Raw genomic sequence first — 115,343 nt, forward strand, 5'->3', positions numbered from 1 at the left:
GTTGAACCAGATGAAGAGATTGTTAAATTAGCAAGTGAAAAATTAAAACTTGAACCAACAAAAGAAAACCCACTAGATATAGCTGATAGAGATGAAAAGAAGACTTTTAAATACTGGGAAGGAAGATTAAAAGAAGAGAATATCGACCCAAGTGAAGAGAATATTTTTATCGCAGCAGCTTGTGATGAAAAAGGTATTGCTTTCTTAAAAGGTGAAAGCCCATTAAATGTAAGAAAAGTTGCTGATGCAACTTGTGAAAATGATAAAGAATGTACTTTAGGAGAAGGAAATAGTATGAGTAACGCAACTGGAAACTATACAGTAGTAGTAGATGGACAAAAATTTAATGTATCTATTGCAGAAGGTAATGCAGATATCCAAGTAACACCAGCAACACAAAGTGAAACACCAGCAGCAACACCAACAAACGGTGGAGCAGAAGTAGGAGCAACTGTTGCAGGTAATGTATGGAAAATGAATGTAAAAGTTGGTGATACAGTAAAACAAGGTGAAATTATTGCAATCTTAGAAGCTATGAAAATGGAAATAGATGTAGAAGCTCCTTGTGATGGAACAGTAAGTGCAGTTTTAGCTAACCCTGGTGACGCTGTTGAAGAAGGTCAAGCAATAGCAACTATTAGCTAAAAGAACTGGAGAACTATTTAAATGAATAAAAAAATAATGGCTTCAATGCTACTACTTTTCTTTGCTCTTTTTAGTACAAATGTATTTGCAAACTCAAATGCAACACCAAAAGAAGAAGTAAAACATGAGTATCATGAAAAATCATTAGGTCAACTTCTTGAATCATTCTATAAAACTACTGGGATTTATTCTTTTACAACTCCTAGAGATGATGTAATGACTTCAGAAGCTCATGCAGAAGATGCAAGACCTATGACAACATTTGAACAAACTTGGGGTAGATTAATAATGATAGGTATTTGCTTGTTGTTATTCTACCTTGCAATTGCAAGAGGATTTGAACCCCTATTATTAATGCCAATTGCATTTGGTGGTATCTTAGCTAATATTCCATTAGCTGGTATTGCTGGAGAGACTGGTATGCTAGGTATTATCTATAATATGGGTATTGCTAATGGATTCTTTCCTTTACTTATCTTTATGGGTGTTGGAGCAATGACAGACTTTACTCCACTGCTAGCAAATCCTAAATCAGCAATATTAGGTGGTGCTGCACAGTTTGGTATCTTTGGATCATTAGTTGGAGCAGTTGCAATTGGATTTGATTTACAATCAGCTTCTGCTATTTCAATTATTGGTGGAGCTGATGGACCAACATCAATCTTTATTGCAAATAGACTTGCTCCAGAATTATTAGGAGCAATAGCAGTTGCAGCATACTCTTATATGGCATTAGTACCAGTAATTCAACCTCCAATTATGAAGGCATTAACTTCAGAGGCTGAAAGAAAAATAAAAATGCCAAAATTAAGAAAAGTAAATAAATTAGAGAATTTAACATTGCCAATTGTTATCTTATTGTTAGCAATTTTGTTCTTGCCAGAGTCAACACCTCTTATTGGAGCCTTTTGTTTAGGAAATTTCTTTAAACAATCAGGTGCAGTTGAGAGACTTTCTGATACAATGCAAAATTCATTAATCAATATAGTAACAATATTCTTAGGATTAGGAGTTGGATCAAAACTAGCTGCTGATAAATTCTTGGTGTTAGAGACTTTAGGGATTATGGTTATTGGATTAATAGCATTTGCAGCAGGAACAGCAGCAGGTGTAATCATGGCAAAAGTTATGAATAAATTTGCGTCTGATGAGAATAAGATTAACCCACTAATTGGAGCTGCAGGAGTATCTGCTGTGCCAATGGCTGCTAGGGTTGTATCAAAAGTTGGACAAGAATATGACAAATCTAATGTATTATTAATGCATGCGATGGGTCCAAATGTTGCTGGTGTTATTGGCTCTGCCGTAGCTGCTGGTGTACTTTTATCGATTTTTTAAAATTTTAATTAGTAGGGAATGTAGGAAATGTCTGAAATTAAAGACTCACTTGGTTTAGAAAACGTAGGTAAAGTTTATAGAAACTTAGATGTAGATAGTTTAATGCAACATGCAGTAGAAAATGAGGGAGCTAAAATCTCTTCTACTGGTGCTCTTATGGTAGATACGGGAATTTTTACAGGAAGAAGTCCTAAGGACAAATTCTTTGTTAACCAAGACCCATCAAATAGATATATTGCTTGGGGTGATATTAATAGAAAAGTTTCAAAAGAAGTATATGAAGATTTAGAAGTTGTTGCTAAAAAACAATTAGGTGGTAAAGATTTATATGTAACTGACGTTTATTGTGGTTCTTCTTTAGATAGTAGAAAATCAGTTAGATTTATTACTGAAGTAGCTTGGCAAGCACATTTTATTCAAAATATGTTTATTGTTCCTCCAAAAGAGGATTTAGAAAATTTTGAACCAGAATTTACTGTTTATAATGCTTGTAAAACTGTAGATATGGCTTATGTAAGTCATGAGTTACATTCAGAAGTATTTGTTGTATTTAATGTAGAAGATAACACAGCTCTTATTGGTGGTACTTGGTATGCTGGTGAAATGAAAAAAGGTGTTTTCTCTATGATGAATTATTGGTTACCTCTAGAAGGTAAATTACCAATGCATTGTTCAGCAAATATCGGAGAAAATGGTGATACTGCCCTATTCTTTGGTTTATCAGGAACTGGAAAGACTACACTTTCAACTGATCCAAAAAGAAGATTAATTGGTGATGATGAACATGGTTGGGATGATAATGGAGTATTCAACTTTGAAGGTGGTTGTTATGCTAAAGTTATTAACTTAGATGGAAAATCTGAACCAGATATCTTCAATGCTATTAAAAAAGGTGCTATTTTAGAAAACGTAGTAGCTGATGAAAATGGTATTGTTGATTATACTGATGGTAGTAAAACAGAAAATACTAGAGTATCATATCCAATTGATCATATTGAAAATCATACTCCAGATATGAGAGGTGGACATCCAGAGAATATTATCTTCTTATGTGCTGATGCATTTGGAGTTCTTCCTCCCGTATCTAAACTTGATAAAAGACAAGCAATGTATTACTTTTTAAGTGGATATACTGCAAAAGTAGCAGGTACAGAAAGAGGTATTACTGAGCCAGTTGCAACATTCTCTTCTTGTTTTGGAGAGGCATTCTTACCATTAAACCCAACTGTTTATGCAGAATTACTTGGTAAAAAGATTGATGAGCATGGTGTAAATGTTTATTTAGTTAATACTGGATGGACTGGTGGTCCTTATGGTATTGGTTCAAGAATGAGTATTAAAAATACTAGAGCTTGTATTGATGCAATTTTAGATGGTTCAATCAATAATTCAGAGTTTGAAACTCTTCCAATTTTTAATTTAGAAATTCCTAAAACACTTAATGGTGTTGATACTGAAGTTCTAAACCCTAGAAATACATGGGAAGACAAAGAATCTTATGATGAAACAGCTATTAAACTTGCTGGAATGTATATTGATAACTTTAAAAAGTATTTAACTTTAGAGAGTGATTATGACTTTACGTCAGCAGGACCAAAATTAGTTTAATAAATAAACTAAACAAATAGAGTGTTTATTAACACTCTATTTGAATCTCTTCAATAATTTCTAAACCAAAACCATTTAATCCTACAAATGAGTGTTTCCCTCCACTTGTCATTAACTTAATTTTCTTTACATTTAATGAATTTAAAATTTGAGCTCCAATTCCATAGTCTTTTTGAGACTCTTTATGTACTTTATCTTGCCCTAAGAAGATTAGTAAACCACCTTTAGCTTGTAAGAAGTTGATTGTTTTTAGCATTGAGTTTAATTTTTCATCATTTAAAAATAGCTCAATATCTGGAATTACTGTATGAAATTTAACATGAGTTATTTCTTCAGGCTCACCAAACTGAATAACAGTATGAATATCTCCTAAATGGTCTTTAAACTCTTTTTTAACAGCTTTTGAACCTAGAAATTCAATATCATCTTTTTTTACTTCATCTACTAATTTTTCATGACTTAATCTATATTCTACTAAATCAGAAATATAAATTTGTTTCATATTATGTTTTTGTGCAAAAATATCTAAGTCATCTCTTCTTGCCATTGTTCCATCATCTTTCATGATTTCACAAATTACAGCTTCTCCATTTAATCCTGCTAGCTTACATAAGTCAACGCTACCTTCTGTATGCCCTGTTCTAACTAATACTCCACCATCTTTTGCAATTAGTGGAAAGATATGCCCAGGCTTAACTAACTCTGTCTCTTTTGAAATAGGATTAGCTAAAATCTTAATAGTATCATCTCTCTCCCCTGCACTAATTCCTGTTGCTGCATCTGCTGCATCAACTGAAACTGTAAAGGCAGTCTCATATGAAGAAGTATTCGAATTAACCATAGGATTTAAAGCTAGTCTTTGAGCAGTCTCTTTTGTAACAGATACACAAATTAAACCTTTAGCGTGACTAGCCATGAAGTTAACTTTATCAGGAGTACTCAATGCTGCTGCATAAACTAAATCTCCTTCATTTTCTCTGTCTTCATCATCTAACATGATTACCATGTTACCTTTTTGAATTTCTTCTATTGCTTCTTTTACTCTTTGTATTGCATTCATATTAATCTCTTTCATAAATTGTATTATTTCTTGAATTTCTTCTATTATATCAGAAATTTCAAAAAATTTTATAAAAACCCTTGACAAACAAAGCATTTTTTACTATAATTTCGGCACTTAAAAAGTTGGGGTATCGCCAAGCGGTAAGGCACTGGTTTTTGGTACCAGCATTCGTAGGTTCGAATCCTGCTACCCCAGCCACTTTTTTAAGTCATATCGCGGAATAGAGCAGTCCGGTAGCTCGTCGGGCTCATAACCCGAAGGTCGTTGGTTCAAATCCAGCTTCCGCAACCAATTTAATAAATGATGTCTTATGTCAAGGTAGCTCAGCTGGCTAGAGCGCTGGTCTCATAAGCCGGAGGTCGAGAGTTCAAGTCTCTCTCTTGACACCATTTTTAAACTTGAAATCGTCAAGTTGGTAGACATCACTTTATTTATCCCCTTATCTTAACATTGTTTAACTATAAACTTTGATAAGGATAGCTATTTATTTTGCTGATGTAGCTCAGTTGGCTAGAGCAGCTGATTTGTAATCAGCAGGTCGTAGGTTCGACTCCTATCATCAGCTCCATTTTGCGAATAAAAATGAAATAGAATTACTTTTATACATAAAATCCTATAGAATTTCCCTCCTAAAAATTAAATACATTATTCTTTCTATTTCATTTTTATATTCTTTAATGTAAAATCCTCCTATGAAACAATTACTTTTAATACCAGGACTAATGTGTACTCAAAAGCTTTGGTCTAAACTAAATCTAACAAATTATCAAGGAATCAAAATTCCACAAAAAGACTCTATTGATAAAATGATTGAAGAACTCCATAAAGAGTTTTCAATATACAAAGAACCTATAAACCTAGTTGGTTTTTCTTTAGGAGGATACATAAGCTTAAAATACTTAATTAAGTATCCTAATAGAGTAAATAAAGCCTTGATTATATCTTCTGGAATTGATTCTTTAAATGAAAAAGAGATAAGTAAAAGAAAAAAAATGCTTGAAACTTTAAAAAGAAATAATATTAATTCCTTAAGTTTTATGGCTATTTCTCAACTCTTGGAAGATAAAACAAACGAAAATAACCTTGAGATTATAAATGAGATGTTTGCCGAACTAGGAATGGATATTTATCAACAACAACTGTTTGCAACAATGAAACGTAAATCTTTATTTGAAGAATTAAAAGAAGTAAATACCCCTATTTTGTTTTTAAGTGCTATAAATGATGCTTTAGTGAATTTGCAACCTATAAAACAATTATGTTTAGAAAAAGAAAACTTTCAGTTAAAAACATTAAATACAGACTCCCATATGCTACCTTTAGAATATGATGACTTTTTATACAATGAAATTCAAAACTTTTTTTAATAAATAATGTTATAATTATTTATGTATAATTTATTTAATCTAAAAAAGCTAACGATAGTTTATTTTATAGTCTTTTTATCTTTAGTTTTTTGGGCTTTCTTTGCTTATTCTACAATGAATGAAATGATTTCTAGCCAAAAAATATATGCAAAAATAATTAATATTGCTGGTAAACAAAGAATGCTTTCTCAAAGAACTGCATTAATGGCAAAATTAAGCTTTGAAAATGGAACAAGCAATTATATTGATAGTACAAATAGTTTATTAAAACAAATGAAAAAAGATCATGGGTTTATTATTTCTAATATAACTTCTAGTGAAATAAATGAGATATATTTTAAAGAACCTTATAATCTTGATTTTCATGTAAATAGATATTTTAAAAGTCTTGAGGCTTTTCTTTTAGATAAAAATAAAGAAAAATTAGAAAAAATCGAAGATTTATCAAACACTATTCTTCCTAAGCTAGATTATGCAGTAAGTAACTTTGAAGCTGAAAGTGATAAAAAAATAGAAAAATTAACGAAGCAAGAGCTTTTTATTCTACTTGGAACACTTATAACTATATTGCTTGAAGCTGTTTTAATTGTAATACCTTCAATTCGTTATAACAAACAGAAAGAACAAGAATTAAAAGATTTAAATAACAGTCTCAAAAAACAAATTGATGATGCAATAAGTAAAAGTAAAAAACAAGATTTAGTAATAGCAGAACAATCAAAAAACCTTACAATGAAAGAGATATTAAATAATATAGCTCATCAGTGGAGACAACCTTTATCTATCATTACTACTTGTACAAGTGGACTTAGACTAAAAAAAGATTTTAATAATCTAAGTGATGAAAATCTACAAGAAAGTATTGATATTATACTTAAAAACTCAAACTATTTATCAAATACTATAGAAAACTTTAGACAGTTCTTTGATGAATCAAATAATACATATTATACTTTTTATGATGTTATTGAAAAAGCAAAAGCATTATTGTCACATAGACTTGAAAATAAAAATATTACTATTATTAAAGAAGTAGATAATAATCTATCTTACTTTGGTAATGAGACCAGATTAGTTCAAGTATTTATTCATATTTTAAATAACTGTATAGATGTATTAATAGAAAAAGAGTTACCAAGATATGTATTTATTGAAATAAAAAAGAAAAGTGATTTAATTTTTATTAATATAACTGACAATGGATTGGGAATTAGTGAAAAAATTATAGATAAAATATTTGAACCTTATTTTACAACAAAACATCAATCTATAGGAAAAGGAATTGATCTTTATAATTGTAAACAAATAATTGAGTCTTTATTTAAAGGTAAAATAATAGCAAGTAATAAAGAAAAATATTTTGATAATAAATGTTATAAAGGGGCCTGTTTTACAATAACAATCCCCTTAAAAGAACAAAACTAAACTTTTTAGTCTTCTGTAGCTTCGTTAATTGCTTCTTTTGTAGCTTTGTAAGCTTTTTTTGTTCCTTTTTTTGTAGCATCCCATGCATCTGAAGAGTCTTTTTTAACTCCTTTCCATGTTGCACAACCACTAAATAAAAAAAGTACCCCTAAACCTAATAAAAAAGCTCTCATTATAGTCTCCTATTAAATTGTAATCTCTTTAATATCAGCAATTTCTTTAAATGCTTGATACACTTTACCAATAATATTTTTTCTATTTGTTTTTATTTTATTATCATCATGATTAACAAAAACATTGTCAAAGAAATTATCAAGTTGTGGCTTTAAAGCAAATAAAGAATCTAACTCTTCTTCATAGCTTAAGTATTCTTTAGAAATTACTTTGTTAAATGCTTCATATAACTCTTTTTCTTCTTTGTCTTCTAAAAGTTCTTCTTTTACTTCTAATTTTGAATTAATATCTAAATCTTTGATAATATTTGCAACTCTTTTAAATGTTGCAGAATATTCTTTAAAATTGTCACTTAAAACAATTGGATTTAAGGCACAAAGTTTTTGTGAAATTTTAAAGATATCACTCTCTTCAGAACCTAGTACAGCTTTTAATACAGATGGGTTAACATCAAAAATCTTAAATAGTCTTTCATTAAAAAACTCTATAAGTTTTGCTTTATCTAGACCTTTATAGTTTGAACTTAAAGTGTCAATAATCTCTTCTAAATCAATTGCTAATTTATGTTCAATTGCAATTTTTACAATACCTGCAGCTGCTCTTCTAAGTCCAAATGGATCTTTAGAACCTGAAGGAATTTTTCCAACAGAGAACAATCCCATTAAATTATCAAGTTTGTATGAAAGTGCAACAATAGAAGAGAAAGTAGTTGATGGTAAGTCAGAGTCTTCTCCATCTGGTAAATATTGCTCTTTTAGTGCTGTATATACTTCTTCTTTTTCTCCAGCAATTTTTGCATAGTAATATCCCATTAGTCCTTGAAGTTCTGTAAACTCAAATACCATTTCAGACATTAAATCAGCTTTTGAAAGCATTACTGCTTTTTGAACTAATTCCTTCTCATTTACATTTAGCTTTTCTGCTAAGAAAGCTGCAATTTTAGCTTCTCTTTCACACTTCTCATACATAGAACCTAAACCTTCAACAAAAGTTAACTTTTTAAGTCCTTCATTCGAAAGTCCATTTTCAATATCATTTTTCCAAAAAAACATTCCATCTGCAAGTCTAGGTCTAAGTACTTTCTCATTTCCAGCAATAATATGAGAAAAGTCTTCAGTTTTTGAGTTTGAAACAACTATAAAGTTATTTGTTAATTCCCCATCTTTATAAACTGCAAAATACCTTTGATGTTCTTTCATTGAAGTTACAATAACTTCTTCTGGTAACTCTAAAAACTCTTCATCAAATTTACCAATTAAAGCAGTAGGATATTCAGTAATGGCAACAACTTCTTCTAATAGTTCTTCATCAATATCAATTTTTACATCATTAGAAGCTTCAATCTCTTTCATTTGTTCTAAAATTCTTTTTCTTCTATCATCTGGGTAAAGAATAACACCATTTTTATCTAATTTACAGAAATAATCACCTGCAAAATCATAAGTGAAAGGCTCATACGAAACCATTCTATGTGCAAATGAGAAGTTTGAAGATTTAACTCCAAAAAGTTCTGCTTCTACTACTTCTTCACCTAAAAGAATAGATAAAGATCTAATTGGTCTAATAAAACTATCAGTTCTACTTGCCCATCTCATTGATTTTCCAAAATCTAAACTTGAGATAAATTCATTTACCATATCATTTAAAAGATCTTTTGCTTTAATACCTAAAACTTCTTTTTTATAATATAGGACTTCACCCTTACCTTGATCTTTTTTCTCAAGTTCATCAACACTTACACCACATTTTTTTGCAAAACCTAGTGCTGCAGGAGTTGGTTCACCATCTTTAAAAGCAATTTTAACAGGTGCTCCAAACATCTCTTCTACTGAATCTTCTTGTTTAACTTGAAATTCTCTATGCCATAATACTAATCTTCTTGGTGTATAAAAAAAGTCAAAATCACATAATAATCTATTCTTTTCTAATATTTTTGCCCATTTTTTTTCAATATTTAGTAGTTCTTTTAAAAATGGAATTGCTGGCAGTTCTTCTACACCAATTTCTATTAATAATGGTTTGTTCATTTATTCTTTCCTTAGTAAAACTGTATGAGAGTATATTTATCTTAAAAAGTAGTTATTTTATCGAAAGAAGGCTTATTTTTTGGTTAGTGAAAAAGAAGATTTAGAGATACCTAAACCTTCTTCTTTAAATTATTTATATAGTTTGATTTCTGTCTGTAAGCCTTTAAATAGACTAATACACATTAAAATTAAGATTATAGTAAATGGAAGACCTGTAGTAATAGCACCTGCTTGTAATGCTTGCAGTGCTTCTTTCCCACCTATGTATAATAATGAACCTGCAATTAATCCTTCCATAGATGCCCAAAATATTCTTTGAGGAACTGGAGCATCTACTTTTCCACCTGAAGTAATTGAATCAATTACTAATGAACCTGAGTCAGAAGAAGTAATAAAGAAAACTAAAACTAAAATAATTGCCAATGATGATGTTATAGTTGTAAATGGTAAGTTCTCTAACATTTGATACATTGCTAAAGGAACTTTTGTTATACCATCTGCTAAAGCTCCTACATTGTTAATTGTTTGATCTAACGCTGAACCACCAAATGCTGACATCCATACTATTGTAACTAATGTTGGTATTAATAGTACTGCAACTAAAAACTCTCTTACAGTTCTTCCTTTTGATACTCTTGCAATAAACATTCCAACAAATGGAGACCAAGAAATCCACCATGCCCAATAAAAAACAGTCCAACCATGGAACCATGTAGAATCATCTCTATCAATCCAATTACTTAAAGGTATAATGTTTGATGCATAACTTACTGCTGTAGAAAAAACACCAGAAAAAATATCTAATGTTGAACCAGCTAATATAACAAAACATAGTAATACAGTGGCAATAAACATATTTATATTACTTAAAAGTTTTACTCCACCATCAATACCTCTAATCACAGAAATAATTGCAACTGCTGTAACAAAAATTACTATACCTATTTGAGTATTTATTCCAGCACTAATATCAAAAAGATAACTCAGTCCCGAACTTGCTTGTTTAGCTCCAAGACCTAAAGAAGTTGCAAGACCAAAAATTGTTGCAAATACAGCAAGTAAATCAATAATATGTCCTGGCCAACTCCAAACTTTTTCCCCTAAAAGTGGATAAAAAGCTGATCTTACAGTAAGAGGTAAACCTTTATTGTAAGAAAAAAATGCTAATGCTAAACCAACAACACCATATATTGCCCAAGGGTGAACTCCCCAGTGATACATAGTTGCGGCCATTGCTAAATCAGCAGCTTGCTCAGTATTAGCTTCAACTCCTAGTGGTGTTTTATACCAGCCAGTATAATAAGCAACTGGCTCAGCAACACTCCAGAACATCAGTCCTATCCCCATACCAGCTGCAAATAACATTGCAAACCATGATAATCTAGAGTATTCTGGTTTTATATCTTTACCACCTAATCGTATTTTGCCAAAGGGAGAAAATACTAATGCAACACAAAATAATACAAAAATATTACCGCCCATCATAAACAACCAGTCAAAATTATTGATTGACCAAGTTTTCATTCCATCTAAAATTTCTTTTGATGATGTCGGGAAAACAATTGTTACAACAACAAATGACAGAATTAACAATGCACTAACAAAGAAGACAGGGTTGTGCATATCCATCCCAAAAGCTTTGAGATTATCTTGCCCTGCTTCGTATTCGGTATCGTATTCGATTCTTTTCATGAGACTCCTTTAAATTTTTGTCACATATAGGTTACAAAAATAAACTTAAGGAGTAATTAAGGAGTTTTCTATTCTTTAGTTTTTGTATCTACTTTAGGTTTATCAGGATCTATTTTATTTTTATGTTTTTCTATTTGTTGTTTATTAAAACCTTTTATAAACATAAATACAAAAAATACAAAAAGAGCTAATACTATAAAGTCTAATATTTCTTTCATCTATTTTTCCAATAAGTTTGAGTATATAACTCCATCTATTTCATTTAAAGCAATTTTTTCAATCTCACTAGAGTCATCAATTATTGCTAAAACCTTTGAGTCAAAAATATAGTTTTCTGCTATTTTTTGAACTGTTTTTGCTAACTTCTTGTCACATATTATATATTTACTATTTAAAGCATTGCAATAAATAGCTTGTGTTATATTTTCTACTACTACAGCAAACTCTATATCATTTTTACTACAATATAATAGAAGATTTTCATCATAGTTAAAAACAACTGTTGAATTAGCAATTGTATATTCAATATCTGCAATTGAGTCTATAAAACTTAAATTCTCTGAAGGAACTAAATTATCACCAATTAAAATCAATCTTTTCTCCTATTTATTTAATAAACACTCTTTTGAACAATAAAAATTACCATTACTTAATATAGCTTCTTTTTTAGAAACATAAGTACTACAAGTTGGACACTCAACCATTATATCTTCAATTTTTTCTTTTATTCTATTGTCCTTGTTTACCTGTTTCTCTCTATCTTTTTTGAATAATACAATATAAATCAAAAAAAGTACTACTGCTACAGCTAAAATCTTTAAAATCATACATTACCTTTTAAATATAAATAGTTTCTATCTTTTCTATTTTGAATGATACAATCATTTAGTTTAGCTTCTTCAATTTCACTTTCAAGTAGTGAACCTTTATAAAATAAAAACTTTGTATTTTTTGTACAAATTTTTGAAGTAATATCTAAAAGAAGTTTTGTATTAGTAACAGCTCTTGAAGTAACTAAATCAACTTTTAAATCTTCAACTTCTTCAACTCTCTTACATAAAACTTCTACATTTTTTAAACCTAAACTATTTTTTACAAAATTTAAAAATGCAACTCTTTTTTGTCTTGGTTCTATCAAATAGCACTTTTTATCTGCTCTTGCCATTGCTAAGATAAGTCCTGGATAACCTGCACCTGTACCAATATCTGCAAAACTTTCAAAATCATCTATAAAACCTAAAGGAGTTATTGAATCAATAATATTTTCTTCAATATCTTCTTTTGTAAGTCTTCCACTTAAATTATGAACTTTACCCCATTTTTGAAGTAATGTTGTAAAAGTATCACATCTTGATAAAAACTCATTATCTATTTTTAGTTTTTCTAAATCAATATCCTTAAGCATTAAAACATATGTCCCATTTTTTCTTTTTTAGTATTGACATAATGTTCATTATATACATTTAATTCTGTAATTGCTGGTATTCTCTGCTCTATTTCAACACCTAAAGACTCCACATAAGAAAGTTTCTTTGGATTATTTGTAATAAGTCTTATTTTCTTTAGATTTAAATCTTTAAATATTTCATCTACTATTGAATAATCTCTGTCATCTTCTCCAAATCCAAGTTCTAAATTAGCTTCTATAGTATTTCTTCCTTTATCCTGCAAAGCATAGGCATTTACTTTATTTAGTAAACCTATGTTTCTTCCTTCTTGTCTATGATAAATTACTAAGCCACCCTCTTTTGAAATAAATTTAAGAGATAAATCAAGTTGATTTTGACAATCACATTTTAAACTTCCTAGTGTGTCTCCTGTTAAACATTCAGAGTGAATTCTTACATATGGAGATTCTAAGTTTTCAAAATCTTCACTCATAATTGCTAAATGCTCTTGATTATCTTGTTTATATGCTCTAATTTTAAATTTTCCGTATTTTGTAGGTAGGTTAGCAATATTTGATTTTTCTATATTCATATCTTTTTAAACCTTAAACTGTTAAAATAGCGAGATTATAGCTAATAAAGGTAAATATTATGTTTAAAAGATTTAGAAGATTAAGAATTAATGAAACTCTAAGAAATCTAGTTCAAGAAACTACTCTTTCATCAAATGATTTTATATATCCACTATTTGTAAGAGAAGGTGAGAATATAAAAAATGAAGTTTCTTCTATGCCTGGTGTATTCCAAATGAGTATCGATGAAATTCTAAAAGAGTGTGAATATATTAGAACTATTGGATTAAATTCAATTATTTTATTTGCAATTCCTGATGTAAAAGATTCTGTTGGTAGTGAGTGTTTATGTGATGAAAGTATAATTGCAAGAACAATTAAAGCTATTAAATCTAAATTTCCTGATATGTTTATTGTTACTGATCTTTGTTTCTGTGAATACACAGATCATGGACATTGTGGAATCTTAGACCCAGTAACTCAAACTGTTGATAATGACAAAACACTAGAAATCTCTGCACAACAAGCAATAGTTCATGCAAAAGCAGGAGCAGATATGATTGCTCCTTCAGGTATGATGGATGGAATTATTGAATGTTTAAGAACAGCACTTGATGAAAATGGATACAAAGATCTTCCAATAATGGCTTATTCAACTAAGTTTGCAAGTGCTTATTATGGACCATTTAGAGATGTCGCTGAATCAACTCCTTCATTTGGAGATAGAAGAACTTATCAAATGAATCCAGCAAATAGACTTGAAGCAATTGAAGAGTCTTTAGAGGATGAAAAACAAGGTGCTGATATTCTTATGGTTAAACCAGCACTTTCTTTTATGGATGTAATTAGAGATATTAGAAATAACTCAAATCTTCCAATTTGTGCATATAATGTAAGTGGTGAGTATGCTATGCTTAAACATGCAGGTGCTGCTGGATTAGTTGATTATGAAAGAGTAATGCTTGAAACACTGACTAGCTTCAAAAGAGCTGGAGCTGATTTAATTATTACTTATCATGCAAAAGAGGCTTGTGAACTTTTAAATAAAAAATAATACTATGAGTCAAACTTACCAAGAAGCAATTGAAAACTCAAATATTGTATCTAGAACAGATATAAATGGAATAATAACTTTTGTAAACGAGGAGTTTTGTAAAATCTCTGGCTTTACAAAAGAAGAGCTTCTTGGAAGTAATCATAATATAGTAAGACACCCTGAGGTTCCAAAAGAAAACTTCACTCTTTTATGGAATACAATTCTTTCAAAGAAACCTTATAAAACTACAGTTAAAAATCTTTGCAAAGATGGTTCAACTGTTTATCTTAATACTACAATTACACCTATTTTAGATGAAAATGAAAATATCAAAGAGTTTATAGCTATTAGATATGATGTTACACAAGAAGTAGAACTAAAAAAAGATTTAGAACAAAAAGATAAAGAATTAAATCTTCTAAATAAAACTTTGGAAGAAAAAGTTAAAAAACAAACAGCAAAACTTTTAGAATTAAACCAGACCTTAGAGCATAGAGTTGCAAAAGAGATTGAAAAAAATGAAGAGAAACAAAAACTTCTTTTTTGGCAATCTAGAATGGCAAGTTTAGGGCAAATGCTTGCTAATATTGCTCACCAATGGAGACAACCTCTAACAGAGCTTACATTAACACTATTTAATGTAAAAAAAGCTGTTAAAAAACAAAGTTCAAAGGAAATAGATAAATATTATAAAGAGTCCTTAGAGATAATAAATAATATGTCAAAAACTATTGAAGATTTTTCAAACTTTTTTAACCCAAATAAAGAGAAAGAAGAGTTTTGTTTAAAATCTTCCATTGAAGAAGCCTTAGCAATAACAAAAAAAATGTTAGAAAAAAATAATATAGAGATTAATACAAACTTAGAAAAAATAGATATTTTTGGAGTCTCTAATGAATTTTCTCAAATCATCATTAATCTTTTACAAAACTCTACAGATGCTTTTAAAGACAAAGAAAAGAAGAAAAAGATATCTATTAAAAGTTTTATAGATAAAGATTGTGCAATTATTGAATTTAAAGATAATGCAGGTGGAATAGAGGAAAAAACATTAGATAAGGTGTTTGAACCATATTTCACAACAAAACACCAATCTAATGGAACAGGATTAGGACTTTTTATGTCAAAAATGATTATAGAAAAGAGTCTAAATGGTAAAATGAGCTTAGAAAATTGTTTTGATGGAATAAATATAACTATAAAACTTCCCCTGGAGAAATAAGTGCAAGAAAATATATTAAAAGATTTGAAAATTTTATGTGTAGAAGATGAAGAAAATATCTCAAAACTATTAAAAAGTGCTATCTCTGAATATTTTTATTCATATACTGTAGCAAAAGATGGCGTAGAAGGATTAGAAAAGTTTAAAAAGCTAAGTCCTGATATTGTTATTACTGATATTATGATGCCAAATCTAGATGGTTTGGATATGACTAAAGAGATTAAACAAATAAATGAAGATATCCCTATAATTGTATTAAGTGCTTTTTCTGAAAAGGAAAAGCTTTTAAAAGCAATAGATGTAGGGATTAATAAATATTTTATTAAACCTTTTGATCCAGAAGAATTACTGGAATACTTAATATTAATGGCTAAAAAGATAAATAAACAAAGAGTTATTTGTTTAAATAAATATTTCTCTTTTGATGTAAACAGTAAAAACTTATTTGAAAATGATACTTTAATTAAATTAACTAAAAGAGAAAAAGAGTTTATAACTTTACTTATAAAAAACTCTAAAGAGTTTGTATCAACTGATATGATGAGAAAAGTACTTTGGGAAGAAGATGAGGTTTCTGATGAAAGAATAAGAACTTTTATTAAAAGATTAAGACAAAAGACAAAAAAAGAGCTTATTTTAAATATATCAGGACAAGGATATTTAATTTCTAAAACTGATATCTAAAATTTTATCAAGTTTAAAACAATCAAAACTTGTACTACTTTGTTTTAAGTTTGTAAAATTTTCTTCTTCTAAAAAATTTTGTATATAAAAAGTCTTTATGTAACCATTTTCACTTAATACCTTTTGCATCTCATTTATATCTTTTTCGTCTAATAAATCTCTATGTAAAGTTGTTCTTACTTCATAATCAATTGAAGAATTTACAAGAAATTTTAATGAAGAAAGAAATCTATCATATAAAGAACTTTTCGTAATATATTTAAATTTTTCTTTTGTACTTTTAAAATCTAAAGAGACAAAATCTAACAAATTTCTTTTTAAAAGTATTTCTAAAAGTTTTGGATTTGTACCATTTGTATCTAGTTTTATTTTAAAACCAAACTCTTTTATTTCTTTGCAAATAGGCAGTAAATTATGAATAGTAGCTTCTCCTCCACTTAACACTACAGCATCAAGAAGCCCTACTCTTTTTTTCAAAAAACTGTATAAGTCTTCTAACATATATTGTCCATTTTTTGCACTTACTATATTGCAGTTATAACAATACTGACATTGCATATTACAATGAATAAACCAAACAATACACGAAAGATGGTCCTTATAGTCAATTGTAGTAAAAGGTGTAATATTATAAATGATCTTTTTCAAGAAACTTAACCCTTTGTTTATGCTCACCTTTTTTACCAATATTGAAACTTTCAACTGGTCTATGATAACCCATAACTCTGGTATATACTATACATTTTGTACGTTTTTCTTGTAGTTTTTTAAGCTCTAAGCTTTGCATTTTTTAACTCCTCTTCTAAGATTTCTTGGTCACATTTTGGACAATATTCATACTCTCCATTTATATATCCATGTTTAGGACAAATTGAAAAAACAGGAGTAATAGTAATATATGGCAAAGTATAATTTGATATAACATTTTGAACTAACTTTCTGCAAGCTTCACTACTTGAAAGTTTTTCTTTCATATATAAGTGTAAAACTGTTCCACCTGTATATTTTCCTTGTAAATCATCTTGTAAATCTAAAGCTTCAAAAACATCTTCTGTATAATCAACAGGAAGTTGAGAAGAGTTAGTATAATAAATATTTTTATCGAATCCTGCTTGTAAAATATTTTTGTATCTTTTTTTGTCTTCTTTTGCAAACCTATAGGTAGTTCCTTCTGCTGGTGTTGCTTCAAGATTATATAAATTTCCTGTCTCTTCTTGATACTGAACCATCTTATCTCTCATAAAATCTAAAATCTCATGGGCAAAAATAATTCCATCTTCCTTTGAAATATCAAACTCCTCTTGAGAAAAGTTTAATATCATCTCATTTATACCATTTACTCCAATAGTAGAAAAGTGATTATTGAAGTTTGGAAGATATCTTTTTGTATATGGGAATAGTCCTCTTTCATACATTTCATTTACAAAAACTCTCTTTTTTTCTAAAGTTGATTTTGCTAAATCCATTAACTCTTCAAGTTTTTCAAAAAGCTTTTCTTTGTTTCCTTGATATAAATACCCTAACCTTGCCATATTTATGGTTACTACACCTATACTTCCTGTCATTTCAGCACTTCCAAAAAGACCACCACCTCTTTTTAAAAGCTCTCTTAAGTCTAATTGTAATCTACAACACATAGACCTAACGTGACCTGGTTTATATGCCTTATCATTTGGTATTAAATTTCCTACTTCATCTTTAGTATATTGACTTCCTATAAAGTTTTGAAAGTATGAACTTCCTATTTTCGCTGTATTTTCAAATAAAAGGTCAGTATTTTCTCCATGCCAATCAAAATCTTCTGTGATATTTACTGTAGGAATTGGGAAAGTAAAAGGTTGTCCTGTTTTGTCACCTTCTGTCATAACTTCATAATAAGCTTTATTTATCATATCCATCTGCTTTTGAAAAGCTTTATATGTCATATCAGTTAAAGACTCAAAGCCTTTATTTTTTGCTCTTTGAAGTAACTCTTCATCTTCTATACCTTCAAAAAGATGATGTTGTTTTTTAGTTGGTATTTGATCTTTTAAATCCTCTGGTACTGTCCAATCAATAGTTATATTTGTAAAAGGACTTTGTCCCCATCGTGCTGGAACATTTAAGTTATAAATAAAACTTCTAATATTTTTCTTTACTTCCTTAAATGATAATTTATCTTTGAAAACATAAGGTGCTAAATAAGTATCAAAAGAAGAAAAAGCTTGTGCTCCTGCCCATTCACTTTGTAAAATACCTAAAAAGTTTGCCATTTGACCTAAGGCTTCTCTAAAATGATTTGGAGCTGTACTTTCTACTCTTCCTCTTACTCCATTAAAGCCTTCATCAAGTAATACCCTTAGACTCCAACCTGCACAATAACCACTTAAACAATCTAAATCATGAATGTGATAATCAGCATTTCTATGGGCATAACCTTCTTCTTTTGAATATACTTTATCTAACCAGTAGTTTGCTATAACCTTTCCTGCTGTATTGTTTATAAGACCTGCATGAGAATAACCAGTATTTGAGTTTGCTTTAATTCTCCAATCACTTCCATTTATGTATTCTTCAATAGTTTGAGTAGAGTTTATATATGTAGTATCTTCTTCTAAACCTAAAACTTGTTCTCTTTGTAACTTATGCAGATGTCTATATAACATAAATGATTTCATTACATCGAAATATCTTGCTTTGAATAGTTCATTTTCAATAATATCTTGGATATCTTCAACTGCAACTACTCTTTTTTGCTCAATAATTGCTAATACATTAAAATAAACCGATGAGTCAAAAGTTGTATGTGCACTTTTAAAAGCTTTTTTTATTGCATCTTTAATTTTATAAGAATGAAAATCTTCATATGTTCCATCTCTTTTTAATATTTTATTTACCATTTTTTTACCTTTCACGATAGCAATATTAAAGCTTTCGTACTTAAAAAATAATAATTAAAAAAGTCACAAAAAAGTCACTACTTAGACTATATAATCGAGTTTTATAAATAAATAGTCAAGTAAAATCTTTTTCATTTTATAAAAAGCAATTATTAGATATAATATCTACCTTTTAAGAAAACAAAAAAGTTATAAAAAGTGTTTAATACAACTACACAAAAAACTATTGGAGAAAAGATTGATGGATAAAAACTTTAACTATTCTAGTTTAAAGCTTGGAATTATTGGTGGTGGACAGTTAGGTAAGATTATGTCTCAAAAAGCTAAAAAGATGGGATTTCATGTAACTATACTAGACCCAACATTTAACTGTCCTGCGGCACAAGTTTCAGACAAGCATATCATGGGTGGATTCTATGATAAAGAAAAACTAGAACAATTAGTTCAAGAAAATGATGTTACAACTTTTGAATTAGAACATGTAGATACTGCTATTTTAAAAAAGTTATATGATGGTGGTCATAATATTCATCCTTCTCCATACGTAATGGAATTAATTCAAAATAAATATGAACAAAAAAAACTTTTAGATGAAAAAGGTATTCCAGTGCCAGCATACAAAGATGTAAAATCAAAAGAAGATTTAAGTGCATTTGGTTTTCCAGTTGTACAAAAAGCTAAACTTGGTGGATATGATGGACAAGGTGTTCAAGTATTAAAATCTTTAGAAGATGTTGAAACTAAAGCACTTAAAGGAGAATCTTTTATTGAAGAGATGGTTGACATTGATAAAGAGCTTGCAGTTATTGTTGCTAGAAACATAGAAGGTCAAATGAAATGTTATCCTGTAGTTGAGATGCTTTTTGATGAAAGAGTCAATATCTGTGACTCTGTAATGGCTCCTGCAAGAATTTCTAAAGAGATTGAAGAAAAATCTTTAGAAATTTGTAAAAAATCAATTGAAGCTTTAGATGGTGTTGGTATTTTTGGGGTAGAATTATTTTTAACAAAATCTGGAGAGATTCAAGTAAATGAAATTGCTCCTAGACCACATAACTCAGGTCACTATACAGTAGAAGCATGTGCGACATCTCAATTTGAACAAATTATTCGTGCTGTTACAAACTTACCATTAGGTTCTACTAAATTAATTTCTCCTGCAGTGATGGTTAACTTACTTGGAGAACAAGGATATGAAGGTGAACCTTTTATTGAAGGAATTCATGATGCATTAGAGATTCCTGAATTATCTTTTCACTTTTATGGAAAATCTTTTACAAAACCATTTAGAAAAATGGGACATATTACAGTATTAGATGATGATATTAATATAGCACTAAAGAAAGCAAATAAAGCAAAAGAGATTTTAAAAATTAAAGGGAGCAAAAAAGTATGAGCCAAGTAGAAAATAAACCACTTGTAGGAATTATTATGGGGTCTGACTCTGATTTACCAGTTATGAGTGCAGCAGCTGATATGTGTGAGAAGTTTGGAATAGATTATGAAGTAACAATTGTTTCAGCACATAGAACACCAGAAAGATTAGTTAAATATGCAACTAAAGCAGAAAAAAAAGGACTAAGAGTTATTATTGCAGGAGCTGGTGGAGCTGCACATTTACCAGGTATGGTTGCATCTATGACTGCACTTCCTGTTATTGGAGTTCCTGTTAAGGGATCTAATTTAGAAGGAATGGACTCACTTTTATCAATTGTTCAAATGCCAGGAGGAGTTCCTGTTGCAACAGTTGCAGTTAATGGAGCTAAAAATGCAGGTATTTTAGCTGCACAAATGATTGGTATAAAATCTAAAGAAGTTAGAAAGAAAGTATCAGAATATAAAAAAGAGATGCTTGATGAGGTTAATGCAAAAATTGAAAAGCTTGAAGATATTAAATATAAAAAATATTTAGAGCAAATGCCAAAGAAAAAGTAAAACGATATAAGTTAAAGTAAAGGCACTTAATATATAATTTGTGCTTTTATTACAAAGGGGTACCCGATGAGACATTTTTTAACATTAAAAGATTATTCAAAAGAAGAAATTTTAGAAATATTAGAATTAGCACATAAAATAAAAAAAGAGACTAAAAAAGGTGTATTTAAAGACTATATGCCAAAAAATACTCTAGGAATGATTTTTGAAAAATCAAGTACTAGAACAAGAGTTAGTTTCGAAGTTGGTATTTATCAACTAGGTGGTGTAGGTTTATTTTTATCATCAAATGACATTCAACTAGGAAGAGGTGAGCCTATGAGTGACACTTCTAGAGTAGTTTCTAGTATGGTTGATATGGTTATGATTAGAACTTTTGCACAATCAAAAATTGAAGAGTTTGCTAAATATTCTAAAGTTCCTGTTATAAATGGACTTACAACTGAGTATCACCCAGTACAACTTATGGCTGATTATATGACTATCCAAGAAGCAAAATTAGATAAAGATTTAGTTGTTGCTTATATTGGAGATGGAAATAATCTTGCTCACTCTTGGTTAATGTTAGCTTCAAAACTTGGGTTTGAACTTAGAATTGCTACGCCAAAAGGTTATGAAGTAGATGAAAACATTTTAAATGATGCTTTAGAGTTTGCAAAAGAATCAGGAGCAAAAATCTCTATTGGAAATGACCCTAAAGAAGCTTGTAAAGATGCAACAGTTATCACAACTGATACTTGGGTTTCTATGGGACAAGAAGAAGAGAAAGAACAAAGACTAAAAGATTTTGATGGATATATTGTAGATGATGCTATGATGAAACTAGGTAGCAAAAATGCGAAATTCTTACACTGTTTACCTGCTTATAGAGGTTATGAAGTAAGTGATGATGTTATTGAAGGTCAAGATAGTTTAGTTTTTGAAGAAGCAGAAAATAGATTACATGCACAAAAAGGTGTAATGGTTTGGCTTCATAACTTAAGAAAAAAAGAACAATAATGATTGATTTTAAAAAATTTGAAAAATATTCGAGACCTGGACCTAGATATACTTCATATCCAACGGCTCCAGAGTTTTCAGAAAGTTTTACGCAAGAAGATTTAAAAAACTACTTCAAAAATCAAGATAGTAAAAGAAATCTATCTTTATATTTACATTTACCATTTTGTAGATCTGCCTGTTATTTTTGTGGTTGTAATGTAATTTTTACATCAAAAGAGGATAAAAAAGTTAGATATTTAGAATATTTACAAAAAGAGCTAAATATTTTAAAACAATATCTAAATACTTCTAGAGAAGTGTCTCAAATGCACTTTGGTGGAGGAACTCCAACATTCTTCTCACCTTCTCAATTAGAAGAAGTTATTTCTATGATAAAAGAGGTTTTCCCTAATTTTAGTGCAGATGCTGAAATTTCTTGTGAAGTTGATCCTAGATATTTTACAAAAGAGCATATGGATGTACTTAAAGCTGGTGGTTTTAATAGACTTTCATTTGGTGTACAAGACTTAAATGAGAAAGTACAAAAAACTATTCATAGAATTCAACCATATGAAACAACTCAAAATGTAATGAATATTGCAAGAGAAGCTGGAATTAAATCTATTAATATTGATTTAATTTATGGACTTCCTCATCAAAACAAAAAAACATTCCATGAAACTATTGAAAAGGTTATACAATTAAATCCTGATAGATTAGCTGTATTTAACTACGCTCATGTTCCATGGCTTATGAAAACAATGAGAAAGTTTGATGAATCAACTTTTGCTCCACCATCAGAAAAATTAGAGATTTTAAAAGACACTATTGAGTTTTTTACAACAAATGGTTATAAAATGGTTGGAATGGATCACTTTGCAAAACCTGAAGATGAACTATTTAAAGCTATTGAAAAAGGTGAACTTCATAGAAATTTCCAAGGTTATACTACCAAAGGTGGTGCTGATTTAATAGGAATTGGAGTTACTTCTATAGGAAATGGTGTTGACTATTATGCACAAAATTTTAAAGACTTAAAACAGTATGAAACTGCTATTGATAACGGTGACTTACCTATTTTTAAAGGTTATAAGTTAAGTGGTGATGATATCTTAAGACAATATGTAATAATGGAGCTTATGAGTAACTTCTCTTTAAATATAAAAAGAGTAGAAGAAAACTTTAATATAGATTTTAATGAATACTTTGATGATGCGATAGAAGCTTTAGGTGAGTTTGAGCAAGCCCAACTTGTAGAAATTACAGAAGATAAAATCCAAGTATCACAAACAGGAACAATGCTAATTAGAAATATTTGTATGCCATTTGATGCATATTTAAATAAGATTCCTGAAAACAAAAGAAGGTTTAGTAAAACAATATAATGGCTAAGTTAGAAAAATTTAATTACACTGCTATTTCAGACGATTGTGTTAAATGTGGTAAATGTAAACCTGTATGTACAATTTTTAATATAAATCAAGATGAAGCAACATCACCTAGAGGTTTTATTGACTTATTAGGTGCATATGAAAGAGATGAGTTAGAACTTGATAAAAATGCAAAAGACATTTTTGAGTCATGTTTTTTATGTACTAACTGTGTTGAAGTATGTCCTAATGACTTACCAACAGATATGATTATTGAGCAAGTAAGAAGTGATATTGCAAAAAAATATGGTATAGCTTGGTATAAAAGATTATTCTTCTTCCTTTTAAGACACAGAAAAACTATGGATTTTTTATCAAAACTAGGATGGATGTTTCAAACATGTGCATTAAAAATAAATGAAAAAAAAGAGTCTGCACTACCTAGATTTTCTTTACCAATTGTAAAAAAAGATAGAGCTTTACCTTATGCTGATTCAAAATCTTTTTTAAATAAATATCCTGAGAATATTTCATCAAATAAAAAAGATATTGTTGATTCTAAGAAAAATAAAGTTGCTATATTTATTGGTTGTATGAGTAATTATACTTACACCAAAACAGGTGATTCATTAGTAAAAATTCTTAAAAAACTTGAACTTGATATTTTTATTCCTAAAAAACAATTATGTTGTGGTGCACCTGCATACTTTACAGGAGCATTTGATACAGTTGATTTCTTAGTAAAACATAATATTGAATACTTTGAGTCTTGGATTGATGATGTAGATGCTATCATTATTCCTGAAGCTACTTGTAGTGCTATGATAAACCAAGACTGGGAACACTATTTACATGACCAACCTGAGTGGAAAGAAAGAGCAGCTAAAATTTCTAAAAAAGTTTATATGGCTACAAAATGGCTTGAAAACAATACAGAATTAAAAGATATTCTTGCGAAATCAAATAAAAAGATGAATGAGCTAGTTACTTATCATGATCCATGTCATGCAAAGAAAATGCAAAACGTATGGCAAGAGCCAAGAAATCTTTTAAAACAAAACTATAATTTACAAGAGATGAGTGATTCAAACAGATGTTGTGGCTTTGGTGGTGTTACTATGCAAACAGAAAAATATGATTTTGCAAAAGCAGCAGGACTTCCAAAAGCAGCAATGATAAAAGATACAAAAGCTCAAATTGTTAGTGCTGAATGTTCTGCATGTAGAATGCAAATTACAAACTCTTTACACCAAGCTGATGTAGATGTTGAGTTTAAAAATCCTATTGAATTAATTGCAGAAGCTATTGACTAATGGAATTTTGGCGAAATATATATTCTCATTTTGATCCTATAGCAATAAGTATAGGTTCTATTAATGTTCATTGGTATGGAATCATGTATGCCCTTGCCCTACTTTCTGCAATTTTTGTAGCAAAGTGGCTAATAAAAAAAGATAATTTACCTATTTCTTCTGACCTATTTGATTCTTATATCTGGTGGGTTGAAATAGGTGTTATTTTAGGAGCAAGACTTGGTTATATAATTTTTTATGACCCTAATACAATGTATTACCTAACTCATCCTTGGCAAATATTTAATCCTTTTATAAATGGTGAGTTTACAGGAATCTCTGGAATGAGTTATCATGGAGCTTTTATAGGCTTTTTAATTGCTTCCTTACTATTTTGTAGAAAACATAAAGTATCTTTTTGGTTTTTAGCTGATATTGCTGTACTTGGTATTAGTGCAGGATATGTATTTGGTAGAATTGGTAACTTCTTTAATCAAGAGTTAGTAGGAAGAACTACAGATGTTTCTTGGGGAATTTATGTAAATGGAATATTAAGACATCCTTCACAGCTTTATGAAGCAGTTTTAGAAGGCTTATTAATATTTACTATTCTTTACTATTTTAGAAATAAAAAGAGCTTTGATGGACAATTAGCAATTATGTATGGAGTTTTATACTCTATTGCAAGAATTATTGCAGAATTATTTAGACAACCTGATGTTCAACTGGGATTTATCTATAGTGACTGGCTTACAATGGGAATGTTAATTTCAGGAATATTTGCAATATTTAGTTTAAGTGTACTACTTGTAATAGATAAAAAAAGAAAGACTACCTAACGGTAATCTTTCCATACTGTTTTTCATAAGCTTCAATCAAATCCTCTAAATCAGCAATTTTCTTTCTATATTCATCTATATAACCTTGTAAAGTTTTAATTGCTTCTTGTGACTTTTCTATTTTTTCAGTGATTAAAGCATTTTTCTTTTTAAAACTATTATATTTTTCTAAAGAAATAACAGCAGTTTTATGAAGCTTCTCTACTTTTTCTTGATAGGCTTTTTGCATATTATCAAGCTTATCATTAGACTCTTTATATTTTCTTTCTAATGATAAGATTCTTCCTTTATCATCATTATGTTTTTCCCTAAGAGTTTTTATTTGGTCATTAAGTCCTTGAATAAATTTAGCCATCTTTTCATCAGTTTCCATCTTTGCTGCATGTACAGCATCATGAAATTCTTCTTGTAGCTGTTTTTCATGTTTTACTTTTTGAGACTTCTGATGCATAATATATTTTTTTAATTTATGCTTTTCTTCTTCTTGCTCAGTTATTAAAAATCTACTTCCTACGTATTTTTCAATATTTCCTTCATTATCTAAAATAGGGAAAATAGTAGCTTGTACATAATATGTACTGCCATCTTTTGCTTTGTTTTTTAGCTTACCTTTCCAAGTTTGTTTATTTTGAATAGTTTCCCAAAGATTTCTATAAACTGCTTTTGAAACATCTGGATGTCTTACTATATTATGAGGTTTTCCAATAAGCTCTTCTTTTGAATAACCAGAAACTTCACAAAAAATATCATTTGCATATGTTATAACTCCATTTAAGTCTGTTTCACTTACAAGGTTCTCTTTGTCTAATATATCTTTATATATTACAAGTTCATTTCTTTGTTTTTCTACAACTTTTTTATTTGCTAAGTCTTCTAATATTTTATGCATAATTTTAAGAGTTGTATTAAGTTGAATGGGTTTTACAATATAATCCGTTATTTTTAATTTAATTGTATTGATTAATTGATTAATATCGTTGAAGATAGTAACAATAAGAACTGGTATATCAGTATTTTCTTCTCTAACTTTTGAAAGAAAGTCAATTCCATCAAGGTTAGGCATTTCAATATCAGTTAAAATTAGATCAATTTCTGATTTATGATCTTGGAAAAGCTCTAAACCTTCTTTACCGTCACTTCCAACTAAAATTTTTTTAAAAATTTTTTCAAAGACTGATAAAGTATCTTTTCTTATTTGTTCATCTGGTTCTAAATATAATAGTGTTGATTGATTTAAAATTGTGTCAGAAAACTGACTAATTTGACTCGATGTATCCATATTCTATTGCCAGTTCTTCAATTTTCTTTTGCAATAGATCAATTCTCCAGCCATGTCTATTTCCAAAGTTTTCAATTTCTACTTCTCTTTGTTCAGGAGTACAAAAAACAAAAATTCTTTTTAAAAATGGTTTTGGTACCTGTATTGCAATTAATTGAAAATAGTTCTCTTTACAGCTTCTTGAACAAAAAGCTTTACTCATAGCAATTTTTTTACCACAGTATGGACAATGTGACATTAATATCTTCTCCCCTCTTCTTTCGGTATTATTTTATAAAGTTTTGCATTAGTTACATCTTGTAAATATTTTGGTTCAACATCATGTAAAGCAATTATTTCAACTTCTTTACCGTTCATCAACCAAGCCTTATTTGTATCAATAATAACTTCGTCTTGAAATAATTGAATTAATTCACTTTTTGATAATATTTTTTCTTCCATATTTTACTTCATAAAAAATATTATTCTTTAAATTCTAAGGTATAACCTTTATTAGAATGGTTTCTTATAATTTCATAATAAGTTTTTTGTCTAATTTTATTAACAATATTTCTCATTGTATAAATAGACATATTTTTACCCTTCCAAACAACATCTTTAATCGTATCATAATCAACAACTTCACCTCTTTTAGAGATAAGAAGCTTCATAAAACCTTTTTCTAATCTTGTAAAATCAACTAAGCTTCCACCAGATTTAAAAAATTGATCTCTATACTCATCAAAGTAGATTCCATTGTTGAACTCTACTTTATCACCTCTTTTTGTTTGATTTAAACACATAATAACAGATAACTTAATATCTTCTGGTCTTAAAGGCTTTGTCAAGAAAGTATATGCACTATTGTTAATTGCAACTACAATATCTTCATTACTTCCTCTATCAGAAATAACTATTTTTGGCAAAGTCGGAGCAACTTTTGTTATACCTGAACATGCTTCATCAAAATCTTTTGAAACAACATTTGTATCAATAATTGCCATATCGAAGTTTTGATTTTTTAATAATTCAATTGCTTCAGTAGAACTTTTAACTAATACTAATTCCCTAAAGTATTCGTCAAACTCAATTTCAATACTATTTTGTACTTCACTATCATTACTTATTACAAGTAATTTTGCATTGTATAATTTTCTTATATTCTTTAAAGTTTTAAGCATAATATCACTCTTTACTTAATAATTTTTAGCATTTTATCTAAAATAATTCAAATTGTCAAAGAAAAATTATTAAAAAATAAATTTATAATACACTATTTAAATACTATTTCAGCTCTTGCCATGTATTACCAACTGACTTTGACACTTTTAGAGGTATCTTTAAAGAATAAATATTTTCCATTATTTCTACTAATTTATTAGTTATTTTATCAACTTCAGACTCTTTTATCTCAAATATAAGTTCATCATGAATTTGAAGTAACATTCTTATATCTTCATTATCTTTAAATTCATTAAAAATTTTAATCATTGAAAGCTTTATTAAATCTGCTGCACTACCTTGAAATAATGTATTTACAGATTCTCTTAAGTATGCAGCTTTCATCATCGCATTTGCAGAATCAAAGTCAAAAAGTCTTCTTCTTTTTAATAAAGTCTCTACATAACCATTTTCTAAAGCAGCGTCTTCAACAGATTTAAAGTAATCTTTTACACTAACAAAAGCTTTAAAATATGACTCTATATATTGCTTAGCTTCTTTTGTTGATATTCCTAATGTATCAGCAAGTTTTCTACTTCCCATTCCATAAAGTAGTCCAAAATTAATTGATTTTGCAATTGATCTTTTTTCTTTTGCTTCTTTTTCCCCAAAAATTTTCACCGCTGTTTGATGATGAATATCTAAATTATTATTGAAAGCATCAACTAAAGCCTTATCTTCACTAAAATGAGCAAGTAGTCTTAACTCAATTTGAGAATAATCAATACCAACTAATTTAAATCCATCTTTTGGAATAAATACACTTCTAATCAAAGACCCAGCTGGTGTTCTAACTGGTATATTTTGTAGGTTTGGATTTTTAGAACTTAATCTTCCAGTAGCCGTTCCTGTTTGTAAAAATGATGTATAAATTCTATTTTCATTATCTTTTAAAGCCAATTCTAAAAGTGGTTCTATATATGTAGATTGTAATTTAAAAGCTTCTCTATACTCTAAAATTAAAGGAATTACTTCATGTTCATCATATAGTTTTTGTAATACAAACTCATTTGTACTATATCCACTTTTTGTTTTTTTAGAAGGAGGAAGTTTTAAAGTATCAAACAATACTTCTCCAAGTTGTTTTGGAGAGTTGATATTGAACTCAACTCCAGACTTTTCATAAATATCTATTTTAAGTTCTTGAATATGTTTATTGTTTTTTTCTTTTAACTCTTCTAGTTTTTTAATATCAAGCTTTATTCCATTATCTTCCATATTTGCAAGTATATATATAAATTCAAACTCAACTTCATGTGCTAAGTTAATAAGATGCTCAGAATCTTTTTCTTTTAATTCATCAGTAAGTTTAAAATAAATATTTCTCGTAAATACAGCATCTTCAGCAGCATATTTACAAGCTTCATTAATATCTACATTTGAAAAATTTTCACCTTTTTTTACTACGTCTTTAAAACTAATCATCTCATGGTCATAATATTTTAAAGCTAAAGCATCAAGTCCAATTTTTGAGCTTGTATCTAATAACCAAGCTAAAATCATGGTATCAGCAAAAAGATTTAATTCTATTCCTAATTGATTCTTAATAATTGCAAAATCATATTTAAAGTTTTGTAATACAAGTTTTCTTTTATTTAAGATTTCTATTGCCTGTTTTGCAACTTCTTTTGATATTTGATTTGATACGCCTAAATAATAATGTCCAATTGGTACATAATAACCTATTCCCTCTTCATAAGAGAAAGAGAAACCTACTAAAGAGGCATTTCTTACATCTAAGTCTGTTGTTTCCGTATCAAAAGCAACAATAGCAATTTCAGGAATTGACGAAACAACTTCTAAAAGCTTTTTTTCATCATCCAATAAAATATACTCTGTTTTTAGTTCTTTTTTTACTTCAACAGGCTTTTCTTCATAACCTTTTGGAATTGATGTTTTATAACTTAGTCCATCTTTTTCAACTTTTGAAATAATTCTATTTAAATCATATTCCATTAAAGTATCTGCTATTTTTAAAACAGGGTTTTCTTGGGGTAAAACATATTTTTCAATATCTTCAATAGCATGACACTCGGTATAAAGTGTTACAAGTTTCTTAGAAACATAAGCTAAATCTTTACCTTCTGTAAGTAAGTTTTTCCATCTTGTTTTTTCTATATTTTCTATATTTGCATAGATATTATCTAAATTATCAAACTGTTTAATTAATGCTTCTGCTGTTTTAGCCCCTACTCCTTTTACTCCAGGAACATTATCAGCACTATCCCCTAAAAGAGACTGATAATCTGTAAATTGTGCTGGTGTTACACCATATTTATCATAACATTTTTGTTCATCTACTACTGATTTTTTAATTGGGTCAAATAAATAAACATTATCATCTATTAATTGATATAAATCCTTATCATGAGAAACAACTCTAACAGCAAGGTTTTTCTCTTTTGCATCCTTTGCAATTGAGGCTATAACATCATCGGCTTCATATCCATCTTCCATTGCTATTTGAAATCCCATTTTTTCAATCCAATCAATTGCAACAGGTAATTGTTTTAATAAATCTTCTGGAACATCAGGTCTATGAGATTTATATTCATTATAAATTTCTTTTCTAAAAGTATCACCCTTAGAATCAAGTGCAAATACTAGATAATCTGTTTGAAAATCTCTACCTATATTTGAAATAAAGTTCATAAATCCTGTTAAAAGTCCTGTTGGAAAACCACTTTTTGATTTTAAAGGGGGTAATGCGTAATAAGCTCTAAATAAAAAACCAAAGGTATCAATAACTGTAATTGTTTTTTTCATAAATTATTTCTCTCAAAATTATATTTTTTAAATAATGTACTCTTGTTTAAAGATATTATATTATAATAAAAAGAACTGAAAATAAGGTTTATTTACTAACAATGAATGAAATAGAAAAATTACAAAGAAATAATCATGAGTTACAAGAAATAATAAATAACTCTTGGGATGGTATTGGAATCATAGATTATGATACTAATCTTGTATATTTAAATAATGCTTTTGTTCCTATGCTAGGGTTTAAAAAGAATGAACTAAAAAATAAACCTTTCCTTGACTTGATGGAAGAAGAGTATAAAAAACCTTTTTTTAAACTTTTAAAAAAAGATTTTGAAGAGAATAAATATAAAGCAGAGATTGATATTGCTTGCCTAAGAAAAGATAATCAAAAAATATTTTTAAAAGTAACTATTTCTTCAATGCTTAATAAAAATCTTTTTGTTATAAATGCAAAAGATATTACAAGTAATATATCTGATGAACAAATTATTGATGATTTTGTAGTTTCAATGCATACAGATCTTCATGGACATATAACAAAAATAAGTAAAGCTTTTTTAGAGTTTTTTTCTTTTGATAAAGATTCACTAATTGGAGAGCATTACAGTAAGATAATTCATGAAGATATAGATCCAATTGTTTTTAAAAATATTAATAAGTCATTACTTACTTTTCAAGAATATAGTGGAAAGATAAAAGCTAAAAATAGTCTAAATGAAGCTATTTGGTTAAATATGAAGGCAAAAGCTATTTTCAATAAATATGGAGATATTACAGCTTATACATATCTCTTATTTGATATCACAAAGGATGTTACATCTAAAGATGAAACTTCAATTTTAAGTAAACAGGTTGAAAACTCAAAAAAAGAAATTGATATCAAAAATAAACTTCTTCAAGAACAATCAAAACTTTCAATTATGAATGAAACTTTACAAAGGTTATCCCATGAATGGAGACAACCTTTAAACTTTATTTCTATTCAAGCCCAAAAACTAGAACTTGAATACTCAATGGGAAATGAACCATCTATAGATGAGACTTTAAATGTATTAGATAATATAAAAGAAGAAGCAAATAATCTATCAAATACAATAGAAAATTTTTCAGAATTTTTAAAACCAAGTAATAAAAAAAGTGAAATAAATATTCGAAACTTTTTTGACAAGCTAAAAGAATCATTTAAAAATAAGATAGATGATTTTTCTTTTGCTTTAAACATTCAAATAAATGATGATTTGTCTTTTTTATCATATGAAGAAGATTTAAAAACACTATTTTCAAATATTTTAAATAACTCTATAGAAAATTTTGATAAAAATAATATCACTAATAGAAAAATTGATATAACCCAAAGTTTTGAAAGTGGAAAGTTATATTTTAATATTTGTGATAATGCAGGTGGAATAGATGATTCAATTTTAAATAAAATTTTTGAACCATATTTTTCAACAAAGGCTGAAAAGAATGGTGTCGGATTAGGATTATATATTTGTAAAATGATTGTAAACTTACATTTAGATGGTATAATTACAGCCACAAGTGAAAATCAAAATACAATTATAAAGATTTCAATACCTATAGAAGAGGATTTAATTAATGATAATAATACCAGCAAGACTTAATTCAAGTAGATTTGAAAATAAAATATTAGTTGATATATTAGGTTTACCTATGGTTATAAGAACTGCTAAACAAGTTAGTTCTTTAGATAAAGTAGTAATTGCTACAGATTCACAAGAAGTTATTGATTTAGCAAAAGAACATGGTTTTGATGCAGTTATGACATCAAGTGAACATCAAAGTGGTACAGATAGAATAAATGAAGCGGTAAATAAGTTAAATTTAGATGAAGATGAAATTATTGTAAATGTACAAGCTGATGAACCATTTATAGAAGAAGATGTTATTAAAGCTGTTATAAATAGAGTTAAAAAAGTAAAAGAAAATGATGAAGATATTATGATAACATCATGTTACAAAAAAATATCTTCTGAATTAGCTGATGATCCAAACCATGTAAAAGTTGTTTTAGATGAAAATAAAAATGCTATTTATTTTTCAAGGGCAAAAGTTCCATATCATAGAGACCACTATGAAAACTCTCAATATTTTGGACATTTAGGAATTTATGGTTTTACAAAAAAATCATTAAATTTATTTTGTAGCCTAAACTCATCTATTTTAGAAAATGTAGAAAAATTAGAGCAATTAAGAGCAATAGATAATGGTCATAAAATAGCGATGGTAGAAGTAGAGTCAAAATCATTTGGTATTGATACACAAGAGGACTTACAAAATGCCCTTAAGATTTTTAATAAGTAACTTCATGTTATAATGTAATATAAAAATATAAACTATTATTAAAGTTAAAGGCACTATTTATGAATAAAGAGATATTAAAAGATATTAATGTTTTATATGTAGAAGATGAAGATGATGTAAGAGAATTTACCAGTAAAACTATTAGTACAATTGTAAATAGTGTAGTAACAGCAAAAAATGGGGTAGAAGGCTTAGAAAAATTTGAAGAAAATAAAGATATTAATTTAATCTTGACAGATATTAATATGCCTAAAATGGGTGGTCTTGAAATGTGTGCTGAGATTAGAAAAGTAGATAATGAGATTCCAATTGTAATTACAAGTGCCCATAGTGACCCAGGTTTTTTAAAAAAAGCTATTGATGTAAAAGTTAGTGCATATGCTATGAAACCAATTGACCTTTATCATCTAATAGAAAGTATGATTAAAGCAGTAGAACCAATATTTTTAAGAAAAAAACTTGAGCATGTTAATTTAACATTAGCTAATAAGGTTGAAGAAGCAATAAATCAAACTAAATCAATTCTTGATGCCCAAGATAATATGGTGATTCTAACGGATTTAGAAAAAACAATAGATGCAAATAAAAAATTCCTTGAATATTTTGAAGTTAAAAACTTAAAAGATTTTTTACAAAAGTATAACTCCTTACTAGATGTACTTAAAAAAGATAATAACCTTCTAAAAAAAGATATATTTGAAGATAGCAAAAACTGGATAAGCAAACTTTCTAATTTAAGCGAAATAGATAGAATTGTCAAAATAAAAAATAAAAATGGTGAAGATAGAGTATTTACAATTAATATTGATGACTATGAACAAAAAGGAGAGCATTATGTTATCTCTTTTACTGATATTACAGAATTAAAAGAGAAATCAAATCTTTTAGAATATCAAGCAAATCATGACCAATTAACAGGTCTATTTAATAGACAAAAATTTAATGAAATATTCAAAAAAGAGATTAAAAGAGAAAAAAGATACAAAAATAATCTATCATTAATTATTTTTGACATTGATAACTTTAAAAGTATTAATGATGAGTTTGGACATAATGTAGGAGATGAAGTATTAAAAGTAATTGCAAAAGTTCTTTTAGAAAGCATTAGAGAACATGATTGCGTTGCTAGATGGGGAGGTGAAGAGTTTTTAGTGTTATTACCCCAAACAGATGAATATGGTGCAAAAAAAGTTGCAGAAAAAATTAGAGAAGCAATTGCAAAATATAAGAAAGAGGATTTACCAAAACAAATAACTGCAAGTTTTGGGATTGCAAAATTAAAAGAAGATGATGATGAAGTAAGTATTCTAAAAAAAGCAGATGATGCGCTATATGAAGCTAAAAAAAAGGGTAAAAATAGAGTTGAAGTTTTTTAAAAACTAAAACTCTCTCCTAAATAGTGTTCTCTTACACTACCATCACTTTTTATATCTTCTGCATTTCCAGAAGCTAATAAAGACCCATTTTTCATAACATAAGCTCTATGACAAATCTGTAATGTTTCTCTTACATTGTGATCTGTAATTAAAATTCCAATACCAAATTTTGTTAATTCATTGATAATTTCTTGAATATCCTTAACAGCAATTGGATCAACCCCTGCAAAAGGTTCATCTAGAAGTAAAAACTTTGGTTTTGATACTAAAGCTCTAGCAATCTCTGTTCTTCTTCTTTCTCCACCAGATAAAGAGATACCTTTTCTTTGTCTAATTGGTTCAATATTAAATACTTCAAGTAAATCTTCTACTCTTTTTCTTTGCTCTTTTTTATCTTTTGTGATAATTTCTGCTGCAAGTAAAAGATTATCTTCAACACTTAAATCCTTAAAAATAGATGATTCTTGAGGTAAGTACCCTATTCCTTTTAATGCTCTTTTGTGTAAAGGAAGCTTTGTAATCTCTTCTTCATCAAAAAATACTTTTCCACTTGTTGGTGCAACTAAGCCACAAACAGTATAAAAAGTAGTTGTTTTTCCTGCACCATTTGGTCCTAATAAACCTACAATTTCTCCTGAATTCACCTCAAGTGAAATTCCATGTAAAATTTGTGTTTTTTTGATACTCTTTTTAATATCTTCTATTCTTAATTTACTCATTTATAATATATTGCCTTTTATCATCATCTTTTTTTATATTTAATACTAATACTTCAAAGCCATAAGATTTTAATAACTCTTCTAAACGTTCATCACCCCACTCTACAAAGTGAATACCATTTTTTTCGAACTCTTCTAATAAACCTAAAGAGATAAAATCCTCTAAACTTTTATTATAAACATCATAATGGAAAACTTTTTCAGAATAAATTGATTGTAAAGAGAATGTTGGAGAATTAACAATATCATCTAAACCTAAACTCTTTACAAAATGTTTTACAAAAGTAGTTTTTCCACTTGCTAAGTCACCTCTTAAAATAATAATGCAATTATCTTGTTTTGACTTTATTAAAGAAGAGACTTTTTTTACTATTTTATCAATTTCATTTAAAGCTAAAATCAACATCTTTTCCTAGCTTAATTTTAAAGATACATCAATTATTTCTTCCAATTTAGCTTTTGCTTTTCCACTTTGAATAGTCTCTTTTGCAATCTCTATACCTTCTTTTATATCTCTAGCTTTATCATCTACTTGTAATGCTGCAGCTGCATTTAACAAGACGATATCAAGTTTTGCACCCTCTTCTTCATTAGATAATATTGCTTTTGTAATCTTTGCATTATCAACTGCATCTCCACCTAATATTGCTTCTTTAGTAGATAACTTCATTCCATATTCTTGTGGGTCTATAATAAAGTCATTAGTTCTTTGATTGATTAAACTAGTTGCATAAGTTACATCACTTATAGATATTTCATCCATCCCATCTTTTGAACTTACAACCATCGCTCTATTTGTATCTAATAAAGTAAGTGCCGTAATCATTTTATTAATATAAGAATCACTAAATACACCTATCAATTGTTTAGATACAGTTGCAGGATTAGCTAAAGGTCCTAAAATATTAAATATTGTTCTATGTGGAATTGATCTTCTAATTGGCATAACATATTTCATTGCAGGATGATGATTTTGTGCAAACATAAAACAAAAACCAGTGTCTTCTAACATCTTCGCTGTATTTTCTATAGAATGGTTTAAATTTAATCCAAGTGCTTCTAACATATCTGCACTACCACTCTTACTTGTAATACTTCGATTTCCATGTTTAGCAACATAACACCCACATGCAGATAAAAGAATTGAAACAGTAGTTGAGATATTGAATGAATTTGATTTATCCCCACCTGTCCCGCAATTATCAATTATTTTTTCTTTTAAACTATAATGTACAGGCAATGGAATTAAATGGTCCCTCATAGCACTAGCAGCACCTGCTATTTCAGCAGCAGTTTCGCCTCTTTTATATAATTCAATTAAATATTCTTTAACTTCTTCTTCGGGCAATTTATTTTCAAAAATGTCATCAAATTTTAATTTTGCCATATTAAACATACTCTTATCCTTGCACTCTTTTTACATATTCATCCATTTTTGATTTTGGAGTGGATTTTGTAGTTGGTATTTGAAGAACTTCAAATTTATCAGTTCTTTCAAGGTATTTTATTTCAATAATATCTCCAACTTTTACCTCTTTTGCTTTTTTAACAGCTTGTCCATTTATAAAGACAACTTTGTGCTCAAGCATATCTTCAGCAACAGCTCTTCTTTTAGTTATATTAACTGCATTTAAATATTTATCTATTCTCATAGTTTAAATTATATCTAAAACTATTTAAAAACACTTTTTTACAAATAAGTAAAAATTTTTAAAAATAAAGTAAAAGTAAAAAAAAATGATACTTTTAAAACACTATGTTCTATTATACTTTTTTTAACAATTGAAATATAAGTAAATAAAATTTAAATCTCACATATTTCAAGTACTCAAAAAGGGAGGTACTTATTATGTTTAACTTAGGAAAAACACAAGAGGAATCAGGAAGATTAGCTGCAATGGAAGAAAACTATGCAATTATATCATTTAAGCCTGATGGTACAATCATTCATGCAAATAATAATTTTCTAAATGCATTAGGATATTCTTTAGATGAAATTACAGGAAAACATCACAGAATGTTTTGTAATAAAAATTATGCAAACTCTACTGAGTACATGCAATTTTGGAAAGACTTAGCAAGCGGAAAATCAAAAATTGATGAGTTTGAAAGATTTAGAAAAGATGGTAGTTCAATTTGGATTCAAGCTTCATATACTCCTGTAAAAGACAATAAAGGAGTTGTAATAAGAGTAGTTAAATTTGCTCAAGATATTACAGATTCAAAAGCTGTAATAAACTCAGTTAAAGATGCTATTGATGTTGCAAAAGAAGGGAATATGAATCAAACAATAGAAAAAAGTACAAAAAACATAGCTATTGAAGAACTTAAAAATGGAATCAATGAACTATTTAAAATTGTGTCTTCTAAGGTTGATAATGATTTAAACAATATAACAAAAGCTTTACTTTCTTATCAAAATCTTGATTTTACACATAAGATAGTTGGTGATGATTTAGGTGAAACTGCAATCGGATTAAACAGTTTAGCAGATGTTATTAATAAAATGTTATTAGATAACAAAAAAAATGGACTTACGTTAGAAAAAAGTTCAAACATTCTTTTAACAAATGTTGATAATTTAAATACTAATTCAAATGCAGCTGCTGCAAGCTTAGAAGAAACAGCCGCTGCTTTAGAAGAGATTACATCAAATATATCATTAAATACACAAAATGTTATAAAAATGACTGAATTTGCAAATCAAGTTACAACTTCAGCAAACGAAGGAAAAAGTTTAGCCGAACAAACAACTGCTTCAATGAATGAAATTGATAATGAAGTCAATGCTATTAATGAAGCAATTACAGTAATTGATCAAATTGCTTTCCAAACAAATATTCTTTCACTAAATGCGGCTGTGGAAGCAGCTACTGCAGGAGAAGCAGGAAAAGGTTTTGCAGTAGTTGCACAAGAAGTTAGAAATCTTGCTTCAAGGTCAGCTGAAGCGGCAAAAGAGATTAAAGATTTAGTAGGAAAAGCAACAAGTAAAGCAAATAATGGAAAAGTTATCTCGGATAAAATGATTTTAGGATATAACGAGTTAAATGAAAATATTACTAGAACGATTGAGCTTATTTCAAATGTAGAGTCAGCTTCAAAGGAACAAGAAGCTGGAATTGTACAAATAAATGATGCAATAAATAGTCTTGACCAGCAAACACAACAAAATGCTTCAATTGCTAATGAAACTAAAGTTATAGCTCAACAAACAGATGAAATAGCTAAAATTATTGTTTCTGAAGCAAATGAAAAAGAATTTTTTGGAAAAGATACTGCTTAAATAAAAAACATAAAATAAGAAGAAAGTTATATAAACTATTTTATAGCTTTCTTTTGTTAGAATATATTCTTTAAAATAACCATTTCATAGGATATATTATGAACAAAAAAGATGTTAAAAAAGTAGTATTAGCTTACAGTGGTGGGTTAGATACTTCTACTATATTAAAATGGCTTCAAGACGAGTATAATGCAGAAGTTATAACTTTTACAGCTGATTTAGGTCAAGGTGAAGAAGTTGAACCAGCAAGAGAAAAAGCACTTGCTTGTGGAATTAAACCAGAGAATATTTTTATTTTAGATATTAAAGAAGAGTTCGTTAAAGATTATGTATTTCCAATGTTTAGAGCAAATGCAATTTATGAAGGTGAGTATTTATTAGGAACTTCTATTGCTAGACCTCTTATTGCTAAAAAACAAATTGAAATTGCTAAAAAAATGGGTGCAGATGCAGTATCACACGGTGCAACAGGAAAAGGAAATGACCAAGTAAGATTTGAACTTGGATATTTAGGATTAAATCCAGATATTACTGTAATTGCTCCTTGGAGAGAGTGGGATTTAAACTCAAGAGAAAAACTATTAGCATATGCAAAAGAGCATGGTATTGAAATAGATAAAAAACATATTGATGCAGATGGAAATCCTGCAATTTCTCCATACTCTATGGATGCTAACCTTTTACATATTTCTTATGAGGGATTATCTTTAGAGGACCCAAATGCAGAGCCAAGTGAAGATATGTGGTTATGGACAAACTCACCTGAAGAAGCTCCTAATGAACCTGAATATATCACAATTTCATATAAAAATGGAGATCCAATTGCAATTAATGGTGAAGAAATGTCACCAGCAACTATTTTAGAAACTTTAAATAAATATGGAAATAAACATGGTATTGGAAGAATTGATATTGTAGAAAATAGATATGTTGGTATGAAAGCAAGAGGTTGTTATGAAACTCCAGGTGGAACAATTATGCTTAAAGCACATAGAGCTATCGAGTCTATTACTCTTGATAGAGAAGCTGCTCATTTAAAAGATGAAATGATGCCTAAATATGCTAAATTAATTTACCAAGGATATTGGTTCTCTCCTGAAAGAGAAATGCTTCAAGCTGCAATTGATAAAACACAAGAAAATGTAGAGGGAACTGTTAAGTTAAAACTTTACAAAGGAAATGTTATTGTTGTGGGAAGAGAATCTAAAAAATCTTTATTCTCTGAAGCACACTCTACTTTCGAAGAAGATGAAGTATATAATCAAAAAGATGCAGAAGGTTTCATTAGACTTAATGCATTAAGATTTATAATCGCTGGTCAAACTAGAAAATAAATAAAATACAAAAAGGTCAAGAATTAATCTTGACCTTTTTTACTCACTCTTTCAAAAGCAAAACTTTTTAAACTATTTATCTTGAATTTTTTTATATCAATAGTTATAATTTAATACTACAATATATGATTAGGGAGAATTAGATGTTATTAAAATTTAAAGGACATTATCCAAAAGTGGCACCTACTGCATGGATTGCTCCAAGTGCAGATGTTATTGGAAAAGTTGAAATAGGAGATAACTCTTCAGTTTGGTTCGGCTGTGTTTTAAGAGGAGATGTAAATAATATTAAAATTGGAAACAATACAAATATACAAGATTTATCAATGATTCATATGGATACAGATTCTGAAACAATCTTAGGAGATAATGTAACTATAGGTCATAAAGTTATGCTTCATGGTTGTACAATTGAAGATAACTGCTTAATTGGTATGAGTGCTACAATACTAGACCATGCTATTATAGGAGAAGGAAGTATTGTTGGAGCAAACTCTCTTGTAACTTCAGGTAAAAAATTTCCTCCAAAAAGTTTAATTATGGGAAGTCCAGCAAAAGTAGTAAAAGAATTAACAGATGAAGATGTAGAGAAATTAATAAAACATGCAGGACATTATGTGGAGTATAAAAACGACTATATCTAATAAAATTAGAGTATTTTTACTCTAGTTTTCTTTACAATAACTTCTAATTTCATATTTTCCAGTTCTATAGTTTAAAACTTTTTCTTTTTTATATTCTAAACCTAAAGCTTTGCACTCTTCTTTTGTGATTTCTTCACTATTCACACAAGAAACAAAAAATAATGAACAAAAAATAAATGATACAATTGTTAAAAAAAGATTTTTCATTTAGAATCCTTTTATATTGAATCTAACACCTTCATACTACAATTAAGTAAATCTTTCATATCAAAAGGTTTTGGTATGCATTTACTAACACCTAAGCTCTTAATTCTTTCAATTATTTCTATATCAACAGCAGAAGTTATGATGCATGGAATATGAGGATTAATATTTCTAATCTCTTTAAGCATTGCTATTCCATCTTTTAGGGGCATATTGATATCTGTAATAATTAAGTCTATTTTCTCATTATTGAACTTTTCAAGACCTACTTTACCATTTTCTGCAATTATTACATTAAAAACGTAGTTTAAACAAATCTCTACATTAGATCTGACAATACTCTCATCTTCTACGTACAGAATAGTAAAATTTTTATAGTTTTGTGATGTACTTAACATGATACACCTCCCACTATAAAAATTATAGTGACAAATAGTACTATAAAGGTATCATTATTTTAAATTTATTCTGTATCCAAAACCATAAACATTTTCTAAATCTAATTCTGGAACTTTTTTTCTAAGTCTAGAAATTATGTTTTTTAAATTTGATATGCTAGGTGATTTTTCATCGTCATTAGCCCAAAGTATGGTGATTAGTTCTTCTATTGTATGAGTTTTTTCACTATACTTAAAAAGTATTTCTAGCAGTAGTATTTCTTTTTTAGTAAGCTTGATATTCTCTTTATTTTTAAGTAGTTGTTTTGTTTCTTTATTCCAAGTAAGATTATCATTTATTCTTAAAATAGTACTATTAATATTGTCTTCTTTGTTACTTTTATGATACAGTTCCTTAAGCTTTGTATATAGAACATGAACAAAAGAGTCATAATTTAAAGGTTTAGCTATAAAATGAGAGATACCAATATTTACAAGCTCTAACAGATAGTTTGATTCACTATGAGCAGACAATATTATTAAAAGTTGCTCTTTATTTATATCATAAACTTCTCTTGTAAGTTCTATACCATCTTTATTTGGCATTTTGATATCACTAATTACTACATCATAATAGGTATTGTTTTCTTTATAGAAATTTTTATACTTCTCAATAGCCTCTTGCCCATCAAAGGCAACATCAACTTTTGGAAAAATCAATTCCAATAATTCACTTGTCTCTTTTATAATATCTTTATCATCTTCAACAAAAAGAACACTTTTGTCTTTTGCATATTTTTCTAAAAGAATATAATCAACCATTTTAGCTCCTAAAAAGTGTTATTAAATTATACTATAAAGATATTTTATTCTAATTAGGAAAATAATGAATGATAATTACTTTGAATGTTTCTTTGATAATACAATAGAGGGTATTTTAATTATTGAAAATGGATTTATTATTAATATAAATCAAGCAATGCTTAATATTTTAAAATACAATAATAAAGATGAAATCATTGGAAATCTTGCAACTGGAATACTTATTCCAACAATTAATCATAAATATCTAGAATATAATAATACAACTTTTGAAGAAATTTCTTTAATAACAAAGGAAGGTGAAATAACTCCTGCTATCATAAGAATTAAAGATATTAAAGAAAACAATAAAAAGTATAAAATGGTTTTTATTCAAGATTTAACTGATTTAAAAGAGAAAGAAAGTTTACTTATAGAACAATCAAGAATGGCTGCTATGGGAGAAATGATTTCAATGATTGCTCACCAGTGGAGACAACCTTTATCTTCAATTGGAACTGCTGTTTCTAATTTAAAACTGCGTATAAATATGAAAAACTATGATGAAGATATTTTTAATAAAAAATTAGATGATGTGGAAAATTATCTAAATTATATGTCAACTACAATTGATGATTTTAGAAACTTTTTTAAAAAGGACAGAGAAAAAGAGCTTACAAGTATTACTTATATAACAGATATTGCACTAGAGATGTTATATGAAGCCTTTGAAAAAAATAATATAAAACTAGAAAATAGAAAAAACATAAAATTAGAAAATATCTTTTTATATAAAAATGAACTCTTGCAAGTAATTATAAATATATTAACAAATGCAAAAGATGCATTTGATACTAAAAAAATTCAAAATAACAATAAAATAATAATAGAGTATAAAGAATTAAAAAAAGTTCAAAAAATCATAATAAGCGATAATGCAGGGGGAATTGCAGATAATATAATTGATAAAATTTTTGACCCTTATTTTTCTACAAAAGAGAATAAAAATGGAACGGGTATTGGATTATATATGTGTAAAACTATTATTGAAAAACATTTTGATGGTAAAATAACAGTATCTAATAAAAAAGATGGTGCTTGTTTTGAAATAGTTATTTCAAAGTAAAGAAAAAGTTCTTTACTTTGTTAATTTGAAGGATAGTTTTCTTCTAGTTTAGAGTATAGTTCATCAAAACTTACATTTTCCATATCTTCTAGTAAAGAAACCATAACAACATTGTCTTCATTACCATTCCATGTTTTGATATAAGTTCCTTCTTTATAACCATGATCTTGTCTAAATTTATTTAAACAATTTTTACCAATATAAAGTTTTTGAAGCCATGTAAATGAAAGTCCAGAAATTTTACAACATCTAAAGAATTGATCAATAAACCTTTCAATTCCACTAAATGATGGCATATTTCCTGTTTCTATTGCAAGTGAAATATAAGATAATTTTTCTGCTTCTTTCACCATTGCTTTTACATCTATATCTTCTGATGCTTCATAAATACAATGAGTATTTACTAATGAAACAGCTCTAGGAACATTTGTTTCTTGTAAAATATAAGACATTAAAAAATGCCAAATATCAACTAGCTCAACATGAATATTATTCATATCAGGTTCTGAATTAATATTCTTCCAATGTTTCCAAGGAGTAGAATCAATTAACTCTGCAACTTCCATATGAATACATCTAAGCCAGTTAATCTCTTTTCCAAACTTATTTCTACCTAATTCCCAATTCTTACCATTTGTAGAGTCATTTAACTCTTTTTGTAGTAAAAACATCTCTTCTAATTTATGTGGAAAAGAAGATGCTTCTTCTAAAAGCTCTGCTAAAGGTAAGCACTCTTCAATTAATGTATCTAATGATTTATTATTTGGTAAGTCCTTATCTCCTTTTAATAAATGAATAATTAATGATACTATATAAGGAACTTCATCTTTCTCTTCCCATTCTAAAATATCAGAAGATGTAACTCCAATATATTGGACAAAATCTTCAATAGAAAGGAAACCAAGAGACTTAATACTATCTTTTAAATCTTTGTATAACAATTATAACTCCTAAACTAAATAAAGTGTTTATTATACTCAAAAATAACTTTACAAAAAATCTTGTATTATTCTTGAGGATTTTTTAATTGGAAAAATGAACAAGGCAAACCACTGCTATTTTTAACTACTACAGAGGGAATGGCCTTTGATTTAAATCCATAGGCTTTGCAACCGTGAGGTTTGTTTTGTTGCCACGTAACAAAATAGTGAATACACTTTTGGCATACTATTCTATTTGTCATTTTATATATCCACCCTACTTTGTATCGCTTTTGCTAAAGATAACATATCAACATTTTCTAAACTAACACCTGTTGGTACACCTTGGGCGATCTTTGAAAATGTTATATTAAAATCTTTTAATTTATCTTCAATATACAACATAAATGCATCATTTGATAAAGAAGGAGTAATTGCAAAAAGCGCTTCTCTTACTACATTTTCTTCCACAAAAGAGACTAGCCTTTCCATACTCTGTACTTCTAGTTCTTCAATAACAAAATATAGTCCATCAAACTGTTTTGAATCTTCTATTAAAAATATATCTTTTGCACTTTGAACAATGCATACCTTTGATGAGTCTCTTCTATCATCTAAACAGATTTCACAAATTTCATGTTCACTCATAGAACCACATTTAACACATCTTTTTATGCTTTTTAATGCACTTTCAATACTATGAGCTATTTTTATGCCACTATAGTGATCATTCATTGTAACATGATAAGCTAGTCTTAAAGCAGATTTTTTACCAATTGTAGGTAAAGACTCAAAGGCTTCAACTAAATTATAAAATTTTTCTAAACCTTTTTTCATGTAATTATTATATCAAAGATTAATAGTATTTTAGATAAAATCGCGAAAAATATATTTAGGAGTTAGCAATTGACTGAAGTGGATTACTATGAATTATTAGAAGTTGCTAGAGATAGTGATAAAGGAACAATTAAAAAAGCTTACAGAAAAATGGCAATGAAATATCATCCAGATAAAAATCCTGATGATACAGATGCAGAAGATAAGTTTAAAGCTGTAAATGAAGCATATCAAGTCCTAAGTGATGATGAAAAAAGATCTATTTATGATAGATATGGAAAAGCTGGACTTGAAGGTCATGGACAAGGTGGAGGTTTTGCTGGTGGCTTTGATGACTTAAGTTCTATCTTTGAAGAGATGTTTGGTGGTTCTGGCTTTGGAGGCTTCGGTGGAGCTTCAAGAAGACAAAGAAAAACATATAACTACAATTTAGATATTGCTATTGAATTAACAGTTGAATTTAACGAAGCAATTTTTGGATGTAAAAAAGATATAGAATATAAATACAAAAATGCTTGTGGTGACTGTAAAGGAACTGGTGCAAAAAATGGTAAACTAAATACTTGTCCTCATTGTGAAGGACAAGGACAAATTCATATGAGACAAGGTTTTATGACTTTTGCTCAAACATGTCCTCATTGTAATGGAACAGGTCAAGCTGTAACAAGTAAATGTAATACTTGTAATGGAACGGGATATGATGAAAAGAAAGAAACATTTGAAGTTAATGTTCCTGAAGGTGTAAATGATGGAAATAGAATTAGAGTTTCAAATAGAGGTAATGTAGCACCAGATGGAACAAGAGGTGATTTATATTTACAAATTAAAGTAAATGAAGATTCTCATTATGTAAGACATGATGATGATATCTATTTAGAAGTTCCTATTTTCTTTACTCAAGTAGCTCTTGGTGCAACAATCAAAATACCTGGCTTAAGAGGAGAACTTGAATTAAAAGTTCCAGCTGGAACTAGAGATAAAGAACAATTTAGATTTAGAAATGAAGGGGTTAAATCAGTTCAAGGTTATGGACAAGGTGATTTAATTGTTCAAGTTAAAATTAATTACCCTACTTCTTTAAATAGTGAACAAGAAAACCTTTTAGAAAAATTACAAGAAAGTTTTGGGGTAGAAAGTAAACCTCATGAATCAAACTTTGAAGGAATGTTTGAAAAAGTTAAAAAGTGGTTTTCTTAAAATCTTATTTGGTATACTTACCAAATAAGGTTATAAAATGAAAAATATAATAAGTCTTTTTCTTATAATTGTTTTTTCTACTTCTTCTTTATATTGTAATGATATTTTTACCAAAAAAGAAAAAGAGTTTATAAAAAACAACCCTTCTATTAAAGTAGGAATAGAAAGAGATTGGCCTCCTTTTGATTTCGTTAATGATAATATACACAAAGGCTTAGTTAATGATTATTTAAAAATCATTAGCAATAAAACGAACTTAAACATTGAGTATGTAACAGATACTTGGTCTAACTTACTACAAAAAGCAAAAAACAAAGAGATTGATTTACTTCCAGTAATAGCAAAAACAAAAGAGAGAGAAAATTTTTTACTTTTCACGGATAAATACTTAGAAATAAGGGACTATTTATTCTCAAAATCAATAAATTTTAATAGCTTAGATGATCTAAAGAATAAAACTTTAGCTATACCAAAAGATTATGCTTACGGAACATACATAATAAAAAACTATCCCAAAATAAAAATTTATGAAGTGAAAAATGTCCTAGAAGCCTTAAATGCAGTTTTAGAAAATAAAGCAGATGCCCTAATTTCAAATCCAGCTGTAGTAAACTATTTAACCAAAAAACATAACATAAAAGATATTGTTGGTAACTTTAATTTAGATTACAATAAAAACAGTCTATTTATGGCAACAACAAAGGAAAATAAAACATTAAATAATATTATAAACAAAGTGCTTAGAAATATTACAAAAGAAGAAAAACAAAATATATATTATAAATGGGTCTTTTCAACAAGCAAAGAAATAAATATTAACTCTACACTTTCTTTAACAAAAGAAGAAAAAGAGTTTATTTTAAATAAAAAAAGAGTAACTATTGGAAATGAATTAGATTGGATTCCATATGATTATAATGAAGATGGTATTGCAAAAGGTTATATAATTGATTATATAAAACTTCTATCAAATAAGTTAGGTCTTGAACCAGTATTTGTTACTGATAAATGGTCAAATTTAGAAAATAAAGTAAAAAATAAAGAAATTGATATTCTTCCTGTTCTTGCCAAAAATCAAAAAAGAGAGGAATATTTAAACTTTACTACAAGAATTTTAACTCAAGAATTAACTATAGTTACAAAAGTATCAAAAAATGAGATAATAAATCTAGACGATTTAGCAAATAGAAAAATTGGTATGATAAAAAAATGGAATTTAACTGAACTAATTAAGAAAAATTATCCTTCAATCAAAGTCATAGAGTTTGATTCTATTGATGATATTTTAGATGCAATAAAACACAACTTTATTGATGCAACAATCCAAAATGAATTACTTGCTAAATACTATATAAACCAGAAAATATATGAGTCTGATTTAAAAACTGTTGGAGTAATAGAAGTAAATGGTTTTAAAAAAGATCTTTTTATAGGAGTTAGAAAAGATTTAAAGATTCTTCAAACTCTTTATAATAAAGCTTTAAAAAATACCACTGAAACAGAAAAATTAATTCTAAAAAATAAATGGCATAATAGTTCTAAAGGCTTAATTCTTTCAGATGAAGAAAAAGAATTTATACAAAATAATGTAATAAATATCTCATTCACTTCAAATTGGAGACCCTTTAGCTATGTAAAAGATAATCAACCGCAAGGATTAGCCTATGATTATTGGAACCTTATAAGCAATAAAGTTAATTTAAAAACAAACTATATTTTTGAAGATAAATTTACAAAGTCCTTAGATTTAATAAAAGAGAAAAAAAGGGATCTTCTTTTATTAACCTCGAATACAAAAGAAAGAGAAGAATACTCAATTTTTACTAATACAATCTTCAAAACTCCAATCGGTATTGCAACTTTAAAAGATGAAAACTATATACCTGATGCATCATATTTAGAAGGGAAAAAAGTTGCAGTTGGAAAAAACTATACAGCACAAAAACTATTAGAAGAAAAATATCCTAAAATAAGTTTTGTAGAGACAAAAAATTTAAAAGAAGCTCTTGAATTATTATCAGAAAATAGAGTTTATGCAGTAATTGATAGTATGCCAGCCTTATCTGATCAAATAAAAGAGTTTGCCTTTACTAATATAAAGATATCTGGAAGTACTAAAGTTGTTTTCAATATGAAAATGATGATTAGAGATGATTATACTATTTTAAGGTCTATCATTAATAAAGTACTTTTAAATATTACAGAAGAAGATAAAAAAATTATTAAGAATAAATGGATTAATCTAGAATATGAAGAAAATTTTAATTATTCATTAATCTGGAAAATTGTTTTAGGATTTACTATTGTTTTAATATTTGTGATTTATAAAAACAGACAACTTTTACAATATCAAGAAGAGTTAAATGAAACTAAAACAAATTTAGAAAACTCTATAAAAAACTTTAAATTATTACTCGATGTAAATATTGCAGGAATCGTAATAATAAATGATAATAAAATAAAATATATAAATGATGAATTAACAAATATTTTGAAAATAGATTCTAAAAATGATTTATTAGAAAAAGATTTGCAGATATTATTTGAAAACTATACAATAGAAGATTTATTGATAAAAACTAAAAATAATGAATCCTTTGAATTAGAATTAACATATAATAGTAAAATAACAATACCAGTACTTGTAAAAGTAAAAGATATTGTATATGATAAAAAGAAATCATATATTATTTCCATAATTGACTTAACAGATATAAAGAATAAAGAAGAATTACTTTTACAACAATCTAAAATGGCAAGCTTAGGTGAAATGATTGGTAATATTGCCCACCAATGGAGACAACCTTTATCTACAATTTCAACTGCGGCTTCTGGTGTAAAAATACAAAAAGAGTTTAATTCGCTAACAGATGAAATGCTTATAACTAGCCTAGATACAATAACACAGACAACACAATTTTTATCTCAAACAATCAATGATTTCCAAAACTATATTAAAGACGATAAGAAAAAAGTTTTATTCTATGTAAATGATAGTTTTGAAAAAGTTTTATCTATATTAAATGCTTCTTTTATTAATCATCATATTGAAGTAAAAAAGGATATAGAAAATATAGAAGTGTATGGTTATCCTAATGAATTAAATCAAGTATTATTAAACATTTTTGCAAATTCAAAAGATGCATTAAAAGAGAAAGAAAGTATAGAAAAATATATTTTTATAAAAACTTATAAAAAAGATAATAATGTTTATCTAGAAATAATTGACAATGGTGGTGGAATAAAAAAAGAGATTATAGAAAAAGTATTTGAACCATATTTTACTACAAAACACAAATCACAAGGAACAGGCTTAGGTTTATATATGACACACAAAATCATTACTGAAAGTATGATGGGTAAAATAAAAATAGAAAACTGTAAATATAAAACTTTTGATAATTGTACAAAAGTTACAATCTCACTTCCAATAGATTAAACTCCTTAAATAGCATATATAAAGGGCTATTTAAAAAAATATAAATATAATAATCGAAATAAAAATATAAACTCATTAGACACACGAAGGAAAATAATGTCAAATTATTTAGAGAATACACCAGATAATAATGGTTATTTTGGAAGATTTGGAGGTTCTTTTATCCCTCCTGTTTTAGAAAAACCATTCGAAGATATAAAAGAAGCATATGAAAAAATCAAAAAAGACCCAAAATTTATTGAAGATTTAAAATATGTAAGAAAACATTATCAAGGAAGACCAACTCCAATTAGCTTTGCAAAAAACTTAAGTGACTACTGTGGTGGGGCAAAGATATATTTAAAAAGAGAAGATTTAAATCACTCAGGAGCTCATAAATTAAATCACTGCATGGCTGAAGTAATTTTAGCTAAGCACATGGGATATAAAAAAGTTATAGCTGAAACAGGAGCTGGGCAACATGGTGTTGCATTAGCAACTGCTGCTGCTTATTTTGGATTAGAGTGTGAAATTCATATGGGTGAAGTAGATATAAAAAAAGAACACCCAAATGTTGTAAGGATGAGAATTCTTGGAGCAAATGTTATTCCTGCAACCCATGGTTTAAAAACTTTAAAAGAGGCAGTTGATTCAGCTTTTGAATCATATATTAATCAAGCTGATACTGCTATTTATTGTATTGGTTCAGTTGTTGGACCACATCCTTTTCCTATGATGGTAAGAGATTTCCAAAGTATTATTGGAATAGAGTCAAGGGAACAATTTTTTGAACATGAAGATAGCTTACCAAACAATATTGTCGCTTGTGTTGGTGGTGGTTCAAATGCAATGGGAATTTTTTCAGGCTTTATTGATGATAAAGAAGTAAACCTTTATGGAGTTGAGCCAATGGGTAAAGGTGATAAAATAGGAGAACACTCTGCAACTTTAACTTATGGAGAAGAAGGTGTAATGCACGGATTTAACTCTATTATGTTAAAAGATGAAAAGGGAGAACCTGCTGCTGTTCATTCTATTGGTTCTGGAATTGACTACCCATCAGTTGGACCAGAGCATGCCCATTTAAAAGATATAGGAAGAACTAAAGTTGGTCTTTGTAATGATGAAGAAGCAGTAAATGCTTTCTATAAACTTTCTCAACTTGAAGGTATTATTCCAGCATTAGAATCTGCTCATGCAGTTGCTTTTGCAATGAAACTTGCAAGTAAACTAGCAAAAGATGAGACTATTTTAGTTAGTTTAAGTGGTAGAGGTGACAAAGATATTGATTTTGTTGTTGAAAACTACCCTATTCCAAATGCAAAGTTTTAATACATGAATAAGAGTAATTAAATTTCACAAAGAGATTTAATTAACTCTTTAAACTTTTTTATAGACAACTCTAAAGAAGAAGAGTTGTCAAAATTTATAAGATTTTTACAGTTGATCTTAGAATAAGTCCTATTTAACCTATTTTCAATCTCTTCTTTTGACTCCCTAGCTCTTTTTTCAAGTCTTGTTTTTAAAACTTCTTTTGAAACAGTAATATTTATGGTAATTACATTTTTGTAATTACTTTCAAAATCTTCTATTTTTGACCTTGAAATAGATATTATATTTGCACCTTTTTTTATTGATGACTTTGAAATTCCATAGTTATTACCATGTGCATACCATGATGAAATAAAAAAACCATGGTTTTGTAAAATAGAAAAAGCACTTGTTTCTAAAAAATAGTTATTTTCATTTTTATCAGGCTTTCTTGTTATATACCTTCTTACAAAATTAATATCATTAAAGTCATTTTTTAATGCTTTTAACAAAGTATCTTTTCCAGAACCACTGTTACCAACAATTAATATAATTTTTTCATCCATGTTAATCTACTAATTATTTTTTTCAAACTATACCATAAAAATTATCTTTATTATATTTTGCAGTAAGATGTAAAATACTTCTATATATTGTAACCATATTATTTTCCTTATATTTTTAACTATTATAAAGAAGTAAAATTACACAACGATTACAACTTGTAACTAAAAAATATCTCAAAAAAGTATATTTTTGTATTTTTTAAAATTAATATTTTTTTATAAGTATTTTTTAAGATATTATTATAAAAGGTCAATATTACTTGACTTGAGTCAAGTAAAAGTAAAAATTTATTTGCTTTTATTAAAAAAGGTAAATAAAACTTGACTTTTTTATTATAATTAATATAGAATTCAATTTTAGTAGTAATATTTAATTTACTTTTAAAATAAAGCTATTTTTTTATTGAAAAAAAAGCTTTTTCTATGAAGGAGACGTTATGAAAAAATATCTATTAGTGATGTTATTTCTATCAAGTGCACTGTTTGCACACACAACTGTAAGTGATGCTAACCAAGAAATTATTACAAATATGCTTGCATATGAAAAAACTGGTAATACTCAATTGGGGGAAATGTTTGTATATCTTCAAACAAAAATATTTGAAAATGCTTATTTATCAATTATTCTAATTGTGCCATTAGTATTTTTAATTCATTTCTTAATTATCGGACCAAAAAAATTCAGTCATGATGGTAAAAAGTATTATGTATTTAGTTTATTTAATAGAATAATACACGCAATGGCAGCTATTTCATTCTTAATAATTATTCCTACAGGATTAATTATGATGTTTGGTTCAACATTTGGTGGAGGAGAGTTTGTAAAAGCTTGTAAAGAACTTCATGCTGTTTCAACTATTCTTTTTATGATAAGTGTAGTACCAATGTTTTTAATGTGGCTTAAAAGTATGCTTTTTACTAAAGAGGATATAAAATGGTTTATGATTTTAGGTGGTTATTTATCTAAAGAGAAAAAACCTGTTCCTGCAGGAAAATTTAATGCTGGACAAAAAATGTGGTTTTGGGTTTGCACTATTGGTGGAGTTGCAATGATTTTTACAGGTGCAACACTATATGTTCAAGATTTAAATTTAGCAGTTTTAACTATGTTTGGTTTAACAAAAATTGAAATGCTAAGAATATGTATTATAGTACATAGTGCAGTAGGTCTTGCAATGGTTGCATTATTCTTTACTCACTTATATATGTCTGTTTTTGCAATTAAAGGTGCAATTGTTAGTATGATTAATGGATATAAAGAAGAGGAAGAAATGAAAATTCTTCATAGTTCTTATCATAAAGAGCTTGAAAAAAATTAGTAGTAACTTTATAAATACAAAGGATTATATTCCTTTGTATTAATTACAATCTTCTTTCTTAGATAAAAACTTTAATTCATCACAAGAAAAACCTGCTTTTTTTCTAGCTTCAATATTTAATTGATATTTTTTTGTTGTACTACCTGGAAATACTTTTTCTAAAATCTCTATGTAAGTTTTTTCAGGGTCTAAACCTTGTCTTTTGCACTCAAACTTAAACCACCTATCACCTTTTGTTACATGGTCAACCTCTTCTTCTAAAATAACCTTTAAAGCATTTAATATCTTTTCATTAAAATCATCTAAATTTGAATTTAATTTCTCCATAATTTTGGGATTTTGTTCTAAGCCATTTGCTTCTAAAAATCTTGGAACAACTGCCATTCTTGATAATAAATCTGGGGTACTTTTCATTGCTTCAAAAAGATTTGTATGTACCTCAAGTTCTCCATAATATGATCCTAATTCTTTAAGTAAACCTTCAAGCATTTCAAAATGTCTAACTTCATCATTTGCAACTTCTAACCAATCATCATAATACTCTTTTGGTAAGTTTTTAAATCTCAAAGCAGCATCTAAAGCTAAATCTATGGCGCTATATTCTATATGTGCAATAGTATGTAAAAGAATTACTTTCCCTTCATTTGTATTGAAATACTTTGGTGTTTTTACCTCTTTTGGTAATACAATTTTTAAAAAATCATAATATGATGGATTTTTTAGCTCATATGGTGTATAATTGTAATCAAATTGTGATTTTTTGTTTAAATAATCGTTATAAAAGGCTTTGAAGTCACTAATCTTTTTTTGAGGGTTAGCTTCAAGTACGATTTTTTCTAGCCTTAAATGATAATGCATAATCTTCCTTACAGTTTTAATTTAATATACTAGATTAAATTTTAGCTAACTAAGGATTAAAGAACTATGTCATTAAAAGTCCAACCAATGGGTGATTATCAAACAAACTGTTACATTATTACTGTAGATGGGAAAGATTTTATTATTGATCCAGGTGTAGGTGCTACAAGATGGGTTTTACAAAATGTTCAAAACCCTGTTGCCATTTTAAATACACATGGACATTTTGACCATGTGTGGTCAAACAAAGAAGTGAGTGATAAATTAGGTTTAAAAATTTATACTCCAGAAGAAGACAATTTTATGCTAGAAAAAGACCCTTATGGGTTTGGTATGACTCCTTCATGTGCTGATGTATTAGTTAAGCCAGATGAAGAGTTTGATTTTGATGGAATAAAAGTAAAATTTCATTATTTTCCTGGTCATACTCCTGGATGTTCTGCAATTGAGATAGATAGCCACTTATTTTCAGGGGACTTTATCTTTAATAACTCAATTGGAAGAACAGATTTTCCTTTTTCTAGTCCAGAAAAAATGAAAAAGAGTATAGATAAGATATTAGCATGGAATAAAGATATTAGAATATATCCAGGTCATGGTCCAGCTACATCTTTAAATAGTGAAAGAAACTCTTTGTTAAATTGGAAAAATTATTTATAACAGTTAGGTAAAAATATGAATTATAACAAGTTGAATTCTTATAGTTTTCAAATGATTATTGCATTAAATGATCACTTAAAAACTTTAAATAAATTAGATGATATTTTTGCATATCTATCATCTTATTTAAATAAAGATTTTGGGATATCTAAAATAAAAGCATGTATTAATAATAGAAGCATTTATTCTAATATTGAGGAAGATAAAGAGCTTAAAAGAAAAAATTTATTTATCAAACTTGATGAAAATGATGAACTAGAAATAACGTTCTATTTTAATTCAGAACAAGAAGAAGATAAAATTGAATCTACTACAGATATAATAAGAACAACATTTAACTTAATTTCTCAAACTATATATAATAAATATCTAACATCTCAACTTAAAGAGTTATCATTAAAAGATACATTAACAGGTCTTTATAATAGACAATATGTAGATGAATATCTAAAAACAATTCTTCCTCTTTCATCTAGAGAGAAAAAGAAAATAGCTTTTTTAAAAATTGGTATTGACCATTTTAAAGCTGTTATTGATGAATTCGATTATAAAATAGGAGATAAAGTTTTAAAAGAGTTAGCAGTTAGCTTAAAAAACTCTGTTAGAACTTCTGATATAGTTTCAAGAATTGACTCAGATGAGTTTTTAGTTATTTTACATAATGTAGAAAGTGAAGAAAATGCAATAAAAGTTGCAGAAAAAATAATAGAAAACTTTAAGAAGAAAAAAGTTATTGTTAACATAAGTACAAATCAAATACTTATGAAAACAATTTGTGCTGGTATTTCTATGTTTCCTGATGATGCAAACAAAACAGAAGAGATTTTTAGATCTTCTGATATTGCCCTTTATGAAGCAAGGAATAAAGGTAGAAGTCAACTTTTCAAATTTAAAAAAGAAGAGACAAATACAATAGATCTTTTTTAAGGAACAAAATGAAAAACAATATTTTAGAATTAGTAAAATCAGCAAAAACAAATGAAAAAGATTATAAAGCGTTAGAAAATATTTATAAATTATATGACCAATTACAATACTCTTCAAACTTAAAACAAATGGCAGAAGACATATACCTTTGGTTACATACAAACTTTGAAGTTGACAATGTGACTTTTGCTTTATTTGATATTGAAAGAAATAATAGAGAGAATGTTTTTATTGAAGGAGATGAATTTTATTTAGATGATTCCTTATCTTTTTTCTTTATTATTAATACACATACAAATCTAAATGCCATAGTATCATTTTGTGCCTCATCAAAGGAACATCATAATATTTTATCAGAACAATACAATGTAATTGAATCTGCACTATTTCAAATTTCACCTATTATTCAAAATGGTATTATTAAGAAAAACTTTATTGAATCACTTTCTTTAGACTCAGTTACAAAAGTTTATAATAGACATTATCTAATTGAAAACTTAAATAAACAAATAACACTATCTAAAAAAGAGTATAAAAGTATTTACTTCTTAATGGTTGGTGTTGATCACTTTAAAGCTGTTATTGATGAGTTTGACCATGAAATTGCAGACCAAGTATTAGTTGAACTTGCAAGGGTTATTCACTCAAACATCTCAGAATTTGACATGGTTGCAAGATTAAGTGGTGATGAATTTTTAATATCAATGCTTAGTACAACAAGTGAAAGTGAAATAGCTAAAATTGCACAAAATATAATAAATGATTTTGCAAAAATAAAAGTAATAGTAAATGATGCAGGACATACTTTACAAAAAACAATTTGTATAGGATATGATGTATTTAATACCTTAGATAGTGATGATAATATTGATAAAACTATTAAAAATGCTGATATAGCTCTATATGAAGCAAAAAATAGAGGAAGAAGCCAGTTCTTTAATTATAAAGACTTAAAACCAGATGACACAGTAGATTTATTCTAATCTATTGTATCTTTCTGGCTTTCATATAAACTCTCTTAGGTGCTGGATAACCTTCAACTGTTCTACTTGGATCTTCTGGGTCTAAAAAATCTTCTAAACTTTGATCAAATGACCATTTTGTTTTTCTTTGTTCTTCATTTGTAGTAGTTGTTGTAGCAATTACTTCAATATTTTCAAAACCTGCCCTACTCAACCAGTTTCTTAAAGCAGGAATAGTTGGAATAAAATAGATATTTGGAATTTTTGAATATCGTTTATTTGGAGTTAAACAAATTTCTTCTTCTCCATCTATCATAAAAGTATCAATTAAAATCTCACCCTTTGAATTTAATCCACGTGCCAATGATTTTAAAGTTCCAACTGGATCTGGTCTATGATATAAAACACCAAGCATAAAAATAAAATCAAACTTATGATTATAATATTCTAAATGCTCTACTCCAAGCATCTCATAGATAATATCTGATTTAACAAAATGATTAATAAACTCAAACTGATGTAAAGTTAAAGGAGCAGGATCAAAACCAATCAATCTTTTTGGCTTATCTTCAAGCATTCTAAACATATAATATCCGTTGTTACAACCAATATCTGCTACTACTTTATCTTTTAAATTAAAATGAGGCCTAATAAGATTATATTTTATATTACTTTGCCATTCACTATCAATTTCAAGACCAAATAGATTAAAAGGACCTTTTCTCCAAGGAATAAGTTTTTGTGCTGTTTCTTCTATTAAAGCAAACTCATTATCAGTTAAATCCTCTTTTTTTCCAATAGTAAACCAATCACCATAATCTATGTGCAATTTCTCTTTATGTAAATCAAAAACCTTTAATAATTGATTATACCAAGGTTCAACATTTTTCCATTTTCGACAATCGTCTTTTTTCTTTTTAAGTTCTTCTAAATTCATTTGGCAATTATAATCTTAATTTAGTTAAAAACTTGTTTTAAATCAAGAATAAGTAAAGTTTTTTAGTTATAATAACGAAATTTTGGGAAAAACACTTTCTACACGTTAATTAGATAGATTTTACGTATAATTAACATTAACTTTTAAAAAAAGGATTTATATTGAAACAGCTAACTGATGTCTTGTTCTCCTTCAAGACAACACTTATTCTTTTAGCTCTTCTGGCCATTGGGGCTGGAGTAGCTACTTTCATCGAAAATGATTTCGGTACATCATCTGCGAGGGTTCTTGTATATAACCACTTTTGGTATGAAACAGTATTAGTTTTAACCACTATTAATCTTGCAGGAATAATTTATAAATATAAAATGTGGAGACATAAACCAAGGTTTATTTTCCATTTATCTTTTGTTGTGATATTAATTGGTGCAGCTGTAACTAGATATGTTGGTTATGAAGGTATCATGCAAATTAGAGAAGGTCAGATTCAAAATAGAATGATATCTTTAGAGCCATACTTACAAGTTAAAATCAAACAAAAAGATGCAACTTACTACAAAGAATATCCAATGGAATTCACAGCTTTAGGTAGCAATGATTTCTCTCACTCTATTTCTTTTGATAATAAAGAATTAATAGTAGATTTTAATAATTATCTTTATGCAAAAAAAGGTAAAAATGATATGGGTATTTTAACAGTTGATGTTTCATTAAATGGGGAAACAAAAACTGTAAAACTTCCTGGTAAAAGAGGAATGAAAGGTGTTACAAAAGTTGAAGACTTTGGTGATACTGTTGTAACATTAGAGTATGGTTCAAAAACGCTTGAACTACCTTTTGCTATTCAATTAAAAGACTTCCAACTTGATAGATATCCAGGTAGTATGGCACCATCATCATATGCTTCAGAAGTAACAGTTATTAAACCTGATGGAAAGAAATATGACTATAGGATTTTTATGAATAGAACACTACACGAAGGAAATTTCTTATTCTTCCAAAGTTCATATGACCCAGATGAAAAAGGAACTGTATTATCTGTAAATAATGACCCAGGAAAATGGCCAACTTATTTAGGATACTTTTTACTGGCTTTAGGACTTATTTGGAATCTTTTTGATAAAAAATCAAGATTCTGGAAACTTACTAAATACGTAAGTGGAAAAAATCTAGCTTCTATTGTAGCTGCCTGTTTTATTACTTTTGCAAGTACAAATTTACAAGCAGAAGATAAATTAGCTAATTTTACTCCTGATAAAGTAGAGATTGAAAAATATCTAGAGAGATTTAAAAACGATTCAGCAGAAACTGCAAAAAACTTCTCTGAAATAGTTGTTCAAAGTAATGGTGGAAGAATGAAACCACTTGATACTCTTAATCATGAAATTCTTAGTAAGCTTTCTGGAAAAGCATCAATGTTTGGTATGAATGCAGACCAAGTTGTATTAGGAATGCTTACTAGACCAGAAATCTGGCGTAATATGAGAATGATCAGAATTAAAACACCAAAACTAAAAGAGTTTTTGGGTATTGAACAAGATAGAAAATATATCGCTTTTACAGAAGTATTTAAAGACAATAAATATATTCTTCAAGAAGAGACTCAAAGAATCTCAATGATTAGTCCTAATCAAAGAGGGACTTATGAAAAAGATATTGTAAAACTTGACGAAAGATTAAGTATTTCATATATGGTTTATAATGGGAGTTTATTTAATATATTCCCTAAAACTGGGGCTCAAAAACTTGAAAATAATAAATGGTACTCTCCTTTAGATGCAATTCAAGGTTTTGAAGGAGATAATCAAAAAGCAATAGAAACTCTTGTAAGAGGATTTTTAAACTCAGTAATTAGTGAAAAATGGGAATTATCTAATAAATTTATAGGAATGATTCAAGAGTATCAAAGACAAGTTGGAAAAGAAGTAATGCCTCCACAATCTCAAATTGAAAGAGAAATTGCATTTAACAAACTACAAATCTTTGAAAAGTTAACACTTGCATACCTTTTAGTAGGATTTATTATGTTAGTTGTTGCATTTATTGTAGTATTTAATCCAAAAATTAAACCAAGAAAAACTACACTATTCTTCTTTATAATGTTAAGTTTATTATTTGCAGCACATACATTTGGTATGGGATTTAGATGGATTATTTCAGGACATGCTCCTTGGTCAGACACCTATGAATCATTACTTTATATTTCATGGTCAGCAGTATTTGCAGGGGTAGTATTCTTTAGAAAATCTTTACTTGCCTTAAGTGCTTCTATTATAGTTGCAGCTATTTTTATGTTTACAGCTCACTTAACAAGTATAGACCCACAAATAACAAACTTAGTTCCAGTACTTAAATCTTATTGGTTAACTATTCATGTATCTATATTAACAGCTTCATATGGTTTCTTTGGACTTAGTGCAATTTTAGGATTTATGACTTTAATATTATTTATTTTCAGAAAAAATAGACCACACCTTGATGAAACAATCAAACAAGTAACAGCTATTAACGAGATTTCATTAATTATTGGACTTAGTGCAATAACTATTGGTAACTTTTTAGGTGGTGTTTGGGCAAATGAGTCTTGGGGTAGATATTGGGGATGGGATCCAAAAGAGACTTGGGCTTATGTTTCAATTGTAATTTATGTATTTGTAGTTCACATGAGATTTGTTAAAAAACTTAACACTCCATATGCTCTATCTGTTGCATCATTATTAGCATTTTCTTCAATTTTAATGACATATTTTGGAGTTAACTTCTACTTATCTGGTCTGCACTCATATGCAACAGGTGATCCAGTTCCAATTCCAATGTGGGTTTACTACGTAACTGCTTTAGTATTTATAACTATTGCATTAGCATTTAAAAACAGAAATCTTAAAGACGATATTTGTCATACAAAAAAATAGATTAAGTCTTCGGACTTAATCTTTTCTTTCAATAATTACTTAATTATTTTAAAATATAAAACAGACTATAATCATCCTTTAGAAGGATAATTATAAAATGAATCAAGATAATCTTCAAGATATTATAAAATCAACAAAGAATTTACGATTACTTTACATAGAAGATAATGAAGATGTTAGAGAACAAACTCTAAAAATGCTTCAAATTTTTTTTGATGATATAGTTGTAGCAAATGATGGACAACAAGGATTAGAAGAATTTCAAAAAAATAACAAATTTGAATCTACTTCATATGACTTAATTATTACTGATATAGAAATGCCACAAAGAGATGGTATTTCAATGATTACTGCTATTAGAGAGTTTGATAGTGATATCCCTATTTTAATATTTTCAGCACACAGTAATACTGATTACTTTTTAAAATCAATAAATGCAGGAATTGATGGCTATATTCTAAAACCATATAATATAGAGCAAATATCAAATTCATTGATGAATATTATAGAAAAAAATAAACTTATACCTACAAATGAACATATTACACATCTTCATGATGATTTTATTTGGAATAATCAAGAACAAACTCTATACAAAGATGAAGAAGCAATAAAACTTACTAAAAATGAAACAAAATTATTTAAACTATTCATAAAGTCAAAAGGTTCATTAAAGACTTATGATGAAATAGATAACTATATTTTTAATGAATTTAGTGATACAAATAAAAGAGTTAGAAACCTAGTTTCAAGATTAAAAAATAAACTTAGTTGTGAAATATTTGAATCTATTTATGGTCATGGGTATAAACTAAAATATAAAAAATTTATTTAAATATATAGGAACTTCATGGCATTAATAATGTTTGATATGGATGGTACACTAATAAATAGTAGTGCCCCATTAGTAAATACGATCAATTATGTAAGAGAAAATCTTGGACTTGAAACACTTGAAAAAAATATTATCTTAGAGAGTGTAAACGATCCTAAAATAAATGCTGCCCAGTTTTTCTATGGTACTTCTAAATTTACTTTAGAACAACAAAAACTCTTTGAAGATTATTATGATGCAAATTGTTTAAACGGTTTAGAACTTTATGCTGGAATTAAAAAATTGATTGATGATTTAAGTTCTGAGTTTACGCTTACTGTTGCAACAAATGCAAACTCTATTTTTGCTAGAAAAATGCTTGATCACTTAGAAATTGGACACTATTTTAATACCATACTAGGTTTTAATAATGTTAAAAATCCAAAACCACATCCTGAAATGATTAATAAAATCCTAGAAACACATAAGATACAAAATACAAAAGCACAAGTTATAGGTGATTCACACAAAGATATCATGGCTGCATCAAAAGCAGGAGTAGATTCTGTTTTAGTTAACTGGGGATTTTCAAATCACACAAAAGATGCTATTGAAACAATTGAAGAACTTGAACTAAAAATAAAAAATAAGTTTTTTATATAAGCTTATAAATAATTGGAAGTTTTATAGTTACCTCTTTACTTACTTTCGGGAAATATGCTGAAGCTTCATAAATAGCTTTTATAGTACTTTTTCTAAGAAGCCTGTGTCCTTTTATTGTTTCTATTTCACCTAAAATTCCACTTTTAGATAATCTAAACTTTACTAAAACTTCCCCTTGAATATTTAACCTTTTTGCTCTTGATGAATATTTTATATGCTTTTGTATCTCTTTTTGAATAAGCAATAAGTTTTTATGTAAAAATTCTTGTTCATAGTTATATACTTTTTTTTCTAAAATCTCTTTTTTTTCTTTTTTTTCTTGAACTTTCTTTGAAGAAGTAGTTTCTTTTTTGATTTTTTCTTTTTGTATTTCTTGTTTTACTACTCTTTTAGGTTTTGATATAACTTTCTTTTTTTGTTTTTTTACAGGCTTCTTTTTCTTCTGTTTTTTAATAACTTCTTTTTCAGGCTTTTTCTCTTCTTTTATTTGTTTTACTTGCTTTTTTTGCTTTTCAATATTTACAAAGTTTAAAGAGATTTTTTTCTCATCTACTTTTTTATCTACAACTTTAAACTCATTAAAGCTAAACAAAATTGCTCCAAATAAAGCTGTATAAAGTATAGTTGTAATAAAAAAAGATGAAAAGTATCTACTCATTTTGGGTCACTATAGATATATTTAAAAAATCTTTTGACTTTAAAAAGTCCAACACTTTAACAAAACTATTAAAATCAGCCTCTTTATCACTTCGTATTAAGATTAAAGAGTCATAGTTTAATTTTAAAAGCTCTTCTTCTAAGTTTTCAAAAGTGATTTTCTTTTTATTTACATAATAAAAATTCTGTGCATCAATATAGATTGTAAACTCTTTATTCTCTTTTAGTTTTTTAGCACTTTTAGTCTCAGGTAAAGATACAGGGATAACTCCTTTAGCAATAAAAGTTGAAGTCATCAAAACTATTGCTAAAAGAACTAATAATACATCAATAAAAGGAATTACATTAATTGAATCAAACTTTTTAATCTTCATAGCTACTTTCTAAAACCTCTGCATATCTTGATAAAATATTATAAAAAATCATTGATATAATTGCTACAACAAGTCCTATTGCTGTTGCTTTAAGTGCAAGGGCTAAAGAAGCCATAATCTTAGTTGCTTCAATATTTCCTTCACTCATAGTTATAAAAGTAAGCATGATTGCAAGAACTGTTCCAAGTAAACCAATATATGGAGAGTTTGATGCAATAGTTCCTATAAAAGTTAAGTTTTTTGTCAAGGCTACTTCTAATTTCTTTTTTGATTCATATTTTTTTACATCAAGTTTTCTGTAAAAAAGAACTCTTTCTATAAAAAACATAACTGCAATAAAACTCATAACTACAAGTAAAGCAATCACACCATAATCAACTAGATTTTTTAATAATTCGATATTCATAAGTCTATCCCTTATTCTCTTGTTTTATTATCACTATATTTAAAGAAGAGTGATTGTTTGTTTGCTTTTGATGTTGTATATGATTGTGCTCTGCTCTTTTTTGTGCTCCATATGTTTTAAATACATAACCTGTGTAAAAATTTAACCCCATATAAAAGATTATAAGTGCTGAAGCAAAAGGATATGCAAATACTTTTCTAAGTTTTGTTGAATCTAAAAGTTTTATTCTAGCAATCATAATAATAAATGCCCAAATATATGCAAGATGATTAAACATTTTGAATATATGTAGCCATGAGTCCCTTCTTGTAGCAAGTGGTTCTATATAGTTAAAATTTAAAGAAAAGGCTTGAATAAAGCCATTTACTATATTTGAAGCATAATGTAAAAAGAAAAACTCAATAACATGAGATAATCCACCAATGATAAATAAAGGAGCAAAAGCATAACCTAAAGTATAAAAAGTTTTTTCATAATCAACTTTTAAAATCTTTGAAGCAATAAACATTCCACCCCTACTTGCAATTATTACAAAAAATATTGCATAAGAAAAAGCAAAAAAACTACCTAAATTAATATTTGTATCAAGAAGAGTACTAAAATAATTAGCTGACTTCATCCAAATAAAATTGTCTGCAATTGCGGTTCTATTTAATGCATGGCTAAAATTTATTGCAAAAGATAAAATTGCAGTTAATAATATAATTGTCCAAATTTCAATTTTTTGTATTTTAAATTTTTCGAATAACATATGAGAAGGTTTTTTAATTTTGAAAGCAACATTCTGACAAGAAACTGCACAATCCATACATAAAGTGCAATCCTCCATTGTTTTCTTCTTAGCAAAAGTAAAAGGTTTTAAATTATAAGCACATGCATTAGCGCAATCAAAACTTTCACATGAAGAACAACCTTCTTTATATGTTTCCAATTTTGTAAAGCTTACTTTTGAAAAGGCTTTTGTTACACTACCTAAAGGGCAAATATATTTGCAATAAGCCATATCTTTATAAATAAAAAAAACAACAAATGAAAGTATAGTTAATATAAAGAAAAATAATGCAGTATTTAAAGGTGTTCTATAAATACCTGGAAATGAAAATATTAAAAGCCAATATCCTATAATTAAGATTGATAAACCAATAAAAGGATTTTTTAATACCTCTGGCATTTTTTTATTTAATCCATATTTTGATATATATTTTCCTAAAAAACCATGAGGACAAATACCACAAAAAACTCTACCCAAACTAGCTAAAGTAATTACCATAAAAAATGGCCAAAACAGTCCCCAAAAAAGGCCTGTGGTAAACTTGTTTTCTAGTTTAGTTGGATAAACAAAACCAAAATATATTGCATAGATAAACAAAAATAACATAATTGTTCTAAAAATCAAAAGAAAGCTTTTATTTTTAAATATAAAAGCAAGAAATGATATTGAAAAAATATCATTTCCATCTTTTTTAATAATTTTATTCATAATAAATACTTTTTATAAACTAAAAGTTTATAGTTATGCCAGTGTAATAATATCTTTCTCCAGGGTCATTAGGAGTACCTCTTGAAGTCATATTATATGGCATAGTATTATTTGTTAAATTATCAATACCTAAGAATAAAGAAACATCATTATTTAATTTATAATCAAACTTTATATCTGCACTAGTATAATTACTATCAACATTAACTCTATTTTCATCCTGATCGTAGTAATTCATGTATCTTTTTATATCTAAATATGCTCCAAATTTATTAATTTCATATGAAAGATTAGTTTTCCAAGTAGTTTTAGCACTACCTGTTAATCTTTCATTTGTTGTTTTATCTTTAGCATCTAGAAATTCTAATCCAGTATTAAATTTAAAACCATTTTGAAAGTTATATGATAAAGAAAGTTCTGTACCATTTATTTCTGATTTATCAATATTTTGGTATGTGTAATATGAAGTAAATCCAGACGTATTAGCAACATATGAATTAATTAAATTTTTTAACTCAGATCGATGATGAACTATTTTTAAGTCTAAATTATCTTTATTATATGCAATTGCAAACTCATAAGTTTTTGACTCTTCGGGTTCTAAGTCTTTATTACCTGAAATATCTGAAACAAACGGTCCTCTTGATCTAGTAAAATGGCTATACATATTCGTAAAGCTAGGTGCTTTAAATGCTTCTCCATATCCTGTTCTAAAAGTAAAATTATCATATTTATACATAATTGATAATTTTGGGTTTACTGTACTTCCAAAATCACTAAAATCGTCATATCTAACACCTATATTTGTTGTTAAATTGTCTGTAATATTATATTCATTTTGAAGTAAAGCAAAATAGTTATCTCTTGTAGCATCTTTAGTATACATAGATACTTCAATATCATCTTTTTTATATCCGAACCCTAAGATATTTGTACTGTTATCTGTAGTAAAATGTCTAAAATAATTATTAAACTCTAACTGTTTATAATTAGTAGTTTCTTTTCCTGTCCCTCTATTTACTTCAGTGTCACTTTTCCCATAACTTAAACTTGTATCGTATATGAACTCTTCACCTGTATATTTATAATTACTTGTTGCTTGATATCTTTTTTCTTTTTCATATGTTTCATTAGCTGATGTATTAATACCTTTATCATTTTGATTTGCATATTCTAATTTATTTGTAAGAATGCTATTATCATTAATCTTAATTGTATGTCCATAGTTTAAAAATTTTCTTGACTCTTTTTTTAAATCTGTACTAACTTGACTTTTATCTTCTTTAAAATCTTCTTTTTTTCTCATTTCTAAAGCATAGTTATGTGTTACATCTCCAAAAGTTTTTGCTCCGCTAAACTTTGTAATATATGTATCTCTTTGACCAGTTTGATTTATACCAGATAAAAAAGTTAACTTATTATAATCTTTTTGCTTTTCTTTTTTTGTAATAATATTTATAACACCCGCTATAGCATCAGCACCATAAAGTGTTGACATAGGTCCTCTAACTACTTCTATTCTTTCAATATCTTCAAGTTGAATTGATGTTAAATCAAAAGAACCATATTTACCTGTTCTTCTTAATCCATCTATTAAAATCAAAGTATGTGAACTATCAAATCCTCTTATTGATATAGAAGAAGTACTACCTGCATCTTTTATATTCAAACCTAAGACTTTATTATTTAATAATTGAGGAACACTTCTCGCATATGTTTTTTCAATTGTTTTTTTATTAAGTACTTGTACACTTGCTTGGATATCATCAATGTTTTTTTCTTCACCAAATGATGTAGTACTAGAAACTAAAACCTTTTCTAAATTATAAACATCTGAGTATGATATAGTAGAAATACATGCTAAAGCACATAGCGACAATCTAATTTTCATTATTATCCTTAAAATTTTATTAGAATAATAAATTAGATTTGTTAATTAATTATTAAATAATTGTTAAATAAATGTTAAATTTTACTTTTTTGATATTATATTCTTTAAATCTAAAATAAATTTATTGCCATTTTCAATAGGTTCTATCTTAATAGTAATAAAATTTTTGTCACAAAACTCTTTTACTATAGAAAGCCCTAAACCAAAACCTTCTTTCTCACTATTTTCTTGAAAATATTTTTCAAAAATAATAAACAAATTTTTCGTATCAATCTCTTTTCCAGTATTAAAAACTATTAGCTTTGTATCTTCAAAAGAGATTTCAACAAGTCCATCTTTTTTAATATTATATTTTAAAGCATTTGATAAAAGATTATCTATAGTTTTTTTAAAACCATTTTTATCGCTTTTTAAGATAGCATCTTCTTTTAAATCAACTCTAATTTCAATATCTCTTTTTATATCAGTAAACTTTTCTAAACTACTACTAATAAGCTCTTTTAAACTAAACTCTGTAATATCAATCTTGTCAATCTCTTTTTTAATTTGATACTCCATATTTTCATATAACTTTAGCAGTTCATTTGAAGCTTTTTTTATTCTTTCCAATCTTTTTAAAGCTTTTTCATCTTCTATTTTTTTTTCTAACATTTGTGTATTTAAATTAATAGTTGAAATAGGAATGTTTAACTCATGTAAAGTCTCTTTTACTGTTTTTTGTAAATTTTCATCACTTTTAAAAAGTGGTTCAAAAATTGATTTACTAAGAAGCAGATATAAAATAAGTCCAAAGATTAAAACTGTAATTGTTATAAGTAAAAAAGTATTTTGATTAAACCCAAATATTGATGTTAGATAGTAGTTTAAAAATAAAGACAATAAAAGTACAAATACTATTACAATAGAGTTTGTTATAAAAAAATTTCTTTTTTTAAAGTTCAAATTTATATCCTATACCTTTTAGATTTGTAATTGAATCTTTTCCAAATATTTTCTTTAAGTTATTGATATAAACTCTAATAGAACCTTCACTATAATCTTCACTATAAGACCAAAGTCTATTTATGATCATATCTTTGGTAACTATTGCTTCTTTTTGTTCTAAAAATAGTTCTAGTAAGTCAATTACTTTACTTGTAAGGTTTAAATCTTTTTCATCTTTTATAAGTCTTCTATTTCTTACATCAAAAACCATATTATTAGGTAAATTTATTTGTTTTTTTAATTTACCACTTCTTTTTAATAAAGAGTTTATTCTAAGTAATAATTCATCTAAATCAACAGGCTTTTTTAAATAATCATCACAACCACTTAAAAAACCTTTTGTTAACATCTCTTTATCTTTATGAGAAGTTAAATAAATAGTAGGAGTTGTATCATTGGCTTCTCTAAGTCTTTTTAATAACTCAATTCCACTTATTTTTGGAACATTTATATCTAATAAATATAAATCATATTTTTCTTCAAAACAGTAGTCTAAAACCTCTTCTCCATCTTTTGCACATTTTACGGTAAAACCCTCATCACATAGAAAGTCTTCTAAGGTCTCTAAAAAAAGTTCATCATCTTCTAAAATTAAAATCTTTATCAAAAAATAATCCTAAATCTTTATTTTTATAAAAAAATATATTATAATAACTAATGGTTAAAAAAACGTTAATTATATTATTGCTTCTTATCACAGCATTTTATGTTATCTCTGAAGAGAACATAAAAATTATTCTTTCTGGTATTGCAATTTTCCTAATTGGTATGCACTTTATGGAAGATGGCTTTAAACTATTTTCAGGAGGAACTTTAGAAAAGATTCTTGAAAAATTCACTAGCACAAAAATAAGAGCTTTAACAACAGGATTTATTGTAACTTCTATAGTACAGAGTTCTTCATTAATTTCTGTAATCGTAATCTCTTTTTTATCAGTTGAACTTATCTCTTTAGCAAAAGGTATTGCAATTATCTTTGGTGCAAACCTTGGTAGTACAACAACAGCATGGATTGTTTCTTCTTTTGGATTAAAACTAAAAATATCTGTTTATGCTATGCCTATGATTATCTTTGGTGTGATTTTTAGATTTTCTAAAAACAACACTTATGTAGGCTTAGGTAATATTCTTTTAGGCTTAGGTTTTATCTTCTTAGGTATTTCATACATGAAAGAAGGTTTTGATACTTTAAAAGACTCAATTGACTTAGCTGCTTACTCTGTAGGTGGATATTTAGGTATTTTTATTTATATTTTAATTGGAGCAGTTTCAACTGTTGTAATTCAATCAAGTTCTGCTACTATGGCTATTATTATTACTGCCCTAGCAGGAGCAAATATTTTATATATAGATGCCCTAGCACTAGCAATTGGAGCAAATATTGGTACAACAGTAACTGCTGTTTTAGGTTCTTTGACTTCAAATGAAAATGGTAAAAGACTTGCTTTTGCTCACTTTATTTTTAATATTTCAACAGGATTAATTGCGGTAGTTCTTATATACATACTAAAAGATTTAGTTGATATAATCTCACCACTATTTGGAATAGAACACGACAACTATACAATGAAATTAGCACTATTTCATACTATATTTAATTTACTTGGAATTATTGCTCTATTTCCATTTATTAATTATATTGTTAAGCTTGCAGAGAGATTTATTTCAGACAAATACCAAAAAAGTTCTAAGCCATTATATCTTGCAGAAGCTAATATAAAAATTCCATATAATGCCATGGTTTCTATTCAAAAAGAAACAATAAGATTATATGATCTTGCACAAAGTGCTATTTTACATGCCCTTTCAGTTCATACAAGCCAATTAAATACTAAAGATGATATTCAAAAAGTTGTTAATCAATATACAAAAATAGATACAAACTTAGATAATATATATCAAAAAGAATTGAAATCTTTATATAGTGACATTATTGAGTATGCTTTAATCTCTCAACAAAATATGACTCCAGAACAAAGTAAATATGTAACAGATTTGAAACAAGTCTCAAGTATAATTATACAAACACTAAAAGATACAAGAGATATTCAAAAGAATATTAACTTTTATCTAAATAGTAAAAATGAGAATATAAAAGAAGAATATAAATTTATAAAAAAAGAGATAGTTACTTTTATATTTGAAGTAAACGAATTAAAAAAAGATTTTGAAAGTGATAGTGTAACTGATGAATTAGAGGTTTCTACACAAATTCAAGTAGATAAAGAGAGTTTACAAAATCTTGATGTTATTCATAATGGAAGAATTGATTCTTTAATAAAAGAAGAAAAAATTACTTCAAAAATGGCAACTTCAGTCATAAATGATACTTCAAATGCATATACAATCTGCTCAAATCTTTTAACAATTGCAAATACTCTTTTTATTAGAGATAATAAGTTAAGAAAACTAGGAGAAGAAGATGAAGTTAAGTAAAATAATAGATTCTTTTGAAACCATTTTTCAATGGGATAATAAAGAGATTAAAGAAAATAAAAAAGAGATAGAAGAGTTAAAAGAAAAACTCTTTACAAAAAGAAAAAATCTAAAGAAAAAAATCAAAAAATGTGATGATTGTGAAGAGAAAAAAGATTTAGATAAAAAATTAAAAGCAGTAAAAAAGCTTATAAAGAAGCTTAAGAAAAACTCTTTTTAAGCCCTTTAAAGTTTTGTCTTAATGCTTCATAAGCCACAATCGATACAGAGTTTGCTATATTCAAACTTCTTGCATTGTTTGTCATAGGAATAGTTATACATCCCTCTTTATTCTTCTTTAAAATATGTTCTGGAAGTCCTGCATCTTCTCTTCCAAAATAGAAAAAGTCATTTTCTTCAAAGTCTGCTTCAAAATATACCTTATCAGTTTTAGTTGTAGCAAAGAAGTGTCTGTCATCTAATGGATGTTTTGCCCAAAAAGCTTCTATATTTTCGTATTCATATACTTCTAAATCAAACCAATAATCAAGCCCTGCTCGTCTTACTTCTTTTTCAGTAATCTCTCCAAATCCATAAGGCTTTATAAGGTGAAGCTTACAATTTAAAGCAAAGGCAAGTCTTCCTATAGTTCCTACATTACCTGGAATTCTTGGTTCATGAAGTACTATATTAAACATTATAAAATTACCGTTTTGTTTTCATGTACAAATACTCTATCTTCTAAAAGATATTGTAAAGCATTTGATAATACAATTTTTTCAACATTTCGCCCTGCTCTTCTCATATCTTGCCAAGAATAAGTATGATCAACATTTACAACATCTTGGAAAATAATTGGACCTTCATCTAAATCATCAGTTACATAATGTGCAGTTGCACCAATGATTTTAACACCTCTATGATGGGCTTGTTTATATGGATTTGCTCCAATAAATGCAGGTAAGAAAGAGTGATGAATATTTAGTACTTGTTGAGGAAAAGTATTAACAAATTTTGGTGTTAATATTCTCATATATTTTGCAAGCACAATTAGTTCAGGTTCATACTCTTTAATTTGTTCAATTACTAAATCCTCATGGGCTTCTCTATCCATATCTTCAGCACTAATACAATGAAATGGAATATCGAATTTTTCTACTAAATCTTTTAAATATTCATGGTTAGCTATTACAGCTTTGATATTTACATCAAGTTCACCATCAATATATCTAATAAGTAAATCCCCTAAAACGTGAGACTCTTTAGTAGCTAGAATTACAATATCTTTTTTTGATTTTTTATTTAATCTAATTGTTGAATTTGCAGGTAAAGCCTCATTTAACTCTTTTAAAAGTAAATCTCTATTTACTTCTCCTGAAATAACGGTTCTCATAAAAAATTTGTTAGTATCTTTATCAACATATTCTGCATTTGTTTCTATGTTTAAGTTATTTGCAAAAAGGATTTTAGAGACATTGTAAACAAGTCCCTTAGAGTCATGAGTATTAATTAAAAGTATATAATCTTTCATTTTGTTCCTAGTATTAGGTTTCAATAGAAGTTTTAACTTCTAGAGAAACCATTAATTCCAATTTATTTTAAGAATGGAATAATACCAAAATAAAGTTTTAAATCATTTTAGATAAGTTAGCTTTATATGTTTCTAAATCAAATTCTTTAACTCTTGCAACACCAGTTTCTACAGCTGCATTTGCAACTGCACTTGAAACTTCTACAAAAAGTCTTTTGTCAAATGGTACAGGAATAATATACTCTCTACCATAAGTTAAGTCTCCGAAATCTTTTTTAAGTTCATCAGTCAATGGCTCTTTTGCTAAATCTGCAATAGCTTTTGCAGCAGCCATTTTCATAGTCATATTTATTTTTCTTGTTTGTACATCAAGTGCACCTCTAAAAATAAATGGGAAACCAAGTACATTATTTACTTGATTAGGGAAATCACTTCTACCAGTTCCAACTATTGCTTTTGGTTTAACTTCTTTAACTTCTTCAGGGAAAAGTTCAGGAGTAGGATTTGCTAATGTAAATACAATTGGTTCTTCACTCATTAAGGCAATATGCTCTTTTGTAAATGTTCCAGGTCTTGATAAACCTAAAACCATATCTGCATCAGTGAAAGCCTCTTCTACAGACATAGGCTCATCTTGCATGAAGGCTTTTTTGTATTTATTTAAATCTTTTCTTCCTTTATGTATAACACCTTTAGAGTCACACATAATTAAGTTTTTTACACCTAGTTCTTTATACATAGTAGAACAAGCAATTGCAGATGCACCAGCACCAACTACAACTACTTTCATATCTTCTACTTTTTTATTCATCATATCACTTGCATTCATCAATGCAGCACTTGTAATAATTGCCGTTCCATGCTGATCATCATGCATAACAGGAATATTTAATTCCTCAATTAATCTATCTTCAATTTCAAAACATTCTGGTGCTTTAATATCTTCTAAATTAATTCCACCAAATGTAGGAGAAATTGCTTTTACAGCTTCACAAAACTTATCGATGTCAGTTGCATCTAATTCAATATCAAAAGAATCAACTGCTGCAAACTTTTTAAATAATACAGCTTTACCTTCCATTACTGGTTTTGAAGCTAGTGCACCAATGTCACCTAGTCCTAGTACAGCTGTACCATTTGAAATCACTGCTACAAGATTTCTTTTTGCAGTATATTCATATGCTAATTCAGGGTCTTTTTTTATTTCTTCACAAGGATATGCTACACCTGGAGAATAAGCTAAAGATAAATCCCTTTGTGTTGATAGTTCTGTTGTTGTAGAGATTGCCACTTTTCCCGGGTTTGGCACTCTATGATAATCTAATGCTTCTGTCTTAGTTACTTTTACACTCATTTAATAACCTTTATATAATTTAAAGAGTGATTGTAACCAAACGAAACTTAATTTTTTTCAAATTATTATAATTTTTGCTTATTAACATTAATTTATTTTTAAGATACATGATTTTTACATGATATTTACATAATTCTTACATAATTACCTATTTTATGGTAACTATACCAGCAAAGCGACCACACTTTTTATACACTCTATATGAAAAATATGGTTTATTTGAACACTTAGTACATATATTAGAGGAACTTATATTTACAATTCCTATATCATTTAGTAACATAGTATTTATACCTTGTAAGTCAATATTGTTACCTTTTATAAACTCTTCACCAAAAGTAGTTTTAACTATCTTCTTTAACTCTTCATTTACTTCATAACAACATTTTCCAATTGATGGTCCCATAACAACTTCTATATCAGAAGGCTTACATGAAAATATATTTATCATCTTATTTGCAGTTATTGAAACAATTTTTTGAAAAGTAGAATTTCTTCCTGCATGAACTGCTGCAATTACACCTTTGTTTTTATCCATAAAAATAATTGGAATACAATCTGCAACCATAACCATTAAAGTTAAGTTTTTATTATTTGTAATTATTCCATCACAATCATCTTTTAATCTAGGAGAATTTTCATCTACTATTTGAACACTGTTTCCATGAACTTGATTCATATAGAAAAGGTTTTTTAAAACAAAATTATATTTCTTTGCTAGCTTTTCTCTATTTTTATCTACATTTTCTTTTTTATCTTCAACATGATATGCAACATTTCCATCACTTTTATCTGTAAAGAAATAATCAATTTTTTTCATAGTTTTTCCTACTATTTATTCTTAAACTTATTTTACTATTTGAAGATTAAATTTTAATCTATTCTAATAAGGTTTTAGCTAAAATCCCCATAACAAAGGATATTTATGAGTGATAACAAAAAAACATTTGCAATATTTGGAAATCCTGTTGAACATTCAAAATCACCACAAATGCAAAATGCAGGATTAAAAAAATTAAATTATAATGGTATTTATAAAAAACATCATCTTGAAGATGGAAATAATATAAAACAAGTATTTTTAGATGAAAATTATCAAGGAGCTAATATAACTGTTCCCCACAAAGAGTTTGCTTTTAAAAATGCTGATGAAGTTAGAGGAATCGCAAAAAAAATTCATGCAGTAAATACATATATAAATGAAAATGGAAAAGTTATAGCATACAACACAGATGCACCAGGTTTTTTAAAAGCAATTGAGTCTTTTGGGGAAGTTAAAAATGTACTACTTTTAGGAGCTGGTGGAACTGCAAAGGCTATTGCTCTAGCCTTACAAGAAAAAGATATTGAGGTAACAGTTTTAAATAGAAGTGAAGAAAAACTAAAGTTTTTTAAAAATGAAAATATCACTTCATACTCTTGGAAAAACTTTAAACCTAAAAAATACGACCTTGTAGTTAACTCTACAAGTGCAGGATTGAAAGATGAATATCTTCCTTGTGATAAAGAGATTTTAGAACCAATTTTAAAAGAAGCTTTATACGCTTTTGATTGTGTATATGGAAAGATAACACCATTTTTAGCCTTGGCACGTGAAAATAATTGTGAAATAAAAGATGGGGAAGATATGCTACTTTATCAAGGTGTTTTAGCCTTTGAATATTTTACAAATACAAAAGCTGATGAAAAAATTATAGAAACTATGAGAAAAGGTTTAAAAGGACAATAATGAATCTAAAAATATATCAAGTAGATGCTTTTACTAATAAAACATTTAAAGGAAATTCTGCTGCTGTAATTATTCTTGAAGAGTGGTTAGAAGAAGAACTTATGCAAGAAATTGCAATTGAAAACAACTTATCAGAAACTGCTTTTGCTAAAAGATGTGAAGACTCAAGCTATGAAATAAGATGGTTTTCTCCTATAACAGAAATTGACTTTTGTGGACATGCAACTTTAGCAACTGCATTTATTTTATTTAATAAGTATGATTTTAAAAAAGTTACTTTTAAAGCTGCTGCAGTAGGAAATATGGATGTAACACAATTAGATGATGGTTATATAAAAATGGTATTTCCAAATAGAAAACCTATTCTTGTTTCAGATATTCCTAATGAATTAATAAATGGTTTATCAATTAAACCAAAAGAGGTTTTTGTTAACCAACAAGCTTATTTTGCTGTTTATGAAAAAGAAGATGACATTTACAATATAGAAGTTAATTTAGAAGAAATAAAAAAACTAGCACCACTAGACGTAACAATAACTGCAAAAGCAGAAAAATATGATTTTATTACAAGATATTTTTGGCCAGCTAATGGTGGGATTGAAGATCCAGTAACAGGTTCTATGCATACAGGAGCTGCGCCTTTATGGGCTGAAAAACTAAATAAAAATGAATTAATTGCTTATCAAGCTTCAAAAAGAGGTGGTGACTTAAAGTGTATAGTTGATGATAAAAATGTAACTATCTTAGGTGAAGCAGTTTTATATCTTGAGGGAAATATAACTATTTAAAGATAGAGTTAAACTCTATCTTTACTATTAAGGTACATAAATTAATAAATCACTTTTTAGGTTTTCCATCAAAAATGAAGTTGTAGAACCAAATATAAATGAGTTTGAGTTATTAACTCCCCTTGAACCTAAAATTACTAAATCGTTTTTATTTTTTTCAACGTAGTTCATTAAACCACTATTTACGCCAATATTACTTTCAACTAATTCAGTATCTTTCAAATCATATTTATCAATAAAATCACCAAACCTAGCATTTTCTTTCTCTTTTATACCTTGTTGAATTTTTTGCTTGTTTTTATCTTCATTGTAATATTTAATTGCTATTTCACTTATCTGTGTATACATATATGTAGTTTTAATACGTTCTTGATTTAGTAACTTTTTTGCAAAAGTTAAACTCTTATAAGATGTTTCTGATAAATCTGTAAATGCAACCATATTTTTATAGTCACCTTCACAAGGATTTTTTACAATAATCATTGGGATTCTACCATTTTGAGCTATTTTATGAGCCGTTGAACCTAAAATAGCAATTTCATCTTGATCTTTTTCATTTGCACCAATAATGATCAAATATGCATCTAAATCTTTTGCAGCTTTAACAACAAGTTCTGAAGCACTACCTTTATCCACTAAAATCTCATATTCTACTTCTTTTGTATCTACATGACTTAGTTGAGTATCAATAGTTGTCATAGCATGACTTTTAAGTTCATCAAAATTTGATGTAGAGAATAATTCACTAAACCAATTATTATCAATAGCATGCACTATAGTAACCTTAGAATTATTTTTCTTTGCTAAGGTAAAAGCTTTTTGAAGTACATAGGTACTATGCTTAGAAATATCTAAGCCAACAACAATATTTTTAAAACCTTTCATAATAAACTCCTTTAATAAAATTAATGAATACTACATTTTTAAAAATTATTGATGTAATATTTACAAATCTTAAATAAGCATATTTCATATCTATTCTTTAAATTTTTTAAATAAAAATATTATTTATTTAACAATAACATAAAGACTTAAATAAAAGCTAAATTGATATTAATTAGATTTATACTTTTATTCTTTGCTAACAAAAGTTACAATTTATTTTCTAATTATATTTTTATATATTTCTAGTAGTTTTTTATAAGTAAAAGTTTAACTCATAAAATATATAGCATAATTTTAGTAACATAATCAAATTTTATTATTATAAACATATATACAAAAGGACTTAAACTTGGAAAAAAGAAAAAATCATATTAAAAAATTATCTAACTATGCACTTGTTGGTGGACTTGGAGCTTTTTTAGTTACAGGTCTTACTGGTTGCTTTGATTCAGGTTCTAATAATAACCAACAACAAGGTCAAAATGGTGCTTTTACAAATGCTTCTCAAAAGCAAGGTGCTTTTGTAATTATTGAAGAATCAAAAGATGGAAGATATGCTATTGCCGATGAGTTTCCAGCTTCTAAAACAACTATAGTTTTAAGAAAACCAGATGGAACGGAAAGAATTCTTTCTCAAGAAGAAATTAATGCCTTAGTAAAACAAGAAGAAGCTAAAATTGATGCAGGAACATCAGCACTTACAAATCCAGAAATATCAAATGGTGGCATGGGATTAGGAGGTGTACTTCTTTCTTCTATTGCAGGTGCTATGATTGGTTCTTGGTTAGGAAATAAACTATTTAATAATCAAAACTATCAAAATCAAAGAAAAGCACAATACAAATCGCCACAAACATATAGTAGATCACAAAGTTCATTTAAAAATGCTACAAAATCTACATCAAGCTCTTCTAAAAAAAGTGGTTTTTTTGGAAGTAAATCTTCATCAAGTAGTTCAAAAAGTTTATTTGGTTCTACTAGATCATTTGGTGGATGATAATGAAACTACAAAAATTACAACCTTTAACTAATGAGTACTTAGAATCAATTGGTTTTGTTTGGCATACAGATGAAGATAACACTTCATATATTGCAAATGAAGTAGTACAAATTACAGAAGATGAGGCAAATGCTTATTATGAAGCTACAAATGAACTTTATGATATGTTTTGCGAAGCTGGTGAATACGTAATTGAAAATGAACTATTTCATGAACTTAATATTCCTTTTAATCTTGTTGAAATGATTAAAGAGTCTTGGGAAAATGATGTGCACTGGTATTTATATTCAAGATTTGATTTAGCAGGTGGAATTGATGGAAAACCAATTAAACTTATTGAGTTTAATGCGGATACTCCAACTTCTCTTTTTGAAACTGCTATTATTCAATGGGCACAACTTAAAGCAAATAATCTTGATGAAGCTAGCCAATTTAATAATTTGTATGATGCATTAAAAGATAACTTCAAAAGAATAATTACTCTAGATAGTGATATTGAAAAGTTTGATGAATATTACTCTAAACTTGGATGGAAAATTTTATTCTCATCAATCTCTGGACTTCCAGAAGATGAACATACTACAAAACTATTACAACATTTAGCAAAGGAAGCTGGATTTAATACTGACTTTGAATTTATAGATAAAGTTAACTTTAGTGATGATGGTATTTTTAAAGAAGATGTAAATTTTGAGTTTTGGTTTAAACTTATTCCTTGGGAAGATATAGCAATAGATGAAAGTGAGTTAGCTCTTCTTTTAACTGAAATAATTAAAGAGAAAAAAGCAATCATTTTTAATCCAGCATATACTTTAATGTTCCAATCAAAAGGTTTTATGAAAATACTATGGGATTTATATCCAGAACACCCACTACTTCTTGAAACATCTTTTGAGCCTTTAGAAAATAAAAAACAAGTTGAAAAAAGATGTTTTGGAAGAGAAGGAGCAAATACAAAAATCATAAATGAAGATGGTTCTATTGATGTTGAAACAACAGGAGATTATGAAGGGCATAAAGCTATCTATCAAGAGTTTGTAGAGCTTCCAAGAGATGAAGAAGGCAACTACTATCAAGCAGGAGTTTTTTATGCATACGAAGCTTCTGGTCTTGGATTTAGAAGAGGTGAAAAAATCTTAAATAATATGTCTAAATTTGTAGGTCATATTATAAAATAACTAAGGATTCCCCCTTAGTTATGTAAATGTTACACTTCAATCTTTTTTAATCATTTTAAGACTAATATATATTTATACATTATTTTAAAGGTTTAATATGATAATTTCAAATACTACTCAAAATAACTATTTAGATGAAATAAAAAAAAAGAATAGAGAAAAAAGAATAGAAGTTAGAAAAGAACTTTTTGAAAAAACAATATCTAAAAATAAAGAAGAAAGAAAAAGTAATATAACAGATTCAAGTGTCTTTCTAGATATATCCCCTGATGCAAGACAAAAGGCTACTAAAACAGTAAATAGCCCTGCAAGTGAACTTCAAAAACTATATAAGAAGTTAGATGAGTATGAAAGTAAAGTAGATACATTTACTAAAGAGTTAAAGTTCACTGATAATAAGCATGAATCTAATAATTTAAATAAAACTATTGTAGAGTTTAATCAAAAAATATCTGAGATAAAAGAGAAAATTCAAAACCTTTCAAAGTCATAATATTTTTGATTACTAATATATTTAAATAAGAATAAAGTAATTAATCAATAAAATAATTTTAAATAGTATATGAGCATGAAAATGAACAAAAAAGAAAAGATTTTAGAAAAGATTATTCACTTAAAAAAAGAGCTTAAAGAAGACCCAAATAATAGTAAACTCTATGTTAAACTTGCAAAAACATATCTAAAATCAGAAGATTTTGAACTGCGTGAAGAAGCCTACAAATCATATAAAAAAGCCTTTAAACTTAGCAAAAGATCAGATATTGCTTTAAAGATTGCAAACTTATACTTAAGTGATGAAAATCGTGCTTATGCATACAAGTACTTCTTAAAAGCTATTAAACTATCCCCAGAAGATCATGAGATTATTTTAAAAGCTAAAGAGTGTGCATTTGAATATTATCTTGAAGATTACGTAGAAGATAAAGAAGAGAAAGAGTTAAGAAAAAAACTTATTAAATATACTACGTAACTATTATTTATAGTTATTTATATAATTCTCAATAATTTCTAATTTATTTTCATCTTTTAGACGAAGTTCTAGATTCATTAAATATACATCTTCTAAATCAAACTTTTGTAATTTTACAAAATCTTTTTCTGTAGTAATTATTGAATAATCTTTATACTTAACTTTTATTTTTTCAATATCATCTTTAGTAAAAGAGTGATGATCTTCAAATGCTTCCATTATTGTATTTTCTGGTAAAAAATCTAAAAGTCTTTTTGGCTTAGAAATAGCAGTTAATAAAAGTAATTTCATAGGTAAAACATCAACATACTTATCATCTTTTGAGAAAGAAACAACTCTTCTAAAATCTCTTCCTTCTTGTAGTTCTAAATCAGCATAAGAATAAGCCATTTTAGGTTCTCTATATCCACCACTTGGAAGACAAAATATATTTGTAGGTTCTTCTTTAGGTCTTATTAAAATATCAAACTTTTTAATATCATATTTTGAAAATCCATCATCTAAAAAAACTATTTTACAACCTAACTCTTTAGCCTTTAAAATAGCTTCTTTTCTGTTCTCACTTACAATTACTGTTGCATTTTTTAGTCTATTTGCTAAAAGCATTGCTTCATCACCACTTGTTTTTACATCTTCTAAAATCTCTCCTTTATTTGATATTATATAAAGACCTTTTGATTCTCTACCAAATCCTCTTAATACAACACAAACATCGGTATATTTTTTAGCTAAATGAATAGTAAAAGGAGTTTTACCACTTCCACCTACAATTATATTTCCAATAGAAATAACAGGAATACCAAACTCTATAGTTCTTGAACTTGCTCTTTTTAAAGCAATAATTAACATATAAAGAAAAGTAATTGGTAATAAAAGAAAAGATATTATTTGTTGAAAAGTATTTGGGAAGAAGAGATAATCTTCAACCCATAGGAATATTTTTTGTCTCAAAAATTAAATCCACTCAGCTGCAATCTCAATAATTTGATCACAAATATAATTAACTTCATCATCAGTTAAACCTGGATACATAGGAATAGATAAAATTTGTTGATAAGAAGTTAATGCAGAACTATATGCAGTAATCTTAATAGAGTATTTATTTTTATAGTAAGATAAAAGATGTAAAGGAATATAGTTTAATCCAGTTGCAACTCCTCTTTCTTTTAATGCTCTTGCAAAAGCATCTCTATTTCTTGAAATTTTGATAATAAATTGAGTAAAAATATGCTCATCTTTATGTTGAGGAATAGTTACATGTTTAATATCAGATAATCTATCTTTATAGATTTTTGCAATTTCTTTTCTTCTTTTTATAAATTTATTAGTCTTTTTTAATTGAGCTAAAGAAAAAGCTGCATCTAATTCAGAGATATCATATTTATGTCCAATATCAACTACATCATAAATATAGTCTAAGTTTCCAAAATCATCATATGTAGTAGTAATAGCATGAGTTCGTAGAAGTCTTGCTCTTTCTGCTATCTCTTCATTATTTGTAACAATCATACCTGATCTACTTTCAGAATATTTACCATTTGATGGGTTTGTAGAAAAAATCGTCATATCAGCTCTTAAGCTTCCTACAGTTTCATCATTGTATGTTACACCTAATGCACAAGTAGCATCTTCAATAAGAATAATTCCATACTCTTGAGCAATATCATAAATTCTGTCTAAGTCTGGAGTTTGACCTGCAACAAAAGTTATAATAGCACCTCTTAATTTTTTTGTTTTATTTTCAGCAAGTGCTTTTTCAAACTTATTAACATCGATATTCATATCTTCTGTATTGATATCAATAAAAATTGGCTCAGCATCAAAGTGTCTTACTACTTCTGGTACATTAACAAAAGAGTTAACAGACATTAAAATCTTATCACCTCTTTTAAGTTTTATTGCACTAAGAGCTAAGTGAATAGCTGCTGTAGCATTACAAGTAGCAACAGCATATTTAGCACCAACAAAATTTGAAATATTATCTTCTAATTCAAGTACTTTGTTAGTATCTTTATCTTGTGCTAATACTGCCTTAATTTGATCTAATTCTTCTTCTGCAATTGATGTTTGGTAAAAAGGTATATCTCTCATTTTAACTCCATTTTATTTTTGCTATTACAGGTAATTTACCCTTAAATGCATTTGCTTTCATTCTATAATTTAATAAATCAATTAGTTTTTCATCATAACCTAAAGAAATTAATTCCTCTTTTGTTTTATTTTCATCAACTAAAAACTTTAATACTTCATCCATTTGTGAATAAGAGTACCCTAGTTCCTCTTCATCACTTTGACCTTCCCAAAGATCTGCGCTTGGCTTTTTATTTATAATTGAATCTGTTACACCAAGGAATTTTGCAAACTCAAATTCATCACTTTTATACATTTCTCCAATTGGATTTATTGCACATGCAATATCACCAAAAATAGTTCCATATCCAAGTAAAAGTTCACTTTTATTTGATGTACCTACTACTATTGAGTTATCTCTTGATGAAGTATCATATAAAACAGACATTCTCATTCTAGCACTAAAATTACCTATTCTAAGCTTATCTTCATCCATATTTTGGATATAAGCTTCTACCATAGGAGCTATAGATTTTATTTCATATTTTATATTAAATTTCTCACAAAGTTCTACTGCGTCTTCAATACTCTCTTTAGATGAAAATTGAGAAGGCATTAACACACAACTCATATTGTCACCAAAAGTTTCTTTACAAAGTATTGCAACAACTGCAGAGTCTAAACCACCTGATAGCCCTACTGTAACTTTAGTTAATCCAGTTTTACTAAGTTCTTCTTTCAAAAACTCTTGTAATTGTTCTTTTATATTTTTCCAATTAATCAACTTTAATCCTTTGATAATAATTATTATATAGAATCTTCCTTTGTTTTTTCATAAATTTCATCTAAATAATCAAAAGTATCTTCTCTAATATTATTTTTTCTTTTTATTAATTGTTCTTTCATTGAAACTAACTCTTCTATTTGAAAATACTCAAGAAAGTTAGGGTTAATATCAACATTGTCATCATCATCTGTAGATATTAATAATTTAATATCTTTTATTAGTTCTTCTTTTGTTTCTTGTTCTACCATTATTTTATAAACTTATTTGCTATTTCTTCTAAATATAATTCCATTTTTTCTGTTCCAAAGTCTTTTTTACTACTTTGACAACATTTACAACATGTACCTGCATCTGTTAGTTTACCTATTTCCTCTATACTTTTTGCATCTCTTTCTTTAATTGAATGTATTACTTCTCCTAAAGTAACATGTTTACATTTACATACTTCAAAAGAGTGTGGAAAGCTTTTAGCCATTTAATACCTCATTTAATATAGTTTTACAATAAATTTTCTTTTTAATTTTTCCAAAGTCACCTTCTGAGAAGATACAATGCCTACATTCAGTTCCAGCTTTTGTAACTTCTTGTAAATCTCTCAAAGATTTTACATTTTTATTTTCAATTGAGTCTATAATATCACTTATAGAAACTTTCAAACAGTTACAAACCTCATAATCCAAAGAAAACTCTTTTAACACTTATATTCCCCTATGTTTTTTTATTATTTCATAGGCTTCATTTATTTCTTGAAGTTTTCTTGTTGCTTCATCAATAATATCTTGGCTTTCCCCTCGTCCAGCTACGATATCTGGATGATGTTGTTTAACAAGTTTTCTATATTTTTTCTTTAAAATATTATTATCATCACTTTCACTTGCTTCTAAAACTTCATATGCCTTTTCTAAAGATAAAGTTTCATTTGCTTTTTGTTCTCGATAGAAACTCTCAAATTTATTAACAAGATTTTCAAAATCTGCTTTTTTTACTTGTAAAGCATTTGAAATATCTTCTGTAATCATAAATTCAGTCTGTGAAAACTCTTTATCTATAAATGCCAAGTTTAAAAGGTATTCTACTATTTTAACACGCTTTTGGTAGTCATGTTTTGTTATTTTGTATAATTTTTCACATATATTAATAGTATTATCAAAACTCTCTTTCTCTTTTTGGTATATCTCTTTTAGCTTTTCTCTAATATCTTCACTATTTTCAAAATGTCTTGAAATATCATTGAAAGTATGTTTTAACATTTCTGCTTCAAGTTCACTTACTTGTCCATCTGCTTTTGCAACTTTTGCCATAAGAGCTATTAAAAGACCCGCTTCATGATTCATTAAATCACCAGTAAATTTCTCTTTTACATTTAACTTAATATTTTCAAACTTTTCTGTTTTGTAGTTTTTTGCAATAAAGTATAATACTATTCCTACAAATAGTAAAAAAATTAATTTCATATATTTTCCTTATCATTTCGAATAAATAATAGAGAGATTTTATCAAAAATAAGGTAAAATCTTCACCTTTAAATAGATAATGGAGTATTGTATATGTTTGGAATGGGTTTTATGGAAATATTTTTAATTGCAATAGTTGCAATTATCGCTTTAGGTCCTGATAAACTACCAACAGCAATGGTAGAAATAGCTAAGTTTATCAAAAAAATCAAATCAGGTGTTGAAGATGCTAAATCTACACTTGACAATGAATTAAATATTAATGAGATGAAAGAAGAAGCTGCTAAATATAAAGCTCAAATTGAAGATGCAAAAAATACTCTAAATGTAAAAGAAAATATGAATTTAGATTTAAATAATATCTTAAATGACGAAAATGAACCTTCTAAAGAAAAAGAAGAATTAAAAGAAGAGCCTAAAGAAGATGAAAATAAAGAACAAGTTTCATTAAAAGAACCAAAGAAAAAAAAGAAAAAAGATAATAGTAATAAATTTAAAGTAAATTTTGATGAAGAAATTAAGGATGAAAAATAATGCTTGATGATTTAAAGCCCCATATAGCTGACCTTAGAAAAAGGTTAATGGTCTCTGCACTAGCCCTTGGTATTGCATTTTTTGCTTGTTTTTTCTTTTATGAACCTATTTTAGGTTGGATGATGGTTCCAGTTGAAGCTGTACTTCCACCAAACTCTCAAATGGTAGCAGTAGAGATTCAAGAAACATTCTTTACAGCCCTTAAAGTAGCATTTTTTGCAGGTTTTATTGTTTCATTACCTGTAATTTTCTGGCAAATGTGGTTATTTTTAGCACCTGGTCTTTATGAACATGAAAAAAAACTAGTTGTTCCTTTTGTATTTTTTGCAACATTAATGTTTTTAATTGGCTCGTCTTTTGCTTATTATATTGTTGTGCCATATGGTTTTGAGTTCTTAATTAACTTTGGTTCGGCTGTTGTTACGGTATTACCAAGTATTGGTAAATATGTTGGTTTCTTTACAAAATTATTATTTGGTTTTGGTGTTGCTTTTGAATTACCTGTAATTACATTTTTCTTAGCAAAAATTGGACTTGTTGATGATAAAACATTAAAAGACTTCTTTAAATATGCAGTTGTATTGATTTTTATTTTAGCATCACTTTTAACTCCACCTGATGTAATTACACAATTTTTAATGGCTGGACCACTTATTTTCCTTTATATTGTTTCAATATACATTGCAAAGGTATTTAATCCACATCAACCATTAGATGAAGATGATGAAGAGTAATCTAGACCCACTTAAAACTTCTAGCTATGATTATAACCTTCCAAAAGAACTCATAGCTACGAAGCCAGTTTACCCAGCAGACAGTGCAAAACTTTTAGTTTATAACACAGAAACTGACACGATAACTCATACAACTTTTAAGTCTTTAATGGATTTTCTTCCTGATAACTTGTCTGTATTTTTAAATGATACAAAAGTTATAAAAGCAAGAATTTTTGGAGAAAAAGAGTCTGGTGGAAAAATTGAGCTTCTTTTTAATAAGCCTCTTTTTATGGATAGATATTTAGTAATGATTAGAGGAAAGGTAAAAGTAGGAACAAAATTATTCTTTCCTTTAGATTTAGAAGCTGAAGTCTTAGAAGTAAACGATGATGGAAGTAGAATTGTAAATTTTAAACAAAATGAGAAAAAACTAGATTTTTTATCATTAGTTGATATCTTAAATGAAATAGGTCATTTACCTCTTCCACCTTATATGAATAGAGAAGATGAAGAAAAAGACAATGAAGATTATCAAACTTTATTCGCTAAAAATTATGGAGCAGTTGCTGCACCAACTGCATCATTACACTTTACAGAAGAATTATTAGAAAAAATTAATGACAAGTATGATGTAAATTATTTAACACTTCATGTTGGAGCTGGAACGTTTAAACCAGTTGATAGTGAAGATATTTTATCTCACCCAATGCACAGTGAATACTTTGAAATAGGAAGTGAAGCTAAAAAATCTTTAGATGAAGCACAAAAAGTTCTTGCAGTAGGAACTACTGTTACAAGAACAGTTGAATACTATGCAAGAACAAATAAAATACAAGGGGAATGTGATCTATTTTTGAATCCAGCTAATACACCTATAAAAGTTGATCATTTACTTACAAATTTCCACCTTCCTAAGTCAACATTAATTATGCTTATTGCATCATTCGTTGGTTTAGAAAAAACACTAGAAATATATGAAGAAGCCATCAAAGAGAAATATAGATTTTACTCTTATGGTGATGGTATGCTTATCATCTAAACACCTAAGCTTTACTCGTAAAGCACTTTAGAATTTGCTTCTTTTAAGAGAAATTCATTTTCTCTGCTAAAAAGAAGATATAAAACAAAAGGTCCCTAAAAAAATAGGGACTAATTTTTTAAGGACTTAAATCATGCCACACTACATACTATTTGACACAGAAACAACAGGAAATCAAGAAGAAGATAGAGTAATCCAATTTGGAGCAATGATAGTTGATCAAAAAGGTAAAATTGAAGCATATGATGAGTTTTGTTATTCAGATGTTGAAATTAAAATTGAAGCAATGGAAGTTCATAATATCACTCCTGATTTAATAAAAGGAAAACCAAAAGCTACTGAAACTTCTTTTTATAAAAGACTAGAAGAGTTAAACTCTAATGAAAACTTTCTAATTGCACATAATATCTCTTTTGATATGGGAATGATAGAAAAAGAAGGTTTTATTAACAGTTATCAAACTATTGATACTTTAAGATGTGCTAAGCATCTATTTCCAGAAATGCCTTATCATAGATTACAATATTTAAGATATGCTCTTGAGCTATACAAAGTAGAAGAAGCAGAAGCAGCTAAACACAATATCACAATTAAAGCCCATGATGCTATTGGTGATGTTTTAGTTATGAAACTATTTTTAACTAAACTTGTAAAAAAATGTAGAGAAATCTACCCAGATTATAATCCAATGGAAAAATTAGCTGAACTAACTAAAACACCTGTACTACTAAAAAGCTTTAGATTTGGAAAATACAAAAATAAAGAGATTGCAAAAGTAGCACAAGAAGACCCTGGATATCTAAACTGGATGAGAACAAATATGGATTTAGATGAAGATTTAAAATATACCTTGGATAAAGTTCTAAGTTAGCACTAAATTTCATTAAAATTTCATTAAAATTTCATTTTAGTTCACTATAATTATAACAAATTTTTTCACACAAGGATTATAGTGACACGGTTTTCTAGAATAGGCTTTATTCTAGCAGCTGCAGGTTCAGCTGTTGGTTTAGGAAACATATGGAAGTTTCCATATGTAACAGGTGAATATGGTGGTGGAGCATTTGTAATTGTTTATTTGCTTGCTATCTTATTCATTGGTCTTACAATATTCATTGCAGAAGCAGTAATTGGACAAAATGGACAGTCTGATGTTTCTACCTCTTTTGTAAATTTATCAAAATCAAAAAACAAAAACTGGAAGTTTGCAGGCTTTATGGTTTTTACTGGTTTAATTATTCTTTCATTTTATTCTGTTGTTTTAGGATGGATTTTAAATTATGTATTTACTTCTTTTTCAGCATTGCCAACGGAAGCAAAAGTTGCAGGTGCAGCTTTTGAAAAACTAATTTCAAATGATATAGGTTCGTTACTTGTATATCATACTTTAATTGCTGGTTCAGTAGTCTATATTGTATTAAAAGGAATTAAAGAAGGTATTGAAAAAATAAACTTAATTTTAATGCCTTTATTAGGATTAATTCTTTTTGGTCTTTTAATTTATTCATTAACATTAGACTCTTTTTCACAAGCTGTTTCTTTTATGTTTTCTGCTGATTGGAGTAAAATAAATGGTGATGCACTTTTAGCAGCTTTAGGACAAGCCTTTTTTACATTGTCACTTGGTGTTGGTACAATTTTAACCTATTCTGCTTCTTTATCAGAAAATACTAATTTTATTAAAACATCAATATCTGTTGCACTTGTTGATACTTCAATTGCAATAATTGCAGGTTTAATCATTTTTTCATTTCTTTTTGAAGCTGGTGCTCCAAGTGCAGCGGGACCTGGCTTAGTATTTATTTCATTGCCTGTGATTTTCTCTGGATGGGGAGTATTAGGTCAAGTTATTGCTTTTTCATTTTTTATTGCATTAATTTTTGCTGGTATTACTTCGGCTGTATCTATGATTGAGCCATCACTTAGATTTTTTATTGAAAGATTTAATATAACAAGAGCAAAGGCAACACTTATTTCTGGAACAACATTTTATATTCTAGGTATTGTTGCCCTACTTTCAATGAGTAAGTCTTTTTCAACAGAATTAACATTTTTTGGAAAAAATGCCTTTGATTTAATGGATTTTATGACTTCATCAGTACTTATGCCTATTGCAGCTATTTTAACTTCTGTGTTCTTAGGATACTTTGTTGATAAACAAACTATTCAAGATAAATTTACTCAGCATGTACCATTGGCTGTATTTAATATTTGGTATTTTTTAATTAGATATATTGTTCCTTTAGCAATTGTAGTTTTACTATTAAATAAAGTAGGTATTATTAAATAAAAAATAATAGTTTAGGAATTTTCCTAAACTATTTATCTTCTAAAGCTTCTATTAGCATCTCTTTTTGTAGTTTTCTTAGATTTTGCACCTGTTTTTTTAGGTTCACTTAAAGGAGCTTTTCTTCCTTTTTTCTCACTAAGTTTTTTCTTTTTTTGAACTTTCTGTCTAGGTTGTCTATCTTTTAAAGGAAAATTCTCATGAACCTCTCTTTTAACATTAAGCCTTAAATCTCTTTCAATCTTTGTAAAGTGATTATAATCTTCAACTGTTAAAATAGTAATAACTTCACCTTTATTTCCAGCTCTACCTGTTCTTCCTACTCTGTGAGTGAAGTCATCTGTTGTTTCTGGAAGATTGTAGTTAATAACTAAAGGTAGCTTTTCAATGTCAAGTCCACGTCCAGCAATATCAGTTGCAATAAGAACTTGTATCTTTTTATTTTTAAAATCTTTAATTGCTTGAACTCTTGACTTATATTCTATTTCACCATGAATAGGAGCTGATTTTACACCATTTGCAGCAAAATGTTCTTGTGCTGCATTTGCTGCATCTTTTTTATTTACAAATAGAAGTATTTGCTCATATTTTGAATCTTTTATTAATCTTGTAACTAACTCTTTTTTCTTTTTAACATCAACTTTAAAAGCTTTGTGTTCTATTAAACTAACAGTATCTCTTCTTTCATGAACCTGCACAGTTACAGGATCTTTCATAAACTCTTTTGCAAGTTTTCTAATATTTTGTGAAATAGTTGCAGAACACATAACTATTTGTTTATATGGCGAACATAAAGAAAAAATCTCTTCAATTTCTTCTAAAAATCCCATTTCAAGCATAGTATCTGCTTCATCTAAAACTAAATAGTTTACACTACTTAAATCTAAAATCTCACTTTCTACTAAATCTTTTAATCTTCCAGGTGTTGCAACAATAATATCAATACCACCATTAATAATTTGTTCTTGCTTCGCTTTACTTGTACCACCCATGATTTTCGTATGCTTTATTTTTAAAAACTTACCATAATCATTTAATGATTTTGAAACTTGTTCCACAAGTTCTCTTGTTGGAACTAAAACTAAACCTCTTAAAACTCTATTATTGAAGTTTAATTTTGAATTTACTTTGTCTAACATTGGTAAAACATATGCAGCAGTTTTTCCCGTTCCAGATTTAGATGCAGCAATTGTATCTATACCTTTTTTTATAATAGGAATTACTTTTCTTTGAACTTTTGTTGGAGTGTCATAACCTTTTTGTTCAATAGCAGTATTAATTGCTTTATTAAAGTCAAACTCTAAAAATTTTTTTATAATGTATCCTTTTTAATATACAGTTGCTAATTCATCATCTAAGTATGAATCTATTGTGTCAATTAACTTTTCATAAGAGGCTTTACCCTCTTTATTGAAAATAACCATCTCTTCACCATGTTCATCTTTAATATAATGCTCTTGTTTTTTAACTTTTTTATATAATTCTTTTATATCTTCAGGAGAATCTAAATCATTATATAAAAACCAATTAGCACTTGTATTTTCATATCTTATTAAACCGTAAGTTTGTGCTTCATCTACATAATCTTGAATAGTTCCATTCTCAAATTTAGCACCAACAACCATATCATATTCATTTAAAATCATTTCCATTGATAAAATACCTTAAAACTTATATTTATAATGGAATGATACCTAGATTTTAATTAAAGCTAAAAAATTATAGAATAATATCAATATGAAAAAAACAATACTAATATCTCTGGCCTTTTTATTTACTGGCTGTACAGTTAATGATGCTTATAGAATTACAAATGCTGCATTAAGTAAAAATCCATCTGCTGCACTTAAATCTATTGCTAAATCTAAAGCAATTTCTTACTCTACCAATCCCAAGAAACTTATAAATGATATAAATTTTTTATCTTCATTAATTGAGAACATTGATAAAAAATGGGGAAAAGGAAATAGAAAAGTTCCTAAACCAAAAGAGTATGTAAAATATATGCAAAACTATAAAAGTAGAGCTTATGTAGATTTTGATAAAGGTTTGGTAACTGTAGAAACAATTGATAATAAAGATGCAAAATCAAGTTTAAAAAATGCAATTATTACAACACTACTTTTACCTGAAGATCCAAGAGCTTTTGATTTATTTGGAACAGCAAAGGTAAAACTTGGTAAAACTCCATATCTTTATAAAGAAATTAAAGATGATCAAAATAAAGATATTAGATGGGAATGGAGAGCAAATAGATATGCAAATATTTTAATTAACTCAAAAGTTAAAACTAAAAAAATTGAAAATGAAAATAAAACACTAAAAGTATCTTATGTTGAAATTCCTATGGTAAAAGACCATGCAAATATTAGAGTTGCAAAATTTAAACCTTTTGTTCAGAAATTTGCAAAAAAATATAATTTAAGTGAAAACCTTGTTTATGCAATTATTCAAACAGAAAGTAACTTCAATCAATTTGCTGTTAGTCATGCAGGAGCTATTGGTCTTATGCAAATAGTTCCTAGCACTGCTGGAATTGATGCTTATAGCTATACAAAAGGTAAAAGATGGAAACCAACAAACTCTTATCTTTTTAATGCAAAAAACAATATTGAACTAGGTTCTGCCTATATAGATATACTAAAAAGTAAATATTTAAAAGGTATTTCTAATCCTATTTCAAAAGAGTATTGTGTAATTAGTGCATATAATACAGGAGCAGGAAATGTTTTAAAAACATTTTCATCAAGTAAAGCAACAGCTATAAATAGAATCAATAATAAAAAACCAAATGAAGTCTATAAAACACTAAGAACTGAACTTCCCTATGAAGAAACAAGAAACTACCTAAAAAAAGTAATCACAAATAAAAAAGAGTTTATTAGTATTTAAAATACTAATACTCTACTCTACTTTCAAAGCAAACCTCTAAACTAAAAGAAAAACAAGAATTAAAATATAGTTTTGCAACTAAGTCGCATTTTATATTTATTCGTTAAAATTTTACTGCAACTTAGTTGCAATTACTTTAAGGAATAAAAATTACGAATGCAAATAGACAATGCAATAGAAGTTAAAAACCTTAGTTTTTCTTATGATGAACAAAAGGTTTTAGAAGATATAAACTTTGAAATTAAACAAAAAGACTTTTTAACAATAATAGGTCCAAATGGTGGAGGTAAATCAACTTTACTAAAACTAATTCTTGGACTAAATGACTTAAATAATGGTTCTATAAAAATATTTGGGCAAGAACACTTAGAACAAATTCATAATTTAGGTTATGTTCCTCAAAATACAAATGTAAATTTAAACTTTCCAATCACTGTACTTGAAGTTGTGATGATGGGACAGAACTGCCTTACAAAAAGATTATTTGGATACAAAAAAGAAGAGAAACAAAGAGCAATGGAAGTTCTTGAAAAAGTAAAGATGAAAGAGTTTGCAAAAAATAGAATATCAAATCTTTCAGGTGGACAAAGACAAAGAGTTTTAATAGCCCGAGCACTTTTTTCTAAACCAAAAATTTTACTTCTTGATGAACCAACTTCAAGCATTGATATAAAAGGTTGCGAACAAATTTATTCTACTTTAGAAGAATTAAATAAAAATATTCCAATAATTGTAGTTAGTCACGATATCTCAGTTATTTTAAAATATGCCTCAAAGGCTTTTTATGTAAATAAAAAACTTACACACCATGATTTAACTACTATGAAAGATGAATTTAAATCTATAGATTCTCATGTTTGTGAAATAGAATTATTAGAGATGTTAGGAAGATGCAGATGTTAGAGCTACTTTCATACTCATTTATCCAAAATGCTTTAATTGCAGGAGTTATCATAAGTATTATCACTGCAATAATAGGAACTTATGTTGTTGTAAATAAAATGGTGTTTTTATCAGGGGGTATTGCTCATAGTGCTTATGGTGGTATTGGAATAGCAATGTATTTTGGATTACCAATGCTTTTATCAACCTCTGTATTTTGTGTACTTATTAGTATTCTTATTGCTTTTGCAAGTTATAAAAACAGAGAAAATCTTGATATTATGATTGGTCTTACTTGGGCAGTTGGTATGTCTTTTGGAATAATCCTAGCAGACCTTACACCTGGGTATCAATCTGATTTGATGAGTTATCTTTTTGGTTCTTTACTTGCAGTAACTAATCAAGATTTATACTATATGGCTTTTTTACTTATATTTACAATTGCAATTGTAGTAGTTTTTTATAGGGATATCTTAGCAGTATCTTATGATACAGAATATGCAAGTTTAAGAGGAATAAAAACAAAGTTTTTTTATACACTTATATTGATTCTATCAAGTTTGGCAATTGTTATATCTATCAAGGTTGTAGGTTTAATACTAGTTATCGCTCTACTTACTATACCAATTTATATATCAAGTTTTTTTTGTAAGAACTTATTATCTATGATGCTTATTTCTGCTCTCCTATCGATAATGTTTACCATCATAGGACTTTATATCTCATATGAGTTTGATGTGAGTTCAGGACCTTCTATTATAATAAGTAGTTCGCTTTTTGCATTGGTTATTTTCATAATAAAAAGTATAAAAAAATAAAGAAAAGAGAAAATATGAATATTAATTTAAAAGAACAGAAGATAAAAAACATTATTGAATCACAAGTTGCAAATCTACCAACAAGATATGGAAACTTTGATATTAAAGCTTATAAAGATGGTTGCCAAGAACACCTTGCAATTATGAGTAAAAACTTTAAAAATATTAAAGTTCCTTTAGTAAGAATACACTCTGAATGTTTAACAGGAGATACAATAGGTAGTTTAAAATGTGATTGTAATAATCAACTTGCATTAGCTTTAGAGCTTATTTCTAAAGAAGGTGGTTTAATAATTTATCATAGGCAAGAAGGAAGAAATATAGGACTTGTAAATAAAGTTAATGCTTATAACTTACAAGATAAAGGATTTAATACTATTGAAGCAAATTTAAAACTTGGATTTGAAGCTGATGAAAGAGATTATACTGCAATTGGTTTTATACTAAAAGATTTAAATTTAAAAAAGATAAAACTAATTACTAATAATCCAAAAAAGATTGAGTTTGTTAAAAGTTGTGGAATAGAAATAGATACAAGAGTTCCTGCACTTACAAAAACAAATAAACACAATAAAAACTACTTACAAACTAAAAAAGAGCACTTAGGTCATATACTTTAAAGAAGGTTTACTACCTTCTTTACTAATTTCCACACAACATAGTTGCTTGAAACTCTTCAAACCTAGTTTCTTGCATTTTTAATTTTTCTCGTAAAATCTTATTTTGTTTTTTAACTTCATATAACTCAAATAGTATTTTTTGTGCATTATTAACATTTTCATCAACTTGTTCTTGAAGCTTTTCTGCTAGTTCAAAGTAGTAATTTTTTTCTTTTTTAAGTTCAGAATTTACTTTTAGGTTTTCACTTTTTAATAAATATATATGTTTTCTTAGAGATAAGACTTCATTCTCATATTTTGAAATTAAAGTAGAAAATTCAATAAACTTTTTTATTCTTCCATCATTATAAAATATTGGCAAAATAGTCGAATGAGTATAATAGTTAGTACCTTGTTTTGTAAGCTTCTTACTAAGTCCAACCCATATTTTTCCATTTTTTAAAGTATCAATTATTTTTCTATCTGCTGCATCTGCACTTTTAAAAATTTGATTATCATTAAAACTCATTCCTATTAATTCATCTAAAGTAAATTCTGAATTGATTAAAAAAGCATCATTTGCAGAAGTAATTTTAAAATTTAAATCCATTTCGCAAATAATATTACAAGAGTCTAAAATAGCCATAAACTGTCTTAATTCATTATTTTTAACAGCAAGCTCTTTTTTTTGATGTTTTCTTTTAATAATTTCAGACATAATCTTAAGTGTAGTATTTAATTGGATAGGTTTTACAATATAATTTGAAAGATTAAATTTAATAGCTCTTACTAAAATATTCATATCTGAAAAAGTTGTAGTAATTAAAATAGGAACTTCCCAATTTATACTTCTAATTTGAGATAAAAGATCTATACCTTTATAATCTGGAAAATCAACATCTGTTATTATGATATCAATACTAGCACTATTATTTTGGTAAATATTTATTGCCTCTTCTATTTCCTTTGCAATTAATACTTTTTTGAAAAATGCTGAAAATATTTCTGAAGTTTCAAATCTTATTTTATCATTATTTTCAATAAATAAAACAGTTGTACTTGCTAAGTAATTTTTGTCAAATGAGCATACATTAGGTTGTGACATAATTATCTCCTATCTTTTATCTTCACCAAATATTATGACTTAAATATTATTTTTAAATTAATTTTAATTTATTTATACTTAGAAGAACATTGTAACATTGAATATTATTAGTAAAATATTTAAAAGAATAAAAAACTTTTTACTAAAAATGCTAAAGAAACTAATAGCTACATAAATGATAAAAAAATACAAACTTGTATCGGTTTCATAAATACTCACTTTATAGTTTAAAAACATTAATATGTATTTATCTAAAACATCTGCAAAACCAAGCAGGTGTACGATTATTTCTAAAGGATAAAAAAAAGTAAATAACAATGTAAAAAAAGGTGATAATAACTGCTCATATGAAGTATTAGGAAAAAAGAAATGAACAATAGGATTAAAAACAAAAAATATCCAAAAATTAAAAAAGATTATTGAAAATAGTTTAGGTAAAGTTTTAAAATAATGAATATATAAAAAGATATAAAATACTCCAATAATAGAAAACCATAAAGAGATAGAAAATAGATATTTTGGAAATAAGGATAGTATTATTAATAGTGTAATTGCTAAAGATTGAAATGAAAAAACTTTTATATTTGAACGTAAATATAGAAAAGCCAGAGAAAACATAATAAAAGAGCGAAGCAAAGAAGGAACAAGATTAGTTAAATGTAAATAATATAAAAGTATAACTATTGAAATAAGAACTACATCAGCCTTTTTATTTCTATAAGGAAAATATCTTTCATGAAAAAAAGAGTATGGATAATAAAAAAGAATAAAGATTATAAATGAAATTATAGACAAATGAAAACCAGAAATTGCAATAAGGTGACTAATACCAAAATCAGTATAAATTTGTCTATTCTCTTTAGAAATAGGTATAGCTAGAAACAAAGCATTAAATAACTCTTGTATTTTTTCTTCTTTATGTAAGCTATTTATATGATTGAAAAGTTCTTTTTTTAAAGTATCAATTCTTTCTATGTTTTCATAGAAAATTGATTTAGTATAAAAGCCTTTTAAGAACTCATAAAAAGAAACACCCTTTGATAAAACTGCAATAGTTATTAAATCTAATTTTTTAATACTATTTTCTTTGTCAATTGAAGTAAAAAATTCAAGTTTCTCATTTTGAAGTTTAAGAACTAAAAAATCTTCTTTTTCATAGATATTTAATACTTCATAAGTATCAAGGTAAACTTCTTCTTTAGTAAAATCTTTATATTTAAAGTATTCATAAAAAATATTAAAAGAAAAAATAGTAAGCAAGATTAAAAGAAAAGATATTAACTGTTTTTTAGTTGAGATTAATTGTAAACTATCCATAAAGAATAGTTTACAATTGTTTAGTTTATAATTTTATTTATTATTTATTTTTCTTCCAAATACTCATTTGAGAAATCGTATATTGATGCTTTCTAGCTGTTTCTTTAATAACAAATGGCACATCTATAGTTTGAACTAATTCAAATCTATCTTCAAGATTATCTTTTAAAGTATCTAAAGTTTTTATCTCTTTATTATCTTGAATAAATCCACCAAGCCAATTTTTCTTTGGAGTGTAATCTTCTAACCAAGTATATGGAGATAAAAGAACTAATAATCCATCTTTATTTACTCTATTTGGGATATCATCTAAAAACTTTTGAGGATAATATAATCTATCAATTAAATTTGAACAAAAAATTAAGTCATAACCTGAATATAACTCTTTTAAATTACAAGCATCTCCTTGCATAAATGAAACTTTTTCTTTTGTATCATCTAAATCAAAATCTTTTAAAGAGATAGTTTTTTCTTCAAAAAGTTCACCTTCAGTTGTTACCTTATATGTTAAGGTATCATACTTTTTAAGTTTAACTCCCACATTAATAAAGTTTGCACTAAAATCTATTCCAAGTACCTCATCAAAATATTTTGCCAACTCAAAAGTACTTCTACCAACTGAACAACCTAAATCAAGAGCTTTTTTAGAATTTAATCCTTCAAAATATGGTTTTAATAATTCCACACTAGATTTAGGGAAGTTTTTAACACCAAAGTTTTCCTCGCCATAATGAAACTCACAATATTGAGAAATCTGTTCATCTGTTTCATATACATTGTCGTTTAATTGCGTTCTATAGTCATTTGAGCTTTGAACATATCTGAACCCTGCATGTTGAAAGAAATGCTTTCTAAAGGCATATCTTGCACTTCTAAGAACCTCATTTCCTAAAGAGATAAATGACCCACCTTTCATAAGAGCATGCCTATCATCAAATGTTGGAGTTGTAAAGTCATCATATACAGGATGTGTTTTAAATCCATCTAATGGATATGTTGGTGTAATACTCCATTGCCATACATTTCCAACTACATCATAGAAATCACCCATTTTATATTTATCTACTGGTGTTTGATTAAAGTATTTTAGTCCTATATTTGCTTCTTGGCTTTGAGCTTTAACATAATCATTTAATCTATAAAATTCATCTTCACTAGGAAGTCTAACTTCAAAACCTAACTTTTCACTTTTAAATCTACAAAAAGCCTCTGCTTCATAAACATTTATATCAACTGGGTAATTTAAAGGTAAAGGAACTAATCTATTTATTTCTCTTAGATAATATCTACCTTCTTTTTTAACCCAAAAAGTAGGATGCTTGGCAGTAGAAAACTCTAACCACTCTTTTCCATCTTCAGTAAAATATTCAGGTTTTGAATAACCACCTTCTTTTACAAACTCTAAAAATTCTCCATTTGAAACTAAGTACTTAGAAGCTTTGAAATCTTTTATAGAAGCTTTATGAAAAGCAAACTCATTATCCCAACCATAATATATAGGATTGTCATAATCTTTCTCTAATATAACTTCCCCACCTTTAACTTCTACTAGTTCATTTTTAGGGAAAGAATCGCTAAACTCATTACAGTAAGTAAATAGCTCTTCTTCTTTTAAATACTTTAGGTTTAACTCTCTTAATAATACAGATGAAGTCTCTATATGAATATTTTCATGCTCTATACCCATTAAGATAACCCACATAGGATTATCCCAGTTTATTGGCATTGTAAACTCTATAGTATCAATTAGTTCTAAAACTAACTTTTTAACCTCATCTCTATATGCTTTTGTTTGTTCAAAAGTTGGCCAAGTATAATGTTTATCATTTAAATCATCCCACGACATTTCATCAACACCAATTGCAAAAATAGATTCATATGTTTTATTTATTCTTTTATCAATGATGTTTGCGATATTTAGTTTATTTATAAAAAAAGTTGCTGTATGTCCATAATAAAATATAAGAGGATGTCTTAGCCTATTTGGTTGCTTAAATATATGTTCTTTATCTTTTAATAAATCAAAAAGTTTTTCATCTAACTCATAAGTTTGTAAAAAGTACTTTTTAATCTCTTCTCTTTTTTCTTCAACTGTACCTTCACTTAAATTAATTGTATTTTGTATATAGTTCATTGATTCCCCTTAATAGTTTTCCAAAAAATTAATAGTTGTTATTTTATTTGCTTTTTTAAACTCTTTGTATATGTTTAATAGCTGTTTTAACTCATTATCGTCTAAATTATCTAAATGTTTTTCCAATCTAGTTGCAATCTGAGTGAAATCTATATTAAGTAAAGATTTACATATTATATTTTCAATAAGTAGCATTCCAAGTCTTTTAATAGAACCTGTTGAATCTAAAATCTCTATTGCTTCATTTGTATAAGCTAAAGCTTCGTTAAGTAGTTCTTCTTCTTTTTGAATAGAATATAACTCTTTAGATAAGATATTTAAAGCTTGATTGTGTTGAACCACAGGAAGTTCATCTCTATCTCCTACTGATTCTTTTAGTTTTAAACCTACTTTTCCATAATATATTGACTTCTGTATAATACTAGCGTCTTTTTGTTTAGTACTTGTTAGATATGTAAATCTATAAGCAATAGCCATATTAACAAAAGTAGCCCCATACTCAAATGCTCCAAGAGTTGGAATACTTAGACACTTTTTATAGTTTTTAATAGCTTCTTCAAAGTTACAATACCACTCTTCATAGTTTGCTTTGATGTTATAATAGTGCCATAACCAAATTGGTTCATTATCTTCATTGTGAGAAGAGATTAAAGTAAATAGTTTTTCTAAAGTCTCTTTACCCTCTTTTCTTAACTCTTCTTTTCTTTGACTTACTATTATCCATGCTTTTCTTTGTAAGTATTTTATTTCTATTTCATTTGGCTTTTTATTTTCATTTATTTGTAACTCTTTTGGTAAATATGAAAAGGCTTCATCAAACAATCCCATTCTTTCATATAAAGATGAGATTAATACAGAGTACTTATTTGGGTTTATTTCATAAAGATATTTTGCCACTAAAATAGCTTGTTCAAAATACCCATTTCTTTCAAATAGAGCTAAAAGAAGATTTAAACTCTCAACAGATAGTTTTCTATATATAGACTCTTTTGTAGTTTCAAAACTTTTTAAATCATAAGAATCAAACATCTTTCCAGCTATATCAAACCAATATTCATCTATAAGTTTATACTGTTGTCTCTTTTCAACTGTTACAATAAACCTTTCTAAAATATTTAAAATTCTTCTTTCATCTAAAACAATATTTTTTACATAATTATATAAAATCAATAGAGAAATAGGATTATCAAAATACTCAATACACTCTTCTATATGATTTCTTAAAAAATAAGCTAACCTTCTTTGCTCATCACTTAAAACCTTAAAGTGAAAGTTATTGGTAAAATATATCCTTGAAGAGTCTTCTTGTCTTAAGAACTTAAAATCATCAAAACTTCTATTTATAAAGTTTTGGAAACCAAAAGTTAAATGCTCATTTTTTTCATTGCTTTCAAATAAATTTTTACCACAATACTCAAAAAGCTCTAAAGATATATAAATCAAAGATGTATTAAATCCATTCGTAGAACATAGTTGCAATAAAGAGTTTAGTTTTTGTTCCCTTGAAGAAAAAAGAAAGTTTATATCTTTTGTAAAGGCTTTTGACTTTTCTTTTATTATCTCAATATTAGTTATATGATAAGAATTTAATCTTTTTTCTATTTTTTTTACTTCATCATTTCTAACATGTATGTTTATATTTGAAAACTTTTTAAATAAGACTTTTAATAAAATCTGATAAGCCCAATGCTCTTTTTCAAAAAGATCAATATTGTATATATCTATTTGAGTCTTTTTATCATATTGAAAAAAAGCAAGGGAAACTCTTTTTTGTTTTTTAATATCTTTGTTTAACCATGAAGCTAAAATATTTTTAAACTCATTTCTTTTTGCCTCTAAAATAGATGGCATTAAAAAAAGTCCAAATAAAAATAGTAAAACAAAACCTAAAGCAATAGAATCATTAGTTTCCCATTCAAAAGGCATTTCGAAAACTATCTTTTTGAGTAAGTCTTCATATATAGATACAGAAAGGAAAGCAAACATTATTACAAGAATAGAAATTATTGAGATCATAGAAGAAGAGACTCTTTTTTTAAAGTAATAAGAAAAAGAGTTTCCACATAAAGAGTTTAAATTTTCTTCAAACTTATCAAAGTCATCCTCTTCACAAAAGCTTATATCTAAACAATTATCTTTTTTTGTGATTATTGGGTCACTTACCTTTGTTCTATTTGTTTTATATAAAGAAGAGGAGTATATAGTGCAGTTATTTTGAATCATTTATTTTCTAATACCCTCTTTAGCTAGCTTATTTTGTAAAGGATCTGAAAACTTATATACACCTTCTTTTAAAGGAAAAGGAAACTCCTCTAAAGCCTCTTTTTTATATTCACTTACAAACTCTTTATCATAGTGTTTAAAGGCTGTTGTTAAAATATCTATATATTTAGCAGGGATATAAGTATTTTTAGCTCCTATTTTTGCTAATTTTTCAACATTAGTAGTCATAAAAGCAATAACATCTTCATCAAGATTTGCTCCTTGAATATCTTGGGCTTTAATTATTACTTGAGAGTAGTTTTTTTCTCTTTGTTTTAAAACTTCAAACTCTTCATCACTTAGTTTAATAACCACACCGTTTGTAGAAGAATTTTCATCTTTTTGAAGATTTAAAAATACTCCATTTGTATCTTTACCATCAAAATTAATATGCTCGATAGAGTTCCAAACTTTTTTAAAACCTTTAACTCTAACTGGAATTAAATCTTTATAAGTAAGTTCTCTTTCAAAAGATTTTTGAGCACTATTTAGATTAATTAAAGAACCAAAACCAAAAAGATACATTAGACAATTTTCTCTTTTGCTAGTATTATTCCATCCACATCTGCGTAAACATAATCCCCATCATTAAACTGTACTCCACAAAAAGACAATTCAATATTTCTTTCACCTTTTGTTTCTGGAATATATTTTCTAGGACAAGTTCCCCTTGCATAAAGTGCAACCGGAATATCTTTTATTTGCTCTGTATCTCGCACATATCCATTTACTAAAATAGCTTCATAACCATTTGCATGGGCAAATTTCATTAGGTTTTCACCTACAACTGCAAAATACTCATCATCTACATCAACAACTACTATCTTACCAGTTCCATCTTCATCTCTTAAAATCTTAATAAGTTCACTATTGTTTTTATCTAATTTTACAGTTACAACTTGTGCACAAAACTTATCTTTTGCACCATAGTTTTTAAATTCATTGTCTAGTACGTGTACTTTATCTGGATGTCCATCACAAATATCAGCAGTATAAAAATTCATTTTTGCCCTTTTAAATATTTCTTTTTTATAATTATCTCTAAAAAGCTTTAATTTACTCTTATCTTAAATATAATAGGAATTAATGAAAAATAATATATAATTAAACCACTATGATTAAAATAAGTAAATATCTTATAACTTTTTTATTATTTCTAACTATTTTAAATGCAAGTGAAATAAATCTTACTTTAAAAGAAAAAGAGTTTTTAAAGAACAACTCTCCAATAAGACTACATAATGAACTAAATTGGCCACCTTTTAACTTTTTTGAAAATGGTAAACCTAGAGGTTTTTCTATTGATTATATGAATCTTCTAGCAAAAAAACTTGATGTTGAAGTTGAATATATAACAGGTCCTTCTTGGGATGAATTTATGCAAATGTTAAAAAAAGATGAACTAGATGCAATAATAAATATCTCAAAAAATAAAAAACGTTCTCAGTATATAGCTTTTACTTCTGTTTTCCATACTGCTGCAAATGCAATTTATGTTAAAGAAGGAAATGAATACATTGATAGTCTAGAAAAACTAAAAGGTAAAACAATAATTATGCCTAAAGGTTTTTTTGCTCAAAAAGCAATAGAAAAATATTATCCACAAATCAAACAAATTTTAGTAAAAGACTCCCTAGAAGCATTAGAACTTTTATCTTTAGGAAAAGCTGATGCAACTATTGGTAAAAAAAATGTACTTGACTATGTGATTACTACAAATAACATATCAGGAGTTACTCCTACAAGTTTTGTTGATGATAATAGAATGGTTAGCTTAATTTCAATTGGTACATCAAAAGATAAAACAATATTAAGAGATATATTAAAAAAAGCACAAAAAAGTGTAAGTGATGAAGAAATTCTAGAATTAAAAAGAAAATGGTTTGGAACAAATAATAAAAAGATAAAAAGAAAAGAGGTTTCTTTTTTATCTAAAGAAGAGTTAGAATATTTAAAAAATAGAAAAGTTATCAGAATGTGTAATACTTCTGACTTAAAGCCTATTTCATTTGAAGAAGATGGAAAAATAAAAGGTATTTCTATTGATATTTTAAAAAAAATTGAAAAACTTTTAAATATAAAGTTTATTCCTATTCCAACTGCTTCATGGGAGCAAACAAAAGAGTTTCTTAAAATCAAACAATGTGATGTTATACCAACAGTTACAAACGATGAAGACATAAAAAACTTTGCTTCTACTACAGATACTTACTTAAATTATAAACTTGCAATTATTACGCAAAAAAATGAATCAGTAGTTTCTAGTTTAGAAGAAGTGCTAGATAAACCAATGGCTGTAAAATATGACTCCTTTTTAATAAGAAAATTAAAAAGTTCAAAACCAAATTTAAATATTGTTATTACAAGAACCCATAGAGAAGCTTTAGAAAAAGTTAGTAAAGGTGATGCATACTTTGCAATACAACCTTTACCAATAGCTTCATACTATATGTCAAAATATGCTCTAAAAAATCTATATATTTCAAGATACACAAATATGACTTACTCTGTAAGTATGGCTGTAAATGAAAAAAACTATATTTTATTAAATATTTTAGATAAAGCTCTTGGAAAAATATCTGAAGATGAACATCGAGAAATCTTCAATAAGTGGACTGCTGTATCTATAAAAAAAGGTTTCGATTATAAAGAGATTTGGCAAATAATTATCATAATAATTTTGATTTTTGCAGTATTTATCTATAGACAAACTATTTTAAATAAACACAATAGAAAACTTCAAGAAGCAAATAATCAAATTGAAGAAAAGACTATAGAATTAGCTAAGCAAAAGCTACTTTTTGAGACACTGTACAATAAATCATCGGATAGTGTTTTAATTATAAAAGATAAAGTTATAGTAGATTGTAATGAATCAACAAAGAATGTTTTAGGCTTAAACAAACAAGAGTTAATAAATAAAGCTTTACATAATATTGCACCAGAATATCAACCTGATAATACTTCATCAGAAAGACTTTTTGATAATAAGTTAGAAAAAGTTTTAATCTTTGGGGTTAGTAGTTTTGAAGCAGTACTTTATAACCATTATAAAAAGCAACTATGGGTTGAAATAGTTTTAACATCTATCGAAATTGAAAATAGAAGGGTTATTCATACTGTTATTAGAGATATTTCAAATAGAAAGATTCTTGAAAAAAGGCTTGAAGAGTTAAATGCTAATTTAGAAGAAAGAATTAAAAAAGAGATTAGAAAAAATGAAAATAGTACAAAACAATTAATTCAACAAAGTAGATTAGCTCAAATGGGAGAAATGATTTCAATGATTGCACACCAATGGAGGCAACCTCTTGCAGCAATTTCTGCTACTACTAATAACCTACTTATAAAACTAATGTTTGAAGAGAAAGTAAATAAAGAAGACTTTAAAGAAGAACTAGTTTTAATAACAGAGTATTCAAAACATCTTTCTTCTACTATTGATGATTTTAGAAACTTTTTCAAAACAGACAAAGGAAAAGAGGAGTTTGATTTAGAAGATATTATCAAAAGATCAATAAGTATTACTAAAACATCAATTGAATCAAAAAATATAAAATTAGAAATAAATCTAGAAAAAGATTTAAAACTATTCTCTTATGCAACAGAGATACAACAAGTTATTTTAAACATCATTAAAAATGCAGAAGATATTCTTACAGAAAAAGATATTCCAAATAAAAAGATTTGTATTACCACATATAAAAGAAGTGAACAAAGTGTTATTATCAAAATTCAAGATAATGGTGGAGGAATAGATGAATCTTTAATAGAAAAAATCTTCGATCCATATTTTTCTACTAAAAGTGATAAAGATGGTACAGGACTAGGTTTATATATGAGTAGAATCATTATAAATGACCATTGCAAAGGTAATTTAAAAGTTATAAATGAAAATGATGGCGCAACATTCTTAATTGATTTACCTATCTAAAAAACAAAGGAAAAAAATGCAAAGTTTAAAAGAATTAGTAGAATTTAGTAAAGAATTAAAGGTACTTTTCATTGAAGATAACCTTGATGTTAGAGAACAATTATATAAACTTTTAAAAAATTTCTTTTCTAATATAGATGTATGTTTTAATGGTAAAGAGGCATTACAACAATATAAAAATCACCAAATAAATAGTAGTGATTTTTATGATTTGGTAATTACAGATATTAGTATGCCAAAACTTGATGGTATTGAACTTTGTAAAGAGATTTTATTGATAAATAAAGAGCAAAAGATTTTAGTTATTTCTGCACATACAGAAAAAGAAAAATTAGCTCAACTAAATGAGATAGGAGTAACATATATACTTCAAAAGCCTGTAGAACATGATAATCTAATAAGTACTTTAACAAACTTAATTAATAGTATTAAACAAAGTAAAGAAGAGAATTAAATCTGAAGACTATTCAGATATACTTCTTAAAAATATATATGAGGTTCAAATGCTAGGACAATGTACACCCTATGGGTTTATAATCAAGTTAGTTATCATATTTTCATTAGCTGCACTTGCAGTAACTATTACACAATTATTTACTAGTAACTCTATAATAAGTCTTATAGTATTTGTAGTCACTTATGGTGGTGCTGCGTATTTCTATCCTAAAGCTAAAGATTGCCAAATATAACAGATTGTTGAACTGTTTAAACTTAAATAACATTATTTGTTGTGTAGTTTTTTAGACAATTAATACACACTTTATTTATAAATTAGTTAGTTATTTTCAGGGTATTTTATGTATAATCTATATCCAATAAATAGTTATATGATAGATAACACAAAAGAGAAAAAATGGAAAATAAAATTCAATATATAAGTAATAAACCAATAGGAGAAGATTCTTTTATTGGTAAATCTCATGACAATATAGCTAATAGTATAGCAGAGCATATTATGGATGAATCTCATCCTATGAAAGTTATAGGTTTAGAAGGTGAATGGGGATCGGGTAAATCAAATATTATTGAAATAATAAAAAATAAACTTAATTCTACCCACTATGTTTATATTTACGACTCTTGGGGTCATCAAGAAGATTCTCAAAGAAGAGCATTCCTAGAAGAAATGACTGAAGAACTAGAAGAGAATAATTTATTAACAAAAAAAACACAATATAAAAATATTAATGGAAAAACATTAAATATATCATGGCAAGAAAAAATTAAATTTCTTCTTGCTAGAAAAAAAGAAACAAATAAAAAGACAATACCTAAATTAAGTATTGGGTTAATTCTTATTGGATTAATTGTAGTTCTAACTCCTATTCTTGCATTAATTTCTCAGCTAATTGGAAATAATCCACAAGAAAATATAATAGTAAAAATACTGTTTTCTTCATCTGTAGTGATTTTAGCAATAGTTAGTTTTATTATTTATACTTTTTATAAAAAGTTTATACATAAAAATAAAGAGTGGGCTAATTTATCATCATTTTTCTACCTATACAAAGGCAAAGAGTTAGAAAATACAACTTTTGAAATATTGTCAGATTTAGAGCCATCAGTAAAAGAGTTTAAGAATTGGATTAGATCTATATCAAGTGGATTAAAAGATAAACAGCTTTTAATAGTCTATGATAATATGGATAGACTTCCTCCTAAAAAAGTTGAAGAGATATGGTCATCTATCCATACTTTTTTTGCAGAAGAGCAATATGACAAAATACATATAATTATTCCATTTGATAGAAAACATCTTCAAAAAGCTTTTGAATACGAAGAAAATACAAGCCAAATTGATGAATTTATAAATAAAACCTTTTCATTAATATATAGAGTTACTCCTCCTATCTTAACTGATTGGAAAAACTACTTTCACATAAAATACCATGAAGCTTTTAAAAATAGTGAAGATGAAGAATTACCGTTAGTCGTATCAATATTTGATAGACTCAAGGAAAGATTTACACCAAGAGATATTATCGTATTTCTAAATGAAATTGTTAGTTATAAAAAAATATGGAAAGATGAAATACCTTTAAGGTATATTGCTCTTTTTGTATTGAGTAAAGAATCAATTTTAGAAGATACTCATAAAAATATACTAGATAATAATTATTTGAAAACTACGGATGAACTATTTTCTAAAGATAAAGAATTACAAAATTATATTTCAGCTTTAGTATTTAATGTACCTGTATATCAGGCGTATCAAGTATTATTGATTAGAGATTTAGAATTAACTTTAAGAGATGAAGAAGATGCATTAGATATTAATGAGTTAGCAAATAATATACATTTTATTGAAATATTAGAGGTAGTTATTGAATCAAATAACATAGTATTGGATAAAGCTATCAAAGTATTAGCTAACCTTGATAAAGAAAAACTACAAGGTGAAAATAAAGAAAAAAGACTTGAATATATATGGAATTTACTAGTTACTAAACAATTGAAGAATGATATAACAATGTTGTATTTTAACGAGGACTATCAAAACTTATTACTTAATTCATCAAGTGAAAGCAAAATAAAATTACTTGGATTTTTAACAGAACAATTTAATAATCTTAAAGAAATCAATGGAAAGGACTACTATGAATGCTTTAATGAATTAGACGGCTTTATTAAAAAAGAAGCTATAGAATTTAACTTGCAAGATAACATCAAAGAAATAAAAGTAGAAAATGATGTATTTTTAGATTACTTACAAACTGCTGGTAAAGACTATGAAACATATAAACTTACTACAGCTTATGAAAAGATAGATACATTTGTAGAAAATAAAATACCTGGTGAAATCAAAAATCTACATTTAGTTGATCTATCAAATATTTTATCTGAATGTGATTTTCAAAATACTAAGAAAAAAATTGAAACAATAATTACATCAAATCAATTAACAAAAGATAATTTTTATCAGTTACTGAGTATTTACAAATCAATCTCAGAAGATAAACCGTTAGCTCAAATTGTAACTATGCCTAACTTATATCAATTACTAGAAAAAGTTACAGAAGAAGATTTAGGTTTTTATGATTTAGTTGCGTTAAGAATTAAATATTCAAATCAATATAGACACAATACATGTAGTGCACAACCTCAGCTATGGCAAGACAGATTAATAGATACTTTGGAATTAAATGATGAAAAAACAGTTAAAGAAGTAGCAAAACAAATTGAGTACTATATTAGCTATGGAGATTTATTGCTTCTTTCTATAACATGGCAAAAGCCTTTATTAAAAGAAGTTTGTAAAGATTTAGTTTTTCACAGATATAGCGGTATGAGAAGAATGGATATAAAAGAATCCTTAAAGAATTTTGAAAATATTAAAACTTCATTAGATATTAGCGAAGAAGATTTACTTAATTCTTTTGAACGATGGACAAAATTTGCAAAAGATGAAATTACACAAGAAAATATACAAGAAGTAATAACAGATTATGAATTTTATAACTATTCTGTTTCTATATCTTTAAATTTAACAGAATATATTAATAAAACAATAGAAGCATTTATTAACTCACTAGAACAAGAATCTTTAATAGAAGAATGGAATGATAATAGCTCTTATATATATAATACACTTCACATCTTCATGAAACAAAATAAAATCAAGAAGCTTCCTGATAATGTTTTTAATGCACTTAAAGAAATACTAGTTCAAATATCAAAGTCTGAAACAGTCTTATCCGAAGAAAACTCTATATGGAGCTTTTTTATAGATAATGCAGATAAGAAAAAACTCACTCCAACTATCAAAGATATAAGAGACTATTTTATTAGAGAGAATAATATCGATTGTGCTAAGTTTCAGTTTTTTGAAAAGCTATTTAGAGAAATTGGTGATTTAAATGATAAATCAGGAGATGTTACAAGAACTATTTTTACTAAAATTATTTCCAGTGATGATTGTTTAAATATAATACTAGGGAATGAAAAATTTTATTCTGAAATCATCAATGCTGCAGGAGATGATGCAGAGAATTTTAAAGATATATTTTTAAATAAATTCAAAGTAGATAATGAGAATACAAAGTTAAAAATATTTGCAAAAAAAATAAATGTCAATGTTGAAGAGAAAAAAGAAACTAAATAAAATATACAACAAAAGCTAACCCTGAACAGGATATCCTATTCGGTAAAGTTGAATGTTCAACAACCTCTAAATTTTGGAATAAAATTAGAAAATCTAAGTTATTGGTTTTATAGCCTTTATTTAGAGATATAATTTGTTCCAAAAAGTATTCAAAAAGTAGAATTTATAGATTCTCTCAAACTCTTAGAACTTTTTGAACAAGAAAAATCACTTTTTAAGTCATAAATTTAAAATTCATCTAGTCTTCACTCAAACAATATTACCAACTATGAAATAGTTTCACTCCCTAAATCTCTTCTAACTTCTTATCATATAAAGCCATTAACTCATCTAGTTTTAGTTGATTCTCTTCTAAAGACTCAAACATCTGCTCTACTTCATCTTCTTGTTTTTTGATAACTTGAGATAGCTCTATAATCTTGCTATTATCACCTTGATTTGAAGCTTGGATTAGTTCTGCTTGTTGTTTTTCAATATAGTCCTCTATTTCCATAATAGAAGCTTCAAGTTTTTCTATTTTCTTTTTTAATGGATTCGTTTCTTTACTTCTTTCTTGAATAATCGAAGCTCTTAGTTTTTTGTTCTCTTTTTTATTTACTTTAGGCTGTTTTGGTTTCTCTTTTTGTTCTTCACCTTCTTCATCTTCCCAACCAATTTTCTCTAAGAACTCATCATAAGTTCCATCAAAATAATCAGCTCCATCTTTAGCGAAAACAATAAGTCTATCACATACTTGTCTTAATAACTCTTCTGAGTGAGTTACAATAATACAAGAACCTTGAAAGTTTTTAATAGCTTTTGTAAGTGAGTCAATTGATTGCATATCAAGGTGGTTTGTAGGCTCATCTAGAAATAAAAGGTTTACATCTTTTGCTAAGATTTGTCCTAACATTACCCTACTTTTTTCGCCCCCTGATAAAAGTGAGATTTTCTTTTTAACATCATCTCCACTAAACATCATAGAACCACAGATACCTCTAACTGTAGATTCAGGAAGTTTTGCATTTGAAACATAAATTTCATCCATGATTGTATTGTTTAGATTTAAGTGAGAAATATTTGTTTGACCAAAATGCCCAAAAACAGTTGTCCCATGATAATCTATAGTTCCACTAAGAGGAGTTAGCTCTTTTGCAATATTATTTAGAAGTGTAGATTTACCTTTACCATTTTTACCAATGATTCCTAAAGTTTCACCTTTTTTTAGAGTAAAAGAGATATCTTTAAAAAGTATTTCATTCTCTTGATATCCAAAGCTTAAATCTTTTACATCAAGTAAAACTTTCGCAGGAGTATCTTTATAGTTAAAGTCAAACTCTAAAGTTGCTTCATCTACAATAGAATCCATCTCATCCATTTTTTCTAAAAGTTTTACTTTTGATTGAGCTTGTGCAGCTGTTGAAGCTCTTGCTTTATTCTTAGCAATAAACTCTTCTAACTCTTTTCTTTTTTTATCTTGTGCTTCTTTTTGTTTTTCATAATGTTCATCATTTGCTTCAAGTTGAGCATAGAACTTATGAGTATTTCCTTCAAGCATAAATAAAGATTGTCTTACAATACCCATTGTGTGTGTACAAACAGTATCCATAAAGTCTCTATCGTGTGTGATGATGATAACTTCACCATCAAAACTTTTTAAAAAGTTCTTTAACCATCTTAAAGAAAGAATATCTAAGTAGTTTGTAGGCTCATCTAGAAGTAATAAATTTGGTTCTGTAATTAAAAGTTTTGCTAGGTTTATTCTAATTTGATAACCACCAGAAAAAGATAAAGGATCTTTTTGTAAATCTTCATGAGAAAACCCTAGACCAAAAAGTATCTTCTCTACTTTATAAATAGAATACTTATCATCTTCACTTAAAGCTAATGCAGTTTCATCCACTAATGTTTTTTCACTAAACTCTAAGTGCTGTTTTAAAGCCCCTATCTTATAGTTTTTAGGAATTAAAATCTCCCCATCATCAGCTTGCTCTTCACCTAAAATAAGTTTAAATAGTGTAGATTTACCTGTACCATTTCTTCCTACAAGCCCAACTTTTTGACCTTGTCCTAATATTAAATTTAAATCTGTAAATAGTGTCTTTTCACCAAAATGTTTTGAAAGATTTTTTAGTTGTATCATAATGCTCTTTATATATTTTGTTTTAAAAAGTGATTGTACAGTAAACTCAATTATACATCACTCAAAGAAATGCTACCAACTTTCATCAAAGCTTTTTTTATCATAGATATCTTTTGTAAGTTTAGTTAATCCTGTTTTTTCTAAGACTTTTATTACCTTTATTGGCCAAGTTTTCCTGTAGTTAAAAGAGTTTTTCTTTCCACCGATATGATTTATAAACTCTTCGTTAAGTTTCTTTGTAAAAAGTATCTCTTTTCCATACTTTTTAACTTGTTCATCTAAAAAGGATCTTGCACCACTAAAAGCCTCAAATCTATTGTTATAACTTATCCAAAGAGTTGAAAAATCTTTTATGTTTTGTAAGTTTGCTTTTTTCTTTTCTTCTTTATTATAATCAAAGTAATCAAGATTTGTAGTAGTTCCAGCTAAGCTCTTAGGCCTATAATCTTTTTTAAGACTCTTTGGTCTTTGTTTCCATACTAATTCTTTTTTGTCGTAACTAGCTATCTTTTTTTTATTGTATATTACTTTATATGGGTCTTTTGTATTAGGTAAATATAAAGAAGGTAATGCTTTATCATTTTTATTTGCACCAAGGCTTAAGATATTTCCAGAAATAGAAGCGACATAACCTCTTCCATATCCAGACTCCACACTTGCTATTGCTAAGATAGCTGCAGGAGGCATATTATGCTTTAAAGCTATATCAACTGTTTCTTTTACCAAAGAAGAATAAAACTTCTTTACATGGATATATTTTCTATATGAAAAGTTTTTATCATAAGAGAATAAAAAGTTTGTAAGTAGTAGTAATATTAAAATATGTTTCATGAAATAATATTAGCATAAAAAAAAGCCCACCTTCATTAAGAAGATGGGCTTTATTTCAAATTGTTTAAACAGTTTAAACTATTTTTTCTTTACAGCTTTTTTGTTTGGTAAGTCAGTAATACTTCCGTGGAAGATTTCTGCACACATACCAACTGATTCGTGTAAAGTAGGATGTGCATGAATTGTTAATCCAATATCTTCAGCATCACAATCCATTTCAAGTGCTAATGAAATTTCACCAAGTAATTCACCTGCGTTTTCACCAACTAAAGAACCACCGATTAACTGGTGAGTATCTTTATCAAAGATTAGTTTTGTCATACCAGTTTCAGATACATCTGAAGCTAAGGCACGTCCTGAAGCAGACCAAGGGAATGATGCAACTTCATAGTTGATTCCAGCTTCTTTTGCTTCAATTTCACTCATACCAGCAGTTGCAATTTCTGGGAATGTATATGCAATACCAGGAATTTGTTTAGGTTCAAAGAATACTTTGTGACCTGCAATAACTTCTGCTGCAACATGACCTTCATGTACTGCTTTATGAGCAAGCATTGGTTGACCAATAATATCACCAATAGCAAAGATATGAGGAACTTTTGTTCTCATTTGATTATCTACAGAGATAAACCCTTTATCATCAACTTCAACACCAGTATTTTCTAATCCTATGTTTAATCCATTTGGAGTTCTACCCATAGCAACTAATACTGCATCATAAGTTTGAGGTTCAGCAGGTGCATTGTCACCTTTAAACTCTACATAAATACCCTCTTGCTTAGGAATAATAGCTTGAGTTTGAGTTTTAAACATAAAGTTAAACTTCTTCTCATTTGCTTTTGTATATACCTTAACGATATCTTTATCTGTACCTGTCATAACTTGAGGACCACGTACTACTACATCAATCTCAGACCCTAGTCTTTGATAAACTGTAGCCATTTCAAGACCAATAATTCCACCACCCATTACAAGTAGTCTTTTTGGAACTTCTTTTACTTCAAGTGCATTTGTAGAATCCCAAATTCTTGGATCTTCATGAGGAATGAATCCCATTTTAGAAGACTGAGAACCAGCTGCAATAATACAATTATCAAATGAAACTTTAGTTTGTTCACCCTCTTTATCTGTATGATTTACAATAACAGTATGCTCATCTACAAATTTAGCAACACCTTGAACAACAGTTACTTTTCTCATTTTAGCCATAGCAGATAGACCATCAGTAAGTTTTTTAACAACTCCTGATTTATATGCTGCTACACCTGGTAAATCAATTTCTGGTTTAGGGAATTTGATACCAGCATGCTCAATATGTGCTGCTTCATCAATAACTTTAGCAACATGAAGTAATGCTTTTGAAGGAATACAACCAACATTTAAACAAACTCCACCTAAAGTTGGGTGTCTTTCTACTAAAACAGTATCTAAACCCAAATCAGCACATCTAAATGCAGCAGAATATCCACCAGGTCCTGCTCCAATTACAAGAACTTGACCTTTTACTTCTTTTGCATTTGCACTTACTTCAACATTTGAAGGTGCTGGTTTAGAAGAAGTAGTTTTTTCAGCTGGTGCTGCTGTTTCTTTTACTTCTTCTTTTGATGGTGTTTCTTCTGCTTTATCTTCTGAATCACCCTCTTCTTCAACTTCAACTTTAGCAATTAAATCGCCAGAGTTTACTTTATCACCAACTTTTACAAGAATCTCTTTAATAACACCTGCCTCTGTTGTTGGAACATCCATAGAAGCTTTTTCAGTCTCTAAAGTAATAAGTCCATCTTCTACTTCTACAGTATCACCAACTTCAACCATAACTTCAATTAAATCTACATCTTTATCTGCACCTAAATCAGGAATAAGAATATCAACAATTTTACCCATTTTTACTCCTTATAGACTTAATAGTCTGATGTCACTTAAAAGCTTAGATAATGTAGTAGTGAATCTAGCACCATCTGCTCCATCAATAACTTTGTGGTCATAAGATAATGATAATGGTAACATTAATCTTGGTACAAAGTTTTCTCCATCCCATACTGGTTTCATTTCAGATTTAGATAATCCTAAAATTGCAACTTCAGGAGCATTGATGATTGGAGTAAATTTAGTTCCTCCAATTCCACCTAAAGAAGAGATTGTAAATGATGCACCTTGCATATCAGCTGATTTAAGTTTCCCTTCTCTAGCTCTGCTTGAGATATCTGCCATTTCAAGAGCAATCTCTTTGAAACCTTTTTTATCAACATCTTTGATTACAGGTACTACTAGTCCATTTGGAGTATCTACTGCAATTGCAATATTGAAGTATTTCTTCATAATTAGACTTTGACCATCTGCACTTAATGAAGCATTGAATTTTGGATGAATTTCAAGTGCCTTAGCTACTGCTTTAACTACAAATACTAATGGAGATAATTTAAATCCATCTGCAATTGCATTTTGTGCTTTTCTAAAGCTTTCCATCTCAGTAATATCTGATTCATCAAATTGAGTAACGTGAGGCATTGAAACCCAGTTTCTATGTAATGATGGTCCAGAAATTTTTTGAATTCTGCTAAGCTCAACAGTTTCAATTTCACCAAATTGTGAGAAATCAATCTCTTTAAGTTCTGGGAAGTTAAATCCAAGACCTGTTCCAGTTCCCGCAGCTGCTACTGCTGGTTTAGATAATTGCTCTTTTACATAAGCTTTAATATCGTCTTTAAGGATTCTTCCTTTTCTACCAGTTCCTTTTACAAAACCTAAATCAACACCAAACTCTCTTGCCACTTTTCTAACAGAAGGAGAAGCATAGATTTTCTTAGCTTTTTCAGTTAATACTGAAGTTGCTTCAGGTGCAGATGTTGCTGCCACTTCTTGAACTGTTGCTGTTTTCTTTGGTTCTTCTTTTTTAGTTGGCGCTTCTTCTTTTTTAGCTGGAGTTGGAACTTTTGATTCCATAACAACTTTTTTAACCATTTTTGCAATTAAATCACCAGAATTTACTTTCATTCCAGCTTCTACAGCTAATTCTAAAATTTCTCCTGCGAATGGAGCTGGTACATCCATTGAAGCTTTTTCAGTTTCTAGTGTAATTAAACCATCTTCATGCTCAACAGTATCACCAACATTAACCATAACATCAATTAAATCAACATCTTTATCAGCACCTAAATCTGGTACATGAACTTCTTCAATTACTGAACAAATTGTTTGCTCATTTACAAATTGACAAGATATTTCTGCACCAGCTGCACTAATAGCTTTTAATTCAGCTTCTGCTTCTTCTAATCCCATTGCTTCAGAAGAATTTGTTGAAGAAGTTGCTTCTTCTTTTTTTGGTTCTTCTTTTATAGGTTGAGATTCAGAAGCTTCTTCAGTTTTTTCTTCTGCTTTTTCTTCAGATGCACCCTCTTCTTCAACTTCAACTCTAGCGATTAAATCACCAGAGTTTACTTTATCACCAACTTTTACAAGAATCTCTTTAATAACACCTGCATGAGTTGTAGGAACATCCATTGAAGCTTTTTCAGTCTCTAAAGTAATAAGTCCATCTTCTACTTCTACAGTATCACCAACTTCAACCATAACTTCAATTAAATCAACATCTTTGTCTGCTCCTAAATCAGGAATAAAAATATCTACTAAAGTACTCATCTTTTACTCCTTATGCTTTTATTGGGTTGATTTTGTTTACATCAATATTGTATTTCTTAATAGCTTCATTAACAACTGATTTTTCAATTTTACCTAGTTTAGCTAATTGTGCTAATGTTGTAAATACAATAAAGTTAGTATCAACTTCAAAGAACGTTCTTAAGTTAGCTCTTGAATCTGATCTACCAAATCCATCAGTTCCTAATGCTTTAAATGAACCTTTTACAAATGGAGCAATTTGCTCAGAATAAGATTTCATATAATCAGTTGCAGAAATAATAATATTTTCATCATCACTTCCAAGAACTTGATCAACATATGCAACTTCATCTTCGCTATCTACATTTAATAAGTTTCTTCTTTCAACATCTTGAGCTTCTCTTGTTAACTCATTATAAGAAGTTGCAGAATAGATATCTGTAGCAATTCCATACTCATCAGCTAAAATATCAGCAGCTGCTAATACTTGTTGGAAGATTGAACCAGAACCTAATAATTTAACTTTATAATTATTTTTAGCTTCTACTGTTTTTAGTTTATAGATACCTTTTAAGATACCTTCTTCAACACCTTCTGGCATTGCAGGTTGTTTATAGTTTTCATTTAATGTTGTTAAGTAATAGAATACATCTTCTTGGTTTTCACCATACATTCTTTCTATACCTTTTTGAACAATAACTGCAAGTTCATATCCGAATGTTGGGTCATAAGATACACAATTTGGTACAGTATTAGCAATAATGTGAGAATGTCCATCTTCGTGTTGTAAACCTTCACCATTTAATGTAGTTCTACCTGATGTTCCACCAACTAAGAAACCTCTTGCCATTTGGTCACCAGCTGCCCAAGTAATATCACCTGTTCTTTGGAATCCAAACATTGAATAGAAGATATAAAATGGAATC

General features: G+C 27.6%; 112 protein-coding genes, 4 tRNA genes and 1 pseudogene (1 of these 117 running past the window's edge). 56 read left to right on the forward strand and 61 right to left on the reverse strand.

What is annotated here, in order from left to right; all coding sequences use genetic code 11:
- From CRV01_RS12955 to pckA, 3 genes are all read left to right on the forward strand, one after another.
- Positions 1-645, forward strand: a 645-nt coding sequence (locus tag CRV01_RS12955; RefSeq protein WP_129008749.1) for a biotin/lipoyl-containing protein, incomplete at its 5' end; no start/stop codon positions are given.
- A gap of 21 nt (positions 646-666) precedes the next feature.
- Positions 667-1,983, forward strand: a complete 1,317-nt coding sequence (locus CRV01_RS12960; protein WP_258238363.1) for a sodium ion-translocating decarboxylase subunit beta — start codon at positions 667-669, stop codon at positions 1,981-1,983.
- A 27-nt stretch (positions 1,984-2,010) separates the two neighbouring features.
- Positions 2,011-3,591, forward strand: a complete 1,581-nt coding sequence (gene pckA, locus CRV01_RS12965) for a phosphoenolpyruvate carboxykinase (ATP) (protein ID WP_129008751.1) — start codon at positions 2,011-2,013, stop codon at positions 3,589-3,591.
- Positions 3,592-3,619: 28 nt separating this feature from the next.
- Here pckA and CRV01_RS12970 read toward each other — a convergent pair whose 3' ends face one another.
- Entirely contained in the window at positions 3,620-4,651 is a 1,032-nt protein-coding gene (locus CRV01_RS12970) for a bifunctional 3,4-dihydroxy-2-butanone 4-phosphate synthase/GTP cyclohydrolase II (protein WP_129008753.1), read from the reverse strand.
- Between the two features lie 126 nt (positions 4,652-4,777).
- Here CRV01_RS12970 and CRV01_RS12975 point away from each other — a divergent pair.
- The 6 genes from CRV01_RS12975 to CRV01_RS13000 all read left to right on the forward strand — a co-directional run bounded on the left by CRV01_RS12975 (position 4,778) and on the right by CRV01_RS13000 (position 7,446).
- A tRNA-Gln gene (locus CRV01_RS12975) sits at positions 4,778-4,852 on the forward strand.
- Between the two features lie 16 nt (positions 4,853-4,868).
- Positions 4,869-4,945: transfer RNA gene (locus CRV01_RS12980), tRNA-Met, on the forward strand.
- Positions 4,946-4,966: 21 nt separating this feature from the next.
- A tRNA-Met gene (locus tag CRV01_RS12985) sits at positions 4,967-5,043 on the forward strand.
- Between the two features lie 102 nt (positions 5,044-5,145).
- A tRNA-Thr gene (locus tag CRV01_RS12990) sits at positions 5,146-5,222 on the forward strand.
- 124 nt (positions 5,223-5,346) lie between these two features.
- Positions 5,347-6,021, forward strand: coding sequence for an alpha/beta fold hydrolase (locus tag CRV01_RS12995; RefSeq protein WP_129008755.1), 675 nt, complete (start codon positions 5,347-5,349; stop codon positions 6,019-6,021).
- 21 nt (positions 6,022-6,042) lie between these two features.
- Complete coding sequence (locus tag CRV01_RS13000) at positions 6,043-7,446, forward strand: ATP-binding protein (protein WP_129008757.1); 1,404 nt, start codon at positions 6,043-6,045, stop codon at positions 7,444-7,446.
- 5 nt (positions 7,447-7,451) lie between these two features.
- Here the strand turns inward: CRV01_RS13000 and CRV01_RS13785 are convergent, their stop codons facing one another.
- From CRV01_RS13785 to ribA (CRV01_RS13030), 8 genes are all read right to left on the reverse strand, one after another.
- Positions 7,452-7,619, reverse strand: a complete 168-nt coding sequence (locus CRV01_RS13785) for a hypothetical protein (RefSeq protein WP_164970065.1) — start codon at positions 7,617-7,619, stop codon at positions 7,452-7,454.
- Positions 7,620-7,631: 12 nt separating this feature from the next.
- Positions 7,632-9,647, reverse strand: coding sequence for a glycine--tRNA ligase subunit beta (gene glyS, locus CRV01_RS13005; RefSeq protein WP_129008759.1), 2,016 nt, complete (start codon positions 9,645-9,647; stop codon positions 7,632-7,634).
- A 129-nt stretch (positions 9,648-9,776) separates the two neighbouring features.
- A complete protein-coding gene (locus tag CRV01_RS13010) occupies positions 9,777-11,339 on the reverse strand; it encodes a BCCT family transporter (protein ID WP_129008762.1) in 1,563 nt (520 codons plus the stop codon).
- 68 nt (positions 11,340-11,407) lie between these two features.
- Positions 11,408-11,557: a hypothetical protein gene (locus CRV01_RS13790; RefSeq protein ID WP_164970066.1), complete on the reverse strand. Its 150-nt coding sequence runs from the start codon at positions 11,555-11,557 to the stop codon at positions 11,408-11,410.
- Positions 11,558-11,932, reverse strand: a complete 375-nt coding sequence (locus tag CRV01_RS13015; RefSeq protein ID WP_129008764.1) for a hypothetical protein — start codon at positions 11,930-11,932, stop codon at positions 11,558-11,560. It abuts the gene before it with no gap.
- Between the two features lie 9 nt (positions 11,933-11,941).
- Positions 11,942-12,166: a PP0621 family protein gene (locus CRV01_RS13020; RefSeq protein ID WP_129008766.1), complete on the reverse strand. Its 225-nt coding sequence runs from the start codon at positions 12,164-12,166 to the stop codon at positions 11,942-11,944.
- Positions 12,163-12,744, reverse strand: coding sequence for a 16S rRNA (guanine(527)-N(7))-methyltransferase RsmG (gene rsmG / locus CRV01_RS13025; protein WP_129008768.1), 582 nt, complete (start codon positions 12,742-12,744; stop codon positions 12,163-12,165). Before rsmG ends, CRV01_RS13020 begins: the two co-directional genes overlap by 4 nt.
- Positions 12,744-13,319, reverse strand: coding sequence for a GTP cyclohydrolase II (ribA, locus tag CRV01_RS13030; RefSeq protein WP_129008770.1), 576 nt, complete (start codon positions 13,317-13,319; stop codon positions 12,744-12,746). The genes rsmG and ribA (CRV01_RS13030) overlap by 1 nt, the downstream gene beginning before the upstream one ends.
- Positions 13,320-13,378: 59 nt before the next feature.
- Between ribA (CRV01_RS13030) and hemB the strand changes: the two genes are divergently transcribed.
- The 3 genes from hemB to CRV01_RS13045 are packed head-to-tail and all read left to right on the forward strand — an operon-like array spanning position 13,379 to position 16,241.
- A complete protein-coding gene (hemB, locus tag CRV01_RS13035) occupies positions 13,379-14,353 on the forward strand; it encodes a porphobilinogen synthase (protein ID WP_129008772.1) in 975 nt (324 codons plus the stop codon).
- Between the two features lie 4 nt (positions 14,354-14,357).
- Entirely contained in the window at positions 14,358-15,557 is a 1,200-nt protein-coding gene (locus CRV01_RS13040; RefSeq protein WP_129008774.1) for a PAS domain-containing sensor histidine kinase, read from the forward strand.
- Positions 15,558-16,241 carry a response regulator transcription factor gene (locus tag CRV01_RS13045; RefSeq protein ID WP_258238422.1) on the forward strand — a complete coding sequence of 228 codons (684 nt, stop codon included), beginning with the start codon at positions 15,558-15,560 and terminating at the stop codon, positions 16,239-16,241.
- Here CRV01_RS13045 and CRV01_RS13050 read toward each other — a convergent pair.
- Genes CRV01_RS13050 through CRV01_RS13060 form a run of 3 tightly spaced genes read right to left on the reverse strand, consistent with a single transcriptional unit; the run spans position 16,218 to position 19,120 of the window.
- Complete coding sequence (locus CRV01_RS13050; protein WP_129008776.1) at positions 16,218-16,916, reverse strand: anaerobic ribonucleoside-triphosphate reductase activating protein; 699 nt, start codon at positions 16,914-16,916, stop codon at positions 16,218-16,220. The two genes, CRV01_RS13045 and CRV01_RS13050, sit on opposite strands and share 24 nt — an antisense overlap.
- Positions 16,870-17,028 carry an anaerobic ribonucleoside-triphosphate reductase gene (gene nrdD, locus CRV01_RS13055; RefSeq protein ID WP_129008778.1) on the reverse strand — a complete coding sequence of 53 codons (159 nt, stop codon included), beginning with the start codon at positions 17,026-17,028 and terminating at the stop codon, positions 16,870-16,872. Before nrdD ends, CRV01_RS13050 begins: the two co-directional genes overlap by 47 nt.
- The gene (locus tag CRV01_RS13060) at positions 17,009-19,120 is read right to left on the reverse strand and encodes a ribonucleoside triphosphate reductase (protein ID WP_129008780.1); all 2,112 of its coding nucleotides are present in this window, start codon (positions 19,118-19,120) and stop codon (positions 17,009-17,011) included. The genes nrdD and CRV01_RS13060 overlap by 20 nt, the downstream gene beginning before the upstream one ends.
- A gap of 241 nt (positions 19,121-19,361) precedes the next feature.
- On the opposite strand from CRV01_RS13060, the gene CRV01_RS13065 reads away from it, so the two are divergent.
- The 6 genes from CRV01_RS13065 (at position 19,362) to lgt (ending at position 25,537) form a co-directional block, all read left to right on the forward strand.
- A complete protein-coding gene (locus CRV01_RS13065) occupies positions 19,362-20,516 on the forward strand; it encodes a 5-(carboxyamino)imidazole ribonucleotide synthase (RefSeq protein WP_129008782.1) in 1,155 nt (384 codons plus the stop codon).
- Positions 20,513-21,055, forward strand: coding sequence for a 5-(carboxyamino)imidazole ribonucleotide mutase (purE, locus tag CRV01_RS13070; protein WP_129008785.1), 543 nt, complete (start codon positions 20,513-20,515; stop codon positions 21,053-21,055). The genes CRV01_RS13065 and purE overlap by 4 nt, the downstream gene beginning before the upstream one ends.
- Positions 21,056-21,121: 66 nt before the next feature.
- Positions 21,122-22,054, forward strand: a complete 933-nt coding sequence (gene argF / locus CRV01_RS13075; protein ID WP_129008787.1) for an ornithine carbamoyltransferase — start codon at positions 21,122-21,124, stop codon at positions 22,052-22,054.
- Positions 22,054-23,421, forward strand: coding sequence for an oxygen-independent coproporphyrinogen III oxidase (gene hemN / locus CRV01_RS13080; RefSeq protein ID WP_129008789.1), 1,368 nt, complete (start codon positions 22,054-22,056; stop codon positions 23,419-23,421). Before argF ends, hemN begins: the two co-directional genes overlap by 1 nt.
- A complete protein-coding gene (locus CRV01_RS13085; RefSeq protein WP_129008791.1) occupies positions 23,421-24,719 on the forward strand; it encodes a (Fe-S)-binding protein in 1,299 nt (432 codons plus the stop codon). The genes hemN and CRV01_RS13085 overlap by 1 nt, the downstream gene beginning before the upstream one ends.
- The gene (gene lgt, locus CRV01_RS13090) at positions 24,719-25,537 is read left to right on the forward strand and encodes a prolipoprotein diacylglyceryl transferase (protein WP_129008793.1); all 819 of its coding nucleotides are present in this window, start codon (positions 24,719-24,721) and stop codon (positions 25,535-25,537) included. Before CRV01_RS13085 ends, lgt begins: the two co-directional genes overlap by 1 nt.
- Here lgt and CRV01_RS13095 read toward each other — a convergent pair.
- From CRV01_RS13095 to polA, 5 genes are all read right to left on the reverse strand, one after another.
- On the reverse strand, positions 25,530-26,816 hold the full coding sequence (locus CRV01_RS13095) for a response regulator (RefSeq protein WP_129008795.1): 1,287 nt from the start codon (positions 26,814-26,816) through the stop codon (positions 25,530-25,532). The two genes, lgt and CRV01_RS13095, sit on opposite strands and share 8 nt — an antisense overlap.
- On the reverse strand, positions 26,794-27,054 hold the full coding sequence (locus CRV01_RS13100; protein ID WP_114839111.1) for a DUF2116 family Zn-ribbon domain-containing protein: 261 nt from the start codon (positions 27,052-27,054) through the stop codon (positions 26,794-26,796). The genes CRV01_RS13095 and CRV01_RS13100 overlap by 23 nt, the downstream gene beginning before the upstream one ends.
- The gene (locus CRV01_RS13105) at positions 27,054-27,257 is read right to left on the reverse strand and encodes a hypothetical protein (RefSeq protein WP_129008797.1); all 204 of its coding nucleotides are present in this window, start codon (positions 27,255-27,257) and stop codon (positions 27,054-27,056) included. Before CRV01_RS13105 ends, CRV01_RS13100 begins: the two co-directional genes overlap by 1 nt.
- Before the next feature lie 20 nt (positions 27,258-27,277).
- Entirely contained in the window at positions 27,278-27,976 is a 699-nt protein-coding gene (locus CRV01_RS13110; RefSeq protein WP_129008799.1) for a response regulator transcription factor, read from the reverse strand.
- 103 nt (positions 27,977-28,079) lie between these two features.
- A complete protein-coding gene (polA, locus tag CRV01_RS13115) occupies positions 28,080-30,782 on the reverse strand; it encodes a DNA polymerase I (protein ID WP_129008801.1) in 2,703 nt (900 codons plus the stop codon).
- Positions 30,783-30,883: 101 nt separating this feature from the next.
- On the opposite strand from polA, the gene CRV01_RS13120 reads away from it, so the two are divergent.
- The 3 genes from CRV01_RS13120 to CRV01_RS13130 are packed head-to-tail and all read left to right on the forward strand — an operon-like array spanning position 30,884 to position 34,483.
- Positions 30,884-32,407, forward strand: a complete 1,524-nt coding sequence (locus tag CRV01_RS13120; protein ID WP_129008803.1) for a PAS domain-containing sensor histidine kinase — start codon at positions 30,884-30,886, stop codon at positions 32,405-32,407.
- A complete protein-coding gene (gene kdsB / locus CRV01_RS13125; protein WP_129008805.1) occupies positions 32,382-33,107 on the forward strand; it encodes a 3-deoxy-manno-octulosonate cytidylyltransferase in 726 nt (241 codons plus the stop codon). The genes CRV01_RS13120 and kdsB overlap by 26 nt, the downstream gene beginning before the upstream one ends.
- A gap of 59 nt (positions 33,108-33,166) precedes the next feature.
- Positions 33,167-34,483, forward strand: coding sequence for a diguanylate cyclase (locus tag CRV01_RS13130; protein ID WP_129008807.1), 1,317 nt, complete (start codon positions 33,167-33,169; stop codon positions 34,481-34,483).
- On the opposite strand, the gene lptB is transcribed toward CRV01_RS13130, so the two are convergent.
- The 4 genes from lptB to CRV01_RS13150 are packed head-to-tail and all read right to left on the reverse strand — an operon-like array spanning position 34,480 to position 36,854.
- Positions 34,480-35,202: an LPS export ABC transporter ATP-binding protein gene (gene lptB, locus CRV01_RS13135; protein ID WP_129008809.1), complete on the reverse strand. Its 723-nt coding sequence runs from the start codon at positions 35,200-35,202 to the stop codon at positions 34,480-34,482. The two genes, CRV01_RS13130 and lptB, sit on opposite strands and share 4 nt — an antisense overlap.
- On the reverse strand, positions 35,195-35,608 hold the full coding sequence (tsaE, locus tag CRV01_RS13140) for a tRNA (adenosine(37)-N6)-threonylcarbamoyltransferase complex ATPase subunit type 1 TsaE (protein WP_129008811.1): 414 nt from the start codon (positions 35,606-35,608) through the stop codon (positions 35,195-35,197). The genes lptB and tsaE overlap by 8 nt, the downstream gene beginning before the upstream one ends.
- A 6-nt stretch (positions 35,609-35,614) precedes the next feature.
- Entirely contained in the window at positions 35,615-36,598 is a 984-nt protein-coding gene (gene trpD / locus CRV01_RS13145; RefSeq protein WP_129008813.1) for an anthranilate phosphoribosyltransferase, read from the reverse strand.
- A gap of 4 nt (positions 36,599-36,602) precedes the next feature.
- Positions 36,603-36,854: a S4 domain-containing protein gene (locus CRV01_RS13150; RefSeq protein ID WP_129008815.1), complete on the reverse strand. Its 252-nt coding sequence runs from the start codon at positions 36,852-36,854 to the stop codon at positions 36,603-36,605.
- A gap of 245 nt (positions 36,855-37,099) precedes the next feature.
- Here CRV01_RS13150 and CRV01_RS13155 point away from each other — a divergent pair.
- The 3 genes and pseudogenes from CRV01_RS13155 to CRV01_RS13165 all read left to right on the forward strand — a co-directional run.
- Positions 37,100-38,476: pseudogene (locus CRV01_RS13155) on the forward strand (methyl-accepting chemotaxis protein); the annotation flags it as partial.
- A gap of 107 nt (positions 38,477-38,583) precedes the next feature.
- Positions 38,584-39,819: an argininosuccinate synthase gene (locus tag CRV01_RS13160; protein WP_129008819.1), complete on the forward strand. Its 1,236-nt coding sequence runs from the start codon at positions 38,584-38,586 to the stop codon at positions 39,817-39,819.
- 143 nt (positions 39,820-39,962) lie between these two features.
- Positions 39,963-40,463: a gamma carbonic anhydrase family protein gene (locus CRV01_RS13165; protein ID WP_129008821.1), complete on the forward strand. Its 501-nt coding sequence runs from the start codon at positions 39,963-39,965 to the stop codon at positions 40,461-40,463.
- A gap of 21 nt (positions 40,464-40,484) precedes the next feature.
- On the opposite strand, the gene CRV01_RS13170 is transcribed toward CRV01_RS13165, so the two are convergent.
- The 3 genes from CRV01_RS13170 to CRV01_RS13180 are packed head-to-tail and all read right to left on the reverse strand — an operon-like array spanning position 40,485 to position 41,866.
- A complete protein-coding gene (locus CRV01_RS13170; RefSeq protein ID WP_129008823.1) occupies positions 40,485-40,670 on the reverse strand; it encodes a hypothetical protein in 186 nt (61 codons plus the stop codon).
- Positions 40,671-40,681: 11 nt separating this feature from the next.
- Positions 40,682-41,065 (reverse strand): response regulator, encoded by a 384-nt coding sequence (locus CRV01_RS13175; RefSeq protein WP_129008825.1) that lies wholly within the window; start codon positions 41,063-41,065, stop codon positions 40,682-40,684.
- A 54-nt stretch (positions 41,066-41,119) separates the two neighbouring features.
- Positions 41,120-41,866 carry a response regulator transcription factor gene (locus tag CRV01_RS13180; protein ID WP_129008827.1) on the reverse strand — a complete coding sequence of 249 codons (747 nt, stop codon included), beginning with the start codon at positions 41,864-41,866 and terminating at the stop codon, positions 41,120-41,122.
- Between the two features lie 64 nt (positions 41,867-41,930).
- Here CRV01_RS13180 and CRV01_RS13185 point away from each other — a divergent pair, with 64 nt between their 5' ends.
- Positions 41,931-42,971, forward strand: a complete 1,041-nt coding sequence (locus CRV01_RS13185) for a PAS domain-containing sensor histidine kinase (RefSeq protein WP_129008829.1) — start codon at positions 41,931-41,933, stop codon at positions 42,969-42,971.
- A 20-nt stretch (positions 42,972-42,991) separates the two neighbouring features.
- On the opposite strand, the gene CRV01_RS13190 is transcribed toward CRV01_RS13185, so the two are convergent.
- Positions 42,992-43,912, reverse strand: a complete 921-nt coding sequence (locus CRV01_RS13190; protein WP_129008831.1) for a dUTP diphosphatase — start codon at positions 43,910-43,912, stop codon at positions 42,992-42,994.
- 243 nt (positions 43,913-44,155) lie between these two features.
- On the reverse strand, positions 44,156-44,728 hold the full coding sequence (gene recR, locus CRV01_RS13200) for a recombination mediator RecR (RefSeq protein ID WP_129008835.1): 573 nt from the start codon (positions 44,726-44,728) through the stop codon (positions 44,156-44,158).
- A gap of 69 nt (positions 44,729-44,797) precedes the next feature.
- Here recR and dnaJ point away from each other — a divergent pair, with 69 nt between their 5' ends.
- The 3 genes from dnaJ (at position 44,798) to trpB (ending at position 50,675) form a co-directional block, all read left to right on the forward strand.
- Positions 44,798-45,925 carry a molecular chaperone DnaJ gene (dnaJ, locus tag CRV01_RS13205; protein ID WP_129008837.1) on the forward strand — a complete coding sequence of 376 codons (1,128 nt, stop codon included), beginning with the start codon at positions 44,798-44,800 and terminating at the stop codon, positions 45,923-45,925.
- A gap of 37 nt (positions 45,926-45,962) precedes the next feature.
- Positions 45,963-49,364 (forward strand): transporter substrate-binding domain-containing protein, encoded by a 3,402-nt coding sequence (locus CRV01_RS13210; protein WP_129008839.1) that lies wholly within the window; start codon positions 45,963-45,965, stop codon positions 49,362-49,364.
- Between the two features lie 93 nt (positions 49,365-49,457).
- On the forward strand, positions 49,458-50,675 hold the full coding sequence (gene trpB / locus CRV01_RS13215; RefSeq protein ID WP_129008841.1) for a tryptophan synthase subunit beta: 1,218 nt from the start codon (positions 49,458-49,460) through the stop codon (positions 50,673-50,675).
- A 17-nt stretch (positions 50,676-50,692) separates the two neighbouring features.
- On the opposite strand, the gene CRV01_RS13220 is transcribed toward trpB, so the two are convergent.
- Positions 50,693-51,220 (reverse strand): AAA family ATPase, encoded by a 528-nt coding sequence (locus CRV01_RS13220; protein ID WP_129008843.1) that lies wholly within the window; start codon positions 51,218-51,220, stop codon positions 50,693-50,695.
- A 437-nt stretch (positions 51,221-51,657) separates the two neighbouring features.
- On the opposite strand from CRV01_RS13220, the gene CRV01_RS13225 reads away from it, so the two are divergent.
- Positions 51,658-52,539, forward strand: coding sequence for a formate dehydrogenase subunit gamma (locus tag CRV01_RS13225; protein WP_129008845.1), 882 nt, complete (start codon positions 51,658-51,660; stop codon positions 52,537-52,539).
- Positions 52,540-52,578: 39 nt separating this feature from the next.
- On the opposite strand, the gene CRV01_RS13230 is transcribed toward CRV01_RS13225, so the two are convergent.
- Positions 52,579-53,397: a ferritin-like domain-containing protein gene (locus CRV01_RS13230; protein ID WP_129008847.1), complete on the reverse strand. Its 819-nt coding sequence runs from the start codon at positions 53,395-53,397 to the stop codon at positions 52,579-52,581.
- Between the two features lie 66 nt (positions 53,398-53,463).
- Here CRV01_RS13230 and CRV01_RS13235 point away from each other — a divergent pair, with 66 nt between their 5' ends.
- The 3 genes from CRV01_RS13235 to CRV01_RS13245 are packed head-to-tail and all read left to right on the forward strand — an operon-like array spanning position 53,464 to position 55,967.
- Positions 53,464-54,057 carry an MBL fold metallo-hydrolase gene (locus tag CRV01_RS13235; protein WP_129008849.1) on the forward strand — a complete coding sequence of 198 codons (594 nt, stop codon included), beginning with the start codon at positions 53,464-53,466 and terminating at the stop codon, positions 54,055-54,057.
- Positions 54,058-54,072: 15 nt separating this feature from the next.
- Positions 54,073-54,984 (forward strand): GGDEF domain-containing protein, encoded by a 912-nt coding sequence (locus CRV01_RS13240; RefSeq protein WP_129008851.1) that lies wholly within the window; start codon positions 54,073-54,075, stop codon positions 54,982-54,984.
- Between the two features lie 8 nt (positions 54,985-54,992).
- Complete coding sequence (locus CRV01_RS13245) at positions 54,993-55,967, forward strand: GGDEF domain-containing protein (protein ID WP_129008853.1); 975 nt, start codon at positions 54,993-54,995, stop codon at positions 55,965-55,967.
- Between the two features lies 1 nt (position 55,968).
- Here CRV01_RS13245 and cmoB read toward each other — a convergent pair whose 3' ends face one another.
- Entirely contained in the window at positions 55,969-56,883 is a 915-nt protein-coding gene (cmoB, locus tag CRV01_RS13250) for a tRNA 5-methoxyuridine(34)/uridine 5-oxyacetic acid(34) synthase CmoB (protein WP_129008855.1), read from the reverse strand.
- Positions 56,884-57,044: 161 nt separating this feature from the next.
- Here cmoB and ccsA point away from each other — a divergent pair, with 161 nt between their 5' ends.
- The 3 genes from ccsA to CRV01_RS13265 all read left to right on the forward strand — a co-directional run bounded on the left by ccsA (position 57,045) and on the right by CRV01_RS13265 (position 61,272).
- Positions 57,045-59,795, forward strand: coding sequence for a cytochrome c biogenesis protein CcsA (ccsA, locus tag CRV01_RS13255; RefSeq protein ID WP_129008858.1), 2,751 nt, complete (start codon positions 57,045-57,047; stop codon positions 59,793-59,795).
- A gap of 97 nt (positions 59,796-59,892) precedes the next feature.
- Positions 59,893-60,630 carry a response regulator transcription factor gene (locus tag CRV01_RS13260; RefSeq protein WP_129008860.1) on the forward strand — a complete coding sequence of 246 codons (738 nt, stop codon included), beginning with the start codon at positions 59,893-59,895 and terminating at the stop codon, positions 60,628-60,630.
- A 15-nt stretch (positions 60,631-60,645) separates the two neighbouring features.
- Positions 60,646-61,272, forward strand: coding sequence for an HAD family hydrolase (locus CRV01_RS13265; RefSeq protein WP_129008862.1), 627 nt, complete (start codon positions 60,646-60,648; stop codon positions 61,270-61,272).
- On the opposite strand, the gene CRV01_RS13270 is transcribed toward CRV01_RS13265, so the two are convergent.
- From CRV01_RS13270 to CRV01_RS13300, 7 genes are all read right to left on the reverse strand, one after another.
- Positions 61,265-61,930 (reverse strand): energy transducer TonB, encoded by a 666-nt coding sequence (locus tag CRV01_RS13270; RefSeq protein WP_129008864.1) that lies wholly within the window; start codon positions 61,928-61,930, stop codon positions 61,265-61,267. The two genes, CRV01_RS13265 and CRV01_RS13270, sit on opposite strands and share 8 nt — an antisense overlap.
- Positions 61,923-62,303 (reverse strand): TonB system transport protein ExbD, encoded by a 381-nt coding sequence (exbD, locus tag CRV01_RS13275; RefSeq protein ID WP_129008867.1) that lies wholly within the window; start codon positions 62,301-62,303, stop codon positions 61,923-61,925. The genes CRV01_RS13270 and exbD overlap by 8 nt, the downstream gene beginning before the upstream one ends.
- Positions 62,293-62,709 (reverse strand): TonB-system energizer ExbB, encoded by a 417-nt coding sequence (gene exbB, locus CRV01_RS13280; protein ID WP_129008869.1) that lies wholly within the window; start codon positions 62,707-62,709, stop codon positions 62,293-62,295. The genes exbD and exbB overlap by 11 nt, the downstream gene beginning before the upstream one ends.
- Before the next feature lie 4 nt (positions 62,710-62,713).
- A complete protein-coding gene (locus CRV01_RS13285) occupies positions 62,714-64,189 on the reverse strand; it encodes a 4Fe-4S binding protein (RefSeq protein ID WP_129008871.1) in 1,476 nt (491 codons plus the stop codon).
- Between the two features lie 19 nt (positions 64,190-64,208).
- A complete protein-coding gene (locus tag CRV01_RS13290) occupies positions 64,209-66,080 on the reverse strand; it encodes a TonB-dependent siderophore receptor (RefSeq protein WP_129008872.1) in 1,872 nt (623 codons plus the stop codon).
- Between the two features lie 81 nt (positions 66,081-66,161).
- Entirely contained in the window at positions 66,162-67,022 is an 861-nt protein-coding gene (locus CRV01_RS13295) for a HAMP domain-containing sensor histidine kinase (RefSeq protein ID WP_129008875.1), read from the reverse strand.
- Positions 67,012-67,671 (reverse strand): response regulator transcription factor, encoded by a 660-nt coding sequence (locus tag CRV01_RS13300; RefSeq protein WP_129008877.1) that lies wholly within the window; start codon positions 67,669-67,671, stop codon positions 67,012-67,014. Before CRV01_RS13300 ends, CRV01_RS13295 begins: the two co-directional genes overlap by 11 nt.
- A 50-nt stretch (positions 67,672-67,721) precedes the next feature.
- Between CRV01_RS13300 and CRV01_RS13305 the strand changes: the two genes are divergently transcribed.
- Both CRV01_RS13305 and CRV01_RS13310 read left to right on the forward strand, forming a co-directional pair.
- Positions 67,722-69,500 carry a Na/Pi cotransporter family protein gene (locus tag CRV01_RS13305; RefSeq protein ID WP_129008879.1) on the forward strand — a complete coding sequence of 593 codons (1,779 nt, stop codon included), beginning with the start codon at positions 67,722-67,724 and terminating at the stop codon, positions 69,498-69,500.
- Positions 69,487-69,720, forward strand: coding sequence for a hypothetical protein (locus CRV01_RS13310; protein ID WP_129008882.1), 234 nt, complete (start codon positions 69,487-69,489; stop codon positions 69,718-69,720). Before CRV01_RS13305 ends, CRV01_RS13310 begins: the two co-directional genes overlap by 14 nt.
- Here the strand turns inward: CRV01_RS13310 and CRV01_RS13315 are convergent.
- The 4 genes from CRV01_RS13315 to pgeF all read right to left on the reverse strand — a co-directional run bounded on the left by CRV01_RS13315 (position 69,701) and on the right by pgeF (position 73,184).
- Positions 69,701-70,177, reverse strand: a complete 477-nt coding sequence (locus CRV01_RS13315) for a tRNA (cytidine(34)-2'-O)-methyltransferase (protein ID WP_129008884.1) — start codon at positions 70,175-70,177, stop codon at positions 69,701-69,703. The two genes, CRV01_RS13310 and CRV01_RS13315, sit on opposite strands and share 20 nt — an antisense overlap.
- Positions 70,177-71,010, reverse strand: coding sequence for a formyltetrahydrofolate deformylase (gene purU / locus CRV01_RS13320; protein WP_129008886.1), 834 nt, complete (start codon positions 71,008-71,010; stop codon positions 70,177-70,179). The genes CRV01_RS13315 and purU overlap by 1 nt, the downstream gene beginning before the upstream one ends.
- A gap of 97 nt (positions 71,011-71,107) precedes the next feature.
- Positions 71,108-72,364 (reverse strand): malic enzyme-like NAD(P)-binding protein, encoded by a 1,257-nt coding sequence (locus CRV01_RS13325; protein ID WP_129008888.1) that lies wholly within the window; start codon positions 72,362-72,364, stop codon positions 71,108-71,110.
- A gap of 148 nt (positions 72,365-72,512) precedes the next feature.
- On the reverse strand, positions 72,513-73,184 hold the full coding sequence (pgeF, locus tag CRV01_RS13330) for a peptidoglycan editing factor PgeF (RefSeq protein ID WP_129008890.1): 672 nt from the start codon (positions 73,182-73,184) through the stop codon (positions 72,513-72,515).
- Between the two features lie 105 nt (positions 73,185-73,289).
- On the opposite strand from pgeF, the gene CRV01_RS13335 reads away from it, so the two are divergent.
- Together CRV01_RS13335 and CRV01_RS13340 are read left to right on the forward strand one after the other, a co-directional pair.
- Positions 73,290-74,093 carry a shikimate dehydrogenase gene (locus tag CRV01_RS13335; protein ID WP_129008892.1) on the forward strand — a complete coding sequence of 268 codons (804 nt, stop codon included), beginning with the start codon at positions 73,290-73,292 and terminating at the stop codon, positions 74,091-74,093.
- Positions 74,093-74,881, forward strand: a complete 789-nt coding sequence (locus CRV01_RS13340; RefSeq protein WP_129008894.1) for a PhzF family phenazine biosynthesis protein — start codon at positions 74,093-74,095, stop codon at positions 74,879-74,881. Before CRV01_RS13335 ends, CRV01_RS13340 begins: the two co-directional genes overlap by 1 nt.
- 27 nt (positions 74,882-74,908) lie before the next feature.
- On the opposite strand, the gene CRV01_RS13345 is transcribed toward CRV01_RS13340, so the two are convergent.
- Entirely contained in the window at positions 74,909-75,766 is an 858-nt protein-coding gene (locus CRV01_RS13345; RefSeq protein ID WP_129008896.1) for a universal stress protein, read from the reverse strand.
- 349 nt (positions 75,767-76,115) lie between these two features.
- Between CRV01_RS13345 and CRV01_RS13350 the strand changes: the two genes are divergently transcribed.
- The 4 genes from CRV01_RS13350 (at position 76,116) to CRV01_RS13365 (ending at position 78,914) form a co-directional block, all read left to right on the forward strand.
- The gene (locus CRV01_RS13350; protein ID WP_129008898.1) at positions 76,116-76,763 is read left to right on the forward strand and encodes a UPF0323 family lipoprotein; all 648 of its coding nucleotides are present in this window, start codon (positions 76,116-76,118) and stop codon (positions 76,761-76,763) included.
- A 2-nt stretch (positions 76,764-76,765) separates the two neighbouring features.
- The gene (locus tag CRV01_RS13355) at positions 76,766-77,944 is read left to right on the forward strand and encodes a glutathionylspermidine synthase family protein (protein WP_129008900.1); all 1,179 of its coding nucleotides are present in this window, start codon (positions 76,766-76,768) and stop codon (positions 77,942-77,944) included.
- Positions 77,945-78,041: 97 nt separating this feature from the next.
- A complete protein-coding gene (locus CRV01_RS13360) occupies positions 78,042-78,437 on the forward strand; it encodes a hypothetical protein (protein WP_129008902.1) in 396 nt (131 codons plus the stop codon).
- An 81-nt stretch (positions 78,438-78,518) separates the two neighbouring features.
- Complete coding sequence (locus CRV01_RS13365; RefSeq protein ID WP_164970067.1) at positions 78,519-78,914, forward strand: hypothetical protein; 396 nt, start codon at positions 78,519-78,521, stop codon at positions 78,912-78,914.
- A gap of 3 nt (positions 78,915-78,917) precedes the next feature.
- On the opposite strand, the gene CRV01_RS13370 is transcribed toward CRV01_RS13365, so the two are convergent.
- Genes CRV01_RS13370 through CRV01_RS13400 form a run of 7 tightly spaced genes read right to left on the reverse strand, consistent with a single transcriptional unit; the run spans position 78,918 to position 83,225 of the window.
- Positions 78,918-79,865, reverse strand: a complete 948-nt coding sequence (locus CRV01_RS13370) for a tetraacyldisaccharide 4'-kinase (protein WP_129008906.1) — start codon at positions 79,863-79,865, stop codon at positions 78,918-78,920.
- 3 nt (positions 79,866-79,868) lie between these two features.
- Positions 79,869-81,005 (reverse strand): DegT/DnrJ/EryC1/StrS aminotransferase family protein, encoded by a 1,137-nt coding sequence (locus CRV01_RS13375; protein ID WP_129008908.1) that lies wholly within the window; start codon positions 81,003-81,005, stop codon positions 79,869-79,871.
- A 1-nt stretch (position 81,006) separates the two neighbouring features.
- The gene (locus tag CRV01_RS13380) at positions 81,007-81,768 is read right to left on the reverse strand and encodes an NAD+ synthase (RefSeq protein WP_129008910.1); all 762 of its coding nucleotides are present in this window, start codon (positions 81,766-81,768) and stop codon (positions 81,007-81,009) included.
- 23 nt (positions 81,769-81,791) lie between these two features.
- Positions 81,792-82,019: a hypothetical protein gene (locus CRV01_RS13385; RefSeq protein ID WP_129008912.1), complete on the reverse strand. Its 228-nt coding sequence runs from the start codon at positions 82,017-82,019 to the stop codon at positions 81,792-81,794.
- Positions 82,019-82,246, reverse strand: a complete 228-nt coding sequence (locus CRV01_RS13390; RefSeq protein ID WP_129008914.1) for a (2Fe-2S)-binding protein — start codon at positions 82,244-82,246, stop codon at positions 82,019-82,021. Before CRV01_RS13390 ends, CRV01_RS13385 begins: the two co-directional genes overlap by 1 nt.
- Positions 82,239-82,469 (reverse strand): (2Fe-2S)-binding protein, encoded by a 231-nt coding sequence (locus CRV01_RS13395; RefSeq protein ID WP_129008916.1) that lies wholly within the window; start codon positions 82,467-82,469, stop codon positions 82,239-82,241. The genes CRV01_RS13390 and CRV01_RS13395 overlap by 8 nt, the downstream gene beginning before the upstream one ends.
- Positions 82,470-83,225 (reverse strand): TerB family tellurite resistance protein, encoded by a 756-nt coding sequence (locus CRV01_RS13400; protein WP_129008918.1) that lies wholly within the window; start codon positions 83,223-83,225, stop codon positions 82,470-82,472.
- A gap of 93 nt (positions 83,226-83,318) precedes the next feature.
- Here CRV01_RS13400 and tatB point away from each other — a divergent pair, with 93 nt between their 5' ends.
- The 5 genes from tatB to CRV01_RS13425 all read left to right on the forward strand — a co-directional run bounded on the left by tatB (position 83,319) and on the right by CRV01_RS13425 (position 87,804).
- Positions 83,319-83,759 carry a Sec-independent protein translocase protein TatB gene (tatB, locus tag CRV01_RS13405; RefSeq protein ID WP_129008920.1) on the forward strand — a complete coding sequence of 147 codons (441 nt, stop codon included), beginning with the start codon at positions 83,319-83,321 and terminating at the stop codon, positions 83,757-83,759.
- Complete coding sequence (gene tatC / locus CRV01_RS13410) at positions 83,759-84,493, forward strand: twin-arginine translocase subunit TatC (RefSeq protein ID WP_129008922.1); 735 nt, start codon at positions 83,759-83,761, stop codon at positions 84,491-84,493. Before tatB ends, tatC begins: the two co-directional genes overlap by 1 nt.
- Positions 84,480-85,514 carry a tRNA preQ1(34) S-adenosylmethionine ribosyltransferase-isomerase QueA gene (gene queA / locus CRV01_RS13415; RefSeq protein WP_129008924.1) on the forward strand — a complete coding sequence of 345 codons (1,035 nt, stop codon included), beginning with the start codon at positions 84,480-84,482 and terminating at the stop codon, positions 85,512-85,514. The genes tatC and queA overlap by 14 nt, the downstream gene beginning before the upstream one ends.
- Before the next feature lie 133 nt (positions 85,515-85,647).
- Entirely contained in the window at positions 85,648-86,385 is a 738-nt protein-coding gene (locus tag CRV01_RS13420) for a 3'-5' exonuclease (RefSeq protein ID WP_129008926.1), read from the forward strand.
- An 81-nt stretch (positions 86,386-86,466) separates the two neighbouring features.
- Positions 86,467-87,804, forward strand: a complete 1,338-nt coding sequence (locus CRV01_RS13425) for a sodium-dependent transporter (RefSeq protein WP_129008928.1) — start codon at positions 86,467-86,469, stop codon at positions 87,802-87,804.
- Between the two features lie 32 nt (positions 87,805-87,836).
- Here CRV01_RS13425 and CRV01_RS13430 read toward each other — a convergent pair whose 3' ends face one another.
- Together CRV01_RS13430 and CRV01_RS13435 are read right to left on the reverse strand one after the other, a co-directional pair.
- Positions 87,837-89,120: a DEAD/DEAH box helicase gene (locus tag CRV01_RS13430; protein WP_309109215.1), complete on the reverse strand. Its 1,284-nt coding sequence runs from the start codon at positions 89,118-89,120 to the stop codon at positions 87,837-87,839.
- A 9-nt stretch (positions 89,121-89,129) separates the two neighbouring features.
- Complete coding sequence (locus CRV01_RS13435) at positions 89,130-89,453, reverse strand: hypothetical protein (RefSeq protein WP_129008932.1); 324 nt, start codon at positions 89,451-89,453, stop codon at positions 89,130-89,132.
- 85 nt (positions 89,454-89,538) lie between these two features.
- Here CRV01_RS13435 and CRV01_RS13440 point away from each other — a divergent pair, with 85 nt between their 5' ends.
- The 4 genes from CRV01_RS13440 (at position 89,539) to ribA (CRV01_RS13455) (ending at position 93,013) form a co-directional block, all read left to right on the forward strand.
- Entirely contained in the window at positions 89,539-90,693 is a 1,155-nt protein-coding gene (locus CRV01_RS13440; RefSeq protein ID WP_129008935.1) for a murein transglycosylase domain-containing protein, read from the forward strand.
- Positions 90,694-90,849: 156 nt separating this feature from the next.
- Positions 90,850-91,596 carry a metal ABC transporter ATP-binding protein gene (locus CRV01_RS13445; RefSeq protein ID WP_129008937.1) on the forward strand — a complete coding sequence of 249 codons (747 nt, stop codon included), beginning with the start codon at positions 90,850-90,852 and terminating at the stop codon, positions 91,594-91,596.
- Positions 91,590-92,393, forward strand: coding sequence for a metal ABC transporter permease (locus CRV01_RS13450; RefSeq protein ID WP_129008939.1), 804 nt, complete (start codon positions 91,590-91,592; stop codon positions 92,391-92,393). The genes CRV01_RS13445 and CRV01_RS13450 overlap by 7 nt, the downstream gene beginning before the upstream one ends.
- A gap of 14 nt (positions 92,394-92,407) precedes the next feature.
- Entirely contained in the window at positions 92,408-93,013 is a 606-nt protein-coding gene (ribA, locus tag CRV01_RS13455; RefSeq protein WP_129008941.1) for a GTP cyclohydrolase II, read from the forward strand.
- Between the two features lie 22 nt (positions 93,014-93,035).
- Here ribA (CRV01_RS13455) and CRV01_RS13460 read toward each other — a convergent pair whose 3' ends face one another.
- The 6 genes from CRV01_RS13460 to rraA all read right to left on the reverse strand — a co-directional run bounded on the left by CRV01_RS13460 (position 93,036) and on the right by rraA (position 100,814).
- Positions 93,036-94,097, reverse strand: a complete 1,062-nt coding sequence (locus CRV01_RS13460) for a response regulator (protein WP_129008943.1) — start codon at positions 94,095-94,097, stop codon at positions 93,036-93,038.
- Between the two features lie 78 nt (positions 94,098-94,175).
- The gene (locus CRV01_RS13465; RefSeq protein ID WP_129008945.1) at positions 94,176-95,414 is read right to left on the reverse strand and encodes a ComEC/Rec2 family competence protein; all 1,239 of its coding nucleotides are present in this window, start codon (positions 95,412-95,414) and stop codon (positions 94,176-94,178) included.
- Positions 95,415-95,454: 40 nt separating this feature from the next.
- The gene (gene ovoA, locus CRV01_RS13470; RefSeq protein ID WP_129008946.1) at positions 95,455-97,548 is read right to left on the reverse strand and encodes a 5-histidylcysteine sulfoxide synthase; all 2,094 of its coding nucleotides are present in this window, start codon (positions 97,546-97,548) and stop codon (positions 95,455-95,457) included.
- Between the two features lie 9 nt (positions 97,549-97,557).
- Positions 97,558-99,771, reverse strand: coding sequence for a lipopolysaccharide assembly protein LapB (locus CRV01_RS13475; RefSeq protein ID WP_129008948.1), 2,214 nt, complete (start codon positions 99,769-99,771; stop codon positions 97,558-97,560).
- Positions 99,772-100,335: a gamma-glutamylcyclotransferase gene (locus CRV01_RS13480; RefSeq protein ID WP_129008950.1), complete on the reverse strand. Its 564-nt coding sequence runs from the start codon at positions 100,333-100,335 to the stop codon at positions 99,772-99,774. It lies immediately after the preceding gene.
- Positions 100,335-100,814, reverse strand: a complete 480-nt coding sequence (gene rraA, locus CRV01_RS13485; protein WP_129008952.1) for a ribonuclease E activity regulator RraA — start codon at positions 100,812-100,814, stop codon at positions 100,335-100,337. Before rraA ends, CRV01_RS13480 begins: the two co-directional genes overlap by 1 nt.
- Positions 100,815-100,924: 110 nt before the next feature.
- Here rraA and CRV01_RS13490 point away from each other — a divergent pair, with 110 nt between their 5' ends.
- The 4 genes from CRV01_RS13490 (at position 100,925) to CRV01_RS13505 (ending at position 107,846) form a co-directional block, all read left to right on the forward strand.
- On the forward strand, positions 100,925-103,744 hold the full coding sequence (locus CRV01_RS13490; protein WP_129008954.1) for a transporter substrate-binding domain-containing protein: 2,820 nt from the start codon (positions 100,925-100,927) through the stop codon (positions 103,742-103,744).
- A gap of 16 nt (positions 103,745-103,760) precedes the next feature.
- The gene (locus tag CRV01_RS13495) at positions 103,761-104,198 is read left to right on the forward strand and encodes a response regulator (RefSeq protein ID WP_129008957.1); all 438 of its coding nucleotides are present in this window, start codon (positions 103,761-103,763) and stop codon (positions 104,196-104,198) included.
- Between the two features lie 49 nt (positions 104,199-104,247).
- On the forward strand, positions 104,248-104,433 hold the full coding sequence (locus CRV01_RS13500; protein ID WP_129008959.1) for a hypothetical protein: 186 nt from the start codon (positions 104,248-104,250) through the stop codon (positions 104,431-104,433).
- Positions 104,434-104,597: 164 nt separating this feature from the next.
- Positions 104,598-107,846: a P-loop NTPase fold protein gene (locus CRV01_RS13505; RefSeq protein WP_129008961.1), complete on the forward strand. Its 3,249-nt coding sequence runs from the start codon at positions 104,598-104,600 to the stop codon at positions 107,844-107,846.
- A gap of 286 nt (positions 107,847-108,132) precedes the next feature.
- On the opposite strand, the gene CRV01_RS13510 is transcribed toward CRV01_RS13505, so the two are convergent.
- From CRV01_RS13510 to aceE, 5 genes are all read right to left on the reverse strand, one after another.
- Positions 108,133-109,968, reverse strand: coding sequence for an ABC-F family ATP-binding cassette domain-containing protein (locus tag CRV01_RS13510; RefSeq protein WP_129008963.1), 1,836 nt, complete (start codon positions 109,966-109,968; stop codon positions 108,133-108,135).
- A gap of 72 nt (positions 109,969-110,040) precedes the next feature.
- Positions 110,041-110,799 carry a hypothetical protein gene (locus CRV01_RS13515; protein WP_129008965.1) on the reverse strand — a complete coding sequence of 253 codons (759 nt, stop codon included), beginning with the start codon at positions 110,797-110,799 and terminating at the stop codon, positions 110,041-110,043.
- A 78-nt stretch (positions 110,800-110,877) separates the two neighbouring features.
- Positions 110,878-112,683 carry a dihydrolipoyl dehydrogenase gene (gene lpdA / locus CRV01_RS13520; RefSeq protein ID WP_129008967.1) on the reverse strand — a complete coding sequence of 602 codons (1,806 nt, stop codon included), beginning with the start codon at positions 112,681-112,683 and terminating at the stop codon, positions 110,878-110,880.
- A gap of 9 nt (positions 112,684-112,692) precedes the next feature.
- The gene (aceF, locus tag CRV01_RS13525; RefSeq protein WP_129008969.1) at positions 112,693-114,438 is read right to left on the reverse strand and encodes a dihydrolipoyllysine-residue acetyltransferase; all 1,746 of its coding nucleotides are present in this window, start codon (positions 114,436-114,438) and stop codon (positions 112,693-112,695) included.
- A gap of 10 nt (positions 114,439-114,448) precedes the next feature.
- A protein-coding gene (gene aceE, locus CRV01_RS13530; protein ID WP_129008971.1) for a pyruvate dehydrogenase (acetyl-transferring), homodimeric type crosses the window boundary here: on the reverse strand, positions 114,449-115,343 show its end. Its footprint extends 1,778 nt past the window's final position; the window shows 895 of its 2,673 coding nt (coding positions 1,779-2,673); its start codon lies beyond the right edge, outside the window; its stop codon occupies positions 114,449-114,451.

This window comes from Arcobacter sp. CECT 8983, from assembly GCF_004118855.1.
Classification (GTDB): Bacteria; Campylobacterota; Campylobacteria; order Campylobacterales; family Arcobacteraceae; genus Halarcobacter.

Bases quoted from the DNA above. Each gene is read 5' to 3' on its own strand.
- CRV01_RS12960 (WP_258238363.1), top strand. From the start codon at position 667: ATGAATAAAAAAATAATGGCTTCAATGCTACTACTTTTCTTTGCTCTT.
- pckA (WP_129008751.1), top strand. From the start codon at position 2,011: ATGTCTGAAATTAAAGACTCACTTGGTTTAGAAAACGTAGGTAAAGTT.
- CRV01_RS12970 (WP_129008753.1), bottom strand. From the start codon at position 4,651: ATGAATGCAATACAAAGAGTAAAAGAAGCAATAGAAGAAATTCAAAAA.
- CRV01_RS12995 (WP_129008755.1), top strand. From the start codon at position 5,347: ATGAAACAATTACTTTTAATACCAGGACTAATGTGTACTCAAAAGCTT.
- CRV01_RS13000 (WP_129008757.1), top strand. From the start codon at position 6,043: ATGTATAATTTATTTAATCTAAAAAAGCTAACGATAGTTTATTTTATA.
- CRV01_RS13785 (WP_164970065.1), bottom strand. From the start codon at position 7,619: ATGAGAGCTTTTTTATTAGGTTTAGGGGTACTTTTTTTATTTAGTGGT.
- glyS (WP_129008759.1), bottom strand. From the start codon at position 9,647: ATGAACAAACCATTATTAATAGAAATTGGTGTAGAAGAACTGCCAGCA.
- CRV01_RS13010 (WP_129008762.1), bottom strand. From the start codon at position 11,339: ATGAAAAGAATCGAATACGATACCGAATACGAAGCAGGGCAAGATAAT.
- CRV01_RS13790 (WP_164970066.1), bottom strand. From the start codon at position 11,557: ATGAAAGAAATATTAGACTTTATAGTATTAGCTCTTTTTGTATTTTTT.
- CRV01_RS13020 (WP_129008766.1), bottom strand. From the start codon at position 12,166: ATGATTTTAAAGATTTTAGCTGTAGCAGTAGTACTTTTTTTGATTTAT.
- rsmG (WP_129008768.1), bottom strand. From the start codon at position 12,744: ATGCTTAAGGATATTGATTTAGAAAAACTAAAAATAGATAATGAGTTT.
- ribA (WP_129008770.1), bottom strand. From the start codon at position 13,319: ATGAATATAGAAAAATCAAATATTGCTAACCTACCTACAAAATACGGA.
- hemB (WP_129008772.1), top strand. From the start codon at position 13,379: ATGTTTAAAAGATTTAGAAGATTAAGAATTAATGAAACTCTAAGAAAT.
- CRV01_RS13040 (WP_129008774.1), top strand. From the start codon at position 14,358: ATGAGTCAAACTTACCAAGAAGCAATTGAAAACTCAAATATTGTATCT.
- nrdD (WP_129008778.1), bottom strand. From the start codon at position 17,028: ATGCAAAGCTTAGAGCTTAAAAAACTACAAGAAAAACGTACAAAATGT.
- CRV01_RS13060 (WP_129008780.1), bottom strand. From the start codon at position 19,120: ATGGTAAATAAAATATTAAAAAGAGATGGAACATATGAAGATTTTCAT.
- CRV01_RS13065 (WP_129008782.1), top strand. From the start codon at position 19,362: ATGGATAAAAACTTTAACTATTCTAGTTTAAAGCTTGGAATTATTGGT.
- purE (WP_129008785.1), top strand. From the start codon at position 20,513: ATGAGCCAAGTAGAAAATAAACCACTTGTAGGAATTATTATGGGGTCT.
- argF (WP_129008787.1), top strand. From the start codon at position 21,122: ATGAGACATTTTTTAACATTAAAAGATTATTCAAAAGAAGAAATTTTA.
- hemN (WP_129008789.1), top strand. From the start codon at position 22,054: ATGATTGATTTTAAAAAATTTGAAAAATATTCGAGACCTGGACCTAGA.
- CRV01_RS13085 (WP_129008791.1), top strand. From the start codon at position 23,421: ATGGCTAAGTTAGAAAAATTTAATTACACTGCTATTTCAGACGATTGT.
- lgt (WP_129008793.1), top strand. From the start codon at position 24,719: ATGGAATTTTGGCGAAATATATATTCTCATTTTGATCCTATAGCAATA.
- CRV01_RS13095 (WP_129008795.1), bottom strand. From the start codon at position 26,816: ATGGATACATCGAGTCAAATTAGTCAGTTTTCTGACACAATTTTAAAT.
- CRV01_RS13100 (WP_114839111.1), bottom strand. From the start codon at position 27,054: ATGTCACATTGTCCATACTGTGGTAAAAAAATTGCTATGAGTAAAGCT.
- CRV01_RS13105 (WP_129008797.1), bottom strand. From the start codon at position 27,257: ATGGAAGAAAAAATATTATCAAAAAGTGAATTAATTCAATTATTTCAA.
- CRV01_RS13110 (WP_129008799.1), bottom strand. From the start codon at position 27,976: ATGCTTAAAACTTTAAAGAATATAAGAAAATTATACAATGCAAAATTA.
- polA (WP_129008801.1), bottom strand. From the start codon at position 30,782: ATGAAAAAAACAATTACAGTTATTGATACCTTTGGTTTTTTATTTAGA.
- CRV01_RS13120 (WP_129008803.1), top strand. From the start codon at position 30,884: ATGAATGAAATAGAAAAATTACAAAGAAATAATCATGAGTTACAAGAA.
- kdsB (WP_129008805.1), top strand. From the start codon at position 32,382: ATGATAATAATACCAGCAAGACTTAATTCAAGTAGATTTGAAAATAAA.
- CRV01_RS13130 (WP_129008807.1), top strand. From the start codon at position 33,167: ATGAATAAAGAGATATTAAAAGATATTAATGTTTTATATGTAGAAGAT.
- lptB (WP_129008809.1), bottom strand. From the start codon at position 35,202: ATGAGTAAATTAAGAATAGAAGATATTAAAAAGAGTATCAAAAAAACA.
- tsaE (WP_129008811.1), bottom strand. From the start codon at position 35,608: ATGTTGATTTTAGCTTTAAATGAAATTGATAAAATAGTAAAAAAAGTC.
- trpD (WP_129008813.1), bottom strand. From the start codon at position 36,598: ATGTTTAATATGGCAAAATTAAAATTTGATGACATTTTTGAAAATAAA.
- CRV01_RS13150 (WP_129008815.1), bottom strand. From the start codon at position 36,854: ATGAGAATAGATAAATATTTAAATGCAGTTAATATAACTAAAAGAAGA.
- CRV01_RS13160 (WP_129008819.1), top strand. From the start codon at position 38,584: ATGAACAAAAAAGATGTTAAAAAAGTAGTATTAGCTTACAGTGGTGGG.
- CRV01_RS13165 (WP_129008821.1), top strand. From the start codon at position 39,963: ATGTTATTAAAATTTAAAGGACATTATCCAAAAGTGGCACCTACTGCA.
- CRV01_RS13170 (WP_129008823.1), bottom strand. From the start codon at position 40,670: ATGAAAAATCTTTTTTTAACAATTGTATCATTTATTTTTTGTTCATTA.
- CRV01_RS13175 (WP_129008825.1), bottom strand. From the start codon at position 41,065: ATGTTAAGTACATCACAAAACTATAAAAATTTTACTATTCTGTACGTA.
- CRV01_RS13180 (WP_129008827.1), bottom strand. From the start codon at position 41,866: ATGGTTGATTATATTCTTTTAGAAAAATATGCAAAAGACAAAAGTGTT.
- CRV01_RS13185 (WP_129008829.1), top strand. From the start codon at position 41,931: ATGAATGATAATTACTTTGAATGTTTCTTTGATAATACAATAGAGGGT.
- recR (WP_129008835.1), bottom strand. From the start codon at position 44,728: ATGAAAAAAGGTTTAGAAAAATTTTATAATTTAGTTGAAGCCTTTGAG.
- CRV01_RS13210 (WP_129008839.1), top strand. From the start codon at position 45,963: ATGAAAAATATAATAAGTCTTTTTCTTATAATTGTTTTTTCTACTTCT.
- CRV01_RS13220 (WP_129008843.1), bottom strand. From the start codon at position 51,220: ATGGATGAAAAAATTATATTAATTGTTGGTAACAGTGGTTCTGGAAAA.
- CRV01_RS13225 (WP_129008845.1), top strand. From the start codon at position 51,658: ATGAAAAAATATCTATTAGTGATGTTATTTCTATCAAGTGCACTGTTT.
- CRV01_RS13230 (WP_129008847.1), bottom strand. From the start codon at position 53,397: ATGCATTATCATTTAAGGCTAGAAAAAATCGTACTTGAAGCTAACCCT.
- CRV01_RS13235 (WP_129008849.1), top strand. From the start codon at position 53,464: ATGTCATTAAAAGTCCAACCAATGGGTGATTATCAAACAAACTGTTAC.
- CRV01_RS13240 (WP_129008851.1), top strand. From the start codon at position 54,073: ATGAATTATAACAAGTTGAATTCTTATAGTTTTCAAATGATTATTGCA.
- CRV01_RS13245 (WP_129008853.1), top strand. From the start codon at position 54,993: ATGAAAAACAATATTTTAGAATTAGTAAAATCAGCAAAAACAAATGAA.
- cmoB (WP_129008855.1), bottom strand. From the start codon at position 56,883: ATGAATTTAGAAGAACTTAAAAAGAAAAAAGACGATTGTCGAAAATGG.
- CRV01_RS13260 (WP_129008860.1), top strand. From the start codon at position 59,893: ATGAATCAAGATAATCTTCAAGATATTATAAAATCAACAAAGAATTTA.
- CRV01_RS13265 (WP_129008862.1), top strand. From the start codon at position 60,646: ATGGCATTAATAATGTTTGATATGGATGGTACACTAATAAATAGTAGT.
- CRV01_RS13270 (WP_129008864.1), bottom strand. From the start codon at position 61,930: ATGAGTAGATACTTTTCATCTTTTTTTATTACAACTATACTTTATACA.
- exbD (WP_129008867.1), bottom strand. From the start codon at position 62,303: ATGAAGATTAAAAAGTTTGATTCAATTAATGTAATTCCTTTTATTGAT.
- exbB (WP_129008869.1), bottom strand. From the start codon at position 62,709: ATGAATATCGAATTATTAAAAAATCTAGTTGATTATGGTGTGATTGCT.
- CRV01_RS13285 (WP_129008871.1), bottom strand. From the start codon at position 64,189: ATGAATAAAATTATTAAAAAAGATGGAAATGATATTTTTTCAATATCA.
- CRV01_RS13290 (WP_129008872.1), bottom strand. From the start codon at position 66,080: ATGAAAATTAGATTGTCGCTATGTGCTTTAGCATGTATTTCTACTATA.
- CRV01_RS13305 (WP_129008879.1), top strand. From the start codon at position 67,722: ATGGTTAAAAAAACGTTAATTATATTATTGCTTCTTATCACAGCATTT.
- CRV01_RS13310 (WP_129008882.1), top strand. From the start codon at position 69,487: ATGAAGTTAAGTAAAATAATAGATTCTTTTGAAACCATTTTTCAATGG.
- CRV01_RS13315 (WP_129008884.1), bottom strand. From the start codon at position 70,177: ATGTTTAATATAGTACTTCATGAACCAAGAATTCCAGGTAATGTAGGA.
- purU (WP_129008886.1), bottom strand. From the start codon at position 71,010: ATGAAAGATTATATACTTTTAATTAATACTCATGACTCTAAGGGACTT.
- CRV01_RS13325 (WP_129008888.1), bottom strand. From the start codon at position 72,364: ATGAGTGTAAAAGTAACTAAGACAGAAGCATTAGATTATCATAGAGTG.
- pgeF (WP_129008890.1), bottom strand. From the start codon at position 73,184: ATGAAAAAAATTGATTATTTCTTTACAGATAAAAGTGATGGAAATGTT.
- CRV01_RS13335 (WP_129008892.1), top strand. From the start codon at position 73,290: ATGAGTGATAACAAAAAAACATTTGCAATATTTGGAAATCCTGTTGAA.
- CRV01_RS13340 (WP_129008894.1), top strand. From the start codon at position 74,093: ATGAATCTAAAAATATATCAAGTAGATGCTTTTACTAATAAAACATTT.
- CRV01_RS13345 (WP_129008896.1), bottom strand. From the start codon at position 75,766: ATGAAAGGTTTTAAAAATATTGTTGTTGGCTTAGATATTTCTAAGCAT.
- CRV01_RS13355 (WP_129008900.1), top strand. From the start codon at position 76,766: ATGAAACTACAAAAATTACAACCTTTAACTAATGAGTACTTAGAATCA.
- CRV01_RS13360 (WP_129008902.1), top strand. From the start codon at position 78,042: ATGATAATTTCAAATACTACTCAAAATAACTATTTAGATGAAATAAAA.
- CRV01_RS13365 (WP_164970067.1), top strand. From the start codon at position 78,519: ATGAACAAAAAAGAAAAGATTTTAGAAAAGATTATTCACTTAAAAAAA.
- CRV01_RS13375 (WP_129008908.1), bottom strand. From the start codon at position 81,005: ATGAGAGATATACCTTTTTACCAAACATCAATTGCAGAAGAAGAATTA.
- CRV01_RS13385 (WP_129008912.1), bottom strand. From the start codon at position 82,019: ATGGTAGAACAAGAAACAAAAGAAGAACTAATAAAAGATATTAAATTA.
- CRV01_RS13390 (WP_129008914.1), bottom strand. From the start codon at position 82,246: ATGGCTAAAAGCTTTCCACACTCTTTTGAAGTATGTAAATGTAAACAT.
- CRV01_RS13400 (WP_129008918.1), bottom strand. From the start codon at position 83,225: ATGAAATTAATTTTTTTACTATTTGTAGGAATAGTATTATACTTTATT.
- tatB (WP_129008920.1), top strand. From the start codon at position 83,319: ATGTTTGGAATGGGTTTTATGGAAATATTTTTAATTGCAATAGTTGCA.
- tatC (WP_129008922.1), top strand. From the start codon at position 83,759: ATGCTTGATGATTTAAAGCCCCATATAGCTGACCTTAGAAAAAGGTTA.
- queA (WP_129008924.1), top strand. From the start codon at position 84,480: ATGATGAAGAGTAATCTAGACCCACTTAAAACTTCTAGCTATGATTAT.
- CRV01_RS13420 (WP_129008926.1), top strand. From the start codon at position 85,648: ATGCCACACTACATACTATTTGACACAGAAACAACAGGAAATCAAGAA.
- CRV01_RS13435 (WP_129008932.1), bottom strand. From the start codon at position 89,453: ATGGAAATGATTTTAAATGAATATGATATGGTTGTTGGTGCTAAATTT.
- CRV01_RS13440 (WP_129008935.1), top strand. From the start codon at position 89,539: ATGAAAAAAACAATACTAATATCTCTGGCCTTTTTATTTACTGGCTGT.
- CRV01_RS13445 (WP_129008937.1), top strand. From the start codon at position 90,850: ATGCAAATAGACAATGCAATAGAAGTTAAAAACCTTAGTTTTTCTTAT.
- CRV01_RS13450 (WP_129008939.1), top strand. From the start codon at position 91,590: ATGTTAGAGCTACTTTCATACTCATTTATCCAAAATGCTTTAATTGCA.
- ribA (WP_129008941.1), top strand. From the start codon at position 92,408: ATGAATATTAATTTAAAAGAACAGAAGATAAAAAACATTATTGAATCA.
- CRV01_RS13460 (WP_129008943.1), bottom strand. From the start codon at position 94,097: ATGTCACAACCTAATGTATGCTCATTTGACAAAAATTACTTAGCAAGT.
- CRV01_RS13465 (WP_129008945.1), bottom strand. From the start codon at position 95,414: ATGGATAGTTTACAATTAATCTCAACTAAAAAACAGTTAATATCTTTT.
- ovoA (WP_129008946.1), bottom strand. From the start codon at position 97,548: ATGAACTATATACAAAATACAATTAATTTAAGTGAAGGTACAGTTGAA.
- CRV01_RS13475 (WP_129008948.1), bottom strand. From the start codon at position 99,771: ATGATTCAAAATAACTGCACTATATACTCCTCTTCTTTATATAAAACA.
- CRV01_RS13480 (WP_129008950.1), bottom strand. From the start codon at position 100,335: ATGTATCTTTTTGGTTTTGGTTCTTTAATTAATCTAAATAGTGCTCAA.
- rraA (WP_129008952.1), bottom strand. From the start codon at position 100,814: ATGAATTTTTATACTGCTGATATTTGTGATGGACATCCAGATAAAGTA.
- CRV01_RS13490 (WP_129008954.1), top strand. From the start codon at position 100,925: ATGATTAAAATAAGTAAATATCTTATAACTTTTTTATTATTTCTAACT.
- CRV01_RS13495 (WP_129008957.1), top strand. From the start codon at position 103,761: ATGCAAAGTTTAAAAGAATTAGTAGAATTTAGTAAAGAATTAAAGGTA.
- CRV01_RS13500 (WP_129008959.1), top strand. From the start codon at position 104,248: ATGCTAGGACAATGTACACCCTATGGGTTTATAATCAAGTTAGTTATC.
- CRV01_RS13505 (WP_129008961.1), top strand. From the start codon at position 104,598: ATGGAAAATAAAATTCAATATATAAGTAATAAACCAATAGGAGAAGAT.
- CRV01_RS13510 (WP_129008963.1), bottom strand. From the start codon at position 109,968: ATGATACAACTAAAAAATCTTTCAAAACATTTTGGTGAAAAGACACTA.
- CRV01_RS13515 (WP_129008965.1), bottom strand. From the start codon at position 110,799: ATGAAACATATTTTAATATTACTACTACTTACAAACTTTTTATTCTCT.
- lpdA (WP_129008967.1), bottom strand. From the start codon at position 112,683: ATGGGTAAAATTGTTGATATTCTTATTCCTGATTTAGGTGCAGATAAA.
- aceF (WP_129008969.1), bottom strand. From the start codon at position 114,438: ATGAGTACTTTAGTAGATATTTTTATTCCTGATTTAGGAGCAGACAAA.